The sequence below is a fragment of the Ureibacillus chungkukjangi genome, assembly GCF_044795995.1.
Taxonomy (GTDB): Bacteria; Bacillota; Bacilli; order Bacillales_A; family Planococcaceae; genus Ureibacillus; species Ureibacillus chungkukjangi.
This window is the reverse complement of the sequence record NZ_CP085009.1, coordinates 12501-125000: the sequence shown is the minus strand read 5'-3', so window position 1 is coordinate 125000 and position 112500 is coordinate 12501. Positions and strand designations below refer to the sequence as shown.

85 protein-coding genes, 3 tRNA genes, 11 rRNA genes, 1 other RNA gene and 1 other annotated feature (2 of these 101 running past the window's edge) are annotated in these 112500 nt (G+C 39.8%); of the genes, 9 read left to right on the top strand and 91 right to left on the bottom strand.

Features of this window, described 5'->3' with window-relative positions:
* The 3 genes from LG296_RS00535 to lysS form a co-directional block, all read right to left on the bottom strand.
* A 23S ribosomal RNA gene (locus LG296_RS00535) occupies positions 1-1873 on the bottom strand; it reaches 1050 nt to the left of the window's first position.
* Between the two features lie 207 nt (positions 1874-2080).
* Positions 2081-3634, bottom strand: a 16S ribosomal RNA gene (locus LG296_RS00530).
* The 16S and 23S rRNA genes sit together here, the layout of an rRNA operon.
* Before the next feature lie 663 nt (positions 3635-4297).
* Positions 4298-5797, bottom strand: a complete 1500-nt coding sequence (lysS, locus tag LG296_RS00525) for a lysine--tRNA ligase (protein ID WP_181418076.1) — start codon at positions 5795-5797, stop codon at positions 4298-4300.
* Positions 5798-6135: 338 nt separating this feature from the next.
* On the opposite strand from lysS, the gene LG296_RS00520 reads away from it, so the two are divergent.
* Complete coding sequence (locus tag LG296_RS00520; RefSeq protein WP_251401559.1) at positions 6136-6615, top strand: DinB family protein; 480 nt, start codon at positions 6136-6138, stop codon at positions 6613-6615.
* Between the two features lie 55 nt (positions 6616-6670).
* On the opposite strand, the gene dusB is transcribed toward LG296_RS00520, so the two are convergent.
* From dusB to metG, 38 genes are all read right to left on the bottom strand, one after another.
* On the bottom strand, positions 6671-7690 hold the full coding sequence (dusB, locus tag LG296_RS00515) for a tRNA dihydrouridine synthase DusB (RefSeq protein ID WP_268968901.1): 1020 nt from the start codon (positions 7688-7690) through the stop codon (positions 6671-6673).
* Positions 7691-7785: 95 nt separating this feature from the next.
* Complete coding sequence (gene folK / locus LG296_RS00510) at positions 7786-8295, bottom strand: 2-amino-4-hydroxy-6-hydroxymethyldihydropteridine diphosphokinase (protein WP_107936353.1); 510 nt, start codon at positions 8293-8295, stop codon at positions 7786-7788.
* Positions 8288-8659 carry a dihydroneopterin aldolase gene (gene folB / locus LG296_RS00505; RefSeq protein ID WP_107936351.1) on the bottom strand — a complete coding sequence of 124 codons (372 nt, stop codon included), beginning with the start codon at positions 8657-8659 and terminating at the stop codon, positions 8288-8290. The genes folK and folB overlap by 8 nt, the downstream gene beginning before the upstream one ends.
* A gap of 19 nt (positions 8660-8678) precedes the next feature.
* On the bottom strand, positions 8679-9542 hold the full coding sequence (folP, locus tag LG296_RS00500) for a dihydropteroate synthase (protein ID WP_107936349.1): 864 nt from the start codon (positions 9540-9542) through the stop codon (positions 8679-8681).
* 279 nt (positions 9543-9821) lie between these two features.
* Entirely contained in the window at positions 9822-10751 is a 930-nt protein-coding gene (gene cysK, locus LG296_RS00495) for a cysteine synthase A (RefSeq protein ID WP_107936347.1), read from the bottom strand.
* Positions 10752-10878: 127 nt separating this feature from the next.
* The gene (locus LG296_RS00490) at positions 10879-11829 is read right to left on the bottom strand and encodes a peptidyl-prolyl cis-trans isomerase (RefSeq protein ID WP_107936345.1); all 951 of its coding nucleotides are present in this window, start codon (positions 11827-11829) and stop codon (positions 10879-10881) included.
* Entirely contained in the window at positions 11810-12694 is an 885-nt protein-coding gene (gene hslO / locus LG296_RS00485) for an Hsp33 family molecular chaperone HslO (RefSeq protein WP_107936343.1), read from the bottom strand. The genes LG296_RS00490 and hslO overlap by 20 nt, the downstream gene beginning before the upstream one ends.
* Before the next feature lie 16 nt (positions 12695-12710).
* Complete coding sequence (locus LG296_RS00480) at positions 12711-13481, bottom strand: type III pantothenate kinase (protein WP_107936341.1); 771 nt, start codon at positions 13479-13481, stop codon at positions 12711-12713.
* Between the two features lie 221 nt (positions 13482-13702).
* Complete coding sequence (gene ftsH, locus LG296_RS00475) at positions 13703-15757, bottom strand: ATP-dependent zinc metalloprotease FtsH (RefSeq protein WP_107936339.1); 2055 nt, start codon at positions 15755-15757, stop codon at positions 13703-13705.
* A gap of 135 nt (positions 15758-15892) precedes the next feature.
* The gene (hpt, locus tag LG296_RS00470; protein ID WP_107936336.1) at positions 15893-16435 is read right to left on the bottom strand and encodes a hypoxanthine phosphoribosyltransferase; all 543 of its coding nucleotides are present in this window, start codon (positions 16433-16435) and stop codon (positions 15893-15895) included.
* A gap of 193 nt (positions 16436-16628) precedes the next feature.
* Complete coding sequence (tilS, locus tag LG296_RS00465) at positions 16629-18056, bottom strand: tRNA lysidine(34) synthetase TilS (protein ID WP_107936334.1); 1428 nt, start codon at positions 18054-18056, stop codon at positions 16629-16631.
* Positions 18057-18104: 48 nt separating this feature from the next.
* Positions 18105-20489, bottom strand: coding sequence for a SpoIIE family protein phosphatase (locus tag LG296_RS00460; RefSeq protein WP_107936332.1), 2385 nt, complete (start codon positions 20487-20489; stop codon positions 18105-18107).
* A 665-nt stretch (positions 20490-21154) separates the two neighbouring features.
* A complete protein-coding gene (locus LG296_RS00455) occupies positions 21155-21586 on the bottom strand; it encodes a S1 domain-containing RNA-binding protein (RefSeq protein ID WP_107936330.1) in 432 nt (143 codons plus the stop codon).
* 198 nt (positions 21587-21784) lie between these two features.
* Positions 21785-22201: a septum formation initiator family protein gene (locus LG296_RS00450; RefSeq protein WP_107936328.1), complete on the bottom strand. Its 417-nt coding sequence runs from the start codon at positions 22199-22201 to the stop codon at positions 21785-21787.
* A gap of 44 nt (positions 22202-22245) precedes the next feature.
* Positions 22246-22743, bottom strand: coding sequence for a spore cortex biosynthesis protein YabQ (gene yabQ / locus LG296_RS00445; protein WP_107936325.1), 498 nt, complete (start codon positions 22741-22743; stop codon positions 22246-22248).
* Entirely contained in the window at positions 22740-23039 is a 300-nt protein-coding gene (gene yabP, locus LG296_RS00440; protein ID WP_036197841.1) for a sporulation protein YabP, read from the bottom strand. The genes yabQ and yabP overlap by 4 nt, the downstream gene beginning before the upstream one ends.
* 144 nt (positions 23040-23183) lie before the next feature.
* Positions 23184-23474 carry an RNA-binding S4 domain-containing protein gene (locus LG296_RS00435; RefSeq protein ID WP_107936322.1) on the bottom strand — a complete coding sequence of 97 codons (291 nt, stop codon included), beginning with the start codon at positions 23472-23474 and terminating at the stop codon, positions 23184-23186.
* 3 nt (positions 23475-23477) lie between these two features.
* On the bottom strand, positions 23478-24950 hold the full coding sequence (gene mazG, locus LG296_RS00430; protein WP_107936320.1) for a nucleoside triphosphate pyrophosphohydrolase: 1473 nt from the start codon (positions 24948-24950) through the stop codon (positions 23478-23480).
* 8 nt (positions 24951-24958) lie between these two features.
* A complete protein-coding gene (locus LG296_RS00425) occupies positions 24959-26563 on the bottom strand; it encodes a polysaccharide biosynthesis protein (RefSeq protein WP_107936361.1) in 1605 nt (534 codons plus the stop codon).
* 239 nt (positions 26564-26802) lie between these two features.
* Positions 26803-27339: a stage V sporulation protein T gene (spoVT, locus tag LG296_RS00420; RefSeq protein ID WP_107936318.1), complete on the bottom strand. Its 537-nt coding sequence runs from the start codon at positions 27337-27339 to the stop codon at positions 26803-26805.
* Positions 27340-27496: 157 nt separating this feature from the next.
* Positions 27497-31009, bottom strand: coding sequence for a transcription-repair coupling factor (gene mfd / locus LG296_RS00415; RefSeq protein ID WP_107936316.1), 3513 nt, complete (start codon positions 31007-31009; stop codon positions 27497-27499).
* A 187-nt stretch (positions 31010-31196) separates the two neighbouring features.
* The gene (locus LG296_RS00410; RefSeq protein WP_107936314.1) at positions 31197-31424 is read right to left on the bottom strand and encodes an anti-sigma-F factor Fin; all 228 of its coding nucleotides are present in this window, start codon (positions 31422-31424) and stop codon (positions 31197-31199) included.
* Between the two features lie 74 nt (positions 31425-31498).
* On the bottom strand, positions 31499-32062 hold the full coding sequence (gene pth / locus LG296_RS00405; protein ID WP_107936312.1) for an aminoacyl-tRNA hydrolase: 564 nt from the start codon (positions 32060-32062) through the stop codon (positions 31499-31501).
* A 247-nt stretch (positions 32063-32309) separates the two neighbouring features.
* The gene (locus LG296_RS00400) at positions 32310-32939 is read right to left on the bottom strand and encodes a 50S ribosomal protein L25/general stress protein Ctc (RefSeq protein WP_107936310.1); all 630 of its coding nucleotides are present in this window, start codon (positions 32937-32939) and stop codon (positions 32310-32312) included.
* A 171-nt stretch (positions 32940-33110) separates the two neighbouring features.
* On the bottom strand, positions 33111-34400 hold the full coding sequence (locus LG296_RS00395) for a HAMP domain-containing sensor histidine kinase (protein WP_107936308.1): 1290 nt from the start codon (positions 34398-34400) through the stop codon (positions 33111-33113).
* Between the two features lie 227 nt (positions 34401-34627).
* Complete coding sequence (locus LG296_RS00390) at positions 34628-35587, bottom strand: ribose-phosphate diphosphokinase (RefSeq protein ID WP_107936306.1); 960 nt, start codon at positions 35585-35587, stop codon at positions 34628-34630.
* Positions 35588-35612: 25 nt separating this feature from the next.
* Entirely contained in the window at positions 35613-36977 is a 1365-nt protein-coding gene (gene glmU / locus LG296_RS00385; protein ID WP_107936304.1) for a bifunctional UDP-N-acetylglucosamine diphosphorylase/glucosamine-1-phosphate N-acetyltransferase GlmU, read from the bottom strand.
* 271 nt (positions 36978-37248) lie between these two features.
* A complete protein-coding gene (spoVG, locus tag LG296_RS00380; RefSeq protein WP_107936302.1) occupies positions 37249-37539 on the bottom strand; it encodes a septation regulator SpoVG in 291 nt (96 codons plus the stop codon).
* Between the two features lie 153 nt (positions 37540-37692).
* A complete protein-coding gene (locus LG296_RS00375) occupies positions 37693-38067 on the bottom strand; it encodes a RidA family protein (RefSeq protein WP_107936300.1) in 375 nt (124 codons plus the stop codon).
* A gap of 1 nt (position 38068) precedes the next feature.
* Positions 38069-38896 carry a pur operon repressor gene (gene purR, locus LG296_RS00370; RefSeq protein ID WP_107936298.1) on the bottom strand — a complete coding sequence of 276 codons (828 nt, stop codon included), beginning with the start codon at positions 38894-38896 and terminating at the stop codon, positions 38069-38071.
* Between the two features lie 139 nt (positions 38897-39035).
* Positions 39036-39902, bottom strand: a complete 867-nt coding sequence (gene ispE / locus LG296_RS00365; RefSeq protein ID WP_107936296.1) for a 4-(cytidine 5'-diphospho)-2-C-methyl-D-erythritol kinase — start codon at positions 39900-39902, stop codon at positions 39036-39038.
* Positions 39903-40091: 189 nt separating this feature from the next.
* Positions 40092-40286 carry a small, acid-soluble spore protein, alpha/beta type gene (locus tag LG296_RS00360; RefSeq protein WP_107936294.1) on the bottom strand — a complete coding sequence of 65 codons (195 nt, stop codon included), beginning with the start codon at positions 40284-40286 and terminating at the stop codon, positions 40092-40094.
* Positions 40287-40390: 104 nt separating this feature from the next.
* A complete protein-coding gene (veg, locus tag LG296_RS00355) occupies positions 40391-40651 on the bottom strand; it encodes a biofilm formation stimulator Veg (protein WP_036197871.1) in 261 nt (86 codons plus the stop codon).
* Between the two features lie 148 nt (positions 40652-40799).
* A complete protein-coding gene (gene rsmA / locus LG296_RS00350; protein ID WP_107936292.1) occupies positions 40800-41687 on the bottom strand; it encodes a 16S rRNA (adenine(1518)-N(6)/adenine(1519)-N(6))-dimethyltransferase RsmA in 888 nt (295 codons plus the stop codon).
* Positions 41680-42246 (bottom strand): ribonuclease M5, encoded by a 567-nt coding sequence (gene rnmV / locus LG296_RS00345; RefSeq protein WP_107936290.1) that lies wholly within the window; start codon positions 42244-42246, stop codon positions 41680-41682. The genes rsmA and rnmV overlap by 8 nt, the downstream gene beginning before the upstream one ends.
* Before the next feature lie 898 nt (positions 42247-43144).
* The gene (locus LG296_RS00340) at positions 43145-44350 is read right to left on the bottom strand and encodes a G5 and 3D domain-containing protein (protein ID WP_107936288.1); all 1206 of its coding nucleotides are present in this window, start codon (positions 44348-44350) and stop codon (positions 43145-43147) included.
* A 133-nt stretch (positions 44351-44483) separates the two neighbouring features.
* Positions 44484-45254: a TatD family hydrolase gene (locus LG296_RS00335; protein WP_107936286.1), complete on the bottom strand. Its 771-nt coding sequence runs from the start codon at positions 45252-45254 to the stop codon at positions 44484-44486.
* Between the two features lie 252 nt (positions 45255-45506).
* Positions 45507-47471: a methionine--tRNA ligase gene (gene metG, locus LG296_RS00330; protein WP_107936284.1), complete on the bottom strand. Its 1965-nt coding sequence runs from the start codon at positions 47469-47471 to the stop codon at positions 45507-45509.
* A gap of 369 nt (positions 47472-47840) precedes the next feature.
* On the opposite strand from metG, the gene LG296_RS00325 reads away from it, so the two are divergent.
* Positions 47841-48119: an AbrB/MazE/SpoVT family DNA-binding domain-containing protein gene (locus LG296_RS00325; RefSeq protein ID WP_107936282.1), complete on the top strand. Its 279-nt coding sequence runs from the start codon at positions 47841-47843 to the stop codon at positions 48117-48119.
* A 164-nt stretch (positions 48120-48283) separates the two neighbouring features.
* On the opposite strand, the gene rsmI is transcribed toward LG296_RS00325, so the two are convergent.
* From rsmI to ffs, 31 genes are all read right to left on the bottom strand, one after another.
* Positions 48284-49156 carry a 16S rRNA (cytidine(1402)-2'-O)-methyltransferase gene (gene rsmI, locus LG296_RS00320; protein WP_107936280.1) on the bottom strand — a complete coding sequence of 291 codons (873 nt, stop codon included), beginning with the start codon at positions 49154-49156 and terminating at the stop codon, positions 48284-48286.
* On the bottom strand, positions 49153-49416 hold the full coding sequence (locus LG296_RS00315; RefSeq protein WP_107936278.1) for a GIY-YIG nuclease family protein: 264 nt from the start codon (positions 49414-49416) through the stop codon (positions 49153-49155). The genes rsmI and LG296_RS00315 overlap by 4 nt, the downstream gene beginning before the upstream one ends.
* The gene (locus LG296_RS00310; protein ID WP_107936276.1) at positions 49400-50149 is read right to left on the bottom strand and encodes a tRNA1(Val) (adenine(37)-N6)-methyltransferase; all 750 of its coding nucleotides are present in this window, start codon (positions 50147-50149) and stop codon (positions 49400-49402) included. Before LG296_RS00310 ends, LG296_RS00315 begins: the two co-directional genes overlap by 17 nt.
* A 93-nt stretch (positions 50150-50242) precedes the next feature.
* Complete coding sequence (gene yabA / locus LG296_RS00305; RefSeq protein ID WP_107936274.1) at positions 50243-50599, bottom strand: DNA replication initiation control protein YabA; 357 nt, start codon at positions 50597-50599, stop codon at positions 50243-50245.
* 23 nt (positions 50600-50622) lie between these two features.
* Positions 50623-51438 carry a stage 0 sporulation family protein gene (locus tag LG296_RS00300; protein ID WP_107936272.1) on the bottom strand — a complete coding sequence of 272 codons (816 nt, stop codon included), beginning with the start codon at positions 51436-51438 and terminating at the stop codon, positions 50623-50625.
* Complete coding sequence (gene holB, locus LG296_RS00295) at positions 51431-52465, bottom strand: DNA polymerase III subunit delta' (protein WP_285842591.1); 1035 nt, start codon at positions 52463-52465, stop codon at positions 51431-51433. Before holB ends, LG296_RS00300 begins: the two co-directional genes overlap by 8 nt.
* An 86-nt stretch (positions 52466-52551) precedes the next feature.
* Positions 52552-52992 carry a YaaR family protein gene (locus LG296_RS00290; protein ID WP_107936270.1) on the bottom strand — a complete coding sequence of 147 codons (441 nt, stop codon included), beginning with the start codon at positions 52990-52992 and terminating at the stop codon, positions 52552-52554.
* 174 nt (positions 52993-53166) lie between these two features.
* Positions 53167-53496 carry a cyclic-di-AMP receptor gene (locus LG296_RS00285; RefSeq protein ID WP_107936268.1) on the bottom strand — a complete coding sequence of 110 codons (330 nt, stop codon included), beginning with the start codon at positions 53494-53496 and terminating at the stop codon, positions 53167-53169.
* Between the two features lie 64 nt (positions 53497-53560).
* Positions 53561-54196, bottom strand: coding sequence for a dTMP kinase (tmk, locus tag LG296_RS00280; RefSeq protein ID WP_107936266.1), 636 nt, complete (start codon positions 54194-54196; stop codon positions 53561-53563).
* Between the two features lie 19 nt (positions 54197-54215).
* Positions 54216-55637 carry an aminotransferase class I/II-fold pyridoxal phosphate-dependent enzyme gene (locus LG296_RS00275; protein ID WP_107936264.1) on the bottom strand — a complete coding sequence of 474 codons (1422 nt, stop codon included), beginning with the start codon at positions 55635-55637 and terminating at the stop codon, positions 54216-54218.
* 130 nt (positions 55638-55767) lie between these two features.
* A complete protein-coding gene (locus LG296_RS00270; RefSeq protein ID WP_107936262.1) occupies positions 55768-56517 on the bottom strand; it encodes a uridine phosphorylase in 750 nt (249 codons plus the stop codon).
* 1073 nt (positions 56518-57590) lie between these two features.
* Positions 57591-57706 (bottom strand): 5S ribosomal RNA (rrf, locus tag LG296_RS00265).
* 128 nt (positions 57707-57834) lie between these two features.
* Positions 57835-60757 (bottom strand): 23S ribosomal RNA (locus tag LG296_RS00260).
* A 207-nt stretch (positions 60758-60964) separates the two neighbouring features.
* A 16S ribosomal RNA gene (locus LG296_RS00255) occupies positions 60965-62518 on the bottom strand.
* A gap of 1602 nt (positions 62519-64120) precedes the next feature.
* Positions 64121-64236 (bottom strand): 5S ribosomal RNA (gene rrf / locus LG296_RS00250).
* A 63-nt stretch (positions 64237-64299) separates the two neighbouring features.
* Positions 64300-67222: ribosomal RNA gene (locus LG296_RS00245) — 23S ribosomal RNA — on the bottom strand.
* Between the two features lie 207 nt (positions 67223-67429).
* A 16S ribosomal RNA gene (locus tag LG296_RS00240) occupies positions 67430-68983 on the bottom strand.
* Between the two features lie 365 nt (positions 68984-69348).
* The gene (locus LG296_RS00235) at positions 69349-69618 is read right to left on the bottom strand and encodes a pro-sigmaK processing inhibitor BofA family protein (protein ID WP_181418117.1); all 270 of its coding nucleotides are present in this window, start codon (positions 69616-69618) and stop codon (positions 69349-69351) included.
* A 65-nt stretch (positions 69619-69683) separates the two neighbouring features.
* The gene (locus LG296_RS00230; protein WP_107937659.1) at positions 69684-69899 is read right to left on the bottom strand and encodes a YaaL family protein; all 216 of its coding nucleotides are present in this window, start codon (positions 69897-69899) and stop codon (positions 69684-69686) included.
* Between the two features lie 184 nt (positions 69900-70083).
* On the bottom strand, positions 70084-70680 hold the full coding sequence (gene recR, locus LG296_RS00225) for a recombination mediator RecR (protein ID WP_107937661.1): 597 nt from the start codon (positions 70678-70680) through the stop codon (positions 70084-70086).
* Between the two features lie 12 nt (positions 70681-70692).
* Positions 70693-71007, bottom strand: coding sequence for a YbaB/EbfC family nucleoid-associated protein (locus LG296_RS00220; RefSeq protein ID WP_107937662.1), 315 nt, complete (start codon positions 71005-71007; stop codon positions 70693-70695).
* An 87-nt stretch (positions 71008-71094) separates the two neighbouring features.
* The gene (gene dnaX, locus LG296_RS00215) at positions 71095-72870 is read right to left on the bottom strand and encodes a DNA polymerase III subunit gamma/tau (protein WP_107937664.1); all 1776 of its coding nucleotides are present in this window, start codon (positions 72868-72870) and stop codon (positions 71095-71097) included.
* 204 nt (positions 72871-73074) lie between these two features.
* Positions 73075-75669, bottom strand: coding sequence for a VWA domain-containing protein (locus tag LG296_RS00210; protein WP_107937666.1), 2595 nt, complete (start codon positions 75667-75669; stop codon positions 73075-73077).
* Positions 75653-77404 carry a BatA and WFA domain-containing protein gene (locus LG296_RS00205; protein ID WP_107937668.1) on the bottom strand — a complete coding sequence of 584 codons (1752 nt, stop codon included), beginning with the start codon at positions 77402-77404 and terminating at the stop codon, positions 75653-75655. The genes LG296_RS00210 and LG296_RS00205 overlap by 17 nt, the downstream gene beginning before the upstream one ends.
* Before the next feature lie 11 nt (positions 77405-77415).
* Positions 77416-78294, bottom strand: coding sequence for a DUF58 domain-containing protein (locus LG296_RS00200; protein ID WP_107937670.1), 879 nt, complete (start codon positions 78292-78294; stop codon positions 77416-77418).
* Entirely contained in the window at positions 78291-79286 is a 996-nt protein-coding gene (locus tag LG296_RS00195) for a MoxR family ATPase (protein WP_107937672.1), read from the bottom strand. The genes LG296_RS00200 and LG296_RS00195 overlap by 4 nt, the downstream gene beginning before the upstream one ends.
* A 14-nt stretch (positions 79287-79300) precedes the next feature.
* Positions 79301-80731: a hypothetical protein gene (locus tag LG296_RS00190; protein WP_107937674.1), complete on the bottom strand. Its 1431-nt coding sequence runs from the start codon at positions 80729-80731 to the stop codon at positions 79301-79303.
* Positions 80732-80745: 14 nt separating this feature from the next.
* A complete protein-coding gene (locus LG296_RS00185; RefSeq protein ID WP_107937676.1) occupies positions 80746-81609 on the bottom strand; it encodes an ABC transporter permease in 864 nt (287 codons plus the stop codon).
* Entirely contained in the window at positions 81606-82541 is a 936-nt protein-coding gene (locus tag LG296_RS00180) for an ABC transporter ATP-binding protein (RefSeq protein WP_107937683.1), read from the bottom strand. Before LG296_RS00180 ends, LG296_RS00185 begins: the two co-directional genes overlap by 4 nt.
* A 2-nt stretch (positions 82542-82543) precedes the next feature.
* Positions 82544-84934: a hypothetical protein gene (locus LG296_RS00175; RefSeq protein WP_107937678.1), complete on the bottom strand. Its 2391-nt coding sequence runs from the start codon at positions 84932-84934 to the stop codon at positions 82544-82546.
* Between the two features lie 286 nt (positions 84935-85220).
* Positions 85221-85487, bottom strand: an RNA gene (ffs, locus tag LG296_RS00170) — signal recognition particle sRNA large type.
* A 328-nt stretch (positions 85488-85815) separates the two neighbouring features.
* Here ffs and LG296_RS00165 point away from each other — a divergent pair.
* Positions 85816-85908, top strand: a tRNA-Ser gene (locus LG296_RS00165).
* A 166-nt stretch (positions 85909-86074) separates the two neighbouring features.
* Here the strand turns inward: LG296_RS00165 and LG296_RS00160 are convergent.
* From LG296_RS00160 to LG296_RS00150, 3 genes are all read right to left on the bottom strand, one after another.
* Positions 86075-86368, bottom strand: coding sequence for a hypothetical protein (locus LG296_RS00160; protein WP_107937681.1), 294 nt, complete (start codon positions 86366-86368; stop codon positions 86075-86077).
* 207 nt (positions 86369-86575) lie between these two features.
* A complete protein-coding gene (gene ltrA / locus LG296_RS00155; RefSeq protein WP_107937924.1) occupies positions 86576-87838 on the bottom strand; it encodes a group II intron reverse transcriptase/maturase in 1263 nt (420 codons plus the stop codon).
* A 602-nt stretch (positions 87839-88440) separates the two neighbouring features.
* Positions 88441-89067 carry an RraA family protein gene (locus LG296_RS00150; RefSeq protein WP_107937507.1) on the bottom strand — a complete coding sequence of 209 codons (627 nt, stop codon included), beginning with the start codon at positions 89065-89067 and terminating at the stop codon, positions 88441-88443.
* A 186-nt stretch (positions 89068-89253) separates the two neighbouring features.
* On the opposite strand from LG296_RS00150, the gene LG296_RS00145 reads away from it, so the two are divergent.
* The gene (locus tag LG296_RS00145; protein WP_107937509.1) at positions 89254-89634 is read left to right on the top strand and encodes a sodium:proton antiporter; all 381 of its coding nucleotides are present in this window, start codon (positions 89254-89256) and stop codon (positions 89632-89634) included.
* A 42-nt stretch (positions 89635-89676) separates the two neighbouring features.
* On the opposite strand, the gene LG296_RS00140 is transcribed toward LG296_RS00145, so the two are convergent.
* Entirely contained in the window at positions 89677-90240 is a 564-nt protein-coding gene (locus LG296_RS00140) for a TIGR00730 family Rossman fold protein (RefSeq protein ID WP_181418113.1), read from the bottom strand.
* A gap of 82 nt (positions 90241-90322) precedes the next feature.
* On the opposite strand from LG296_RS00140, the gene LG296_RS00135 reads away from it, so the two are divergent.
* Positions 90323-91084 carry an MBL fold metallo-hydrolase gene (locus LG296_RS00135; protein WP_107937511.1) on the top strand — a complete coding sequence of 254 codons (762 nt, stop codon included), beginning with the start codon at positions 90323-90325 and terminating at the stop codon, positions 91082-91084.
* Between the two features lie 44 nt (positions 91085-91128).
* On the opposite strand, the gene LG296_RS00130 is transcribed toward LG296_RS00135, so the two are convergent.
* The 3 genes from LG296_RS00130 to LG296_RS00120 all read right to left on the bottom strand — a co-directional run bounded on the left by LG296_RS00130 (position 91129) and on the right by LG296_RS00120 (position 93566).
* Positions 91129-91920, bottom strand: a complete 792-nt coding sequence (locus LG296_RS00130) for an ABC transporter ATP-binding protein (RefSeq protein ID WP_107937513.1) — start codon at positions 91918-91920, stop codon at positions 91129-91131.
* Between the two features lie 339 nt (positions 91921-92259).
* Positions 92260-92928 carry a deoxynucleoside kinase gene (locus LG296_RS00125; RefSeq protein WP_107937515.1) on the bottom strand — a complete coding sequence of 223 codons (669 nt, stop codon included), beginning with the start codon at positions 92926-92928 and terminating at the stop codon, positions 92260-92262.
* The gene (locus LG296_RS00120; protein ID WP_107937517.1) at positions 92925-93566 is read right to left on the bottom strand and encodes a deoxynucleoside kinase; all 642 of its coding nucleotides are present in this window, start codon (positions 93564-93566) and stop codon (positions 92925-92927) included. Before LG296_RS00120 ends, LG296_RS00125 begins: the two co-directional genes overlap by 4 nt.
* 216 nt (positions 93567-93782) lie before the next feature.
* Between LG296_RS00120 and tadA the strand changes: the two genes are divergently transcribed.
* Both tadA and LG296_RS00110 read left to right on the top strand, forming a co-directional pair.
* Positions 93783-94328 (top strand): tRNA adenosine(34) deaminase TadA, encoded by a 546-nt coding sequence (gene tadA, locus LG296_RS00115; protein ID WP_181418112.1) that lies wholly within the window; start codon positions 93783-93785, stop codon positions 94326-94328.
* A complete protein-coding gene (locus LG296_RS00110) occupies positions 94297-94878 on the top strand; it encodes a nonribosomal peptide synthetase (protein WP_107937539.1) in 582 nt (193 codons plus the stop codon). Before tadA ends, LG296_RS00110 begins: the two co-directional genes overlap by 32 nt.
* Positions 94879-95304: 426 nt before the next feature.
* On the opposite strand, the gene LG296_RS00105 is transcribed toward LG296_RS00110, so the two are convergent.
* Positions 95305-96459, bottom strand: a complete 1155-nt coding sequence (locus LG296_RS00105) for an aminotransferase A (protein WP_107937521.1) — start codon at positions 96457-96459, stop codon at positions 95305-95307.
* Between the two features lie 234 nt (positions 96460-96693).
* Between LG296_RS00105 and LG296_RS00100 the strand changes: the two genes are divergently transcribed.
* Positions 96694-98007: a short-chain fatty acid transporter gene (locus LG296_RS00100; RefSeq protein ID WP_107937523.1), complete on the top strand. Its 1314-nt coding sequence runs from the start codon at positions 96694-96696 to the stop codon at positions 98005-98007.
* A 43-nt stretch (positions 98008-98050) separates the two neighbouring features.
* On the opposite strand, the gene serS is transcribed toward LG296_RS00100, so the two are convergent.
* From serS to pdxS, 3 genes are all read right to left on the bottom strand, one after another.
* Entirely contained in the window at positions 98051-99331 is a 1281-nt protein-coding gene (gene serS, locus LG296_RS00095; protein WP_107937525.1) for a serine--tRNA ligase, read from the bottom strand.
* A 94-nt stretch (positions 99332-99425) separates the two neighbouring features.
* Positions 99426-99639 (bottom strand) — a binding site (T-box leader).
* A 43-nt stretch (positions 99640-99682) separates the two neighbouring features.
* Positions 99683-100285 carry a pyridoxal 5'-phosphate synthase glutaminase subunit PdxT gene (pdxT, locus tag LG296_RS00090; RefSeq protein ID WP_107937527.1) on the bottom strand — a complete coding sequence of 201 codons (603 nt, stop codon included), beginning with the start codon at positions 100283-100285 and terminating at the stop codon, positions 99683-99685.
* 1 nt (position 100286) lies between these two features.
* Entirely contained in the window at positions 100287-101171 is an 885-nt protein-coding gene (pdxS, locus tag LG296_RS00085) for a pyridoxal 5'-phosphate synthase lyase subunit PdxS (RefSeq protein ID WP_107937529.1), read from the bottom strand.
* 108 nt (positions 101172-101279) lie between these two features.
* On the opposite strand from pdxS, the gene LG296_RS00080 reads away from it, so the two are divergent.
* Entirely contained in the window at positions 101280-102713 is a 1434-nt protein-coding gene (locus tag LG296_RS00080; RefSeq protein WP_181418111.1) for a PLP-dependent aminotransferase family protein, read from the top strand.
* Positions 102714-102730: 17 nt separating this feature from the next.
* Here LG296_RS00080 and asnB read toward each other — a convergent pair whose 3' ends face one another.
* The 8 genes from asnB to LG296_RS00040 form a co-directional block, all read right to left on the bottom strand.
* A complete protein-coding gene (asnB, locus tag LG296_RS00075) occupies positions 102731-104566 on the bottom strand; it encodes an asparagine synthase (glutamine-hydrolyzing) (protein WP_107937531.1) in 1836 nt (611 codons plus the stop codon).
* A 214-nt stretch (positions 104567-104780) separates the two neighbouring features.
* Entirely contained in the window at positions 104781-106118 is a 1338-nt protein-coding gene (locus LG296_RS00070) for a D-alanyl-D-alanine carboxypeptidase family protein (protein WP_107937533.1), read from the bottom strand.
* Positions 106119-106386: 268 nt separating this feature from the next.
* The gene (gene guaB, locus LG296_RS00065) at positions 106387-107850 is read right to left on the bottom strand and encodes an IMP dehydrogenase (RefSeq protein ID WP_107937535.1); all 1464 of its coding nucleotides are present in this window, start codon (positions 107848-107850) and stop codon (positions 106387-106389) included.
* Between the two features lie 740 nt (positions 107851-108590).
* Positions 108591-108706 (bottom strand): 5S ribosomal RNA (gene rrf, locus LG296_RS00060).
* 129 nt (positions 108707-108835) lie between these two features.
* A 23S ribosomal RNA gene (locus LG296_RS00055) occupies positions 108836-111758 on the bottom strand.
* 281 nt (positions 111759-112039) lie between these two features.
* A tRNA-Ala gene (locus LG296_RS00050) sits at positions 112040-112115 on the bottom strand.
* A gap of 14 nt (positions 112116-112129) precedes the next feature.
* Positions 112130-112206, bottom strand: a tRNA-Ile gene (locus tag LG296_RS00045).
* A 111-nt stretch (positions 112207-112317) separates the two neighbouring features.
* Positions 112318-112500 (bottom strand): 16S ribosomal RNA (locus tag LG296_RS00040) (it continues 1371 nt past the right edge of the window).

Sequence of the window (112500 nt, the reverse complement as noted above, 5' to 3'; positions counted from 1 at the left end):
CTTCCAGCACCGGGCAGGCGTCAGCCCCTATACGTCACCTTACGGTTTTGCAGAGACCTGTGTTTTTGCTAAACAGTCGCCTGGGCCTATTCACTGCGGCTCTCATTGCTGAGAGCACCCCTTCTCCCGAAGTTACGGGGTCATTTTGCCGAGTTCCTTAACGAGAGTTCTCTCGCACACCTTAGGATTCTCTCCTCGACTACCTGTGTCGGTTTGCGGTACGGGCACCTCCCGCCTCGCTAGAGGCTTTTCTTGGCAGCGTGAAATCAGATACTTCGCTCATAAGAGCTCCCCATCACAGCTCAACGTTACAGGAAGCGGATTTGCCTACTTCCACGCCTTACTGCTTGGGCGTACTCAACCAACGGTACGCTTATCTTATCCTACTGCGTCCCCCCATTACTCAAACGGCGGGGAGGTGGTACAGGAATATCAACCTGTTGTCCATCGTCTACGCCTATCGGCCTCGACTTAGGTCCCGACTAACCCTGAGCGGACGAGCCTTCCTCAGGAAACCTTAGTCATACGGTGGATGGGATTCTCACCCATCTTTCGCTACTCATACCGGCATTCTCACTTCTAAGCGCTCCACCAGTCCTTCCGGTCTGACTTCAACGCACTTAGAACGCTCTCCTACCACGGAACATCTAAGATGTTCCATCCACAGCTTCGGTGAATCGTTTAGCCCCGATACATTTTCGGCGCAGCGTCACTCGACCAGTGAGCTATTACGCACTCTTTAAATGATGGCTGCTTCTAAGCCAACATCCTGGTTGTCTAAGCAACGCCACATCCTTTTCCACTTAACGATTACTTTGGGACCTTAGCTGGTGGTCTGGGCTGTTTCCCTTTTGACTACGGATCTTATCACTCGCAGTCTGACTCCCGTGTATAAATATCTGGCATTCGGAGTTTGTCTGAATTCGGTAAAGCGAGATGCCCCCCTAGTCCAAACAGTGCTCTACCTCCAGTATTCTCAATCACGAGGCTAGCCCTAAAGCTATTTCGGAGAGAACCAGCTATCTCCAGGTTCGATTGGAATTTCTCCGCTACCCACACCTCATCCCCGCACTTTTCAACGTGCGTGGGTTCGGGCCTCCAGTGAGTGTTACCTCACCTTCACCCTGGACATGGGTAGATCACCTGGTTTCGGGTCTACGACCACGTACTCATTCGCCCTATTCAGACTCGCTTTCGCTACGGCTCCGCCTTCTCAGCTTAACCTTGCACGTAATCGTAACTCGCCGGTTCATTCTACAAAAGGCACGCTATCACCCATTAACGGGCTCTAACTACTTGTAGGCACACGGTTTCAGGATCTATTTCACTCCCCTTCCGGGGTGCTTTTCACCTTTCCCTCACGGTACTGGTTCACTATCGGTCACTAGGTAGTATTTAGCCTTGGGAGATGGTCCTCCCGGATTCCGACGGAATTTCACGTGTTCCGCCGTACTCAGGATACACTCAAGAGAGAATGAACTTTCGACTACGGGGCTTTTACCCGCTACGGCGGACCTTTCCAGGTCGCTTCGTCTAACTCATTCCTTTGTAACTCTTATGTTGAGTGTCCTACAACCCCAAGAGGCAAGCCTCTTGGTTTGGGCTCTTCCCGTTTCGCTCGCCGCTACTCAGGGAATCGAATAATTTCTTTCTCTTCCTCCAGGTACTTAGATGTTTCAGTTCCCTGGGTCTGCCTTCAAGACGCTATGTATTCACGTCAAGATACTGTTCCATTACGAACAGTGGGTTCCCCCATTCGGAAATCTCCGGATCAAAGCTCACTTACAGCTCCCCGAAGCATATCGGTGTTAGTGCCGTCCTTCTTCGGCTCCTAGTGCCAAGGCATCCACCGTGCGCCCTTAATAACTTAACCTATAAAGATTAGTTACTGCTTTTCTTAAAAAGAAAAGACTTAAGAACTACACAATCAATTACTTGAATTTTGTTGCTTTCAATGTCGTTTTATCCAGTTTTCAAAGAACAAGTTTTGAAGTTTCATTACTGAACCTTCAAAACTGAACACAAAACGTTAATGTTGGTTTGACCTCGGAAGGTCAACCATTCCGTTAATAATCCTTAGAAAGGAGGTGATCCAGCCGCACCTTCCGATACGGCTACCTTGTTACGACTTCACCCCAATCATCTGTCCCACCTTCGACGGCTGGCTCCCAAAAGGGTTACCCCACCGGCTTCGGGTGTTACAAACTCTCGTGGTGTGACGGGCGGTGTGTACAAGGCCCGGGAACGTATTCACCGCGGCATGCTGATCCGCGATTACTAGCGATTCCGGCTTCATGTAGGCGAGTTGCAGCCTACAATCCGAACTGAGAACGGTTTTATCGGATTAGCTCCCCCTCGCGGGTTGGCAACCGTTTGTACCGTCCATTGTAGCACGTGTGTAGCCCAGGTCATAAGGGGCATGATGATTTGACGTCATCCCCACCTTCCTCCGGTTTGTCACCGGCAGTCTCCTTAGAGTGCCCAACTAAATGATGGCAACTAAGAACAAGGGTTGCGCTCGTTGCGGGACTTAACCCAACATCTCACGACACGAGCTGACGACAACCATGCACCACCTGTCACCACTGTCCCCGAAGGGAAAGCTATGTCTCCATAGCGGTCAATGGGATGTCAAGACCTGGTAAGGTTCTTCGCGTTGCTTCGAATTAAACCACATGCTCCACCGCTTGTGCGGGCCCCCGTCAATTCCTTTGAGTTTCAGTCTTGCGACCGTACTCCCCAGGCGGAGTGCTTAATGCGTTAGCTGCAGCACTAAGGGGCGGAAACCCCCTAACACTTAGCACTCATCGTTTACGGCGTGGACTACCAGGGTATCTAATCCTGTTTGCTCCCCACGCTTTCGCGCCTCAGTGTCAGTTACAGACCAGAAAGTCGCCTTCGCCACTGGTGTTCCTCCAAATCTCTACGCATTTCACCGCTACACTTGGAATTCCACTTTCCTCTTCTGCACTCAAGTCCCCCAGTTTCCAATGACCCTCCACGGTTGAGCCGTGGGCTTTCACATCAGACTTAAAGGACCACCTGCGCGCGCTTTACGCCCAATAATTCCGGACAACGCTTGCCACCTACGTATTACCGCGGCTGCTGGCACGTAGTTAGCCGTGGCTTTCTAATAAGGTACCGTCAAGGTACAGCCAGTTACTACTGTACTTGTTCTTCCCTTACAACAGAGTTTTACGATCCGAAAACCTTCTTCACTCACGCGGCGTTGCTCCATCAGGCTTTCGCCCATTGTGGAAGATTCCCTACTGCTGCCTCCCGTAGGAGTCTGGGCCGTGTCTCAGTCCCAGTGTGGCCGATCACCCTCTCAGGTCGGCTACGCATCGTCGCCTTGGTGAGCCGTTACCTCACCAACTAGCTAATGCGCCGCGGGCCCATCCTATAGCGATAGCGTAAACCATCTTTCAACATTCCAACAGGAGAAGGAATGTATTATTCGGTATTAGCCCCGGTTTCCCGGAGTTATCCCCAACTATAGGGCAGGTTGCCCACGTGTTACTCACCCGTCCGCCGCTAACTTTAGAAAAGCAAGCTTTTCTAAAGTCCGCTCGACTTGCATGTATTAGGCACGCCGCCAGCGTTCGTCCTGAGCCAGGATCAAACTCTCCATAAAAGAGAAAATTTGATAAAGCTCAAATTTTGTACCGGACATTATAAATGTCCGACAAACATCTGCTGGCATCAATTTTGATGTCCAAAATTTTGTTTCTCTAAATTAATAGAAGAAACTATGTTCATTAACGTTTTGTTGTTCAGTTTTCAAGGTTCATTTCGTCGCCATCTTTCGAACAGCAACTCTTATATTATACTTGTTAACAACTCGGTTGTCAACACTTTTTAAAACTTTTATTTCATCGCTATCAAACAGCAACTTTTAAAGTTTATCACTTCCGAAATGCACTGTCAATAAGTTTTTTTCAGAAGTTTATTTAATTTACCGTCGCGTTTTAGCGACTTTAATAATTTAACATCTTTCAAAATAACATGCAAGTGTTTTTCTAAAAAAATATAACTTTTTATAAATACCATGCAAGTTAAGCATCAGTATAGCCATTGGAATGATGTTTTAAAAGTGATTGCACAGAATTCTATCTCTATATTAATAAAACCTGTATAGCTTCAACTAAATCAATTTATTATATCTTACTAGCTAATTTAAGCATAAAGATGTTAAACTTCCGAACTCGAAACACACTCCCTAGCTCCCCTTCAAAATCAAAAAAGGAGTTGAGTGTTTAAACACACTTCAACTCCTGCTATTTATAAAAGATATCAATTAGTCACGATGGCGCATTGTTGGGAACAGTAATACGTCACGGATTGATTGAGCATTTGTTAATAACATGATTAGACGGTCAATACCAATCCCAAGTCCACCTGTTGGAGGCATACCATATTCTAACGCTTCAATGAAATCATTGTCCATATCATGCGCTTCATCATTACCTGCTTCTTTTTCTGCAAGCTGTGCTTCAAAGCGCTCTCTTTGATCGATTGGGTCATTTAATTCAGTAAAGGCATTCGCATGTTCACGACGTACGATAAATAACTCAAAACGGTCAGTGAAGCGTTCGTCCTCTGGATTTTTCTTCGCTAATGGCGAAATTTCTACTGGATGTCCGTAGATGAATGTTGGTTGAACTAATGATTCTTCTACTTTTTGCTCGAAGAATTCATTAATAATATGTCCTACTTCATGAACGGCTTTGATTTCTACACCGTGCTCTTTAGCAGCAGCTTGTGCTTCTTCCTTAGTCATAGGATTCCAGAAGTCCACACCAGTTGCCTCTTTAACTGCATCTACCATGTGTAGACGTTTCCAGCCTGGAGCAAGGTGAATAATATCATCACCATATTGAACATCAGTAGTACCTAATACTTCTTGTGCAATATGAGCGATCAGGTTCTCTGTTAGTTCCATAATATCTTTATAATCTGCATACGCTTCATATAACTCTAATAAAGTGAACTCTGGGTTATGACGTGTTGATACACCCTCGTTACGGAATACGCGACCAATTTCATAAACCTTTTCAAGTCCACCTACAATTAGACGTTTTAAATGTAATTCAATCGCAATACGAAGATATAGATCCATATCTAACGCATTGTGATGTGTAATGAATGGGCGAGCAGCAGCTCCACCTGCGATTGTGTGTAATAATGGTGTTTCTACCTCAAGGAAGCCTTGTCCATCTAAATACGTTCGCATTGCACGAATGATTTTTGAACGAGTGATGAAAGTAGCTTTACTTTCTGCATTCGTCATTAAATCTAAATAACGTTGACGGTAGCGTTGCTCAACGTCTTGTAAGCCGTGGAACTTTTCAGGCATTGGACGTAATGATTTTGATAAGAAAGTGAATTCTTCTGCTTTTACAGATAACTCACCTACTTGAGTACGGAATACATTTCCGCGAATCCCTACGATATCTCCTAAGTCGGCTTGGTTGAATAAATCATATTGTTCGTCTCCAACATGGTCTTTACGCACATAAATTTGAATTTGTCCTGCTAAGTCTTGTATATGAGCAAAGCCTGCTTTACCTTTACCGCGCTTTGTCATAATACGTCCAGCAATCACAACTTCACGTAAACTCTCTTCTAACTCTTCTTTCGAGAATTGGTCGAACTGTTCAACCACTTCAGTTGATAAGTGTGTACGCTCGAAACGGCTACCAAATGGGTCCATACCGTTCTCACGAATATTTGTCATCTTTTGGCGTCTCACCAAAAGTTGGTCGTTTAATTCTTCAATGTTTGACACGTGTTTCACTCCTTATATTTGTGCTTTGTTAGTAGAAACCGCTTAATAAGTCGGTTAGTGAGATGCTAGTATCCATAGCAACGGTCGAATCCCACCACAGCCAATTACCTACATATAATTACTTGCCTTCCACCAATAGCGTTCATTTAATCCATAATGTACCTATTGTACACAATTTCAGCATTCTATTCACCTCTTTCGGTTTATTTTGTTTGGATTCTAAAATGTTTTATTTTTCTGAATTTTTTATGTTGATGGCTCATTATTTTTCTCCAAGTTTATTTATTCCTATTTTTAAGTAGAAATATGCTAAAATTTCCACAATAACAAAAAAGGGGGATTTAATGATGTATCGTAATTTAAACGATTTTATTCAAGAATGGGAAAGAAACTGCGGGGGAACTTTAGCAATTTATAAAGCTATCACGGATGATAAAAAGCAGGTGGCTATTGTGGAAGGTCACAGTTCTTTAGAATCTTTAGCCTGGCATTTAACAACTTCTCCAGCATACTTCATGGGGCAAGTTGGTTTCTCTCTTAATGTGGAGCTTAACCCACAAAATACTCCTGCTACCATCAGTGAGATTATTAGTACTTATAGTGCAGTGAGTGAAAACATTGTAAAACTAGCTAAAGAAAATCTATCAGATGAAAAGCTTCTTACGGAAGTGAATAGTCACGGCCATCAAACTCCAATTGGCGCATTGCTTCGAATGATGGTCGATCACCAAACACATCACCGCGCTCAAATGCAAGTTCTACTTCGCCAAGCAGGCTTACCTGTTCCTGGTGTAATGGGACCAACAAAAGAAGATTTAGCAAAATAAATCATTAGAAAAAGGCATCCTCCTATCAATATTCGATAGAAAGGATGCCTTCTTATTAGATAGCCTCAGCTTTTTGCTCTTCGCCTTCAGCTAATTCGACTACGACATTTTGTAGGAGTGCACGTAATTCTGCTGCTGTTTCCATTTGGTTGATGGCATTACGGATTTTTCCGTTTCCACGAATACCTTTTAAGTACCAGGATGCGTGTTTTCGCATCTCTCGAACAGCCACACCCTCACCTTTAAGCTGCATTAAACGTTCGAAGTGAAGTAAGCATACGTCCATTTTTTCTGCAACTGATGGTTCTGGTTTTAATACACCAGTTTCAAGATACTCAACAGTTTGATAGATCATCCATGGGTTTCCTAATGCGGCACGACCAATCATTACTGCATCCACACCCGTCTCATCTAGCATACGCTTAGCATCCTGAGGTGTTTCAACATCTCCGTTACCGATAAATGGAATACTGATATTCTTCTTTACTTCCTTAATAATTTCCCAATTCGCTTTTCCTTCATACATTTGAACACGTGTTCGTCCATGCATAGCGATAGCCGCTGCTCCAGCACGTTCTGCGGCTTGTGCATTTTCTACGGCAAAAATATGCTCGTCATCCCAACCAATACGCATTTTCACACTAACAGGCTTGTCCACAGCATCGACTACAGCAGAAACCATTTCATAAATCTTATTTGGATCAAGAAGCCATTTTGCGCCCGCTTCACATTTGATAATTTTATTGACCGGACAGCCCATGTTGATATCGATAATATCTGCATTTGTATTTTTATCAACATATTTTGCAGCCTCTACCAACGTTTCCTTGTCTCCACCGAAGATTTGTAAAGAAAGTGGATTTTCACGCTCATCGATATATAACATATCTAATGTCTTTTTATTGCGCTGAACTAACCCTTTATCACTGATCATTTCAGCATATACTAAGCCAGCACCGAATTCTTTTACAGTGAGACGAAAAGCTGAGTTACAGACTCCTGCCATCGGGGCTAGTACAACTCGGTTATCCATAACAATATCACCGATTTGAAACGGCTTATTTTGTGTAGTCAAAAAACTCTCCTCCTTTTAAGGGAAATTCAAAAATCCCTACTAAACTTACTTCTATATATTAATGACGACTATTTCTTTTAAATCTGAATCAATTATTAAAACGTCTCTACATCGTTTATCGTTTTCCATTTAGTAATCCCTTCAGCCGCAAGATCCATACTATCTAGACTAGCTTTAGCCTTTTCAAGCTTAGGATTCTTAACGCTTTTAGCAATTTCTAATAATGGAACTAAAACAAAGGCCCTTTCGAACATTCTAGGATGTGGAACGATTAAGTTTTCAACTTCAATATTGTCGTTATTATAGAGCAAAATGTCAAGGTCTATAATTCGAGGACCCCACCTAATTTCACGAACGCGGCCTAACTCATTCTCGACTGATTGGCATATTTGTAGCGTCTCTAAAGCCGAATGTGTTGTTTGTATAGCTAAAGCAATATTTAAAAATGCAGGCTGTTCTATATAACCAACAGGTGCTGTTTCGTAAATTGATGAAACTGATGTTAAGGTTATACCCGACTTATTCTTTAGCAACTGAACGGCCAGCTTTAGATTTTGTTCTCTGTCCCCAATATTTGTTCCTAAGGATAAATAGACATTATTCATAAAAGCGCCCTCTTACAATTTCAACAGCTACCTCTTTATAGTGTCCTGGAATAGGAGGATCCGGTTTAATAACCTCTACCTTACAACCGTATACTTGTCCTTCGTAATCGGAGAGTATTCGTGCTGCAATATTTTCAGCAACAGCCTCAATTAATTTATAAGGCTTTCCTTCTATCACTTCTTTACAAATATCATAGACTCCGACATAGCTTACCGTGTCCTCTAGTTCATCGGTTTGCCCTGCTTTTTGAATATTGACCGCCAAGGTAACAGTTGCTCTGAATCGCTGTCCAAGAACATTTTCCTCTGGTAAAACACCGTGATAGCCAAAAAATTGCATATCTCTTAAATGTATATAATCCATTAATCGTTCTCCTTAAGTATTAGTGTCTAGCTGGCAATTCTTCATTTACTTCAAATTTGCCCATTAGTGCATCAATCATTTTGACGGTACGTGATACTTCTTTCACATCATGAACACGCACAATATGACAGCCCTTCATGACTCCGTAAGCACAAGTAGCAGCCGTTCCTTCTACGCGTTCCTCTAGAGGTAAATTTAGAATGGTACCAATCATCCGTTTACGTGACGTTGCAAGTAATACTGGATATCCAATAGCCACAAGCTCCTCTAACCGTTGCATCGTTTCCACACTTTGTTGTAGATTTTTCACAAAACCGATGCCAGGATCTACTATTATATGCGATTCTGGTACCCCAGCCTCTTTAACAATATTAATGCTCTGTTGGAGATCGTCTAAGTAATCTTCGTAGTAATTGTTATAAGACTTGCCTTTTCGATTATGCATTAAAATAATGGGTACATTGTATTCGGCAGCTACTTTGGCGATTTCAGGATCAGCTTTTGCCCCCCATATATCATTAATCATATGCGCACCAGCTTCTATAGCAGCTCTAGCTACCGCCGATTTATATGTATCAATTGAAAGAATAGCTGGCACTTCCTTTAGTAATGCTTTTATAACAGGTACTACTCTTGCAATTTCTTCTTCGTCTGAAATTCTTGTATATCCAGGTCGTGTTGACTCTCCACCGATATCTATTATTTTAGCACCATTTTCAACCATTTCTTTGGCATGCTGTACTGCTCGCTCAACGGAATTAAACTTCCCTCCATCTGAAAATGAATCCGGAGTTACATTTAAAATACCCATAACAAAGGTTTCTTTCTTATAATCAAGTTCAATATCATTAAGGACTAAAGGCTTTGGATATTTCGATAGCATCGCTTACCCTCTCTTTTCATGAAGATTGTTTTCTATGTAAATTTCAGGAAATACTTTTCCGATAAAATATTTCCCAAGCAATTAATATAAGCTAAAGCTCGGATTTATTTTACCATTATCTAGTTAAATATTATTTTAAAATGCTTATCTTTTTGGGATGAGTTCCGCTCTGGGGCATCCTAGCATTCCCAACTAAAATTAGTTTACCCTTTCCCATACTTTAAATCATACAAAAAAGCATTACCCCTAAAGGTAATGCCCTGTAATAGTTTGGTTGAATTAGTCTTCAAAGTTGTAAAGGGCTGTAGATAAATAACGCTCTCCGTTAGATGGGACGATTGCTAGAACGTTTGACCCTTTACCTAGGCGTTTTGCAGTTTCGATTGCAGCATAGATTGCTGCTCCTGAAGAGATACCTACTAGAACCCCTTCTTCGCGACCAGTTTTACGAGCTACTTCAAAAGCAGTTTCGTTATCTACTGGGAAGATTGAAGTATAAACTTCAGTGTTTAATACTTTTGGTACGAATCCAGCACCAATACCTTGGATTTTGTGTGAGCCTGGGTTACCACCTGAAAGTACTGGAGAATCTTTTGGTTCAACAGCAATAATTTCAATTTCAGGGTATTTTGCTTTTAAGACCTCACCAGCACCAGTGATTGTTCCACCAGTCCCGATACCAGCAACGAATGCATCTAATTTTAAACCGTCAAAAGCTTCTACGATTTCTGGACCAGTAGTTAAACGGTGAACCTCAGCATTTGCTTGGTTTTCAAATTGCTGTGGTAGGAAGTAGCCATTTTCTTTTGCTAAACTTTCTGCTTTAGCGATTGCACCCTTCATTCCTTCTGGACCAGGAGTTAATACTAATTCAGCACCATATGCACGTAATAATTTACGACGCTCGATACTCATTGTTTCTGGCATAACAAGGATTGCACGGTAACCTTTTGCAGCAGCGACCATTGCTAGGCCGATACCTGTGTTTCCTGAAGTAGGCTCTATAATTGTACCACCTGGTTGTAATGTACCGTCTTTTTCTGCTGCTTCGATCATCGCTAGAGCAATACGGTCTTTTACAGAACTACCTGGGTTAAAGAATTCTAATTTTACGTATACGTTTCCTTCGTTTTCCCCTGTTGCATGGTTTAATTTTACGATTGGTGTTTGCCCCACTAACTCAGCAACTGAATTTGCTAATTTACTCATTATGGTCATCCCTCTCCTTAATACCTACTATATTTATAGGTTTTATCTATTTAGTATATTACCAATTTAGGATACTTTATGTCAATAAAAATGAATTAAATATTGAGAATATTTTACTAAATTCATTCTATGACTCTCCATAAAACCAAGAAGCGTTAAATTCCTTCCAAAATGCTTCTGGTCTCACTGATGTCGGCAGCTGTTCTAAAGATAATACGCGTTCGATATGCTCTTTTACCTCTTCGTATGTAAACGACTTACCATCATTAACCTCTTTCACATAAACAATGCCGTATCGTCCATCCTTCATTACAAAAGGCTCGCTTATGTCATCGGCATTTAAATTTTGCACCGCTTGCGGTATGCTTGTGTCTATATTCTTTTGAGACTTCGTTATAAAGCCGATATCTCCTCCTAAACTAGCCGATGTCGTATCTAGAGAACGTTCACGCGCAAGAACTGAAAAATCCGAGCCTTCTTCTAGTTCTTTTTTAACACTTTTCGCATCCTTCTCTGACTCTACTATTATGATGCTTGTACGATATGTAGTTGGAATATTATAAAGGGATTGATTGTCTTCGTAATAATCAGCTACTTGCTCTGCATCAGTAACAACATCTTTCGTTAATACCTTTTCGAGAATAAGCTGAGCACGTACTTTCTGCTGTAGCTCCTCATCCGTTAACTCTTGAATTGTTGAATCCGTTTTGTCTTGAGCAGAACGTATTAGGGCGATTTCTAAATCAATCTCTTCATCTGAAACCTTAATATCATACTCTTGGGCTGCTTTTTCCATAACAGCCTCATTCACTAAGATTTGTAGTGTCTCTTTCCCGTATCTAGTTTCCATTGCCGCCATCCAGTCCTGGCGTGTTATCTTTTTCTTATCAATGGTAGCGACTACTTCATCGCCACCATCCTGTTGTTTTTCATCCGGTAAAATCCAAGAGATAAACCAAAGAATATTTCCGATCAATAAAATTGCTAATAATGTCAAAGTTGGTTTTGTTTTAAGTCTCCGTTGTGAAAGCGGTTTTTGATTTGTTTGATTTGAATAATTATTGTGCTTTGATTTCATCGATAAACCCTTCAAGCTCTTGTTGGTCGTACTGATACTTTTCTAAACAGAAATGACATTCCGCTTCCGCTTTACCATCTTCGTCGATCATTTCTTGAATTTCTTGAGCACCTAAACTTATAATTGCCGCACCAAAACGCTCTTTTGAACATTGACATTTAAACTGTACCGGAGACTTACTAAGTACTTGTACATTATTTTCACCTAGGACAACCTCTAAAATTTGCTCTGGCGTTAAACCTCTTTCAATCATTTTTGAGACTGGCTCAATGTTTTGCAAATGTTTTTCGATTGCAGAAACGGTATCCTCATCACAGCCAGGCAGCAATTGAATAATAAAGCCTCCCGCTGCTAGCACACTATTATCAGGATTAACAAGTACACCTAATCCAACAGATGAAGGAACTTGTTCAGACACTGCAAAATAGTAAGTGAAGTCTTCACCAATCTCTCCTGAAACGATTGGCGTCTGCCCGGAGAACATATCACGTAACCCTAAGTCTTTTACAACTGTAAGCGCACCTTCAGTTCCTACTGCACGACGAACATCTAATTTCCCAGCATCATTTAAGTCAAAATGGACCTGTGGATTTGTAACAAAACCACGCACTTCCCCTACTGCATTGGCATCGATAACCATTGGCCCAATTGGACCGTTCCCTTCAATCTTGACTGTTAGTTTATCTTCACCTTTTAGCATGGCGCCCATCATGACAGTTGCCGTCATAGAACGACCGATTGCTGCAGTTGCGGTTGGCCATGTATTATGTCTGCGCTGAGCTTCTCCAACTGTCTCTGTTGTTCTAGCTGCAAAAGCTCGTACATTTCCATTAAATCCTATAGCTCTTATTAGGTAATCACTCATGAAGTTTCCTCATTTCTTATTGGTTTCTTTTATAAATTACATGAAGACCTTTTAATGTTAACAAATCATCCACTATATCAATCATCGTTGTTTCATTAGCTATTAGCTTTGCTAAACTTCCTGTTGCAACGACAAGGGGCTCAGCTTTGCTATGTTCTTTCATTCGACTCACAATTCCTTCAACCTGACCTACAAAACCGAATATTACTCCAGCCTGCATTGCTGAAATTGTGTTTTTACCAATTACATTTGAAGGGCGAGCAATTTCGATACGTGGGAGTTTTGAAGCTCTCGTATAAAGTGCCTCTGTAGAGATAGAAATTCCCGGAGCAATTGCACCACCGAGATAGTCACCTTTTTCGTTAATTAAACAATATGTTATAGCCGTTCCAAAATCGATTACAATAAGCGGACCTTTGCCACCATACTCTTCCAGAGCTGCAACCGCATTGACGATTCGATCGGCACCTACTTCTCGCGGATTTTCATATTTTATATTCAGTCCATTTTTAACACCAGGACCAACTACTAACGGCTTAATATGAAAATATTTTCGGCACATTTCTTCTAATACATACATGATTGGCGGCACAACAGAGGAAATAATGATGCCTTTAATATCTTCAAAGGATAGTTGTACATGTGCAAAAAATGCCCTCACTTGCATGGCATACTCGTCTTCTGTTTTATGCCGATTGGTTTCCATTCGCCAATGATGCTTTAATCGATCCTGCTCGTATATTCCCAAGGCAATATTGGAATTACCTGCATTCAGTACAAGAATCATTTAATCACGCCCAATTTTAGTCCAATTTTTAAAAATAATATCATATTATTGGTGTATATACACAGTCATAACAATTATATCAATTGAGAGGAATTACTTCCTTTATTTGCATTAGAAAAGAAAAAAGAATACAAAAAAACTGAATGAGCATACCTTAGCATACTCATTCAGTCTTAAATCATTTAATTTATTTGTTTAAGATTGTACCAAATTAAGTAGGATCATTTTTCTCTATCTTCTTGGATACCTTCAGTCGATTGAGTTGAATCCTTTTCTTTTGGTAAATCCGTTACTGTTGGGTCTTGTGTTTGACCAACGATTTCTTTTTCTAACGATGTATTACCAGGTGTTTCGACTACTACGTCTTTAGCTTCAGGGTTTTCAGAGCTTGTTTTTGTTAATTCAACAGTTTCCTCATCGTCAACCTTTGAATAATCAGTGCGCTCTGGAAGTGTCCCATGATCTCTTAAATGCTCAATTTGTGCAGCATCTAAAGTTTCCACTTCTAGTAATGTCTTCGCGATTAATGCTAATAAATCACGTTTTTCCGTTAGGATTTGTTTTGTACGTTCATATTGATCCACGATAATCGATTGCATTTCTTTATCGATTTCATAGGCAATTGAATCAGAATAATTTTGTTCTGAGTTAAAGTCACGACCTAAGAATACGTTACCACCTTGCGTAGAACCGAACTGCATTGGCCCTAGCTTATCACTCATTCCATATTCTGTAACCATCGAACGAGCAATACCAGTAGCACGCTGGAAGTCATTATGTGCACCTGTTGATACTTCACCAAATGTAAGATCCTCGGCAACACGACCTCCAAGAAGTCCTGCGATTTTGTCTAATAACTCAGGTTTTGTCATGAAGTAACGATCTTCTTTAGGAAGCATTACAGCATAACCCCCCGCTTGACCACGAGGAACAATTGTAACTTTATGCACTTTTTCTGCTTGGTCTAAAGTTAAACCTACAACTACGTGACCAGCTTCATGGAATGCAACTATATTACGTTCTTTTTCTGATATAACACGACTTGATTTCGCTGGACCTGCAATAACACGGTCTGTTGCCTCATCAATATCCATCATATCGATTTTTTTCTTATTACGACGAGTTGCAACAAGAGCTGCTTCGTTTAATAAGTTTTCTAAATCCGCACCCGAGAAGCCCGGTGTACGATGAGCGATTGCTTTAAGATCTACATCATCACGTAATGGTTTGTTACGTGCATGTACTTTTAAGATTTGCTCACGACCTTTAACATCTGGACGACCTACAGTAATTTGACGGTCAAAACGTCCTGGACGAAGTAATGCTGGGTCTAAAATGTCTGGTCGGTTTGTTGCAGCGATAATGATAATTCCTTCATTAACACCGAAACCATCCATTTCAACAAGCAATTGGTTTAGCGTTTGCTCACGTTCATCGTGACCTCCACCAAGTCCTGCTCCACGTTGACGACCAACTGCATCAATTTCATCGATAAAGATAATACATGGTGCATTTTTCTTAGCATTTTCGAATAAGTCACGTACACGGCTTGCACCGACACCAACGAACATTTCTACGAAGTCAGAACCTGAAATCGAGAAGAATGGTACGCCAGCCTCACCAGCAACGGCACGAGCAAGTAATGTCTTACCTGTCCCTGGAGGACCTACTAATAAAATACCTTTAGGAATACGTGCACCCATTTCAGTAAATTTACGATGATCTTTTAAGAAGTCTACTACTTCTACTAGTTCAGCCTTTTCTTCATCTGCACCAGCAACATCATTAAATCGTACTTTTTTCTTTTGAGTGTCGTATAACTTCGCTTTACTTTTACCAAAGTTCATCACCTTATTCCCGCCACCTTGAGATTGACTCAATAGGAAGAAGAATAAAATGATAATAATGATGAACGGGATAATACCAGTAAAGAATTGAACCCAGCCGCTAGTTTCTGGGGCTTTTAGCCAATTAATATTAGGATTATTTGCCGCTGACTCATTAATCTTAGTCATTAAAGCTTGGTTATCCTGTGGGAGATTGACTATGAAGGTTTGACCTTCTTTATAACCTTTTAGCTCCCCTTCTACTACAAGTACACCTGCATCAGGTTGAATATTCGCCTTCTCAATTGTACCTGTTTCTAATGCCTCTAAAAACTCATGATACGTTAACTCATCTGAAGGTGTATTTCCTCCATTGAAAGTTCCAAAAATACCGATAATCACGAGAAAAATTAATAAGTAAAATATGGTGTATCGAAATATTCGATTCATCCCCAGCCTCCTCACAACATAACAGAAAAACTATAAGTAAAATCTTAACATACCATTATTTTTTCATACAACGAAAAGCACCGGTAAAATTCACAATTTACAATTTTTGTTGAAAAGTGTACAAAAATTCAAATTTTAAAATGAATATACCTCTTTCTTCAAGATGCCGATGTACGGTAAGTTACGATATTTTTCTGCGTAATCTAATCCATATCCAACTACAAATCCATCTGGTACTTCAAAACCAACGATATCTGCTTTTAGATCCACTTTACGGCCAGATGGCTTATCTAAAAGTGTGACAATTTTAATGGTTTTGGCTTTACGATACTTAAACAAATCTACTAAATAGCTTAATGTTAAGCCACTGTCGATAATGTCTTCGATAATGATGACATCGCGACCTTCAACACTTGTATTTAAGTCTTTTAAAATTTTTACTTCCCCAGATGATACTGTCGCATTTCCATAGCTAGATACATCCATAAAGTCGATTTCAATGTATGATTCAAAACGCTTCATTAAATCTGTCATAAAAGGGACAGCACCTTTTAAAACTCCAATTGCTAGTGGGAACTGATCTTTGTACTCTTCTGTTAGTTGAGCTCCTAGTCCAGCTATTCTTTCTTGAATTTGTTCTTCTGTTAATAGAATTTTTTCAATGTCATTTTGAATCATGGTGGTTCCTCCTTGAATTTTCAAACACCTAAAATACTCATTAAATTAATTTAAAACCCTTTTAAAATGTGTTCAATTGTAAAAAAAAATAATCGTTTTTTCTATACTTTGTAGAAAAAATAAAATCTCAAAGCTCTACGCAGAAAGAATATGCGCCAACTCTACAAAACATATCATTACCATTTATAATAACTTATTTTAATAATGAATCGTTACTATTTTCCCTTGCAATTATTAGAACCCTGTCATCACTATCCCTTTTATTCGTGGAAAGTGCTTTGTTTACCCGAAGGCCTATTGCAGCCATCACTTGATTTTTGGCATCAACAAGGATGGGCCAAAAATCTCGTTCTTCTACCGGAATTTTTTCATCAATAAACAATCTGGACAGCCTTTTAGGGTCATCCATTCCTTTTAATGAAATACGGTCTCCACTAATTCTAGTCCGAATAGTAAATGGAGCAGTAAACAATGCTGAATCGAAGTAATATCTACTTATTTCCTGTCCCAATGCGTGTACAACACTTGAGGCTTCTCCTATGTATAATCGAATGCCATTATGCAGTTGCATCCACTCATCCAACAACATATGTTGAGTAGGTAGGTTCTTAGATTTTGAATCAGATAAACATTCAAACTTCACTTCTTCATAATTTCGTTTTGCAATGAAATTTTCTGGTAAATGAAGACTCGCACTCCCATGTACAGTTCCACATAAACTTAAAATCGAGGAAATAAGTGTATGACTTTGGTTAATATTGAAACAATTGTAAAGATAGTTTAATAGTATTAAAATGATTCTCCTTTGTAAAGCAACTGGTTCTTTTTGAAACAAGGGAATTTTAAGTGTATATGACCGTTTTCCATTTTTTATGACAATGTTAGGAAAACGTTCTAAAGCGAATGCTTTTAATAAGTCATCATCCTGCTGTAAATTTTCTGCAAAATTTACTGCGTGGGAGGAAATATTATTATTTTCGCTTTTTAGTAAGGGGACAATATGGTGACGAAAACGATTCCGTGTGTAATCATCCTTCTCATTACTAGCATCTTCTCGGTATTGACCTCCTCCACCTTCTAGATATTCCCTTATTTCATCTTTTGTAACCGTTAAAAAGGGGCGAATAATTGAACCATTAGAAAATTTTCTCTTTGCATATATGCCTTTCATGCCACTAATGGTCCCAGCCTTAGTTAAAGCCATTAGAATAGATTCCAGTTGATCATCTGCGTGGTGTGCAGTTACCAGCTTGTCAATGTGGTTTTTTTCCATCAATTCTTCAAAATAAGCGTAGCGCTCTCTTCGACAAAGGGCTTGCGAGTTTCCTCCTTCTTCACGAAGCAATTGAGGGATGGGAATAGAGGTACTAAAAACAGGGATATTATGTTGGTGACAAAACTGTTCGACAAATTCTCGATCTTCTAGAGATGTCGTTCCTCTTAACATATGGTCCACATGGGCAACAAATAATCTAATTTCAAAATTATGTTGGAACTTCTTAAAAAAGTGGATTAGACCCATCGAATCTATTCCACCAGAACAAGCAATGAGAAGACGGTCGCCTTTTTCTACTAGTTGTTGTTCAGAAATATACTTTTGCACTTTCAATTCAAATGACACATCTTCTCACCTCAGATAAATCAATAATTACTAATCATTAATAAATTTTTATTTACTCACAGGACTAAATACAGCCCATTTAGGTACAACGTGATTAACTGTGAACATAATAACTGTACAATCATCATCTACTGGGTAAATCTCTCCAAATTGCTCCATTACATCATATAAGATAACTTCAATAGGCAAATCATTTTGAATACGTGCCTTTAAGAGTTTTACTAAGTGGCTCTCTTGTTCTTCCCAATCAAATTCACTTGAAAAGACGCCATCTGACACCATGACAACAAAATCATCTGCAAGTAAATTTACTTTTTCTGTTTCAATAGAAAACACCGGCATAAACCCTACAGGAGCAGCAGCCCCATCTACCTTCAATAGCTTCTCCCCACGTAATATATATGTGGACATACTTCCAGCCTTCCACGACCAAAGAGTACCCTTTTGCAGATCAACTAAAGCAAAATCTATAGTTGCATACATGTCTACTTCTCGGTTTAGAGACATAACATAGTGTAAAGTATGCATAGCTGTTTCTGGATTCATATTGTAGCTTAAGCATTCTCTCATTAAACGTACTAAACGGCGACTTTCACGCTGGGCCTCTCTACTTTGCCCCATTCCATCGGATAGCATAACCGCAACAAGACCGGGATGGATATGGTAAATAGCATGTGTGTCTCCTGAAACCCAGGCTGAATTTTTGGCTCTACTATATATATCATACTCTATTTCATAACGAACTGCCGATCTAAAGCGTATTTGCACATGAGCAAATGGATTTTTTTGGTCTGAAATCTTCTCCACCTGAAACGGTTCAGCAAATACATCATATAAAATCGGAAGAACGATTCGTTCACAAAGCGCATATTGGTCCTCATGAGTCCGATTTTTTTGTGCAAAGGAGCAAATCACAACTCTTTCACCTATTGTGTTATTTAAAACATCAATTTGAAAGCATTGTACTTGTGCTCTTTTGAATTGCTGTTCTAATTCTTCCTCTATTGTTTTAAAAGAAAGAGTTTCATCTCTCATATCCTCCATTAATTTATTTAAATGGTTACTTAAATCCCGCAGCTGAAGAGCTATCATTTTTTTTCCGTGATAGAATTGCCCGTTCATTTTGTCAGTATAGAGCTGGTGATCTAACTCTTCTAGTAGTCTTGTTGACTTTACGCAATGGGCTTTAATGCGTTTTTCGGCTCTGATTTGCTCAGATTCCTTGACACCTGCCCTTGCAACAAACCAATCCTCGATGATGGGCTCCATCGTATTTTTTGCACCCCAACAGCTATCATATCGAAAACAACTTAGACAGGTCGCACATGGTTCCACTGTCCTTGCTTCGTTTACGTTTTCTGAGGATGTAAAGCGATCGAAAACTAGCTCTTTCATAAATAATACGAAATTTTGGAAGGACTCAAGCTTCTCTGTTGTATGTTCTGTCAACCATTGTTGCCGCTGAATTAGGATTTCATCTCGTTTTGGATGAATTGCATCGTAAAGGAAGCTAAGCATACTTTTTGGTAATGCAAAGAAAACGATTCCAGCAATAGCAATTGACACAAAATACACAGTATCTAACGGAAGGGTTGCATCATAAAAGAAGAAGAAGGCACTTGGAACTACACTTCCGATTACAACCCCAAAACGTCCAACCTTACTAAACAATCCTGCAACAACCCCTGTCATTGCATATACCGAGATCATTCCCGTAAAAGATAATTTCGCTATTCCTACTAAAGCACCGACAATAGTAGCTACCATTGCAGCGATTGGTACGCCTCCTGTTATGGCTGCAATACAAATTGCTAAATGCAGCAAAAACGGGTATAACCCGAAATACGAAACTACTACAGATTGTACACCCGTTAATACCATTGCTAAAATAACAAGTCCAGCTCCGACCCGCTCATAGCTCCAACCAGCAGCCCAAAATCGGTGAGGTTGAACTAAAAAAAGATTCACAAAAATCGTCATTAAAAATGCAAGAATCACTTCATAGTATATATATAGCTGGACGATTAATGGCGGTATATCTAGGTATTGAATCCCCTGCCAGATAAATTGCCCAAAAAAGATTGATAAACTCACCGAAATTCCCATTGGTAGCTTCCAAAACCTAAATCGGGTAATGAGTTCATATAATACAAGCTGTAGACCTAATATAAATGCTTGTCCTAGGCTTAAAGTCAGAGCCCCTATTAGCCCCCCCACTACTACAGCCCACTTCTCATTTTCATATCTTTGTTTGACAATTGCCCAAAGAGGTAACAGAAACGGAACGGCCGCTTCAAACATTACTGCTCTTGAGAGAAACAACGCCAACAATAAAAAGAAAATGTGGATGAGGAAACTACTTTTCTTAAGAGAGAAGCTTTTAAAGAAAGATAGCCCCGACGTCTTTTCATTGATCATTTCAATATTTGCCATTTTTTACATCTCCCTTGATAGATAGTGTTAGCGATTATTATATAAAAGAGATTGCGTAAAATTTGTCTAGTAGTGAAATGATAGGATTAAAATCGTTCGACTTAATGTTTGATAAGACAACAATTAGAGATACGTGTCGGAAATCTGAAGAAATTTTAGAGAGAGTACTTTATATCAAGGGTTTTGAAGCATAAACTGGAGTTATATATTAAATAGTTTAAATTTCGGAGGCAATTTTCAATGTTAAATAGCTTTAGCTTTCTTGCAGTTTTATGTTCAACTGGCTCGATTTTAGTCGTTTTAGGTATCATTTTAAAAATCCCTACAATTTGGCAGCTAGTGATGCTGATTGTTGTCTAACCCTTTGTGGAATAGGTATTTTTAGAGTTGCCAGAATTCTTTTGAGCGAAAAAGGGAGATAGATGGCAAATCATTTAGAGATGGTTAGTGGGGTAAATGAGTTAATGGTGGTTCATTTTCTTGTTGAAATGCATTTGAAGCCAAGATTGAGCATACATACATTTCAATTCTAAATTTCACTCGAAAAAGCACCGTTCTAACATATGGTTTCTTCCCCCAACAAAAAAGACTGTTTTGTGAATTGGATTCACAACACAGTCTTTTATCTATATAACACTTTTTCTACGCTTAAAACAGACAGCAAACTACCCTCTTCTTGCTCCACGGCCACCGCGTTTTGACTCAGTTGCACGTTTTAACGTTGAAAGACGTTCGTCACTATCTTTTAGGAATCGTGCCATTTTTTGCTCAAAGTTTTCTTTTGGTTGACGATCATTGTTTCTATCATTAGATCGATTGTTATCGCGACGAGGACGCTGTGGACGTTCAGGTCTTTCTGGTTGAGGCTTTGCTTTACGGATTGATAAACCGATTTTACCGTCCGCTTCAACATTCATCACTTTAACTTCAACAACATCTCCAACTTTAAGATGCTCGTTGATGTCTTTGACATAGTTGTCTGCAACTTCACTAATGTGAACTAGGCCCGTTTTGCCATCTGGCAGCTCAACGAATGCTCCGAAATTTGTGATTCCTGTTACTTTACCTTGTACTTTGCTGCCTACTTCAATTGACATAAAAAAAATGCTCCTCCTTAAAATTTAAGCGGCTATATAAGCCAGTAGTCAAATTTAGTGTAACATGAAAATTGATTCACGTTTATTCTTTATTATAGCCAACAAAAAAAGAGTGTCAACAAGACAACTCTTTTTCTATCACCTGAAAACCACTTTTTGTATTGAAAAGAAGCGATTATTCGTCGCTTTTATATGGTATTAATTGGAATTTTTATCAGACTTTTCGGTCTTTTCCTCTTCACCTGGAATTGTAAAAATTATTTCCCCATCGTCTGATAAAAAATATTCTTTACGTGCTAATTTTGCAATATAATCATCGTCTTCAAGTTTTGCTATTTGTAAGCTCAACATATCTTGTTGTTCTTTTGCTTCATCTAGCTTTGTCATAACTACTTCTTTTTGCTGTTGTTTTTCAGCAAGTCGCTTATTTTGTGAAAAAGTCGTACTTATTAACAACACTAGGATTACCGAAGCTAGCAAACCGAAAGCTAGCAATCTTCTTCGAATACGCACTTTTTGTTTCTTGGAATACTGTGTCTTGTTATCAGTTGATCGGACGTAGTCATTTTCAAGCGTTCGAACGTTATTAGATTGTCGTTTTTGACGCTTTGACATATCCGCCACCTCCAAAAGTCTGTATATTCTATTATACTTCTATTTCAACGTTTTTTAAAGAAAGTCCTTCTAATTTTAGCATAAAATTTTTGTATATGCTTTTTTAGGAATTTATTATATATTTTGCGGAACGGTAGTAGTATTATCAAAATAATACGTATAACCAGTCTAATAGTATGGAAAATAATATTTTTAATTAATTTTATAATAGCGATAATAGGCTTAATTATAAGGAGAACAAAGACTCGTCCAATAAAACGGAAGTACCGCTGAAACACAGATTCATATAAGAATATCCCTAAAATTTGCGCTAACGGGTCAACTAAACGCCATTCTCCACCTTTTATAGTAAATAAAATATAAAATGTTAGGGCACCTAAAAGTGCCCAAACAATAAGCTCTACTCCATATCCCATTCTTTTTAAGATTGATTTTTGACTTAAAGCGCTCAGGGAAAACCTTGTACAATCTATAATTGCCCCAATAATTAAACCGCTAAGCGCCATGATCAATATACTTACAACCTGTTCATTTATGGTCATCCAAATAATTTATGGAGGAAGCCTTTTGATAACCCACTATCTTCATCATCGTATTGTACTAGTTTCACATTTCCTTCTAATGTTAATAGCCCTTTATCGACGTCTAAATGAACAATACGTAATTCCTCACCACGGATTAGTAAATGGCCTTGAGCAGTTCTAATATAAAATTCTTCTTGGTCAAAACGCTCAATTTCCTTTACAGAAGTCATGTCCATTCTTTTTCGATTGCGCACAGTCACAAGATGGTCACCAGATGTCATAGTGTAACGATTACTTTCTTGATGTAGCGTCATATCGTTCCTCCTTCACTTGTTTGTGTTTGTTCTGTTCACTTTATGCAGAAACTAAAAGAAGCATGACAACTTTTTCGTTATCATGCTCTAGAAATTTAATATTTTTTATTCTCATAAATTCTTTTCAATTATAAGTTCTAATCTCTATTCCTCATCATCAATAAACTGAGGTTCTATTTTATCAAGCTTTTCCTCTTTTAGTATCGTGAACATTTTCATTGCGTCTTCTTTACGTACATTTTCTCGAAGATCTTCTACGCGAGCTGTTACAACCTTCTGTCCAAAACGAATAGCTAGCTCGTCACCTACTTTTACAGCAGACCCAGCCTTCGCTACTTTTCCATTAATCGTAATCCTTCCTTGATCTGCTACTTCCTTTGCTAATGTACGTCTTTTGATCAATCTTGAGACTTTTAGAAATTTATCGATTCGCATTAGTTAGTTCTCCTTTTTTTCTAAAACTTTTGCTTCATTCCAAAATGCATCTAATTGGTTCAATGTAAAGCTACTAAAGCTTTGGCCACTTTCCTTCACCTTCTGCTCTACGAAGCTAAATCTGCGAGCAAACTTTTCGTTGGCATGAATCATCGCTTCATCGGGAGAGATTTTATAGAAACGAGCAATATTAACAAGAGTGAAAAGCACATCCCCAAACTCATCCAGGCGAGTAGAAGAGTCCCCTTTTGTTACTTCTTCCTTAAACTCATTCCATTCCTCTAGGAACTTCTCCCAGGCTCCATCCTCGTTCGGCCAGTCAAAGCCTACAGAAGCCGCCTTCTTTTGGTAATTAAAGGAGGTTTGAAGAGAAGAAGTGGCACGATATTCTCCTTTTAGAAGGGAGCCTGCATTTTCTGTTTCCCCTTTTTCTTGCTTTTTAATTGCATCCCAATTTGCTATAACTTCATCGGCGTCTTCAACTGCTACATCACCGAAGACATGCGGATGTCTACGAATCATTTTCTCACTAACAGATGCTAACACTTCTTCTAGATTGAAGTAACCATTGTCTTCACCGATTTGTGCATGTAAGAAGACTTGCAGTAGTACATCCCCCAGTTCCTCTACCATACCAAAATCATCTTCTGCATCAATGGCTGCCAAAAATTCATGCGCCTCTTCCAGCAAGTATTTTTTTAAGCTTTCATGAGTCTGCTTTTGATCCCATGGGCAACCATTTGGACCGCGTAAAGTTGCTATAATACGTCTAAACGTAGTCCAGTCACGTAATGCATCCAAGTCATTTTCCACTGGCGGTACATAGATTGTTGTTAAATTATTTATTGCCATTGATTGGTCCAACTCATATAAAGGAACTGTCGTTAAGCTTTCTAAAGAGGAGCCTGCTGCAGTTACAATAGTTACTGGGTAATCATCACGATACTTTTCCATTAAGGAAAGCTTTACCTCAGAGGCACTAAAAGCATCATATACTTGAGCGATAAGTAAATGTCCACGCATATTAATATCATGGATAGAAAAACTCGTACCATCTACCAATTGGAAGCCATCAATCGGATCTATTTTAAGGGCACCAAAAATTGGATCTAAGAAGCTTTGCCCCCCCTCAATTTTCAAATCGATTTTGCCTTCTTTTTCTGCTTCTATTAAAAGCTGAACCGTTTGCTCTGCAACTAATGGATGTCCTGGAACTGCATACATTACAGGCTCTATCTGTGCAACTTCTACTAACCTTGCTGTAATTTCTTCGTAAACCGGCTGGAATGTACCATGTTTTTCATAAACAGCATCAAAGCTTTCAAAGACAATCCCCTCCTCCTGCAGCTCATTAATAACAGGGTGATCCATTGTCCGAACATAAATTTTCTGCGCAGATTTCAATTTTTTATATACGCCCATTTGTAGCTGACTTAACTCCGCCGCTCCAAGGCCAATAACTGTTAATTTGTGCATATGCCCACCTACTTCTTTTTATTTAGTAATAGCTGAAAAGCAGCCATTTTACGTCCAAAAGGAACTAAAAACCATTCTTTCTCTGCTAATAGTCTTGATTTTGCAACGATTGTTAAATATACAAAAGCACCTATTCCTATTAAACAGCCGCCCATGATAACGGCCGCAATTCGTCCAGAAAATGAACCGAGTGCAATATGTAGAATCGTGTCTATGACAAATACCGAAAAAATCATACTTCCACTGGCAATTCCTAGTTTTATGTAGAACTCTCTTTTTGCTAATTTAACCTTTAACACCCGTTTTAAATAAATCATTAGTAATCCCGCACAGATATACAGACCAATATTACTAGCAATCGCAGCCCCTAATACATCTAAATTAGGAATAAATAAATGATTCCCAATCAATTTTAAAATGATAGCACCAAATAGAATTATTGCTGGTAATTTTAGTTTATTCATCCCTTGAAGTATGGCTGTAAAAGTTAATATGATAGATAACGGAATAATTTGAAGCACATAAACCATTAACACTGATGACAAACTATTCGTTTCAAACAGCATTTCATTTACATAGGGCATTACGATGACTAATCCAATCGATGCCGCAACACCTAAAAGCAACGAAACGCGATAGGTCAATTGAATAAATGGAGTTGCACCACGACCCTCTTTTTTCTTTGACTGATAGGCTACTAAAGGAACAATGGCAAGGGAAAGCGAAGAAGCTATAATAACGCCTAATTGTACGAGAGGTTGACCTCTATCATAGATTCCTTTCATATTCATAGCATCTATTTCTGCAATTCCATTGTCCCGTAAAATCGAAAATACTGTAAAGGAATCAATTAGCTGAAAGCAGAGAAGTAATAAGCTACTCATACTAACACTTAGGCTCAAAATCGTAACTTCTTTTATAATTGGCCATTTTCGTTCCTTAGTTTTGAGTTTCCCAGGTATTAATCTTATTTTTCTTGAGAAGTAAAGAAGTAAAATAATACCCGCAATTTCTCCAATAACTGTTCCAAAAACTGCCGCATTTCCCGCTGCATATAATGACTTCGAGGTTGTCATAATAAAGATTGCACCTATTAGAATAATCCCGACTCGAACAATCTGTTCAATCACTTGGGCATATGCGACTGGCGTCATTTCACCCTTTGCCTGAAAGCTGCCCTTCATTAATGCTAATAGTGGCATAAACAACGTCACAAAAGAGCCTGTCTGCAAAAGGGGCGCAAGCTGAGCATCCCCCATTATATGTGATAGAAAATCTGCTCCAAAAAATAATATGCAAAAGAAAAGAACAGATAAGATCGTTAAATAGTGAAAAATTGTACGGGTTATTAAATTTTCTCTTCCCTCTGGATTCGTGGTCATCTTGGCATCTGCCAACATTTTAGAAATTGCGACAGCAAAGCCACCTGACGTCCAAACGACAAACAATGAAATAAACGGATACACTTGCTGGTATATATAAAAGCCTTGGTCTCCTACTAAATTTTGAAAGGGTACTCGATATACTGCGCTTAATACTTTCACAACTAAAGCAGCCATCGTTAAAAGGAGTGCACCTTTCATATACTCTTTCATCCCAAAATTATCTGCCATTTTCATCCTATCCTCCATAACAATGCCAATAGTATATCACGAAATAAAGAGGCGCTCGACTGCCAGATAAGGTTATTGTACCCGAATATGTACTCGGATTTACGCACAGTTATAAAACATAACTCGACCAGAATAGATCGAGTTGCTGTCTTTTCTTATGCGGATTTCCTTTAGAACTTATACTTTTCTACCCACTAAAAAACGTCCCCATATAAAAATAGAGACGCTTTTGTCTAGATTTAGTTTTCCATTTGTTTTGCTAGGAAGTTTGCTGCTGTTTCGGCTGCTTTTGATTCAACTTCACTAATGACATGAACCTTCGAAACTAGATATACTGCACCAATTGCATCACCATTTGTAACAATTGGAGCTACACAGTAAGATTTCACTTGTTCAAACTGTCCTGGTACAAGCTCGATTGTCGTTTCGTTTTTTTCCAAAATGACAGAGCGTTGTTTCATGAAATCTTCGGCAAATACTGATAATCGTCGGTTTGTATATTCTTTCTTCGACAAACCGGCAATAGCAATCATTTCATCTCGGTCACTGATTAAAGCAGGTGTACCGACAGTTTCATATAAAGATTCAACATACTCTTTTGCAAATTCACCTAAGTCATTTATTGGTGAGTATTTTTTTAGAATAACTTCACCTTCACGGTCTGTGTAAATCTCCAATGGATCTCCTTCACGAATACGCATCGTTCTACGAATTTCCTTTGGAATAACAACGCGACCTAAATCGTCGATACGACGGACAATTCCTGTTGCTTTCATCTTTGCTGCCTCTCTTTCAGAATCAATTTTTCATCTACATAGATAGTATGGTTAAGAATTGGACAATGTATGCAGAAAGTGTATGAAGAGGTTTAAATTCTAAAGTCGGGCAACAAAAATTTTTAACATTATAGGAATATCATATATTGAAAAATACCTACTGTTTTTTAGCTTTTGCTACAATTTCAGCCAATTGTTCTAACACCTCAAAAGGAGGGATCTTGCCACATTTTTTTTCGTCGATTGTTAGTGTTAACTTCGCTCCGTCCATCACGAACCCAACTGCTCTCTCAAATTTCATGGACTCCGTCACAACAACACTACCATCCACTTTAGCAGTACCTTCTTCTGATAAATAAAGGGAAATAACCTTTTGCTTTTCTTTTATGGCCGTGATACCAGCTTCTAGTGCCCACACTTTAATTCGTGCAATCCGTAGTAGTTTTTCTGTTTCAACTGGTACATCACCAAATCGGTCCACTAATTCGTCCCAAATTTCATCAAAGTCCTCCACACGCTCCATGGATTTAATCCGTTTATACATTTGAATTTTTTGATAGCCATCTGGTATATAAGCATCCGGAATATAGGCATCTGCCTGAAGAATAATTTCGACGTCTGGCTTTTCCTCTTTTACGACGCCTGTACGACGCTCTTCAATGGCTTCCTCAAGCATTTGTGAGTAGAGGTCAAACCCAACAGAGTCAATAAAGCCATGCTGCTGTGCTCCTAATAGATTACCTGCACCACGAATCGATAAATCTCGCATAGCGATTTTAAATCCTGAACCAAGCTCTGTAAATTCTTTGATGGTTTGCAGTCTTTGCTCTGCCACATCTGTTAATACTTTATCTCTTTGATACATGAAATACGCATATGCAATACGGTTTGAACGACCTACACGACCTCTTAGCTGGTAAAGCTGGGATAAGCCCATTCGATCAGCATCGTGAACAATCAATGTGTTTACATTTGGAATATCAACACCGGTTTCTATAATGGTTGTCGTAACAAGGACATCATATTCCCCATCTAAAAAGTTCAAAATAATTGATTCTAATTGAGATTCAGTCATCTTCCCATGCGCATATCCGACACGTGCATCAGGGACAAGCATTTGAATTTCTTCCACTTTTCTTGTCATATCCTCTACGCGATTATAGAGATAAAAAGTTTGTCCACCACGAGCCATTTCTCTTTCAATTGCTTCACGCACCAACGCTCCGTTGTATTCCATTACATAGGTTTGTACCGGGAAACGGTTTTGTGGCGGTGTTTCAATAACTGATAAATCCCTTACTCCAACCATCGACATATGTAACGTACGAGGAATTGGTGTAGCAGTTAAAGTTAAGACATCTACGTTTGTTTTCAATTGTTTAATTTTTTCTTTATGTGTTACGCCAAATCGTTGCTCTTCATCAACAATCAGTAAGCCTAAATCACGGAAAATCAGGTCCTTGGACAAAATTCGATGTGTCCCAATGACAATATCAACTGTTCCTTCTTTTAACCCTTTAATGGTCTCTGCTTGTTGTTTCTTTGTACGGAAACGACTTAATAAGCCAACATTTATGGGGAAGCCTTCAAAACGCTCTTGAATTGTTTCGAAATGCTGTTGAGCTAAGATCGTTGTTGGCACAAGAAAGGCAACTTGCTTTCCATCCATAATTGCCTTAAAGGCAGCGCGGATAGCGACTTCTGTTTTCCCATAACCAACATCTCCACATACAAGGCGATCCATTGGACGTTCCCGTTCCATATCATGTTTTACTTCTATTATAGAACGTAGCTGATCCTCTGTTGCTTCATATGGGAAGGCATCCTCAAAGGTACGTTGTTCATCTGTATCAGGAGAGAAGGCATATCCTTTCTCTGCCTCACGTTTTGCATAGAGCTTAATCAAATCATCTGCTATATCATTGATAGCTGACGATACCTTAGCCTTAGCCTTTTTCCATTCTGCCCCGCCAAGCTTATGTAGCTTTGGTTCTTTTCCTTCTGAGGCAACATATTTTTGAATCAAATCAATTTGCTCAACTGGAACAAATAATTTATCATCCGCTCGGTATTTAATATGCAGGTAGTCTTTATGATTACCATTCACCTCTAGTGTTTCAATACCGATATATTTTCCTATCCCATGATGGATATGTACAACATAATCCCCAGGGTTAATCTCTGTATAACTTTTAATGCGTTCAGCATTGGACATTTTTTGTGGTCGTCGATTTTTCCTTTTTGGCTGTTGCTTAAATAATTCGTCATCTGTCACAACTGCTATTCGCTGTAAGGGTAGTTCAAAGCCTGAAGCTAGTTGCCCATCCACAATATAGATACCAGCATCATTTGGCGTTCCTATTAAACTATGGATTCCATACTCCTCTAGCATACTTTGGAGTTTTTTAACTCTTTCTTTACCATCAGCAATAAAGAGAACCGTAAAATTCTCTTGCATCCATCGCTCAATTTCGTTTTGTAATAGAGATATTTGACCATGGAATTGCTGCATTGGTTTACAAGAAATATTCGTTGTCTTTTTAAATTGAATGCCTGAAAAAGTTCGTGCAAATAGAGCAAAATAAATTTTTCGCTGCTCTATCATAGAATTGATTTCCTTAAATGTGAAAGAGGATTTCACATCATGGACGATTTTCCCTTCTTCTATCAACGAAACAAACCAGTCCTCTTCTTCTCGCTCCCATGCATCCATTACCTCTTGAATTCGACCAAGTTCATCGAATAAGACGATACCGTCCTTATCAAAATAGTCACCTAGGTAAGACAATTCTTCATATAAAAGAGAACCATATTTAGTAACATGGTCTGGAATACTTCCTTGTCTTAATAGCTCTATATCATGCTTAATATTTTGATATAGAATTTCCTGGGTTTCCTGCTTCTTTAATTTCTTTAGGCTTTTGCTAAGGGACGCTTCAAGTCTTTCTGCTAATTGTAAGCGTTGGTCCTTTGTTAACAGTATTTCTGCAGCCGGTAATATTTCGATCGCATCTAATTTTTCGATGGAGCGTTGGTCATCAGCTGAAAATGTACGAATGGAATCGATTTCAGTATCAAATAGCTCAATTCGAATAGGTGACTCTGCATAGGGTGGGTAAATATCGAGAATTCCCCCACGTAACGCAAACTCACCAGGTGTTGTCACCATTTGACTCCGTGTATAGCCCATTGTCACTAAGTGAAGCAACCAATCTTCAATATCAATATCTTTTCCTACCGACGCTTTCAGGAAATAACCTTTCCATTGCTCCGGTGCTGTCATCATTTTGCGCATTCCAGCAATCGGAATCACATAGATAGCCCGCTCTTTTTTTGCTAAATGATCTAATGTAGCAATACGTGCCGCTTTTAGCTCAGGTGAGGCAATTGTCATATCAGCTGCTATAAATTCATCGGCAGGATAATAATGAACTGCATCTTCTCCTACTAGAGAGGACAAATCATCTACTAATTTTTGGGCCTGTAGAAGATTCGGTGACAAAATATAAAGAGGCTTTTTAATATCCTCAAATATTGTTTGAATAAATGCTGGTCGTGCACTTCCTGTTAAACCTGTAATAAGCTGTGAATTATAATTCTTCTCACCAATTTGTTGGATGAACGTGTTTATATGTTTATCTTGAGAGAATAGTTGATGAATAACATTCATTCATAAACCCCCTTCCATAATCTCTATTTATGTAAATAGTCTTGATTTATATGAATTTTTTATCTTTTATTTTTTAATAGAAGCAATTGGAAAAAGTGGGTGACTTTTTTTGTAAGTCGCCCACTCTCTCGCACCATGACTTACGTGCGTAGATTGCATTGTAATTGTTGGCTATACAATGATTATATTATTGAAGCCACTTTTTGAGTGCATAATAATCAGGAAATTGTCTTAATGAATCTTCGCAATGCTCACAGATACAATGCACGGTTGTATCACCACGATCATTCTTTTCAATATAATCGTCAACCTCTCCAACCTCAAACAAATGCAATTTTCGAATTGTGTCATCCGCATCAAATGGTAATGTCCCAATTTCCGTCTCACAATGTCGGCAACGATACTTAACAGGCATTATAATCGCCTCCCCCTCGAGTATGTAAAGCAATAGCTTTGTAATACTCAAAGTATTGACCTAATTTTGCCTATTTATGCACCATTAAATTCGGACATTACGTCTAAGAATTTTTTTGATAAAGATACTTCCACTGCTGAAACTGTTTTATCAATCGCTTGGTCAATTGCTGAATCATCTTCTTTTGTAAATTTTGCAAGTACGTAATCTGCCACCTTCATACCCGCAGGAGGGCGGCTAATCCCTACTCGAATTCGGTTAAACTCCTGAGTGCCTAAATGCTGGATCAATGATTTGATTCCGTTATGACCACCAGCACTTCCCTTTTGACGCAGACGTAGTTTCCCTGTATCTAAATCTAAATCGTCATAGATCACAATAATATCCTCAATATCGATATCAAAGTAATCCATTAACGGGCGAACAGATTCACCTGATAAATTCATATATGTTAAAGGTTTTAACAAAATTACTTTTCCTTCTGGTCGGTGAACAGTTGCATACATTCCGTTAAATTTCATTTGGTTTAATGGGGCGTCCCATTTTTTAGCTAATGCATCTATACATTCAAAGCCTATATTGTGGCGTGTATGTTCATATTGTTTCCCTGGATTTCCTAATCCAATTATTAATTTCATGAATACTCATCCTTTTTTTCCACTAATCGTAAATATTTTAACATAGGCTTTATTGAAAGAGAAAAAACAAGACTACTTATGTACTTATTACTTCATAAAAATGGAAAACCCTCTATATTAGTTAAATAAAAATAAAAAACAGCAAGGCGTAAGATTTTACTTACACCTTTATGGGGGAGCTGTTAATTTACTATTCCCTTATAAAAAATAAAAATGTATGAGCAGTTGACTCATACATTTTGCAAAATTAGCTTTCTGATTCTGGAGCTTCTGTTGCTTTGATATCTTGGTTTTCCGTATCACCTTGTCCAGCAGTATCATCGTTCACGACAACTGGTGGCGTGACAGAAACAAGCGTATCCTCATCTGCATTTAGGATTTCAAATGGAACCGTACTTCTTATTTCAGCTACTGAAATAGATTCATTCATTCCAACATTGGAAGCATCCACTTCAATTGACTCTGGAATATTTGACGGTTTAACCTTGATTTTCAGTTCTCGAATAGGCTGCATTAGTACGCCGCCTTCTTTTACCCCAGATGCCTCACCAATTACCATAACTGGTACATCTACCTCTAATTCCTCAGCCATATTAATAGATAGTAAATCCACATGTTTAACGGTACCTTTTAGTGCACATCTTTGTATATCTGTTAAAACCGCATTGATTTGATTGCCTTCCAAATCAATTTTAAATACACCCGCGCTTCCAAACTTTTGAACAGCTTTCGCCATTTCTTTATAATCAAGTGTTACTGGTTTGTTAGCCACTTTATAGCCATAAATAACTCCAGGTAGCTGTCCTTCATGACGAAGTTTTGTTAAAGTAGAATGTGCTCCCGTTTCTCTTGGTTTCGCTTCTAAAATAATATCCATATACAAACTCCTCTCAAAGTTATGTCCAATTTCAGTATTCCTTTATTTATGGAATCCTAAACTTTTCTAGCACATAAATTTGACTTAGAGATAACATATTCTATGGATTTCTTGAAGCATTTTAAAAACAATCAAGTTATTTTACTTCCTACAACCTGTGGATTAGCTACTTTAGTATATTTGGGGTAATAGTATGATAAATTCTGTTCCCTTATCCTTTTCACTAATCACTTCTATCTTCCCCTTAAAAGATTGGATGATTTGGAAACTTACCATCATTCCTAAGCCTGTCCCAGTTTCCTTTAACGAATAATACGGATATCCTAGCCTATCTATTTGTTCTTTTGTCATACCAACACCTTCATCTTTAATGCTAATCCTTATATATCCGTTGTTAGTAGAAGTATATGTAATCAACACAATTCCACCATTTGGCATAGACTCTATTGCATTTTTTAAGATATTAATCAAAGACTGGTGTAATCTTTGCGAATTAGCATAAATCCAACTCTCTCCCGGGATTTCGGTTTTAATCTCAACGTTATGATTCATACCATAGCTTTGGATGATTTTCACAACACGCTGTAACTGATTACCTACTTCGATTCTCTCATTTATATCGGTGGTTGGTTTTCCAAATGCTAAAAAGTCACTAATAATTTCATTTGCTCGGTCTAATTCTTCTATGGATATTTGTATATATTCCTTTTTTTCCTTAGGCAAATCAGGTTCGTTAAGAAGCTCCAGAAACCCTCGAGTAACCTGCATCGGATTTCTAATTTCATGTGCAAAAACACTTGTTAACTCGCTTATAACCCTTACTTTCTCAGCGTTTTGCAATTCTTTTCGAATCTGGTTAATCTCAAAAATAGTTTCATATAACACAATAAAGAACCAAGTAACTAACCCGCCCATTATAAGTTGAATAATCTGTACTATACCATTCTCTAGAGTAAAACCTCTTAGAATATTGAAAACGATAAACCCAACAATACAGTAGAAAAGGGAAAGACCAACTGCAATTCTCACCCTTTTTTGTTTTTCAGACCTTATAAAGTATTTTTGAAAAAACCAGATTACCGGCAGGGATAATAACAAAACTAGAACGGTATTATAAAACCCTATACTAATTCCAAAATATAATCGATAAACTATTATAAGTGCTGAAAGGAATAAGGAAGACCAGATTCCTCCATATAAGCTCATCAATAATAGTGGAATAATTCTTAAATCCAACCGTGCATTTTCACCTAAGCTCACCGGGAAAGACATGCAAAATAAGATCGATATTCCCCATAAAACCGTCATTATAATATTTTGTTTTTTATATCCCTTAACCTTTTCACTGATAAAGGTAAAGTAAATAAATATGGGTACAATCATAAGCATTAGCTGTAGCAAAAAATCCTTTATAATATTCATTTTTGTTACCTTTCTTACTCCTATAAAATTCACTACCATTTAAGACGAATGTAGTATAAGCATTTTCACTATGCTTATTTCTATTTCTTACGGACTTTTTGATTGGATATTATACTTTAATATATCTAATCTACTATATTCCCTTTCAACAGTGTAGCTTTCTATCCGAAATTCACTTCAGCTTTTTAAAAACTATTTTATAATCCCACCATAAAATGTAACAAAAAAAAGACAGAGCAAGGTTCGCCCTGTCTTCAATACTCGAATTAATCGAATAATGTACTTACTGATTTGTTTTCGTATACACGAGAAATTGCTTCTGCCATTAAGTTTGCTACTGAAAGTTGTTTAACCTTAGGTGATATTTTTTCTTCAGAAAGCTGGATTGTGTTTGTTACTACTAGTTCTTTAATAGCCGAGTTTTCAATACGCTCAATTGCTGGACCTGAAAGTACTGGGTGTGAACAGCAAGCATAAACTTCCTTCGCACCGGATTCAATCAATGCATTTGCACCAATTGTAATTGTTCCTGCAGTATCAATGATATCATCGATTAAGATACAAATTTTACCTTCGATATTCCCTACGATATTCATAACTTCAGCCACATTTGGTTTTGGACGACGTTTATCGATAATGGCAATCGGTGCTTTTAAGCGTTCTGCCATTTTACGAGCACGTGTAACCCCACCATGGTCAGGAGATACAATTACTACATCTTCTGGATTGAAGTTTTTCGTTTTAAAGTAGTCAGATAAGATTGGAACCGCTACTAGATGGTCGATTAAGATATCAAAGAAACCTTGGATTTGTGGAGCATGTAAGTCTAATACAATTACTCGGTCTGCCCCAGCAGTTTCTAATAAGTTTGCAACTAATTTCGCTGTGATTGGCTCACGAGCTTTTGCTTTACGATCTTGACGTGCATAACCGTAGTACGGCATTACAACATTAATTGTACGAGCAGAAGCACGTTTAACAGCATCAATCATGATTAATAATTCCATTAAATGTTCATTAACAGGAGCAGAGGTAGATTGAACGATAAATACGTCACAACCACGGATACTTTCTTCGATGCTAATTTGAACTTCTCCATCACTGAAATGTTTTACAGATGATTTACCAAGTTCTACTCCCATTTGTTCTGCAATTTCCTGTGCTAATGGGTAGTTAGAATTTAAAGAAAAGATTTTTAATTTTGTGTCAGCATATTGATACGGCATGATGGCCTCCTAATAGTTTTACAAATTATTTTAACTTCTTCGCGTAATCCAGTTTATTCTCTTGTCTTGAACGTGCAATTCCTAATGCATCTGCTGGAACTTCTTTTGTAATCGTTGAACCAGCTGCTATAAATGATCCGGCACCTAACTTAACTGGTGCTACTAGATTTGAGTTACATCCTACAAAAACATCATCTTCAATAATTGTTTTAAATTTATTTTTGCCATCATAATTCACTGTAATAGATCCACAGCCAACATTTACATTACTTCCTACCTCGGCATCGCCAATATAGCTCAAGTGTGAAACTTTTGTATCATCACCTAGAGTACTCTTCTTCACTTCAACGAAATTACCGATTTTCACATGATTTCCTAATTGTGACTCAGGACGTAAATGAGCGAATGGACCAACAGCTGTATCTTCTCCTATAGAACTATCAGTTACAACAGAATTTGATACCGTAGTACGATCGCCGACTCTACTATTTACAATGTTAGAATTTGGTCCTATAATACAGTCTTCACCAATTACCGTATGGCCTTCAATAATCGTTCCTGGTTTAATAACCGTATCACGACCAATTTGTGCATCGGCACTAATGTGAGTAGACATTGGGTTAATAATTGTTACACCATTTCTCATATGCTTTTCATTAATACGAGCACGCATTAATTCTTCAGCTTGCGCTAAGGCAACACGATCATTTACTCCTAGTGTTTCATCGAAATTCGCACATGTATAAGCTGAAACAATTTCACCTTGTTTTTGTAAAATTTCAATCACATCTGGTAAATAGTATTCACCCTGTGCGTTTTCATTGTTAACTAGTTTTAACGCCTCAAATAATGCTTTGTTATCAAAGCAATATGTGCCCGTGTTAATTTCTGTAACTAACTGCTGTTCTGGTGTAGCATCTTTTTGCTCCACGATTTGTGATACTTGACCATTTTCGTCACGAAGCACTCGACCATATCCTGTTGGATTGCCGGCTACAGCTGTTAGAATGGTTGCTTTTGCTTTTTGATTATTGTGGTGTTCATATAACGCTTTCATTGTTTCCGGTTGAATCAATGGTGTATCACCACATACTACTAGTGTTGTTCCCTCAAGAGAACTTAAAATGCTTTCTGCTTGAATTACTGCATGTGCAGTTCCAAGTTGTTCTTGTTGAATTACATACTCGCTTTTTTCACCAAGCTGATCTTTTACTTTTTCAGCTCCATGTCCAACAACAGTTACAATTCGGCTTACATCCAGTGTTTGAATGTTCTCGACAACATGTTCTACCATTGGCTTCCCACATACAGGATGGAGCACCTTATATAATTTGGACTTCATGCGAGTTCCTTGACCAGCAGCCAAAATGACCGCAAAAATGTTCGTCATGATCTTTGAGTCCCCCAATTTCGCTTATATTCTCTTATGACTATATAGTAAATTCACCTGCTTTTCAAGGTTTCCAGACTTGACAAATCAATGACATCTTCTATGGAATTTTATAATAATTTTTAGGTTAATTAGAAAAGTCGCCGTATCACCAAGCCTTAACGATTTGCATTAGATACATTTATGAAAATATGAAAGTTATGTACTCTCTTATCTAACGATAAAAAGGAGTCTACTCAAATAATATGAGTAGACTCCTATTGTTTAAAGATTATACATTTGCCTCTTCAAGTTCTAGCACTTCTTCTTCACTAGATGCGTGATAAGCAGCTAATACAACTTCTTGAAGTTTATTTCGTGTATCAGAGTTAATAGGGTGTGCGATATCGCGGAATTCTCCGTCTGGTGTTCGCTTACTTGGCATTGCTACAAATAATCCATTATTGCCATCGATTACACGAATATCATGTACAACAAACTCTTCATCTAATGTGATTGAAGCAATAGCTCTCATACGCCCATCAGTTTGGACACGTCTTAACCTTACGTCAGTTACCTCCATTATTTCACTCCTCTCTTCTATGATGCCTTTAAAAGATATGATTCTACAAAAATTTCAAATTCCCTTCTTCCATTATACAAAAATTTGAAAAATTATAAATATTTTTTGTAAAAAAAATGATGGAAGCTATTTTGCCTCCATCATTTAACTATTTTATTCTACTACTGCAATTACTTCGATTTCTACTTTTACATCTTTTGGTAGTCTAGCAACCTCTACTGCAGAACGAGCAGGTTTATGATCACCAAAATGCTTTGCATATGTTTCATTCATAGCCGCGAAGTCGTTCATATCCCCCATAAATACAGTTGTTTTCACAACTTTATCTAGTGAACTACCTGCTGCTTCTAAAACTGCGTTTAAATTTTCGAATACTTGATTTGTTTGTACGACGATATCGCCTTCTACTAATTCGCCCGAAGCTGTTAAAGGAATTTGTCCAGAACTATAAAAGATTCCATTTACTACGATACCTTGTGCATAGGGTCCAATTGCAGCTGGTGCATTTGTTGTAGATACTGTTTTCATTTTATTTTCTCTCCTTTAAAAAATAGTTACCTTCACTTAAAGCAATTGTACGATCCTTTTCGTTTACCGCATGAAGCTTTACTAAAGAATAGTAATCATCTACCAGTGTTTCATCAGCATGTTCTGCTTCTACTAATACAGCCATTCCCGCTAACTCACAGTCAAATTCCTCTAGCAGATTTTTCATACCATTCATCGTACCGCCAACCTTCATAAAGTCATCCGTTATGAGTACGCGCTGGCCGCCCTTCATACTGCGTTTAGAAAGTACCATTGTTTGAATACGTCGGGAAGATCCAGATACATAATTAATACTTACGGTAGAACCTTCCGTTACCTTGCTATCTCTACGTACGACAACAACAGGAACATTTAAATGTCTTGCAATTGAATGCGCAATCGAAATCCCTTTCGTTGCCACCGTCATAATGACATCAATTTTTTGGTCAGCATAAATGCTTGCAAATACTTTTCCGACTCTATTCATCAGTTCAGGATTACCTAGTAAATCAGTCATAAATAAATAACCACCTGGTAATAGACGATCAGACTGACTTAACTGAGTAATCAATATTTGAATAATCTCCCGCACTTCACTATCAGACATCTTAGGAATATATTTTACCCCGCCTGCTGCTCCCGGTACGGTCATCAACAATCCAATTCCTTTTTCTTCAAACGTTTCTTTAACAATCGATAAATCTTCACTAATTGAGGATTTGGCAGATTGATATGTTTCAGAAAAAAAAGTTAAAGGTATTAGCTGATGTGGATGCTCAAGTAAATAATATGTCATATCAACAAGGCGTTCGCTACGCTTCCATTTCACGAGATCCACTCCACTTCTACAAAATGTAAAATTAACTGCCTACTAAATTAATAGCAGACAGTCCTCTTTCCATTTCCTACATTTAAATCGATTTATAAACACGAATATTTTATAGAAAAAGTACCACAAATATACGCATTTAAGCAAGTGAATTCCTTTCACCTAACAATCGAACTGCAAAAACCTCATCACAAAAACCTCTTAAGCCGTTATATATTCTTCCTAATCTAGACTCATTATCTACTAGACCAAATACAGTTGGACCACTGCCGCTCATTAGCACTGCATCTGCACCAAAACGCTTCATTTGTTCCTTAATCATTACAACTTCTGGATGCAGGTTAAATGTAACGGATTCTAGGACATTTCCCATAGAAGCACACATTAAATCATAATCATTTGTTTCTATCGCTTGAATCATTTGTTTCGTATTCGGGTGTTCGATTCCCTCTATATTTAACCCACCATAAACCTGTGCTGTTGAAACACCGATTTTAGGTTTGGCTAAAACGACCCAGCAAGTTGGAGGAGCCGGTAACTTTTGAATTTTCTCACCGCGCCCAGTTGCAAGCGCTGTCCCACCATAAATGCAGAACGAAACATCAGAGCCAATTTTAGCTCCTAGCTCAGCTAATGTATCGATGGATAAGTTTAAATTCCATAATTCGTTTAACCCTTTTAATGTAGCGGCCGCATCACTACTTCCTCCTGCAAGACCTGCTGCTACCGGGATTTCCTTTTCAATTGAAATTGTAACCCCATCAGCTATACCATATGTATCTTTGATTAGCTGTGCAGCTTGGTAAGCAAGGTTTCGGTTATCGTCCGGAATAAAACCATTTGTTGAAATAATTTTGATTAAACCATCATTTCGAGACTCAAGTCCAATTCGATCGCTTAAGTCAACAGTTGTCATAATCATTTCTACTTCATGATAATTATCAGGGCGTTTATATAAAACATCTAAAGTTAAATTTATTTTCGCTGGGGCTTTTACATAAAGCATATATATCCTCCTCGGATTGCCATCCAAATCTTTTATTCATCTTTGATTTTAGCTTCTATACTTCCATATATTTTACCATAGTGTACGTACAAGTGTCGCTAGCTCATTCTTCTTGTAGCACTTCATTTGTTTTAGATAAAGTAAAAGCCAATAGTCTCCTTAATAGGAGCTATTGGCGAAGTGTCAACACTACTTATTCATATTTTTTTGGTTTTGCTGTGCTAGACCTTGTTCGGCCATTTCAATTGCTCGCTTTACCATGTTACCTGCATCACGTGACTTAATTCCACCCCAGCCTTCACGTTCGACTACATCGTAAAATCCGAGTTCCTTGGCTATCTCTTCTTTTAGACGACTCGACATGATACCTTTTCTTCTGGCCATGCAGTTTTGCCTCCTTAGGAATAAGTAGGTTGACAATACTAGTATGTGCGAAAGAAAATAAAAAACACCCGAAAAATCGAGTGTTTTAATAAGACAAATAAAAACTATTTGGCAATTGCAACCTGAACATCATCTAAAAACGTGATTTCTACTGCTTCTGTTAAAATATCTGTGTAGCTATAAGAAACGCGTTTACAAGCGTTATCTTCTTGATCGAGCTCAACGACAAAGACTGCGTGATATGTGTCACTAAGTACTCCATCACACTCAACCGTTTTCTTGCGACCACCATTTGCTTTTAATCGCAAACGTTTACCCAAATTACAATCTAGAGACTTCTTAATGTCAGCTAACGTTTTTGGCATTTCGCATACACCTCACTACACAATATTATAGCCCATTTCTGGGTAACTGTCAACAAATTATAATATTTTATCAGCAGACAAATATCCTTGTCAACTTTTTTTATATAAAAAAACCTTAAAACTTATAGATTATAGATTCTTGTTCAAATTATTGTACATTGCCAAAGTGGGGATAGAGTGCATCTGCCAATTTTCCGAACTCTTGAATAGACAGTGTTTCCCCTCTTCTTGTTGGGTCTACATTCGCTGATTCTAGTGCCTCCAAAATAAGCTGTTTCTTTTCTTTACCCGATGGAAGCCCTGATTGAAGATTATTTAGTATTGTCTTTCTGCGTTGTGCAAAAGAAGTTCGTGTTACCTCAAACAGGAAATCTTCACTAATTACTTTTACAGGTGGCTCATCATGCTTGATTAGACGAATAACGGCAGAATCCACATTTGGCTGTGGCATAAACACAGTTTTTGGAACAACCATCGCAATCTCTGCAGTCACGTAATATTGAATAGCAATAGATAGCGAGCCGTATTCCTTAGTCCCAGGCTTAGCCGTAATGCGATCTGCTACTTCTTTTTGCATCATAACAACAAATCCACGAATCGGAAGTCGATCATTTAGCAATTTCAATAAAATTGGTGTTGTTACGTAATAAGGTAAGTTTGCCACAACCATGATGTCTTCTATACCTAACATTTCCTCTTTTATTACTTTTTCTACATCCGCTTTTAAAATATCCGAATGTATAATTTTCACATTATCGTACGGACTTAATGTATCTTCAAGTACAGGTAAAAGACGTTGGTCAATTTCAAAAGAGACAACTTTTTTTGCTGAACGTGCAAGATGCTCTGTTAATGCACCGATCCCTGGTCCAACTTCAATCGCTCCACTTTCTTCTGTTAAATTGGCATGACTTACGATATTACGTAAAATATTGGGATCTATTAAAAAGTTTTGTCCTAAACTTTTTTTGAAAGAAAAGCCGTATTTATTTAAAATTTCTTTTGTTCGTAATGGTGTTGCGATATCTTTATTCATTTTGATCCTCCTGATCTAGTTGAGCTACTGCTTCACCAAATTGTTCAGCAGTAATTTGGAACATTGCTAGTCTTTTATGCAATTGTTTACCATTCGTCATCCCAATATTCAGGATTTCCCCCAAACGATTGCGACGTTGTTTTGATTGTGGATGCCCTATCAATCGAGCTATTAGCAAATCTTCCATTGTAATAATATTTTCAGTTTTAAAATCTGGGTTTGACGTATACACTTGGCTCAATGCTTCTCGAATATCTTCATCTCGTGCATGCTCAATGCCAAGTCCTTTACCATTTTTCGCAATGGTTTTCTCTTTTGCTAGAAACGCATGCTTCACTCCTGGAACTCGTTCTTCAATAATTGCACGGATGCGACGCCCTGGATAATCGGGGTCTGTGAAAACAATTACCCCACGTTTTGTTTGAGCGTGATGAATACGACGAATCGTTTCCTCGGAAATCGCAGAGCCATTTGTTTCTATTGTATCTGCATTAACCGCTCTTTTAATCGCCGTTGTATCATCTTTTCCTTCTACAACAATGATTTCTTGTATATTCAAAAATATACCCCTCTTCTAAAGCAATCTCTGACTATAATAACATGAAAAGTGACTAGACGTCGTTTTGATTGGTTTGCTGTGATTTTGAGGCAATTGATTAACCGCTGCTTGTTCTTAAGTATGGTAGGTTTGCTTATTAGCATTACGGCTGTAGTGGTGAGGCGGTAGCATTGGGTAACATTTAGCGTCCCTACAACTTGTCTGGACCGTCGAGATTCCAAGATAAGATTAGAGTATTAGACGATTCTAAGTGGAAATTGCTCCAGATTGGTGTAAAGTGAACGGGTTTACTACCTTCCATTAGGGAAACCTTTTTACATCGTCGTAAGGCGTGCGTGATTGCTACCTTTCATCTAGTTAAACGCTTCGTATCGTCGTAATGCGGGCAGGTTTGCTACCTTCCATCTGAGCTATCGCTTCGCTTCGTCGCAATACGTGCACGATTACTTCCTTTCATACTTGCTATCCCTCCACTTCGTTTCAATACGTGCACGATTACTACCTTTTACACTGGCTATCACTTTGCTTCGTCGCAATACGAGCACGATTACTTCCTTTCACACTCGGTATCGCTTCGCTTCGTCCCAATACGTGCACGATTACTTCCTTTCATACTTGCTATCCCTCCACTTCGTTTCAATACGTGCACGATTACTACCTTTTACACTGGCTATCACTTTGCTTCGTCGCAATACGAGCACGATTACTTCCTTTCACACTCGGTATTGCTTCGCTTCGTCGCAATCTGAAGGATTTTACTACCTTTCACACTCGGTATCGCTTTGCTTCGTCTTAATGTGAACCGATTTACCCGCAAAAAAAAGCCTCCCTGTCAGTCTACAGGGAGGCTTCATACATTTTGGTTGAATCATGCTAAACTTTTTTTAAGTTACTAGTTTTAGTTTAAAATTTTGATGCGTACTTTTTTGCGTCCCCAGCTGTTTGCTTGGTTCGTTGAGCTTACAAATACGTCGATTTTATTGCCCTTGATGGCACTGCCTTTGTCAGCAGCAATGGCATTCCCGTAGCCTTCTACCCATACTTTAGTTCCTAATGGAATAACACTTGGGTCTACAGCAATTACTTTCATACCATCTTTTAATGTTAAGCCTGTTGCTGTTACACCTGAACAGCCTGCACAGCCTGCTGTATATGCTGTTGCAGTGACATAAAATTCTTTACTGCTGCTTGAAGATGATGCACTATTACTACGAGAAACAGCTGCTGTTACAACCTTTGTCCCAACTGCTACTACTTTTGTAGTTGGTTTTTGAATTACATCTTCTGATTTTAAAACTTTCTCTATAACTTTACCATTTTCTTTAATAACTTCGTAGGTACGAGACACTTTCCCTTTCTCGCCCTTAGCTACAACTTTTTCTTTTCCTTTTAGCAATGAAGAGTCTGATTTCGTTTCTACTGCGAAATCAATAGATTCTTCCACTACATCGGTAACTTTTTCTACGCGAACAACTGTGATTTTATCTTCTGGTGTAATTTCTTTCTCCAGATCATTTTCAACACGATCAAACTCATTAAGCTGAATTCCCTGTTGTTTCAAAAAGTTAGCGACCGTAGTCGAAGTGGACCAAACTTGTCTTTCTTCTAAACCATCGACAAGCGTTAACTGAAACGCCTTTTGAATATCAATTTGGTTAGTCTCGCCTACTTCTGCGTCCAAAGCTTGTGATAATACATCATGCTCTGTTACTTCGATATTTGCTTCTTCCAAAATGTTCTTCACTTTACTTTCAGTTGTCCATACTTTTGACTGACTTCCGTCAACTGAAATTGTTACTTCTCTTGCTTGTTCCCAATCAATCGTTAAACCATTAACGATTTCTGTATTCAGTGAGGGTGATACTTTATCATATTGAGTGATTACGATACCTTCTTGTTCAAGAAGGTCGCCTACTGTTTTTGCGTGAGTTGAAAATTCTTCTTCTTTTCCGTTCGCATTTACGACCACCGAATCCTTGGTGACTTGAAATACTATGAACGAAACTACTGAAACAAACAGAATCAGTGAAACCACACCAACCACTGTTTGCTTACTCCTCAATGATCCTCGGAACAAGTTTTTCATGGTACTTATTTTTGACATGAAAAAACGCCTCCTTAGCACTCGTTGGATTATACGGACTACTTTTCTAGCTGTCAACCAAATTAATTTTTCCGAAAAAATAGTCCATTTAAACGAAGCTTCCTAAACGCAGTATTGGAGGCATTTAGGAAATCTATTCATCGAGATTAAAAAATTTAATAGCATTTGAGGTTGTCGCTTGCGCAACTTCATCAATTGATAATTCTTTTTGACGAGCAATTTCCTCAGCAACTAAAGGCACATAAGACGGCTCATTACGTTTGCCGCGATAAGGATGTGGCGCTAGATAAGGGGCATCTGTTTCAATCATTAAATACTCTAGCGGAATCTCTTTCGCTACCTCTTTTGGCATTCGAGCATTTTTAAATGTGACAGGACCACCTAAACTAATCATGAAATTCATATCAATACATTCACGAGCCGTTTCAACACTTCCACTGAAACAATGCATTACTCCACCAACGGATGCTGCATTTTCTTCGTGTAATATTTTCACCACATCGCCAGTTGCTTCGCGATTATGAATAATTATTGGTAGCTTTAGTTTTTGTGCTAGATGAATTTGTTTGCGGAATAGCTCTTGTTGTACCTCTTTCGGTGATTTATCCCAATAATAATCCAAACCAGTTTCGCCAATACCGACAACTTTGGGATGAGTGGCAAGCTGTTCAATCCACTCTAAATCTTCGGGTGTACAATCAATTGCATCAACAGGGTGCCATCCAATTACCGCATAGATAAATTCATAATCAGCTGCTAGCTTCATTGCTCGTTCGATCGTTTTCCGATCGAAACCAACTACTACCATTTTTTCAACTTTCGCTTCTAATGCTCTCTCGATTACTTGTTGTAAGTCTTCGTCATATTGATCTGCATTTAAATGGACATGTGTATCTATAAACATATTAATTTCTCCTCACTTATTGTAGTTGATTAAAACATTTCTTAGTTGACAACTAAATTACAGAAATATTACAAGCGGAATATTTTATGTCATAAATCATACAGATTTCCGCTTCATTTAGTAGAATTTCCCTAATTCGACATATGACAACCTCGAATTCATTATTATAATATAACTTCTTTAGGTATAAAGACTTCGTGTGAAAAGCCTGTTGAACGAAGTTTGTCCAACAGGCTTAACAAATATTAATGATTATTTTACTTTTGCACCATTTTGAAGTTTTGGATCTACTGTTGCAAGTGTTAAAACACCATCATGCGATCCTGCCAAAATCATTCCTTGTGATAGTTCACCACGAAGCTTTACTGGTTTTAAGTTTGCTACAACAATCACTTTTTGCCCTACTAATTCCTCGGGCTTGTAATATTGCGCAATTCCCGATACTACTTGGCGTTGTTCGTATCCTAAATCAACCTGAAGCTTTAATAATTTATCAGCTTTAGGAACTGGTTCACAAGCTGTAACAGTAGCAACTCGTAAGTCTACCTTCATAAAATCATCGATAGAGATTTCAGGTATTTCAGGTGCTTCTACCTCTGCTTTTTTCTCTTCTTCTTGAGGCGTTTTTACAGAAGCTCTCATTTGTTCTCTAATATAACCGACCTCTACTTCCACATCTAATCGAGGGAAAATCGGAATTCCTTTTTCTACCACTTTAATGTTTGCTGGAATAGTATTGCCGAATGTTTCAATTGTTTCCCAAGTCAGATGAGTCGCGTTTAATCCTAATTGTTCGACAATTTGCTTAGGAGTTGAGGTCATAAATGGCTGTAACATAACGGCAATTTGACGAAGGCTTTCAGCAAGGTTCAACATTACTGAAGCCAATTTCCCTTGATTTTCCTCGTCCTTGGCTAAAACCCATGGCTGAGTTTCATCGATATACTTGTTTGTACGAGAAACAAGTGACCACACATCTGACAGCACAACACTAAATTGCATTTTTTCCATGTTTTTCTCGTAGACTAAACGAGTTTCCCTCGCGTGTGCTTTTAAAGCAGCATCAAATTCTGTTTCAACAAGGTTCTCTGTTGGAATGAAACCATCAAAGTATTTGTTCATCATTGATACTGTACGATTTAATAAGTTTCCTAAATCATTAGCTAAATCGAAGTTCGTTCTTTCAACAAAGGATTCAGGTGAGAATACGCCATCTGAACCAAATGGTAGTTCACGAAGCAGGAAGTAGCGTGTTGCATCTAATCCATAACGTTCAATTAACATTTCTGGATAGACAACATTCCCTTTCGACTTCGACATTTTACCGTCTTTCATCATAATAAAGCCGTGAGCAAATACTTTCTTCGGTAATGGTAAATCTAAAGCCATTAAGAAGATTGGCCAGTAAATAGTATGGAAACGCACGATATCTTTCCCTACAACATGTACATCGGCTGGCCAAAATTTGTTAAATAATTCTTCATTATCAGAGCCATAGCCTAAAGCTGTAATATAGTTTGTTAAAGCATCTACCCAAACATAAATGACATGTCTTGGATCCCCAGGAACCTTAATACCCCAGTCAAATGAAGTACGAGAAACAGACAAGTCCTCTAAACCTGGTTTAATGAAGTTGTTAATCATCTCATTTTTACGTGATTCCGGTTCGATGAATTCAACGTTTTCCTCATAATATTGTAATAGACGTTCTGAATATTTCTTCATATTAAAGAAGTAAGATTCTTCTTTTACTTTGTGTACAGGTCGTCCACAATCAGGGCAATTTTCATTCTCCAATTGTGTTTCCGTATAAAATGATTCACAAGGTGTACAGTACCAGCCTTCATACTCCCCTTTATAGATATCACCATTGTCCAAAAACTTTTGAAAAATCTTTTCTACACTTTTTTTATGGCGATCTTGTGTAGTTTGAATAAAATCATCGTAGGAAATATCCATTAAAGCCCAAAGCTTCTTAGCACTCTCAGCTATTTCATTTACATAGTCCTGCGGGTTTTTGCCAGCTTCTGCAGCCTTTTCTTGGATCTTCTGTCCATGCTCGTCCATTCCTGTTAAAAAGCGAACATCATAGCCTCTTAAACGTTTGTAACGTGAGATTGTGTCTGATGCTACTGTAGTATAAGCGGTACCAATATGAAATTTACCACTTGGATAATAAATTGGGGTAGTTATATAAAATGTGTTCTTTTCGCTCACTTAAAATGGCCTCCATTGTTAACTGTATAGTGTTTATTTTATCGAAGTAAGAAAATTGTTTCAATGAAAGAATATTATTACAGGATTTTGTCGAAAAATGACATTAGAAAAATGTGTAAATTTAATGAACTTTTCTCACTAATTATATCGTTCCATAATAATAATCTCTAATAAATACCATTTTATCTTAAATAAACCTCATTTATCTATAATAATGTTTATAATTTATTCACATCAAGTTTCAACCATTAATACTAAATAATTGACGTTTATGGGATTACTTGGTATGATTCTAATCAGACAGATGAAATATGTCGAATTTTGACGAATGTAAAATATAATATACAACATATAGGAGGAAATATTGTCATGAAATCAACAGGTATCGTTCGTAAAGTAGATGAATTAGGACGTGTAGTTATTCCGATTGAACTTCGCCGTACATTAGGAATCGCAGAAAAAGATGCATTGGAAATTTACGTTGATGACGATAAAATCATTCTTAAAAAATATATGCCTAACATGACTTGTGCTGTTACAGGAGAAGTTTCAGATGAAAACTTCCGTCTAGCTGGAGGAAAGTTAATCTTAAGTCCAGAAGGTGCAGATATTTTAGTAAAAGAAATCCAACAACACTTTTCAAAATAATCATAAGAAAATACACGATTTTCGCCATCCTTTGCGAGAATCGTTTTTCTTTTTAAGAATAGCCCTAATCAGGCAAAAAGCATTGCTATTTAAATCTAAATAGCAATGCTTTTTTATTGCATTTGTGTATTACCTACACAAATTATTTCCAATTAATGTAAGTGTTATACATGGTATTGCTGGTAAACATCTCGTTTAGGTAAGCCCCTTATCTTTGCAACTTCTTTAATGGCATCCTTTGAATTCATTTGTTTTTCTTCTACTAAATGGTCTATGTGTTCAACTATAGATAGGTTTGTCCAATAGGCAGCTTCTTCCTCTTCAACCTCACCATTAACATTACCTTCTAAAATTACACAAAATTCGCCACGGATTTCATTTTCATTTACCCAATTTAGTGCCTCCGAAATGGTACCGCGCAAAAACTCTTCAAATTTCTTTGTCAGTTCACGAGCCAATACTATTTTACGCTCACCTAAAACGAGTTCTAAATCCTTTAATGTTTCTTTTAAACGATGGGGAGCTTCATAAAAAATCATCGTTTCTTCTCGCTTTGCTAATTTCTCAAGCTGTAATCTACGCTCTTTCTTTTGGCGATTTAAAAACCCAAAGAAGTAGAAGGGCTGAGGTACTATTCCAGATGCGATTAAAGCGGTTAAAGCGGCATTGGCGCCAGGCACTGGAACAACAGCAAAATCCTCTTCAATTGCTTTAACAACAATATCTGCACCTGGATCTGAAATACAAGGAAGCCCAGCGTCACTTACTAAAGCAACAGATTTCCCATCTCGTAAATAGCCTAATAGCTTTTCTCCCCCGTACTCAAGATTATGCTCATGATAGCTTACAAGAGGTGTTTGAATTTCGAAATAATTACAAAGCTTTTTAGTGTTTCGTGTATCTTCAGCTGCAATCACATCAACTTCTTTCAGGATTCGCAGTGCACGGACTGTCATATCCTCTAAATTTCCGATTGGTGTTGCCACCAAATATAAACAGCTTCCTTGCTCGTGCTGGCTGCTTTTTTGTGATTTCATGTTGGTGCTCCTCCAATGTACTTCAGTTTTTCACTTCGTTTTAGTTGTTTGAATGCATACTCAGCCCGCATCGCCTCTTGTTTTGTTTCGTAAGTTTCAAAATAAACGCATTTCACTGGTAAATGTGCTTTCGTATATTTTGCTCCCTTTCCGGCATTATGAGTTGCCACGCGTTTCTCAAGATTATTCGTATAACCCGCATAGAGCGAGTGATTTGCACATTCTAATACATAAAAGAAATGATTATTTTTTGTCTCCATAAAGTATCTCACTCACTTCATCCGTATACTCATTGTTCTCATCATATACGTATAATGGAGGTAATACCTTTAAATCAGGCTTCCCATCCTTAATTCCTTCTATTAATAAAGTGTTTGCTTCTTTACCAAATTTCGGATAGACAAATCGAATACGCTTTGGTTCTAGTCGATTGGCTCGCATTGCTGTTACAATATCGAGAAGCCTTCCTGGGCGATGGACAAAGGCAGCCTTCCCACCCTGTTTTAACAATTTGCTAGCTGATTCTATCGCTTCTTCTAATGTGAGATGTAATTCATGACGGGCAATTGCGTAATGCTCGCTTAAATTTTTATCACTTAATTCATGTGCTAAGAAATAAGGTGGGTTGCATGTTACAACATCATATTTTTCAATTCCTAGCTGAGGGGGAATCATTTTAACATCCCCTAACACCATCTCTATTTGATTTCCCAATCCATTGTACTTCACACTGCGTTCTGCCATATCAAATAGTCGTTCTTGTAATTCGACACCAATAATTTCAGCTTTTGTGCGCGCACTTAAGAATAATGGAATAACCCCATTGCCTGAACAAAGGTCGACAATTTTTCCTCTATTTATAGGAACATTGACAAACCTCGATAATAATACTGCATCTAACGAAAACGAAAATACGGATGGACTTTGAATAATTCTTAAATCCTCTGCCAATAAGTAATCCAGCCGCTCATCCTCTTTTAACCATTGTTCCATAAAAAACCTCCTTATGCATCTTTTCGCCATACCCAAAAGAAAAGACTGAAAACCACATTAAGTGGTATCAGCCTTTTACGGTTTTGAGGGAATTTATGCATTTTGTTTATTTAAAAACGATAGACAAAATAAACAATCTTCACCTTTTCGGGAACCGCCAAAATGTACGTGGCAAACATGGAACCCTTCTTGGTATAGACGCGCTAAATTATCATATCCCTCTCCAATATCTAATAAGCTTACTTTTTCCTCATTACTACTTTCATCTGTAGGATCTGTAGATAAAAGCTCTTCTAGACGTCTACGCAGGTGAAGGTTTTCTGTTTGAATTGCTTGATGATCTTCCACCATTTGTGCAACATATTTTTTCAAATCAATGTATTGTTGCTGTAGCGTTTCGAGCTGTTGTTCGAATTCCATAACAGTATCTAAGAAATTACGGTCCTTCACTAGAAAGCCACCCCATTGTTCATCTAAATCAAATTCTTCTCACATTCAATAATTTCTTCTAATGTATATTCAACAGTACGTACCTGCTCTTCTAAGAAGACCTGAATTAATCGTTCTAAAACATTAATTCCTACTACTTTACCTGGACCATCTGGTGTCATTGTCTTATCACCGATATCAGGCATTCCTTCCTTCGCGTTTTCGTAATCATCATTCTCATACTTCAGACAGCACATAAGACGACCACAAAGTCCGGAAATTTTCGTTGGATTTAATGATAAGTTTTGGTCCTTTGCCATTTTAATCGACACAGGGTCAAAATCCCCTAAAAATGTCGAACAGCAAAGCATTCTACCACAAGGACCGATACCACCAAGAAGCTTGGCTTCGTCACGCACACCAATTTGGCGTAGCTCAATACGTGTACGGAATATGGAAGCTAAGTCTTTTACTAATTCCCTGAAATCTACTCTACCTTCAGCTGTGAAGTAAAAGATAATTTTATTTCGATCAAATGTATACTCAACATCAACTAGCTTCATTTCTAACTTGTGCTCAGTAATTTTAGTACTGGCCAGTTCAAAAGCTCGTTGTGATTCTTGCCTATTTTCATCAACCTGGATACGATCTCGTTCATCTGCTGGACGTAATACTTGTTTTAATGGTAAAACAACATCATTTTCCCCAACTTGCTTCATTGGAACGACAATCTTTCCGTATTCAACCCCTCTTGCTGTTTCTACTATGACATATTGTCCTTTTTCCAGTAGAAAATCACCGGGGTCAAAATAATATATTTTACCCGCTTTTTTAAAACGGACTCCTACTACATTATACAAATGTATACCCCTCCTGCAGATTAAGCATTAACTGCTCCATCAAAAGCGACCGATTCATATTGCGCTGCAAATTTTGTCTTGCTTGTAAAATTGCCTGCAATTGATCAGACAGACGATCATAAGTTGTGTGTAATGCGATTTCCTTCCAGCTTTGCAACATGTCTGGATATGTACATGAGCTTTGTGGATTCGCTTTTATAGCTACAATATCACGATATGCGAAAAGTAGTAAATCTAACGCTTGTTCAATTTCCTCTTTTTCCTTAAAGGAAACCAACCAATCTTCATACACAACTAATAATGCCTCATGGACATTTTTTCTAACTGTCTCTACTAATTTTAACACTGTTTTTCTTGCATGTGCAAACTGCTCATCGTGAGCTAGTGAAATCGCTGTTTCTAAGCTATTCGTTAACATACTAACAGTGGACGCCATTGAAAAGGTGATACCCTGTTCTTGAAGCTGCTTTAATAAAATATCTCGTGGAACAGTAGCAAATTTTATATGCTGGCACCGTGACTGTATCGTCGGTAATATGGACTGATAGCTTTCTGTTAGTAGAATGGCAGTCACATTACCCTCGGGCTCTTCTAAAAATTTAAGTAATGTATTAGCGGAAGAGGTATTCATTCGATCTGCATGATGAAGAACATAAATTTTACGTCCCTCCTCCATGCTTGTTTTTGTCATTCCAGAAATAAGGTCTCGAATTTGGTCGGTTTTTATGAATTGTCCATCTGGTTCTAACTGCTTCACATTCGGATGATTACCAGTTTCAATGCGTTTGCAATTTCGACATGTTTCACATGGAACATTTTTCGACGGGTTCAGACATAAAAGTAGCTTTATGAAGAAAATTGCGATTTCTTTTTTACCCGTCCCTTTTTCACCATCAAATATGTACGCATGACCGGTTCTGTTTTTTTCAAAAATCGTTTGTATCTGCTTCATTACTACAGGCTGTAGCACCTTTAGCTCATCCACATATTCTACCACTTTGTTCACCTTTTTCTCTAAACGTAACATTTATGAAAATGAAGTTCTGTCTTCCCTTTCACCTTTTCTTAGAAAAAACCCCGTGTCCCATTCAGGAAAGTAAATAGACACGGGTTTTACATATATAAATTTACTAGTAATCCTTTGATTTCACCGATTTTATCTAGTAAATCAATTGAACTCTTTTCTTCACTTAAAATTTCCTGTGCAAGTTCTATTAAACGCTCATCAACCGTTTCGACAATTTTCAGACGACGCCCTTCTCCAAAACGATTCCATGTATGGGATTGTTTCATATCAAGGCCATATTCAACTGCTTCTTGTAAGAAACGCTTTACTAACATTTTAAAACGAGTCAATTCACGCAGGTTACGAGACCTTGCTACACGGTCACCTGCGGCAGAAATGTCGCCCATCAATCTTGTTAACTGCTCAGATTGTAGTTTAGTTCCCTGTTTCACAAGTACTTCACCAAAGCGATTTCCTGATTGGTTCGGTTGCTTTATATCATGGTGATTCGTTTTTAGACCTACACGTAAATCTTGATTTATTTTCAATTACCTTTCGCCTCCACCTAATCACAAAACCAAAATAGCGTAAGTGTTTAATTATTTCGAAGTGATTTAAGACAATTGCTATGGGTTTAACCTTATTTTGAGTTGAAGAATCTTACTATATAAATTCTACAATAATTTAGTGCATGATTTATACGAAATTTCTACTAAATAAGGTTAGAAATGGTGGAACTGTTCGATTGGTAACACAAAAACTGTTGCTCCCCCAACTTCAACTTCAATGGGATATGGGATATAAGAGTCTGCATTGCCACCTAATGGCGAAACAGGTGATACCATCTGTTCGCGGGAACGACAATTATCTCGAATAATGTCGAGCAATTGAGGAATTAATGAATCCTCCGTTCCAACGAGAAAGGTTGTGTTTCCTGAACGTAAAAACCCGCCAGTACTTGCTAATTTCGTTGCGCGAAAATTATTTTTAGTTAACGCGCTAGACAAACGATTACTATCCTGGTCTTGAACGACTGCAACAACTAACTTCATCCGCACTCACTCCCATATATTGAATTGGTGTTTATATTATAGCATACATAATAGCCTACTTCATTTACTTTTCATCTAGCGATTCACAGATCAGACGCCAGACATCTTCTACTACATTCTCCACAGACTGATCAGCATTCACTACTTTAATTCTATTAGGATAACGCTTTACTACTTCATGATAACCTTCCCTAACTTTTTCGTGAAATGATAAGCTCTCAACATCAAGTCTATTCAACTCACGCTCATTGTGTGCATGAATTCGGGCTAGTCCAACAGCAGGATTTAGGTCAAAAAGTATCGTTAAATCCGGCATACGCTTCCCAATGGCAAATTCATTTATCGATAACACTTCATCGATACCAATTCCGCGAGCATAGCCCTGATAAGCTAATGAGGAATCAATAAAACGATCACATAAGATCATTTTACCCGCCTTCATTGCAGGCTCAACCTTTTCAAAAAAATGCTGGCTTCTAGCTGCAGCATACAATAAAGCTTCAGTTCTTTCATCCATCGCTGTATTTTCAGGGTTTAAGATGACCTCACGAATTTTCTCCGCAATCTCAATCCCACCCGGCTCACGAGTTGCTAACACGTCAATGTTATTCTCACGAAGACGCTCGGTGATCCGAGTTAAAATTGTCGTTTTTCCCGCTCCTTCTGGGCCTTCAAATGTTATAAATAAATTGCTTTTCATTTCTATATTCCTCCGATTGTTACTTTATGACGTAAATGAGCTTTTCGTGCAAACGATGCTGTCCTTGAAAAGCTACACCTACTGCAAGTAACTCTTCTAGTTGACTTAATTTGGCCACTGTAATTTTTTCTCCCGGCAAGAATAATGGTATACCGGGCGGATAAGGAATCAGCATACTTGCAGCAACACGCCCAATTGCCCGCATATATGGTACCCATTCCTTTTCTAGCTCTTCCAACTCATCATAGGAATATTCAGGTGTTGAAACGGTTGTCATTTCGTTTGATGGTGAAACCGCCTCAATACTATTTACCCCTTTTTTCCTTAAGTTAAAAATTGCTTCTTTAATACGCTTCCGTGTTTCGGCAAATGGATAAGCTTGTCCATGTTTTAGTAGCGGCAATATGAATAAAACCTGATACGGATCACTCAGCTCAACATAAATTCCTTGCTGCTCCAGTTCTTCCTTTAACTGAAACCCTGTATACCCTGAAAAGCGCAATAATAGCTTTAAAGGGTCATCTACTTCAATGACCTGTAAAGGTTCTATTGACCGTAATGCCTCTACCCACTGACTTCTTTTTTGTTTTAAATAGTTTGCATCACTTTCTAAATAGCTATCTATATAATCTCTTGCATCATCTAAAGAAGCAAGAAGCAAATACGACGGACTGCTCGATTGAAGCATCCTTAAATAATGATTGACCTTTTCTACTTTAACCAGATTTGAATTTACATGCAAAAACGAGGCCATAGTCATAGCAGGAAGTGTTTTATGTGCAGATTGAACAACTACATCTGCCCCTAACTGAATTGCAGAGGATGGAAACGACTGACTTGCGATAAAATGAGCACCATGTGCCTCGTCTACTAGAACAGGTATATTCATTTCATGGCACATTTCTATTTGCTGCTCTAGCTCCTTACCTGCTATGCCATAATAGGTTGGATAGGTTAAAACAACCGCTTTAGCGTCAGGATGAAGCTGCAATGCTTCTTTTAATGTAGTAGTCGGGACAGCTCCGGCAGTTTTTGTAGCCTCATCCCATTTAGGTGCTACAAATATCGCTTTTGCTCCAACTAGCTCTAAGGCGTGGAAAACTGATTTATGTGCATTTCTTTGTATAATAATTTTTTCATTTCGCTTACAGGTCGCAAAAATCATGGCAAGATTTCCAACTGTCGAACCATTAACCAAGAAAAAGCTATTGCTTGATTGATATGCATTAGCTAATAGCATTTCTGCCTGTGCAATGGCTTCCTCAGGGTGGTGAAAATCATCTAAACCCGTTAACTCTGTTAAATCATATGTAAGTGCATCCTTGATAGTACGTGGTAGGTTTGATAATAAGCCGTTTTTATGTCCCGGAACATGCCAGCTCAACGGCTCATTTTGCGCAAATTTTTGCAAAGCTGAAACGACCGGTCTTTCCCTTTTCATTTTCTCACTCCGTTCTATTTCCCTTTCTATTATAGTCTTAGAGGGCATTAAACGAAAGTGAATAGGAGATATCGTAAATAGAACTATTTGAATTGAAGCACATAATCAGTACCTTTTAATTTTTCTTTCACTAATCTGAGATTGAAGATAAATAAAGTGCAACATCCCTTATTTTTTCATCTGTTTCTGCTTCAATTAACTCTCTTTTCTTTGTATAGGAGTATAGCGTATCTCCTACAATAAGCTGATCAGATAAATTTAACAATCCAACAGCCTTTTTATCAAACCTTTTCGCTACTGCCAAAGTTGTTGCTGTTTCCATATCAACTCCCATATGACCATTCGAAGCCCATTCATCAATCATTTCTTTGGTTTCAAGAAACATTGCACTAGTTGAGAGCACACTTCCAACCACATAGGAGTAATCTCTTTTTTCACAATAATCTATAGCTGCATTTAATAACTTTTGATCAGATTTAACTATTTTAGTATTAGGAAGATACCAATGAGATGCTCCATCTTGCATCTCAGCTTCTGAAACAATCAGAATATCTCCATACTTTATATCAAAAGTTAAACCTCCAAAATATCCAGTCTGAATAAATTGATTGGTTCCTGCTGATGCAAATTGATGTGTAATCATCGTCGCCATAGGGCTACCATATACATTGGCGAATCCCATATTGTATCCTTTATACTTTCCAATAATAGCATTCCATTTGGGCAACCACATTTCCTCCTTGAGGATATTTTTCCACAAAACTAGATTATCCTCATGGTTCCATTCCCCGTGGATGATAAAAGATAATGGGATTTGTTCTTCATCTACACCTAAAGCCTCTAACCAATCTCCCTTGATAAAATCACCATAAAGCTTCATCTTCCCTCTCCCTTCACCAATACAGGATAATATATTTTTTCGAAAGTATCTGTTAGGGGTAAATTATATTCTTAATACAGTTTGCCTAGCGACTTTGATAGGTCGCTTTTTGTATCCTTTATATAAAGGCCTACTATGTAAAATGAACCTACATTCCGTTTTATTTAGGACAACTTTTCTCCTTCATCAACTCATTGATTCATCTTTAAATCATTCAATTCGTAATTGTTGTTAAAAGATAAATGTGATTGCAATTAGAATGCATTTCCACCTATCTTTACCAAGATTGAATAAACCAATCAGTAAAATCCCTATACTCATGTATAACTAACGTTTCTTCATTCTTTCAAAGAAGTCTATAAAACTCTCCAACTGATTGTCATTCTGATTATATTCCATTTCAGTAAGCTCATCTTCACTTCCCGAAAAAAGGTTTATGTCACTTCTTTATAAATTTTATTCATTGGGTACAAAATAAGAAGCTGTTACCATTCATATTCTTTAAATTCTTCACAGAGTCTATAAAACCTTCATTAGTTTGATTATTGCTCAAAACATTTCGTTATATATCTTCAATTAGCAAATATAGTTTTCTAAAAAGATATGCTGTAAAAAAATATCACCTTTCACAACTTTCTTTCATTATTTATTAGCAGTCTTCCCTAAATTAAATAAAACCTCACTGAATACTTTAATGGGGTAGTTACTAGTCACTCTGAATAGGATGCCTCTATTCGATGCTAATATATCTACTCTATTGTTTGTGGTGTATGTTCAAGCTTTTATAAATAGGACAACACAACAATAATAAAAAACCCGCTGAATACTCAGCGGGTTTCAAATACCTAGCGACGCCCTACTTTCACAGAGGATGACGCTAATCTGCGAAGTATGATGATACGGCGGCTAATTTCGGAGTCTAGCTTCGAGCCAAGGCTCATGTAAAAATTATACTGTGCTTTGTACTTCTGGATATATTTCTTTTTCTTATAAGTACCGATCAACCATCGGTTTTAATAATAGTTGGACTTTTTCTGCATATAAAAAACCTCTGAATACTCAGTGGTTTAGTTGCCTAGCGACGTCCTACTCTCACAGGGGGAAGCCCCCAACTACCATCGGCGCTAAAGAGCTTAACTTCCGTGTTCGGTATGGGAACGGGTGTGACCTCTTTGCCATCATCACTAGACTTGCACATGAATGTGCTGGCTTCGCCGTTGCAACATGGACGTTGCGCTCTTAGGCGAAGTTCCTATTTGTTTCTGAAAGAAGCTTGTTCTCTCAAAACTGGATAAAGACATTGATTGCTTTCAAGATTTGGTTAAGTCCTCGATCGATTAGTATTCGTCAGCTCCATGTGTCACCACACTTCCACCTCGAACCTATCTACCTCATCGTCTTTGAGGGATCTTACTTACTTGCGTAATGGGAAATCTCATCTTGAGGGGGGCTTCATGCTTAGATGCTTTCAGCACTTATCCCGTCCACACATAGCTACCCAGCGATGCCTTTGGCAAGACAACTGGTACACCAGCGGTGTGTCCATCCCGGTCCTCTCGTACTAAGGACAGCTCCTCTCAAATTTCCTACGCCCACGACGGATAGGGACCGAACTGTCTCACGACGTTCTGAACCCAGCTCGCGTACCGCTTTAATGGGCGAACAGCCCAACCCTTGGGACCGACTACAGCCCCAGGATGCGATGAGCCGACATCGAGGTGCCAAACCTCCCCGTCGATGTGGACTCTTGGGGGAGATAAGCCTGTTATCCCCGGGGTAGCTTTTATCCGTTGAGCGATGGCCCTTCCATGCGGAACCACCGGATCACTAAGCCCGTCTTTCGACCCTGCTCGACTTGTAGGTCTCGCAGTCAAGCTCCCTTGTGCCTTTACACTCTACGAATGATTTCCAACCATTCTGAGGGAACCTTTGGGCGCCTCCGTTACCTTTTAGGAGGCGACCGCCCCAGTCAAACTGTCCACCTGACACTGTCTCCTGCCCCGCTAAGGGGCATGGGTTAGAATTTCAATACAACCAGGGTAGTATCCCACCGACGCCTCCCTCGAAGCTGGCGCTCCGAGTTCTCTGGCTCCTACCTATCCTGTACAAGTTGTACCAAAATTCAATATCAGGCTACAGTAAAGCTCCACGGGGTCTTTCCGTCCTGTCGCGGGTAACCTGCATCTTCACAGGTACTATAATTTCACCGAGTCTCTCGTTGAGACAGTGCCCAGATCGTTACGCCTTTCGTGCGGGTCGGAACTTACCCGACAAGGAATTTCGCTACCTTAGGACCGTTATAGTTACGGCCGCCGTTTACTGGGGCTTCAATTCAGAGCTTCGCTTGCGCTAACCCCTCCTCTTAACCTTCCAGCACCGGGCAGGCGTCAGCCCCTATACGTCACCTTACGGTTTTGCAGAGACCTGTGTTTTTGCTAAACAGTCGCCTGGGCCTATTCACTGCGGCTCTCATTGCTGAGAGCACCCCTTCTCCCGAAGTTACGGGGTCATTTTGCCGAGTTCCTTAACGAGAGTTCTCTCGCACACCTTAGGATTCTCTCCTCGACTACCTGTGTCGGTTTGCGGTACGGGCACCTCCCGCCTCGCTAGAGGCTTTTCTTGGCAGCGTGAAATCAGATACTTCGCTCATAAGAGCTCCCCATCACAGCTCAACGTTACAGGAAGCGGATTTGCCTACTTCCACGCCTTACTGCTTGGGCGTACTCAACCAACGGTACGCTTATCTTATCCTACTGCGTCCCCCCATTACTCAAACGGCGGGGAGGTGGTACAGGAATATCAACCTGTTGTCCATCGTCTACGCCTATCGGCCTCGACTTAGGTCCCGACTAACCCTGAGCGGACGAGCCTTCCTCAGGAAACCTTAGTCATACGGTGGATGGGATTCTCACCCATCTTTCGCTACTCATACCGGCATTCTCACTTCTAAGCGCTCCACCAGTCCTTCCGGTCTGACTTCAACGCACTTAGAACGCTCTCCTACCACGGAACATCTAAGATGTTCCATCCACAGCTTCGGTGAATCGTTTAGCCCCGATACATTTTCGGCGCAGCGTCACTCGACCAGTGAGCTATTACGCACTCTTTAAATGATGGCTGCTTCTAAGCCAACATCCTGGTTGTCTAAGCAACGCCACATCCTTTTCCACTTAACGATTACTTTGGGACCTTAGCTGGTGGTCTGGGCTGTTTCCCTTTTGACTACGGATCTTATCACTCGCAGTCTGACTCCCGTGTATAAATATCTGGCATTCGGAGTTTGTCTGAATTCGGTAAAGCGAGATGCCCCCCTAGTCCAAACAGTGCTCTACCTCCAGTATTCTCAATCACGAGGCTAGCCCTAAAGCTATTTCGGAGAGAACCAGCTATCTCCAGGTTCGATTGGAATTTCTCCGCTACCCACACCTCATCCCCGCACTTTTCAACGTGCGTGGGTTCGGGCCTCCAGTGAGTGTTACCTCACCTTCACCCTGGACATGGGTAGATCACCTGGTTTCGGGTCTACGACCACGTACTCATTCGCCCTATTCAGACTCGCTTTCGCTACGGCTCCGCCTTCTCAGCTTAACCTTGCACGTAATCGTAACTCGCCGGTTCATTCTACAAAAGGCACGCTATCACCCATTAACGGGCTCTAACTACTTGTAGGCACACGGTTTCAGGATCTATTTCACTCCCCTTCCGGGGTGCTTTTCACCTTTCCCTCACGGTACTGGTTCACTATCGGTCACTAGGTAGTATTTAGCCTTGGGAGATGGTCCTCCCGGATTCCGACGGAATTTCACGTGTTCCGCCGTACTCAGGATACACTCAAGAGAGAATGAACTTTCGACTACGGGGCTTTTACCCGCTACGGCGGACCTTTCCAGGTCGCTTCGTCTAACTCATTCCTTTGTAACTCTTATGTTGAGTGTCCTACAACCCCAAGAGGCAAGCCTCTTGGTTTGGGCTCTTCCCGTTTCGCTCGCCGCTACTCAGGGAATCGAATAATTTCTTTCTCTTCCTCCAGGTACTTAGATGTTTCAGTTCCCTGGGTCTGCCTTCAAGACGCTATGTATTCACGTCAAGATACTGTTCCATTACGAACAGTGGGTTCCCCCATTCGGAAATCTCCGGATCAAAGCTCACTTACAGCTCCCCGAAGCATATCGGTGTTAGTGCCGTCCTTCTTCGGCTCCTAGTGCCAAGGCATCCACCGTGCGCCCTTAATAACTTAACCTATAAAGATTAGTTACTGCTTTTCTTAAAAAGAAAAGACTTAAGAACTACACAATCAATTACTTGAATTTTGTTGCTTTCAATGTCGTTTTATCCAGTTTTCAAAGAACAAGTTTTGAAGTTTCATTACTGAACCTTCAAAACTGAACACAAAACGTTAATGTTGGTTTGACCTCGGAAGGTCAACCATTCCGTTAATAATCCTTAGAAAGGAGGTGATCCAGCCGCACCTTCCGATACGGCTACCTTGTTACGACTTCACCCCAATCATCTGTCCCACCTTCGACGGCTGGCTCCCAAAAGGGTTACCCCACCGGCTTCGGGTGTTACAAACTCTCGTGGTGTGACGGGCGGTGTGTACAAGGCCCGGGAACGTATTCACCGCGGCATGCTGATCCGCGATTACTAGCGATTCCGGCTTCATGTAGGCGAGTTGCAGCCTACAATCCGAACTGAGAACGGTTTTATCGGATTAGCTCCCCCTCGCGGGTTGGCAACCGTTTGTACCGTCCATTGTAGCACGTGTGTAGCCCAGGTCATAAGGGGCATGATGATTTGACGTCATCCCCACCTTCCTCCGGTTTGTCACCGGCAGTCTCCTTAGAGTGCCCAACTAAATGATGGCAACTAAGAACAAGGGTTGCGCTCGTTGCGGGACTTAACCCAACATCTCACGACACGAGCTGACGACAACCATGCACCACCTGTCACCACTGTCCCCGAAGGGAAAGCTATGTCTCCATAGCGGTCAATGGGATGTCAAGACCTGGTAAGGTTCTTCGCGTTGCTTCGAATTAAACCACATGCTCCACCGCTTGTGCGGGCCCCCGTCAATTCCTTTGAGTTTCAGTCTTGCGACCGTACTCCCCAGGCGGAGTGCTTAATGCGTTAGCTGCAGCACTAAGGGGCGGAAACCCCCTAACACTTAGCACTCATCGTTTACGGCGTGGACTACCAGGGTATCTAATCCTGTTTGCTCCCCACGCTTTCGCGCCTCAGTGTCAGTTACAGACCAGAAAGTCGCCTTCGCCACTGGTGTTCCTCCAAATCTCTACGCATTTCACCGCTACACTTGGAATTCCACTTTCCTCTTCTGCACTCAAGTCCCCCAGTTTCCAATGACCCTCCACGGTTGAGCCGTGGGCTTTCACATCAGACTTAAAGGACCACCTGCGCGCGCTTTACGCCCAATAATTCCGGACAACGCTTGCCACCTACGTATTACCGCGGCTGCTGGCACGTAGTTAGCCGTGGCTTTCTAATAAGGTACCGTCAAGGTACAGCCAGTTACTACTGTACTTGTTCTTCCCTTACAACAGAGTTTTACGATCCGAAAACCTTCTTCACTCACGCGGCGTTGCTCCATCAGGCTTTCGCCCATTGTGGAAGATTCCCTACTGCTGCCTCCCGTAGGAGTCTGGGCCGTGTCTCAGTCCCAGTGTGGCCGATCACCCTCTCAGGTCGGCTACGCATCGTCGCCTTGGTGAGCCGTTACCTCACCAACTAGCTAATGCGCCGCGGGCCCATCCTATAGCGATAGCGTAAACCATCTTTCAACATTCCAACAGGAGAAGGAATGTATTATTCGGTATTAGCCCCGGTTTCCCGGAGTTATCCCCAACTATAGGGCAGGTTGCCCACGTGTTACTCACCCGTCCGCCGCTAACTTTAGAAAAGCAAGCTTTTCTAAAGTCCGCTCGACTTGCATGTATTAGGCACGCCGCCAGCGTTCGTCCTGAGCCAGGATCAAACTCTCCATAAAAGAGAAAATTTGATAAAGCTCAAATTTTGTGCTGGCATCAATTTTGATGTCCAAAATTTCGTTTCTCTAATTTAATAGAAGAAACTATGTTCATTAACGTTTTGTTGTTCAGTTTTCAAGGTTCGTGTTAATCTCTTTAATATCGACTTCCAATATTGTAACATCTCTAATTTGTTATGTCAACAATAATTTTCCCGCTGTTTTAAAAAAAGTAACTTTATTACTATAACACCACTTATATATAGATGTCAACAGTTTTAAATTATATCGATTAAATTCGATCGACAACTTTTTAATTCTATCAATAATTCATATCAAAGTCAATAACTTTCTTTCATTAATTGTATTTATTTGATACTCTTAAGCTGACAGTTAATAATATATCACTATAATAAACAGATTGCAAGTATATAGTAAGAAATTAATTTTAATTTTGTTTAGATTAGAACTCCCTCTAATATATCTATATAATATAAGCCTAATCAATTCCTATTCTTTGAAGGACGAGTAGCATTCAATAAATTAGAAAAGTATGACCTACTTAAAAATATTGCTAGATTATATATAACTTGTGTATTTGTTAGAAAAAATATTCTTACACTTTTATTATTAGCCATTTAGCTAATCTATGAAAATTACCTATTTATTCTCTTTTTATACTTTGTTAATATTTGTATAAATCATCTCACATTTTTAGCAAACGTTATCTCTCCTGTAATCTTAAAATTTCTATTGATCATATATGGAGGATTCAATGTTAAAAAGATTCATAACTGCAGCAATATCAGTTATTTTATTTGCAATATTACTTTCTTGGTATTCATATGTACCCAGTTCCCAGCGAGAAGCTAATGTTTATTATTTTGGTTTTTTTTGAGACATTTATCTTCGTTATACTATATGCGGGACCTATTTATTTCCTTGTAGGATTACCTCTCTCTATCTTGATAGACAATTTAGCAGGAAGATTTATCATTACTTCAAAATTATTACGTTATTTTATTAGTCTCGGAATATATTCATTAACAGGTATAGTTATTGGTGCTATTTTATTAATAATAGTTAATCAAAACATTTATTTTCCATTTTTAATATGCTGTTTTTTTGCATCTAATATTTATTTGCATATCTTCTTATTAGTTTCAAAAATAACAGTTAATCTTCAACCTAAAATATAGAAAGACCTGTTGTCTAAATTAAATTATTATTCCCACTGCATTCAATCCATTATTTCCTTCCATCCTTATTATATATATTGGCACCTAATAGCTACTGAGCATGAATTTATATTAGATGTTTCTTTCCACTATATTAATTAGATTTAAGGAAAAATAAAAAATTGTAGAAATATCTACGGTTTTTATACGACTAATTATGTCCTACTTTCAATTGGCCAACGAAGATGACAACTTCTTCAGCTATGTTGAGCCGACGCTCATGAATAAAGTACACCGCACTTTGTTCTCCTTGGTCCTCCCACTTCTCGAGGTTTTACTTCTGTATGTATTTCTCTTTCTTATACGCACTAATGAACCTTCGGTTTAATAATAGTTAGGGCTTTTTTGCATATAAAAAAACCACTGAACACTCAGTGGTTTAGTTGCCTAGCGACGTCCTACTCTCACAGGGGGAAGCCCCCAACTACCATCGGCGCTAAAGAGCTTAACTTCCGTGTTCGGTATGGGAACGGGTGTGACCTCTTTGCCATCATCACTAGACTATTTTATTGAAAGAAGCTTGTTCTCTCAAAACTGGATAAAGACATTGATTGCTTTCAAGATTTGGTTAAGTCCTCGATCGATTAGTATTCGTCAGCTCCATGTGTCACCACACTTCCACCTCGAACCTATCTACCTCATCGTCTTTGAGGGATCTTACTTACTTGCGTAATGGGAAATCTCATCTTGAGGGGGGCTTCATGCTTAGATGCTTTCAGCACTTATCCCGTCCACACATAGCTACCCAGCGATGCCTTTGGCAAGACAACTGGTACACCAGCGGTGTGTCCATCCCGGTCCTCTCGTACTAAGGACAGCTCCTCTCAAATTTCCTACGCCCACGACGGATAGGGACCGAACTGTCTCACGACGTTCTGAACCCAGCTCGCGTACCGCTTTAATGGGCGAACAGCCCAACCCTTGGGACCGACTACAGCCCCAGGATGCGATGAGCCGACATCGAGGTGCCAAACCTCCCCGTCGATGTGGACTCTTGGGGGAGATAAGCCTGTTATCCCCGGGGTAGCTTTTATCCGTTGAGCGATGGCCCTTCCATGCGGAACCACCGGATCACTAAGCCCGTCTTTCGACCCTGCTCGACTTGTAGGTCTCGCAGTCAAGCTCCCTTGTGCCTTTACACTCTACGAATGATTTCCAACCATTCTGAGGGAACCTTTGGGCGCCTCCGTTACCTTTTAGGAGGCGACCGCCCCAGTCAAACTGTCCACCTGACACTGTCTCCTGCCCCGCTAAGGGGCATGGGTTAGAATTTCAATACAACCAGGGTAGTATCCCACCGACGCCTCCCTCGAAGCTGGCGCTCCGAGTTCTCTGGCTCCTACCTATCCTGTACAAGTTGTACCAAAATTCAATATCAGGCTACAGTAAAGCTCCACGGGGTCTTTCCGTCCTGTCGCGGGTAACCTGCATCTTCACAGGTACTATAATTTCACCGAGTCTCTCGTTGAGACAGTGCCCAGATCGTTACGCCTTTCGTGCGGGTCGGAACTTACCCGACAAGGAATTTCGCTACCTTAGGACCGTTATAGTTACGGCCGCCGTTTACTGGGGCTTCAATTCAGAGCTTCGCTTGCGCTAACCCCTCCTCTTAACCTTCCAGCACCGGGCAGGCGTCAGCCCCTATACGTCACCTTACGGTTTTGCAGAGACCTGTGTTTTTGCTAAACAGTCGCCTGGGCCTATTCACTGCGGCTCTCATTGCTGAGAGCACCCCTTCTCCCGAAGTTACGGGGTCATTTTGCCGAGTTCCTTAACGAGAGTTCTCTCGCACACCTTAGGATTCTCTCCTCGACTACCTGTGTCGGTTTGCGGTACGGGCACCTCCCGCCTCGCTAGAGGCTTTTCTTGGCAGCGTGAAATCAGATACTTCGCTCATAAGAGCTCCCCATCACAGCTCAACGTTACAGGAAGCGGATTTGCCTACTTCCACGCCTTACTGCTTGGGCGTACTCAACCAACGGTACGCTTATCTTATCCTACTGCGTCCCCCCATTACTCAAACGGCGGGGAGGTGGTACAGGAATATCAACCTGTTGTCCATCGTCTACGCCTATCGGCCTCGACTTAGGTCCCGACTAACCCTGAGCGGACGAGCCTTCCTCAGGAAACCTTAGTCATACGGTGGATGGGATTCTCACCCATCTTTCGCTACTCATACCGGCATTCTCACTTCTAAGCGCTCCACCAGTCCTTCCGGTCTGACTTCAACGCACTTAGAACGCTCTCCTACCACGGAACATCTAAGATGTTCCATCCACAGCTTCGGTGAATCGTTTAGCCCCGATACATTTTCGGCGCAGCGTCACTCGACCAGTGAGCTATTACGCACTCTTTAAATGATGGCTGCTTCTAAGCCAACATCCTGGTTGTCTAAGCAACGCCACATCCTTTTCCACTTAACGATTACTTTGGGACCTTAGCTGGTGGTCTGGGCTGTTTCCCTTTTGACTACGGATCTTATCACTCGCAGTCTGACTCCCGTGTATAAATATCTGGCATTCGGAGTTTGTCTGAATTCGGTAAAGCGAGATGCCCCCCTAGTCCAAACAGTGCTCTACCTCCAGTATTCTCAATCACGAGGCTAGCCCTAAAGCTATTTCGGAGAGAACCAGCTATCTCCAGGTTCGATTGGAATTTCTCCGCTACCCACACCTCATCCCCGCACTTTTCAACGTGCGTGGGTTCGGGCCTCCAGTGAGTGTTACCTCACCTTCACCCTGGACATGGGTAGATCACCTGGTTTCGGGTCTACGACCACGTACTCATTCGCCCTATTCAGACTCGCTTTCGCTACGGCTCCGCCTTCTCAGCTTAACCTTGCACGTAATCGTAACTCGCCGGTTCATTCTACAAAAGGCACGCTATCACCCATTAACGGGCTCTAACTACTTGTAGGCACACGGTTTCAGGATCTATTTCACTCCCCTTCCGGGGTGCTTTTCACCTTTCCCTCACGGTACTGGTTCACTATCGGTCACTAGGTAGTATTTAGCCTTGGGAGATGGTCCTCCCGGATTCCGACGGAATTTCACGTGTTCCGCCGTACTCAGGATACACTCAAGAGAGAATGAACTTTCGACTACGGGGCTTTTACCCGCTACGGCGGACCTTTCCAGGTCGCTTCGTCTAACTCATTCCTTTGTAACTCTTATGTTGAGTGTCCTACAACCCCAAGAGGCAAGCCTCTTGGTTTGGGCTCTTCCCGTTTCGCTCGCCGCTACTCAGGGAATCGAATAATTTCTTTCTCTTCCTCCAGGTACTTAGATGTTTCAGTTCCCTGGGTCTGCCTTCAAGACGCTATGTATTCACGTCAAGATACTGTTCCATTACGAACAGTGGGTTCCCCCATTCGGAAATCTCCGGATCAAAGCTCACTTACAGCTCCCCGAAGCATATCGGTGTTAGTGCCGTCCTTCTTCGGCTCCTAGTGCCAAGGCATCCACCGTGCGCCCTTAATAACTTAACCTATAAAGATTAGTTACTGCTTTTCTTAAAAAGAAAAGACTTAAGAACTACACAATCAATTACTTGAATTTTGTTGCTTTCAATGTCGTTTTATCCAGTTTTCAAAGAACAAGTTTTGAAGTTTCATTACTGAACCTTCAAAACTGAACACAAAACGTTAATGTTGGTTTGACCTCAGAAGGTCAACCATTCCGTTAATAATCCTTAGAAAGGAGGTGATCCAGCCGCACCTTCCGATACGGCTACCTTGTTACGACTTCACCCCAATCATCTGTCCCACCTTCGACGGCTGGCTCCCAAAAGGGTTACCCCACCGGCTTCGGGTGTTACAAACTCTCGTGGTGTGACGGGCGGTGTGTACAAGGCCCGGGAACGTATTCACCGCGGCATGCTGATCCGCGATTACTAGCGATTCCGGCTTCATGTAGGCGAGTTGCAGCCTACAATCCGAACTGAGAACGGTTTTATCGGATTAGCTCCCCCTCGCGGGTTGGCAACCGTTTGTACCGTCCATTGTAGCACGTGTGTAGCCCAGGTCATAAGGGGCATGATGATTTGACGTCATCCCCACCTTCCTCCGGTTTGTCACCGGCAGTCTCCTTAGAGTGCCCAACTAAATGATGGCAACTAAGAACAAGGGTTGCGCTCGTTGCGGGACTTAACCCAACATCTCACGACACGAGCTGACGACAACCATGCACCACCTGTCACCACTGTCCCCGAAGGGAAAGCTATGTCTCCATAGCGGTCAATGGGATGTCAAGACCTGGTAAGGTTCTTCGCGTTGCTTCGAATTAAACCACATGCTCCACCGCTTGTGCGGGCCCCCGTCAATTCCTTTGAGTTTCAGTCTTGCGACCGTACTCCCCAGGCGGAGTGCTTAATGCGTTAGCTGCAGCACTAAGGGGCGGAAACCCCCTAACACTTAGCACTCATCGTTTACGGCGTGGACTACCAGGGTATCTAATCCTGTTTGCTCCCCACGCTTTCGCGCCTCAGTGTCAGTTACAGACCAGAAAGTCGCCTTCGCCACTGGTGTTCCTCCAAATCTCTACGCATTTCACCGCTACACTTGGAATTCCACTTTCCTCTTCTGCACTCAAGTCCCCCAGTTTCCAATGACCCTCCACGGTTGAGCCGTGGGCTTTCACATCAGACTTAAAGGACCACCTGCGCGCGCTTTACGCCCAATAATTCCGGACAACGCTTGCCACCTACGTATTACCGCGGCTGCTGGCACGTAGTTAGCCGTGGCTTTCTAATAAGGTACCGTCAAGGTACAGCCAGTTACTACTGTACTTGTTCTTCCCTTACAACAGAGTTTTACGATCCGAAAACCTTCTTCACTCACGCGGCGTTGCTCCATCAGGCTTTCGCCCATTGTGGAAGATTCCCTACTGCTGCCTCCCGTAGGAGTCTGGGCCGTGTCTCAGTCCCAGTGTGGCCGATCACCCTCTCAGGTCGGCTACGCATCGTCGCCTTGGTGAGCCGTTACCTCACCAACTAGCTAATGCGCCGCGGGCCCATCCTATAGCGATAGCGTAAACCATCTTTCAACATTCCAACAGGAGAAGGAATGTATTATTCGGTATTAGCCCCGGTTTCCCGGAGTTATCCCCAACTATAGGGCAGGTTGCCCACGTGTTACTCACCCGTCCGCCGCTAACTTTAGAAAAGCAAGCTTTTCTAAAGTCCGCTCGACTTGCATGTATTAGGCACGCCGCCAGCGTTCGTCCTGAGCCAGGATCAAACTCTCCATAAAAGAGAAAATTTGATAAAGCTCAAATTTTGTGCTGGCATCAATTTTGATGTCCAAAATTTTGTTTCTCTAAATTAATAGAAGAAACTATGTTCATTAACGTTTTGTTGTTCAGTTTTCAAGGTTCATCGTCATCACTTTCTTCAATGTGACAACTTTTATATCATACCATCTTACCAAATCATCTGTCAACAACTTTCTTCCAAAAGTTTTAACAGTTATTCAATCGACAGCTTTAACATAGTATCATTTACCGATATGAAAGTCAATAACTTTATTCATTCAATGATATTTTTTTACTGCGTCGTAATGACTTGTATTAATATACCATCATAATAATCCAATAGCAAGTAATTTAGCAAAAAAAATTATTGGAGTACTGTTAATACCCCAATACAAAGAATACCTGGTATACCTAGAATTGTTATTGTAAGAGCTGAAAACAGATTAACCGGCACTACCACATCGTACCCATCAACAATAATATGAGCTATGTATAATAGCGCAAACGAACAGGCAAGCTTAAACCAAAGAATCGCTAACTTTTCAAAAACTGCCCCAAATCCTACTTTTCTACCTATTAAAATAATAAAAAAGAGTAGCGCACTAACAACACCAATTGCTATGTATGTTGTCAACCATATCTCCCCTCTCGAATATCTATTCTTAGGAGCATATGCTTTTGCGGCTACCCTTAGTATGCTTATTTAATTAATATTTTTCGAATTCTTGCTTCTTTAAATAAATAAAAGTGAACACTTTCAGCAATTTTCCGATGTGCAATGACCTCTAAATCATAATCATCGACAAGATCTTCAATCACTTTAGCACTACTCCAGTCATCTTTTGTCTCTTTTATAAGATTGACTAGTCTTTCGTCAAATTCTCTCTTTAATTTCCCTTTACGACTGAATATCACACGACTCCACTCACCTTATACTAATATTACAGGACAATAACATCTATATCAGTTACTACTGTTGTATATATGTCCAGAACAAACTGTGTGCGAAAACATGTTATTAAAACTAATACAAAAGAGTGGGTTAACACCTGCAACAGATCTCATTATTTGAACTTTTTATAAGGAAACGAAAAATCCCTTATAATTCACGGCGTCCTTCCAATGCTTTTGATAATGTAACTTCATCAGCATATTCTAAATCGCCACCAACAGGTAAACCATGTGCGATGCGTGTTGTACGAATTCCAGAAGGTTTTACAAGACGAGATATATACATAGCTGTTGCTTCCCCTTCAATTGTTGGGTTCGTTGCTAAAATTAACTCCTGTACACGTTCATCTTGTAGTCGCGTAATTAATGAAGCTACATTAATATCCTCGGGTCCTACACCATCCATAGGCGAAATTGCGCCATGTAATACATGATAAAGACCTTGATAATCACGCATCTTTTCCATTGCAATCACATCTTTTGGATCCTGAACAACACAAATTGTTGATATGTCACGCTGTTTATCGGAACAAATTTGACATGGGTCTACATCTGTAATATGCCCACAAACCGAGCAATACATTAAATTTCTTTTTGCATCGATTAATGCCTTTGCAAAGGTTGATACTGTGTCTTCTTTCATAGTTAAAACGAAAAATGCCAGTCGGGCCGCAGTTTTCGGACCGATACCTGGCAATTTCATAAAGCTATCTATTAGCTTTGATATTGGTTCAGGGTAATACATTTATGATTCCTCCTAGAATGGAAGGTTTAATCCTTGAGTGAATTTACCCATAGTTGATGAAGTCGTTTCTTCTACTTTCTTTAACGCCTCATTTGTTGCAACAACGATTAAATCCTCTAACATTTCTACATCTTCAGGATCTACTACAGATGGATCTAATTTTACACCAAGGACTTCACGTTGACCGTTTAACGTAATTGTTACCATACCGCCACCAGCAGTACCTTCAAATTCCTTTGCATTTAACTCTTCTTGAGCTTCCATCATTTCTTTTTGCATTTTTTGCATTTTCTTCATCATACCTTGCATATTTCCCATTCCACGCATATTAAAATTCCTCCTAGTAATGTTTAAATTTAATTGTAATCAGCATGCAATAACAAAAATTCTAGCCATTGCATCCTGCTTTCTAAATTAATCTTCAACTACCTCAACAAAATCCTTGCCAAACATTTTCTCTGCCTCTAAAACTAAAGGATCCTCTGAAGCAATTTCTTGTGCATCGTCAATAAACGGTTCATCTTGGTCATCTCTTCCCATATCTGACTCATCATCGGAATTTTCCTTTTTCTGATTCAGACCATTTTCTTTAATGAAGTTCTGACGAAGAGTCATCCAATCATTTTCTGGAATGCACAATACTTCATACATGGTTCCTGTCATTTGAGATAGAGATTGAGCGAAAAAGCTTGTAAACTCTCTGTTTTCGGCAACCATTCGACAATGTATATCATACTTGAATTTTATCACAAATGCACTACTTGAAGCTGCAACAGGTTCTGCCTCAGCTAGCAATGCTGCTTGGGATTTTTGGAGCTGACTTAATGATTGCGCCCATGCATTTTTAATATTGTGAATATCTTGCTTTGTCGCACCCTTTAGTACTTCACGAATGCGTCCAATTGGTGCATTAAAGTTGTTTGATTTTGCACGAGGACGTGGGGCTTCTTTTTGCTGGCCTCCAGCATTTCCTTGTACTTGAACGCCATTTTGAAGCTGCATCGTTAACTGTTGGACCATTTTTTCAAGATTTGCTACTTTTTCATTCATTGCCGGATCTATAGCTACGGTGCCCATTTGAACTTGCGTACTAACTGCACCACTATTCGGTACTTGTGCCATCTTCAATAGAGCAGTTTCTAAATAGATTTTTGTATGATGAGAAAAACGCATTTCCTGTTGTGTTTTAGATAGTATATCGATATATCCGTAAAGTGTATCGGCACTAAATTCATGTGCGAGTTGAATAAACTTGTCCTCTGGAGATACAAGCTCCAGTAATTCTGTAAGCTCGTTACTTGTTTGCAGTAATAATAGGTCTCTGAAAAATGTAATTAAGTCCTCCGCTAGACGAAGTGGATCCTTCCCATCGGCAATTAGTTCTTCAATAGCTGTTAAGACCTTTGCTATCTCTCTTGCTTTTAGTGATTCCACTAAATCGTAAAAAATATCTTGGCTAATAGATCCACTTACAAGTAGCGCGTTGTCTAAAGTTAATGTATCCCCACTAAATGATACAACCTGGTCTAATAAACTTAAGGCATCACGCATCCCACCTGCAGCCGCTTGAGCGATGACTTTTAAAGCTTGCTCCTCATAGGGCAAGTTAATATCCTCTAAAACGACTTTCATTCGCTCTAAGATATCAGTTGAGGATAAACGTTTAAAATCAAAGCGTTGACAACGTGAAATAATCGTTGCGGGTAATTTATGAGGCTCAGTTGTTGCCAAAATAAATACTGCATGTGGAGGTGGTTCTTCTAATGTTTTTAATAGTGCATTAAAAGCACTTGTTGAAAGCATATGCACCTCGTCGATAATATACACTTTAAAACGTGCATTCGCCGGAGCAAATCTTACCTTTTCAATAATGTCGCGCATTTCTTCTACACGCGAGTTGGAAGCTGCGTCAAATTCAATTACATCTGGATGTGAACCCTCTGTAATACTTAAACATGTTGGACATTCGTTGCAGGGCTCACTTGCTGGAGCCTTTTCACAGTTCAATGCTTTTGCAAAAATTTTCGCCGTACTTGTTTTCCCTGTTCCACGAGGACCTGAAAAAAGATAGGCATGTGTTGTTTTATTTGCTAATAAAGCATTTTGAAGGGTTCTTTTTACGTGTGTTTGACCGGACATTTCACGAAAACTTTGCGGTCTATAAACACGGTAAAACGCTTGGTATGTCAACTTTTTTCACCCCTTCTTCTTTCCCTTTAGTCTAGTAGCTATATTATAGCATAGGTCAACTTCTCTTTTCCCTTCCAATGGTAAAATGCCATTCAATTGTTTAATTTAATGACATAACAAAAAGAGGAGCTATACGGTCATACCGTTGCCCCTCTTTCCCACTTACATTTTAAAGCTTCCGTTCGAAGGAAATTTTCTCTATGATTATTTCCGCTTCATTTCCTTCAATATTTGCCCGACATTTGTTTCTTCTTGAGATTTGGGCTGTTCTGGTGTTTTCTTTACTTTCCCAACGGTTTGCAAGAAGCCCCATCCAAATCTTCGTATCGTTATATCAATGAAGAATAGTAGCATACTTGCTAAGACAAGCCACAATGTAATACTTTGTTTTTCTGCACCTTTCATGGTGAATTCTCGGAAGGCTTGCTCTGGCTCCTCTAACAATAGCCCACCCGTCCGCTCTGTAATTTGCGTTAATAGAGGCTCATTAGGTGGATGCAGCTCAAATTCCTCACTATATGGAATAGTCTGTCCTGCTTGATAGATTGTGCCGTCTCCGCTTGTAATTCGGAAGAAAACAAGCCCAGGTTCAGCTTCAAGTGTAGCCTTTACTTTACTTGCTGAAACAGGATCTAGTTGAACTTCAAGCTCTTCACCAAATTCATTGACAGCAGCTATATCTAAAAATGCCGCCTGATTGGTTGGATCAGTAATAACAAACGAGCCTTGCGCATCTAGGCGAATATCATAGGCAATTTCATTGTAGGTTGGTAGCATTCTTGAAATTGCAGTTTGCCAAAAGTTTGGCCATTCCTCCCAGCGTGCCCAGTCACCTGTCCATGCACCTGTGGAATCAGAAGTAAAGGCAATCGTTCGACCTAGCCCATACTGCCATTCTGCTAGTACAGGGTCTTCCTTCTCACTTTCCGCTATTACCATAGCCGTTTGCTTCGCAGTGGTACCAATATAAGCATTCATTTGAGGAACACCGTTTTCAAACAGTGCATTCCACCCTTCCGCATTATAAATAGTTGGATAGAAGGGGTTATCTTCAATATAGGTTCTCGAAATCATTGCGGTTTCACGAGATAAAATAGACGGAATAGTTGTTTCATCAAGTACACTATAGAAGCGTCCACTTCCCCATTCACTTAAGCTTTCTAACAAAGCCCCATCCGCGTCAGCTCCAATGGCAACAGTAGATAGAGTAATATTATTTTCTTTTCCTGCTTCTATTAAATCCTCATAGCTACTCGCTGTGTAGGACTGCCCATCTGTGAGTAAAATAATGTGCTTCCTCTGCAATTGTAAATCGGTTAAATTTTCATAAGCTAGCTCCAGGGAGGTAAAGATTTCTGTTCCACCACCTGGAGGAATCGATAAAACTGTATTAACTGCCTTTTCCTTATCCGTTAAAGGCGCTGTTTCAATCACTTCCCACGGTCGGTCATCAAAAGCGATAAAACCTAGTGTATCGCCATCACGAAGTAGCTCCACTGATCTTGCAGCAGCTTCCTTAGCTAGCTCGATTTTCGGTCCCATCATACTGCCTGAGCGGTCAAGAACAATGACTAACCCAAGTGAAGGTAACTGCTGTTTCCCCTTCACTTCCATTTCTACAGGCAATAATGCCTCGATCGGTGTTTTAAAATAACCACCTAGTCCAAAGCTATTTTCTCCTCCCACCATCATAAAGCCAACGCCGAAATTTTTTACAGCTTGCTCGATTACGCCCATTTTTTCCTCCCCCACGAGGTGACCAGGGATATTATCAAAAATGATGGCATTGTAGTTTAAAAAGCTTGAGAGGGAGCTCGGCAATTCACTAGAGGCTTTCACATCATAATTGACTGCATTTGTCCCAATGGCAGATGCAATAGAGGAACCTTCCACCCTATCGCTAACTATTAAAACCCTCGGAGTACTTTGAACCATTGTGACACTAGTTAATTTATTATTTTCTATAATCGCGTCTTCATCGACTTGAACAAGCGCTTCATATTTTACTAAGCCTTCTGCGTGTCCGACATATCTGTAGGTAAATACGTTTGCCCCTTCTTCTAACTGAACTGGTTTCTGATGGATAAGCTGATCATTTTCATATAAATAAAGCTCCCCTTGTGTAGCCATTGTTGATTTAATTTCTGTTACTAGCTGTTGTTGCTCCCCTGCATAGGCAACCTGTGGTGTCGTAAAGCTTTGAACAGAAACATCCGCTGCTACGTTTTGACTTAGCTGAACAACATCAATCGATACATTTGATTCTGTTAATTTAGTAAGCTGCTCTTGTGCATTCCCTTTTGTTTCTAAACCATCCGTTAACAATACAATCCTTGTTGCCTTTTTGAGGTCGACAATGCCCGTTGCTAATTGTATTGCCTGCGCAATATTTGTTTCCCCTCTATTTGTCATGTCACTTAGCTCCGGAACATGCTCTAGCGTATCTGTAAGCATCGATTCTGTTTGGAGGTTAGATGCAAAGGAATAAATCCCAACATGATGGTTTTCATTTTTAGCCTTCAAGCCTTCCTCTATAAAGGAGATGGCTTGGTCCTCCACGCCGTCTAGTGATGCTGAGCGGTCGATTAAATACACAACCTGTTCCTCTTTAACAGGTAGCAATAGATATGGCGAACAAATTGCAAATACTAAAAGAACAACCGCCAAAATTCGAATACCAAAAACGATCTGTTGATTTTTCTTTAGCTGGTCTCGGTGCCTCCACCAGGTCCAAAGGAAGTATGCAACAAGTGGAATAAGTAGTAATAGCGCTAGTGGGGTATCAATTCGCAAATCCACGTCTTCTTTGCACCTCCCACTCTAGTACGAGTAATAAAAGAATTGGTAGCAGTAACCACTGTACTAATGATTTCTTTGTTGTTTCCTCTAAACCGCTATTTTGAACAGTTCCCAACTCAAAGCTAGTACCTTCCTGAATCGAACGTTCCCCACTTGTAAGCTGAACAATAAACTGTTTTTCTTCTTCCTTGGAGCTTATGCTATAAACCCCTGGAATTGTCGGAGCCCGAAATTCACTGCCTCCCTCTACAGAAGAGATATACTCTTCATCATTAGAGTAAATCGACCATTCGCCTGAAGTAAGTGAAACAGCGCGACTCTCATTAGGAGAGAAGGTACCTAAATTTTGTGTTCCCTCCATCAATTCGTTTTGAATTCCCCATAAAAGGAGTGGGAAGGATGGGTGAAGCGGCCAATCCGTTTGCTCTATATCTGCCAAAATGACAATATCTCCTCTTGATGATCGTTGAACAAAAGGTTTTTCATCTATTGTTGCAATTGTCGTAAAGTCATCAAAAGCTGGATAGATGGAGCTAACATAGACATCCTCTAACGAACTAAAAGCAAATAACGAATCCTGCGAAACATCCACCAGTGAATTTACCTCTTGTGGTTCTACATCGTCACGCCCAATTAAAACAATAGGAGATTTTGATTGTTCAAGTAGCTCCTTTTGATTCGTTACAATCATGGCATCTTCCATATCCTTTAACTGATCTGAAGGAGCAATTTTCACTTCAGTATTTAATGCTTGGAATCCTTTTTGTACGAGCTGATGCATTTGCTGATCGATGACGATTTCCGATGTTCCACTTCCAATAAGAGTCATCATCGTATTATCAATGTCATAATCATCATCCACTTGAATTGTTGCTGTTAATAAATTAGTCAATGGGAGAGCATCAAAGGTTTTTGACCATTCCTCCCCACCCTGTATCGTAATTTCCTCTTCAATAACTTGATTTTCCGCTCCATCCAATAGTAAAAGCTTTACTACCTGAGGACTTTTTGTTTCATTTTTCAGCTGGACCAGCGCTAAAGCAGAATCCTCTATTGCTGTCGCTGCTAGCCTTGTAATCGATATATTTTCTAGGTCTTTACTTGCTCCTTTTACTACCCACGTGATTTTCTCACTTTCAATCGGCAGCTCGCCGCGTTCAACTGAATCTGTAAATAAATACATCGAGGTAGCTGTTTCTCCGATAAAAGCTGTTGCCATATCAATTGCCTTTGGTAGCTGTTCTTCTTCATAGGTGACTTCTAAATCTTCAATAGCTTTATGTATGACTGAGCTTTGAGTTTCTTGACGGAGAATTGCTTTTGGTTCGTCTCCAGTGGTAATAATCGTCAACGGCCTGCCACCTAGAGCTGCTGCCAAAGACTTCATTTCCTTTTTATGCTGCTCAAAAGTACTACCTTCCCCATTTTTAGCGAGCATCGTAGCTGAAGTATCTACAATCCAAATTGACTGTTCACCTGCAATTTCAGTTGTTTTTACAAATGGATTCATAAGCGCCAGGACAAATAAAATGAGAGAGAGTAGCTGCAAATAAAGTAGCGCATTCTTTTGCAGGTGCTTTAAATAAGGTGAAGCTTTTGTTTCCTGCATAACCTCAGCCCAAAAGAGTGTAGAGGAAACGGGCTGATTTGTATATTTTTTACGAAAAAAATAATATAGCAGGACAACAACCGGTATGAATGCTGTCCATAAAAATACTAAATTAGTAAATCCCAAATCACTTCACCTCACTGTACCCAATGTGACTTGAGTAATTTATGGAAAATAGCGTTTTGTAGCCCATCCTCCACAACAAGCTGGATTTTTCGAATGCCAAAACGGTTCGCTAATGCATCAAATTCCGCTTCATGCATTTCCTTTGTTTTTTCATAGCCTGCTAAAACACGGTTAGACACAGAGACATTTACATCCCTATTTGTTTCCGCATCGATTAAACGAACATCTCCTGTATAGGATGGCCTCAGCTCATTCTCGGTAACAATTTGAATGCAACGAATATCGCCTGCAAATCGCGGGAGACGTTTAAAAAATTGCTGCCATTCAGCAATTGGTTCAAGCCCATCTGTAATGATAAATAGAACAGTGCTATCCTTTGGTAAAGCTTTAATTCCTTCTCGCGCAAAACTACCTTTCCCACTTGCTTCTTCTAAACTAGAAACAATTTGTAGAAAGTGTTTTCTGTAGGTTGCTCCTTTTCGCCTAAAGGGAAGTGCCTGTGTTTCACCTACATAAGAAAAAGATAATCGGTCGTCCCGATTTAGAACCATTAGCCCGATGGCAGAAGCAATTTGCCTTGCGAATCGCCATTTCTTTTCTTCTCCCATTGATCGAGTAGCATCAAGCAAAACATGTACCCGCATCTCCTGCTCATCTAAAAACCGTTTAATAAAGTATTTTTCCGTTCGCGCATACACGTTCCAATCAACCTGCCGCACATCATCACCTAAGGTATATTCACGGAAATCAGAAAAATCAAGAGAAGAACCAAATCTCTGCGAACGGTTGCCCCCTTTATGCTGACCACGTAATTTGGAGGATGTTGCAATGGATAATCGGCTGATTTTTGCGACCCATTCATCTGGTAATATGATGGTTTGTTTACTCATAGACCCACGCCTTGTTGAATTGAAGTTAAAATGCCTTCAATCAAATCATCAGTGGTTTTACCTTCTGCTTCTCCTTCATAATTCACCATCATTCGGTGACGAAGCGCTGGTTTAGCTACTGACTTAATATCTGCAATCGATACATGGAAACGCCCCTGCATAACAGCACGTGCTTTAGCTAATTTAATAATACTTTGCAAGCCACGTGGGCCACTTCCATACATCACAAACTGCTGTACCTCTGGTAAAGAATAGTCTCCCTTTGGATGTGTTGCAACAACCAAGTTAACGGCATATTCCATCATTTCATCAGCCACAAGCACCTCTTTCACCATTTGCTGGGCAACGATTAGACTATCACTGTTCATGACTTTTTCTAATTCTACTTCTACTGCCCCTGTGGTACGCTTCATAATCTCCATCAAGTCCTTTTTAGATGGATAAGGGACTATGATCTTGCATAGGAAACGGTCCATTTGTGCTTCAGGTAGAGGATAAGTTCCTTCCATTTCAATCGGGTTTTGTGTAGCTAGAACAAAGAAGGGCCTTGCCATTTTCTTTGTATCTCCTAAAATCGTTACCGTTTTTTCACCCATTGCCTCAAGTAATGCACTTTGGGTTTTCGGCGTTGCGCGGTTTATTTCATCGGCTAAGACCATTTGACTAAAAAGTGGCCCTGGCTGGAAAACAAATTGCTGTTTACCGTTTTCCGCCCGCTCAATAATATTTGTTCCTGTAATATCTGTTGGCATTAAATCCGGGGTAAATTGAATTCGAGAAAAGGATAAATCCAATACCTCTGAAATTGTCCGGATTAGCATTGTTTTTCCTAGACCCGGCAAGCCCTCCAGCAAGGCGTGCCCATCTGCTAGAATGGCGTATAGGGTAAATTCGATTGCTTCTTCCTGTCCGACTATGAATTTACTTATTTCTTGTTTTACCTGCTGTAGCTCTAGACTTATTTCGCTATATTGCTGTTCATTAAAGGCCATTTCTTAAGTCCTCCTTATTCCGACTCTATGGAAGAAAAATATGATTGTACAATATCCTGCAAATCCTTTGGTAGCTGCATTCTTTCGGAGCTTTTTAAGTAGCTATCCTTATAGTCCCCGATAACCTCTTCATATGGTCGAATAGTTCCTTTTGTAACTGGAACAGGCCCTTTTTGTTCCCCTGCGGCAGTACCTTCACCGAGAGGTCCACCATCAACTGATGTTTCACTGTTTCCTCCCACTCGATTGGGAATGGAAAGTAAATCGCGACCTCCCTGACCTTGACCGGCTCCATTTGATCCTTGGCCTTGACCTTGACCTTGACCATTACCGCCATTTCCTGTGCCAGAGCCTTGGCCAGCCCCATTTCCTGTGCCTCCGTTCCCGGTACCGTTCCCCGAGCTATTCCCCTGACCTTGACCCTGCTGTCCACTTTGACCAGAATCATTTTTATTTCCTTGATCATCGCTATTATTATCACTTTGTTGTCCATTACCAGTACTTGAAGATTCACCATTTTCATTTTCCGGGCTATTTTCCGGCGATTCCGAGCCAAGTTCACTAGCAATTGCATTCTGCAAATCAAAGCTAATCGGCTTTCCGAGCTTACTTAAAGCAGTTTGTGTACTATTTGCTGTACTCGCTAACTCCTTTTGCAGCTCCATTAACTCTTCTAGCTGCTTTTGCTCCTGGGCCGTTAAGCCGTCCATTCCTTCACCATTGTCCTGCTTGGCTAGTTCTTGCTTTTCCTTTAGTTTTTGCTCCTGCAGCTTTAATTCCTTTTGCTTTTTCACAACTTCCCGCAAGGCTTCCTCTGAGGCTTCGATATCATTTAATTTATTTTTCAGTTCCTCTAATTGTTTTTTCGTTTCCTTTGAATCTGTTTTTTTCTGAAGCTCTGCCACTTCTTTTTCAAGATCCTTTATAACCTCCTGCTCTTTTTCAACAACAAGAGCCTGCTGCTGGGTTGCAGAAGGGAAAATCGATAAAGCACCCATCGCCATTACCACTACGACAATCCCTATCAATACTTTCGGCTTCCAAAGAAGCTTTTCTCGTTTTTTAAAACGTTCAAAAGCAGCTGAAGATTCCTTTTGTGCTTTTTGCAAAATAGAGCCTACTAGCGGATTCGATTCCTCCACTAAGGAAAGAGCGGTCACAAGCTCATTATGAGGATAAAAGCTATCTAATCGATGCATAGCCTCCTTATCTCGGACTCTTCTCCACCAGAGAAAGAGAACAACTGCTATTAACGCTCCTATCCCCACGTAAATCGCTATATTCCTGTAATACGGGAAAACAAAAAGGCGAGAAACTAATAGAATCGCCGCACTTAAAAAGCATGCAATCAGTACTCCATATTGTAATTTTGGAAGTGAATGCTCTATATTTAAGCTTCTTTTCGCCCGACGAATAAATTGCTTCAATACATGACGACGATCCATCTTACATCCGCCTCCTATCTGTTAGTTTTCATATTGGCACGTAATTTTCGAATTGCTATAAATAAACAAAATGCTGTTAAAAGTACATAAAAAATTAAATACCCAATCCACACTGGCATCGAAATTCCAGTCACTGACTCCAAACTCGTTGCCATCTCCGGATAAAGAATCGTTACCATTAATACGCCAGGGTTAATGGTCGCCCAGAAATGCGAAATTGGAGAAAATGGTGTGACATTTTGCTGTGGGCCACCTGTATTGATAAACATTTGCTCCATGGACATCCCTACAAAAAATAGAAAGCCCGTTATGCCGGCTAAAAAAATCATCGCCCCATAGGTAGTAATCATGGATACAATCGTTCTCTTTGTTATTGTAGAGAACATAATCCCGATACTGCCAATTGCAATCAGTGTAACCAAATAGAATAAAAATATTGTAATTAGCTGTGAAGGGGCTACCCCACCAAATAGAAATACAAGACTATATAATGGCAATCCTGCCACTAGCATTAACACTAAAAACGCTACTGACGACAAGAGCTTTCCTACGATAATTTGAGTTGAGCTTTGTGTGGTAGTCAGTAATATATTTAATGTTTGTTTTTCCCTTTCAGTACTAATTGCTCCCGCCGTTAAGCCAGGGGTAATAAACATTACAAGCCCCATTTGAATGACACTAAGCACGGCAAACATTGTAAAGCTATCACTTGGTCTGAAAAATGCAGTGCCAGAAAACTGCGTGTAGATTAATAAAAATCCGGTTACAAAAATACATAAAACCGCCAAGTAAAACATTAATCCTGAGAAGCTTTTAAAGGCACGGAATCGTAGTTTTAGCTCCTTTGTTAAAACCGGATTTGAAAAACGTCCCATCATACCTCATCTGCCCCCTTCGTAATCGCCATAAAGACATCCTCTAAATCCTTTTCCTCTTCTGTTAAGGCATAGATTGAAATTTCAGCAAGCATAGCCTTCCTCAAAAGATTTACTTGATCATTTGTCTTTCCGCGATAATTAAAGGCTATCTCGTTTTTTCCATAGATTACTTCAATTGAGCTAACGAGGGGATCCTCCTCAAAGAAGGCACGAGCCTTATCAATATCATCCATTACCTTTGCAACAAGGCGTTTGTCTCCCTGCAGCTGATCTTGAATTTGAGCAACATTTCCATGGGCGATTAGTTTTCCGTTATCGATTACACCGATTTCATCACACATTTCCGCCAGCTCTGGTAAAATATGCGACGAAATCAAGATTGTTTTCCCCATTGATTTTAAATGCTTTAAAATATCTCGCATTTCTACTCGAGCACGAGGGTCTAATCCTGAAGCAGGCTCATCGAGTATTAATACCTTGGGATCATGGATTAGAGAGCGGGCTAAACAAAGTCGCTGCTTCATCCCCCGGGATAGTAAATCAACATATTCATAACGTTTATGTGTTAAATTTACGAGCTCGAGTAATTGCGGAATAAGTACTTGGCGCTCAGCAGCAGACAGCCCATAGCTCGCCCCGTAAAAGTCTAGATACTCATCTGCCTTTAGTTGGTCATACACCCCAAAGAAGTCTGGCATATAGCCAATTTGCTTACGTACCTCCTTCGGTTCTCGCACCACGCTTTTCCCATTGATAAATGCATCACCAGCTGTTGGCGAAAGAAGAGTAGATAATATGGAAAATGTAGTAGATTTCCCGGCTCCATTTGCTCCAACAAAGCCAAATACAACTCCTTCATCTAAGGATAAAGTTAAGTTATCTAAAGCTGTAAAGGATCCATACTTTTTTGTTAGTCCTTGTATATCCACCATCATTATTTTGCCACCCCTTTGATTTCGACATCAGGCATTTTTACAGGGGACCCCATATCGTCCGTTAACCGTACAAGTATCTTAAGTTGCCCTTCTGCTGAGATATATTGCTCTAAGTTCGTTGTGTAGCTTGCACTGTTTTCCAGGATATCCTCATATTTTGAAGTGCTCCAATTCCAAACAGAAAGGGATGTACGATTAGCCGCCTTGTTAGTAATTGAAAGCTCTGTCCAATTCGTGTTTTCTAACAGCTCATCCGGCGCCCAAATAATATAGTCGTAATCTCCTTTATCTAAATACCATTCATTTGTTGACTCATTCATTAATTCCATATAGCCAGATCCATTTGTTGGCTCTAGATAGCCTTCTAATGATTCCTTATCTAAAGTAAACTCCCCTGACAATTCCACTACTGGCTCAAAGCTTTGAGCTATATAAGCTACTGGTGAAACCTTGGCACTTCCATCCAGTTCAATACCGACATGGGTATCCTCTGTCCAAGCAATAATCGTTGGTAATCGCTCACCCTCAACAAGCCCAGCAGCTCCATACTTTAGCTTTTCTAAGCGGAGCGGCATTAAATCTTCCTTCGATTGCGGTTGTGTATAGTTATAATTAGAAACCGATGGAGAAAGTAGAATTGAATTCTTTACCTCTTCCGAAACCTCAAGCGTTGCGTTTGCCTCTATGTCCCCTAACACAATTTCCTTCGTACCAGACCAAATGGCTACCTCATTTAATTTGAATGGGAAGTGATTTGTAATAGTACCTTCAATTTTTCCATCCTTTAGTGTGAGTTGAATATCCATATTGCCTGCTTTTTCAAGCTTCGTTTGCCCCACAATGGATTGAACAGACCAGTAATTTAGATTTCTCAGATTTAGGGTCGAACCATTTGCATGCTCTTGCACATACGACTTCTCATGAAGCACACTAGTTGAAGTATTCGAGTAATAATTAGAACCACGTGAAGCAACAGCTGTTGTGTTTTCATCAGTTGTAAAAGTAAAGTCCCCACCCTTATTTGTTAAAATCGACTCTATATAATGCCCTACTAAATTTTCACCTTCTACCTTATAAAAAGCAGATTGCTGAATTTGAGATTGTAGTAAACGATCCTTGGCACCGAATATGAACATAGCCAGCGAAAGGCCAATCGATAATAACGGAATCGCCCACCATGCATGCTCTCGTTTATCCAATTTTTTTAAGATGAAATAAAGTAATGGACCTATAAATAAAATATAAATAACTATTGTAATTACAAGGAAGGTTGTAGAGATTTCAAATGAAGGGAAAAGCTCATTTACACTCCCCACTTCAGAAGGAACGTAATTATTTATTCCCCCATAAAACATGCCAAAAGAATTCGTTTGATTCTGCTTTTGGAAATCTAATATTTCCCCGATTAATTTTACATAGCCATCCATCCCCGCAAGTGGTTGATCACCTAAAGAGAAGGTTGTTTGAATAATACGTCCACTGCCTAGATTCATACTTGAGGCTAGAATTGTGTCCCCATCCGCAAGTAAAGGCTTACCCCCTTCTTTTTCCTGCGCTTGGTAAACTTCGATATTATCCGGGAAGATGCCATTATTCGATAATTTAGCTAAGCTTTCTTTTAAAACAGTTACCTTTTCATTTGAAAGAACTAATGGAAGATGCTCTTTAAATATTCCTGATGAAGCTTCTACTTGATCGGAAGCACCAATTAAAAGCGTTCCACCACTTTCAACCCAGCTGTAAATGGCTTGTTGCTGCTTTTCTGTATAATCTGCAAGACTTATTTCATCTACAGCAATTACATCTGCCATAGCTAACCCTTTCGCCTCTGCAGGCATTTCGAATTTCTTTAGCTGATTTACATGGAAAACCTCCACATTATAAGTTGAAAATTGTCTTAATCTCTGTAAGGCAGATAATCGATCACTATTTTCCGTTAAGGTATAAACAAAGGATGCTTCTAAATCATGAAATTGAGGGCGTACTGCTTTTGTCCCTGTATATTTCACAGCCTTCCCTTTTTCAATGCCACCCTCATAAAAATAGAATAGATTTGGCTGCTGACTGCCGTTATACATATAATCATCCGAAAGCCCATTTAAATAGAGCTGTATCGTTTTTGTTTCTCCCTCTGCAATGTCTATCGGGTATACTAACCCAGAACCGACAGAGTAAGATTCAGCTGCGTCAATGACTAAGTCACCAGAAAAGGCTGAACCGCTGTTTGTAATTGTAAGTTTTAGCGGTAGTGGTGTGTAATACTTTACTTTGTTGGATATCCCCACTTCTGCACTTACGTCTAATTTTGGTGCTGCACTAGCACTGTCTATATGTAGAAAACTAACAAAAAATGATAGTAAAAATACTATCGGTATGATTCGCTTTAACAAAACCCTGCCTCCCCCTTTTTCTCTCTTTAATTGGTACGTTCATTTTACATTTAAGTTCCAATTTTTCCAAATAAATCTTCAATTTTCAGTTTTTGTTCGCACTGTTCGTATTACTATAGGCTATCCAATTAGATTTCATGACTTTGTTTTATGTGAAGTTTTTATGATGAGGGAATTGGTAGATTGATGAAGTACAGTTTAAAAAATTGCAAAAAAAAGACAAAACCAACATTTTAGTTGATTTTGTCTTTATCGACGCCTTTTGGCTTTAATATGTATATTAAAGCCGTGCACCTTCCTTCGACAGCCGTACATAAGCGTTACTCTTGTCGCCAGCTCAGGTTAGGCTACCCCGCGGCACATGGATGAAGCCACTTAATGCTGCTTCCTTCCGGACCTGACATGGTTCGTGGGTATCCATTGCGCAGGACCCAACCTTCAACGCTACGTGCAAGAGGCAGACCAAACATACGGACAGCCTCAGAAAAGGAATTCAGTCTCGCTAGAGCGGATTGCGAGTTACAGGGCACCGCTACCTCCCCACCTAGCACGGCATAAACTAGTATACTTTATAACAAGTAGAAAATGCAATGTTTTGATTTGGCAATAAAGGAAATATGAAAATCGTCATGTTTTTTCTTATTGTTTTTTCATAAATAAAAACTATTTTGCTGACGATTTTACAAAATATTTTTTTCAAAAAGCTAAGTTCACTGCATAGCTTTTTGAAGGTGAGGCAATATATTTGTGAGGTTGGTTTCAATAGAATTTAGAAGAGTGAAAATAACTTTTTAAAGAGAAAAAATATTTATCAAAATTATTGACCACTAAATTAAATCATGATATAGTATTTCTTGTCGATAGATTTCGACATATTATACGGAGGCATACCCAAGTCTGGCTGAAGGGATCGGTCTTGAAAACCGACAGGCGGGTTACACCGCGCGTGGGTTCGAATCCTACTGCCTCCGCCATTTTCTTTTAAAATTAAACTTTCATCCGTTACATTTATGTAACGGATTTTTTATATTCGCTTTGCCGCTAATTGGCTGCGTACGAGTAGATTGCTGCAAGAACAGCGCAAATCGCTACAGGCTATTTGCGGCACAATCTATTTTTGAAATTCAAGTTAAGAATGCTTCATTTCGAAATGATAATATACGACCGAAAACGCTCCGTTTTTTGAAAGGACTTCTCTATCTGCCCCAGCAAGTTGCCATCCTCCGTTTTCACCTGAAATTCCGGATCCTTGTATTGCTTATACACTTTCAATAAATAATCCTCCACTACATCAATCGCATTCGATTCATAGAGGACCTCTACAAAGAAACTATATTGGATATCCTCAATTGGGAATCCACCTCTTCTGACGTGTACCTTTGGCAAATACCGAATTGGCAATGGCTTATTACTAGCAATTAAGCAATACATCATCTCCAGTCTCCTCCCTTCCGTACTAATAGCTCCATAACATATATATAACTAAGTATAGTAGGAATAGGCAGCATCATGCCAAAGATATACTTATCGAATTGCTTCACCAAAACAAAGGCTATCTTTATAGTCAATCGAGTAGGAGGGAGTGATTAACTCCCGACCTCTCACACCACCGTACGTACGGTTCCGTATACGGCGGTTCAATTAAGATGAATAACGCAAAGTTTCGTAACGAACTTGCAGACTTTTCAGCCCTTGGCTTTCCCAATAGGAATTGCCGAGGGTTCTGTGTAATATGGGGCTATTAGAAATGCGCCAGTACCCTTTCCGGGTGTTTCCCCACTCGTATGCTTTTCCAAAAGGAACTTTCAATCGAGTAAGATTTCTGACTCTTGTTCGAGGTTTCTTCCAATTCTTCCATAGACACATCCTTAATCTTCTTTTAATCCAGCTATCTAGTGATTTGAATGTGGAACTTGTATCTGCTAATGCAAAATAACCACACCACCCCATTAGATACTGGTTTAACTTCTCGATTCTGTATTCCATGGAATATGGCATCTTTCTTGAGGTAATCTCTCGTATTTTCATCTTCATTCGGACTAGACTTGTTTTCGCAAGACGAACTTTTGGTTCTTTGTGATTCGTGAAACTAAAACCTAAGAACTTTCGGTTCCAAGGACGATCTACTGCTGATTTCTTTTGGTTTACTTTTAAACGAAGTTTTCCCTCAATAAATCTTTGTACACTCGCCATTACTCTTAACCCCGCACGTTCCGTTTTCACATAAATATTGCAATCATCTGCGTATCGAACGAATTTATGTCCACGTTCCTCCAACTCTTTATCAAGTTCATCTAGAACTACGTTTGAAAGTAGAGGACTTAAAGGTCCACCTTGTGGTGTTCCTTCTTCTGTACTTGAAACCACTCCATTTATCATGACACCGGCTTGGAGGTATTTACGAATAAGTTTTAATAAAGGTTTATCTGAAATTCGTTTCGTTAATGTTGCCATTAGTCGGTCATGATTAACCTTATCGAAGAATTTCTCTAAATCCATGTCAATTACCCATCGATAACCTTCCTTTAAATAACCCTTTGCTTTCCGAACGGCGTCATGGGCGCTCCGATTTGGACGGAATCCATAACTGTGGTCCGAAAATGTTTCGTCATATTCCTTCGATAAAATCTGCGAGATAGCTTGTTGAATCAAACGGTCTGTCACGGTTGGGATACCTAGTAAACGCACACCACCATCTGGTTTCGGGATTTCGACTCGACGTACTGGTTGCGGTTCATAGGTTCCATTCAAAATCTGCGATTTAATGGTTTCCCAATTTTCGAGCATGTGCTGTCGTAAGGTTTGTACGGGCATCATGTCTACTCCATGGCTTCCTTTATTCGCTTCAACTCGCTTTAGCGCTTGTATCATATTTTGCCGTTCAAGAATTTGATTCAACATCACCATTTCGTTCCTTTCCGTGATTAGCTTATCTTCTTATGCCCATCTGAACTCCACCCTCCGCAAATACCCTCGTGGGATTCACCACTACTTTCTAAGCGTGAGGTTTCTCTGTTTTCTGTGCTCATTCATTCTAGATGGAAAGCCAAGGGCTAATCTCTCTTAATTGTTCAGTCCTTCCGACTGGTTCTAGACCCAATCGTACTATGACCTCTGCTGACTTCTGATGATTCAGCTACTTGTCACCAAGTAGGTTATGAAGGGTACTTCATGTTTCCATCAGACCTCCCCGGGTAAGCACATGCACTTTCACACCATCTATCCGCCTCATTTACTAGGTATGACCTTCGACAGAAAGGACTTTGTTTTGTCTTGCAAACTCATCCAGTCGTAACTAGCCTTGTATGAGATTCGTGTTCCTCGGACCGGTGTTTTGCCTCCAGCTTCCTTCAGATTCCGCGTCGCCACGGACACCCTTGCTCTTGGCTAACCTCTACTTCTGTCTTCGGGGTTCGGGACTTACACCCTATAGTTCATGCGCATGCCGGGCGCACAAGTAAAAAAGTGATATTCAAATGAATCGAATCATCACTTTTGTCCTTCACTTATTTAGTTACTACTTTATCTAAGTATGCCCGAATAGATGCTTCTCCATTTGATAATGCCTCGACTTCTCGTAACTCGTCTTTTCGCATTTTTTCTTCAGCTGCATGTGCTATTTGTTCGACATCCTCCTTTGGAATCACCACTACCCCATCCACATCACCAACAATATAGTCACCTGGATGGACTACCACTCCTCCAATCGCAATAGGTACGCCAATAACACCGCCCCCATTCTTAAAGCCAGCTGCAACAGTTGTACCTAAAGAGAAGACAGGAAACCCTAAATTCCGAATTGCTTGAATATCACGGATAACACCGTTCACAACAAAGCCTTGTACCCCTACACCTTTAGCTAAGGAAATAACAAAATCCCCCGCAACCGCTCGATTTGTATTCCCTTTTGCATCAATTACGATTATATCGCCCTTTTGTGCTTTACTGATTGCTTCTAATACCGCTCCATTCTCTCCATCAGGCAAGCGTACTGTCAGCGCTCGTCCAGAAATTTTGAAGTCATCACTTAGTGGTTTAATCTTCCCATCAATATTTGTATGACCACCAGTTGCATCTGAAATAGCAGTTGTCGGTAAAACAGTCAACCTTTTCTGAATTGTTGTTGTTTGCATTTCCATACCCCTCCATAATTAACTAAAAATTGTAATAATTTATATGTTATAGGAATATTAGATTAAGTTAAATAGGTTTTTTCATTAATTTAATCTAAATAGCCCTTTAAAATCATCCAAACTGGATACAATGGTTTTGAGCATGTGGTGCCAAGGTATACATACTAAAGATAAGGAGTGACATGGATGCAATTAAATCGATTAGTCTTGCAATATCAGAAGGATGCTGGCGAGGTTGGCTACAAAATGAAGTCATTTGATATTGAGGTCATTGCAAAATCGACAGGTGGGCTTGCCCCAACAATTCTCTATTTCCATGATAATCAAGATATCACGGATGATATTCGTTCACTTAGATTTGAGGTAAACTCACCTTACTCCTACATCGATGATTATGAGGAATTTCAAACGATGCTCTATAAAAAAGAGCAACGTGCACTTAATAATTTATATGATACATTTAGCATTCGCCCCAAAAACATGTCTACCTCTAAGCAGGTATTATGGAGCTTTGGCGTCTTGCTTTTAATGACAATTCCATTATTAGTGGCAATCATGCTACGTTAGAAAACCCTAAGTATTGCTTTACCTTTACTTAGGGTTTTCGCTTCAGCTACCTTTTTTTAATAATATATCTTGATGGCTTGTTAAAATTGTTACAACCTCTTCAGGCGTTGAAGCGACTTTTAAAATGTCGCGTTGCTCTTCACGAATAAAGCCTTCCTCGATCATCTTATCGAAATGCTGAATAATCGCATCGTAGAATCCATCAACATTATATAAAATCACCGGATTATGGTGTAAGCCGATTTGTGCCCAAGTAAAGACTTCAAAATACTCATCCAGTGTGCCACAGCCGCCTGGCAAGGCAATAAAAGCATCAGAAAGATCAATCATTTTCTTTTTTCGTACATGCATCGATTCAACAAAATGAATTTCAGTTAAATGTAAATGGGCGATTTCACGTTTTTGTAAATGCTCCGGCATAATGCCAATCACTCGCCCATAGTGAGCTAGTGCAGCATCTGCTACAGTTCCCATTAACCCAACATTAGAGCCTCCATAAACAATCCCAATTTTAGCTTTCGCTAAGGTTTCACCTAGTTCTTTCGCCTTTTCTATATAAATAGGCTTCTTCCCTGTTTGTGAGCCACAATAGATAGCAACGTTCATCTTTATTCCCCCAATGTTGGATTTGTTATAATACAAGTATACTTTGGAATTATTAATACTTTGTAAAAAAAGGAGACCTTCTATGAAAATTTGTCCTTTAGGTGTTGGTGGTGCATTCACAAAAAATAATTATCATAATAACTATATCATTGATGTAGACGAAAAATTCCTATTAATTGATGCGGGGACAACTCTACGCGAAAGCTTGCCTGCAGCTGGTTATAGTTATTTAAATCTTGATTATGTTTTCATATCACACCTCCACTATGACCATGTTGGTGGCTTAGAGGAATTAGTGATGACGCGGTTCTGGCAATTTCATAACGGGCAGCATTCACCTTTAAAAACGACTATTATCGTTCATGAAAAGCTCGCTTCCCCTTTAAAAAAATACCTGAAAAACGGCTTAGAAAATCAAGGTCGTACCGTTGAGGACTTTTGTAATTTCGTGATATTAAAAGATACAGATGCTTTTAGTATAGGGCAATATAATTTCACAATCTTCGATACGACAAACCACCATGTTGATGGTCTAATCAGTGCGGGATTTAAAATATCTACGAAGGAGGCAAATATCGTTTTTTCAGGGGATATGAAGGAATTAGAAGCAGCTAATCTATTAAAGCAGGTTGATGAAAAGACCGTTGCTATTTTTCAGGACATTAGCTTTACTTATAACGGTGTACACGCGACTCTTCAGGATGTGCTAAGCTATTACCCAGCTTCACTACATGAGAAAATTTATGCAATGCATTATAACGATAATGTAGAGGATTACGAGAAGGAAATAAAAGAAGCAAGAATACAGCTAGTGAAAAAACAGGATGTTCTTGAACCTCTCTAAAACATAAAAACAGCACTTCCTCCAAGGAATAGTGCTGTTTTTAACTAGATTTCTTCTTTTATTAAGTCATAGGTAATACAAATCGGCTTATTTGACCGAGGATCCGTACTGATGACCGCATCAATATTAAACACCTTTTTTAACACTTCAGAAGTCATTACTTCCTCAGGTGTACCAGCCTTTACTAAATTTCCTTGTTCAAGTGCAATCATGTAATTCGAGAATCTTGCTGCATGATTTAAATCATGTAAAACCATCACAATGGTACGATTTTCTTTTTCATTTAAATTTTGAAGCAGCTCTAAAACCTCAAGCTGATGGGCCATATCTAAATATGTAGTTGGTTCATCCAAGAAAATAATATCTGTATTTTGCGCAAGTGCCATTGCAATCCAAACACGCTGCTTTTGGCCACCTGAAAGCTCATCCACAAAGCGCGTTTTTAACTCGTAAGTGTTAGTTGCATTTAGCGCCCAATCGATAATTTCTCGATCTTCCTTCGTCAAGCTTCCAAAGCCCGATTGGTATGGGAAACGGCCATAGGAGACCAATTCTTCCACTAATAACCCGACTGCACTATCCTGGGTTTGGGGTAAAATAGCTAATTCCTTAGCCAATTCTTTTGTATTTTTCTTCTGAATCTCCGCACCATCAAGCATGATCTGCCCCTTTTGATGTGGGATAATTCTCGTCATCGCTTTTAACAAGGTCGATTTGCCACAGCCATTTGACCCGATAATTGTCGTAATTTGACTATCAGGAATACCTATAGTTAAGTCATTGACGATTACTTTTTTATCGTAACCAACTTCGACATTACTTACGTTCATTCGCATTTCTATATTTCAACTCCCGCATTTCGGCGTTAATAAGAATCGTTCTCAATTAATCTCTATCAAAAATTATTCTCTTTTCTAATAGGATTGTCAATACAAAAGAGTTAGATAGTATGGCACTGACTAAGGCCTTATTATTTATTATGTTTGAAATCTTACTCTTTATTAACAAACAGCAATTAAAAAGTGCCTCCTATGATTGAAGGGAGACACTTTTTCTATATATTAATGTAACTCTTCTATTTACGAAGAGGGCTTGTTTGCACCTGTCACAAGCTTTCGGTGCAGTTAATATTGTTTCCCTTTTTTAAATAGCTTTTACCTAAAATATACTTTTTTCTATTTACGAAGAGGGCTTGTTTGCTCCAGCATATACGCAATACGTTCAACAATGCTTTCGATTTGCTCTGGGTTTTTCACTAGGTCGTAATCGTTGATGTCTAAACGTAAAACTGGGCAAGAATTAAAGTTGTTGATCCAGTTTTCGTAGCGGTCATGCATTTCAATCCAGTAATCGTTTGGCGTTTGCTGTTCCATTTCACGTCCACGCTCTTGGATACGGCCAATAATGTTGTCAATTGGTCCCTCTAAATATACAAGTAAATTTGGATGCGGGAAATAAGGAGTCATAACCATTGCATCAAATAAATTAGTGTATGTTTCATAATCTGTTGGGTTCATTGTCCCTTTGTCATAATGCATTTTTGCAAAAATTCCTGTATCCTCGTAAATCGAACGGTCTTGAATGAAGCCGCCGCCATATTCAAAAATACGTTTTTGCTCCTTGAAGCGTTCTGCTAGGAAATAAATTTGTAAATGGAAGCTCCATTGCTCAAAGTTATCATAGAACTTGTCCAAATATGGGTTTGTATCTACTTTTTCAAATGAAGTACGGAAATTCAAAGCTTCTGCAAGTGCTTTTGTCATTGTAGACTTTCCGACCCCAACTGTTCCAGCAATCGTAATTACTGTATTGGATGGAATATTGTATTTTTCTCGTAAATTCATTCTGGTTGTGAACTCCTTTGTCGTAGCTTTTCTTCTACTAATTTTAATACCTGCTCTAAGTCTTCAGGATTTTTTACAAAGTCTATTTGGTCGCCATTTAACTGAATGACCGGAATATCAGGATGCATCACTTCAAAATGCTGAATGAATTCATGATAATCTGCCGCTAATTGCTCTATGTAATCACGCGTAATCATTTTTTCAAATTCTCTGCCGCGCAGCGCGATTCGATCCATCAACGTATCTAAACTTGCATGTAAATACACTACCATATTAGGGCGTGGCATATCTGCAGTTAAAATTTTGTAGATAGCTTCATACTTTTCGTATTCGGATGGCTTTAACGTACGCTTTGCGAAGATTAAATTTTTAAATATATGATAATCCGCAACGACAGGTGACCCTGTTTCTATAATATGTTTCTTAATATCGCTTAGTTGTTTATATCGATTACAGAGGAAGAACATCTCCGTTTGAAAGCTCCACTCATCAATATCTTCATAGAACTTTCCTAGAAACGGGTTTTCGTCCACAATTTCCTTTAATAGATGGTATTCATAGGCGTCAGAAATCGCTTTAGATAGCGATGTTTTCCCTACACCAATTGGACCCTCTACTGTAATAAATGGAACAGTCACGAGAAGTCCCCCCTTCACGTCTAAATTCGTCAATGCTATTCATTTTATCATATGAGCTTGTCGAAAAACAGAGACAGAAGGTAAACAAAATAAGGAATTATTATAAAGCTATAGTATTAGGGAAATGATGGGTATTTTCTATCGTCTAAAAGACATCAGGAATGACTGCATTTTTACATATTGTCATGGTAAACTAGCAAGCAAGGAGAGATGAACGTGGAACTTTTTGAAAGAGATCGAAAATTTATGCTAGAAGCTATGGAAGAAGCAAAAAAGGCACAAGACTTGGGCGAGGTACCAATTGGAGCTGTAGTGGTATATAAAGATGAAATTATTGGACGTGCACATAATTTACGGGAAACAACGCAAAATGCCGTCACTCATGCTGAATTGATGGCCATCCAACAAGCCTGTGAAGCAATAGGAAGCTGGCGTTTAGAAGAAACCACTTTGTATGTTACCTTGGAACCTTGCCCAATGTGTGCAGGTGCAATTCTTCAATCCCGCGTTCCCCGTGTAGTATATGGAGCAAGAGATATAAAGGCAGGCTGTGTCGATTCCTTGTATCGTTTGTTAAATGATTCAAGATTCAATCACGAATGTGAAGTAACTGAAGGTGTATTAGCAGAGGAATGCGGCGAAATGCTGACGCGTTTTTTCCGTGCAATTCGCGAACGAAAAAAGGCCGAAAAGCTCGAACGAAGACGTTTGGCTCAAGAGGGAGAGGATCATGCAATTCAGCAAATTAAAAAAGACCATTGAAGGATTTTTATGTGCTGCCTTAAGAGGCCGAGTGGAATTACATGCGGCTGTTTACCGACATTCACATGATGAGCGCTCGCGAGTTTGGTTTACTTTTGATAAAGAGGAAATTCTAAGTGCTGCAGACCTTTCGTATTCAATGATGCTCTATAAACGCGAACAAGAACTGAAAGAACTAAATAACTTAAAGCCTATTCCTTATAATACAGATTGGGATGTAATGCTCAATTCACCAGAACGGGAAGCATTAATTGCAGCTTCGGAACAAGCTGAAGAAGAATTAATGCGCGCTGGTGAGTGGGAGAGCTGGCATTTATATTCAGCCCTTATGAAATATCCACATCTATCAATAAAGGACGCTTTAATAGAAGATGACCCCTTGATTCGAGCATTCGCCTTGTTTGACCGCCGTGTTGGGAAACGTCGGCTTTCAAAAATAGACCATTTTGAACATCCGATAGAGGAAAAGTTTTTCCAAATTCGTTGTATGGCTGAAGGTTTGAACAGGGGGGAGGAGATGAACGGAACTTCCATTTCGGATTTGAATTAAAATCTACTATTCACCTTACCGCATGAGCTACCTCGACTAATCCCATTCTAAGCGGAGCCTATTTAGTAGAGGTAACAGAATATTCATGGCACTGTATTGAAAAATAAGCGGAGTATTTCCGCTTAAATTAAAAAATAACCTTATTATCCTTAGAATAAAGGAGGTATTTCCCTTTATATTGTCCAAATCTTGAAATTTTGACTTATTTAGAGCAGTTATCCAAAATATCTCCGCTTATTTCAGCACCTTAAGCCTTCACTAAACACATTAGCCGAAAATTTTCCGCTTAAGTATTCTTATACCTGCACGATAATTAGATTTTGAGGATAGAAAAAGCATGGGATAAAACTCACCATGCTTTTCTTAAATCTATTTTCATCTTTAAGAGAGAACCCTTACTTACGTTTAGCCGCCCTCGAGATTTAATTATAATTTCGCCATAAATTTTTCTAGACGATCCATGCCCTTTTGTAAAACCTCTAAAGGCTGAGCAAAAGATAATCTAATATAGCCTTCGCCGAATTCTGAGAAGGCACTTCCTGGAACTGTCGCAAGCTCCTGCTCTTTTAATAGATTGATACAGAAATCAAAAGAGGTCATGTTCGTCTTTTTAATAGACGGGAAGATGTAAAAGGCTCCTGCTGGTTTTACTACATCAAAGCCCATTGCCACTAAACGATTATAGACATAATCGCGACGCACTTTATATTCCTTCTTCATTTCAACCGGATCATTTAAGCCATCTGTTAAAGCTGCAAGCGCCGCGTACTGACTGATGCTTGTTGCACAGCTAATATAGTAGCCATTTAGCTTTGTCATTTCTTTTGTAAGATAGCTCGGTGCTAGTGTATACCCAATTCGCCAACCTGTCATAGAGTGGGATTTAGATACACCATTGATGACAATTGTTTTATCTCGCATGCTGTCGTAAGAAGCAATCGATTTGTGTGTATTTTCATATATTAACTCACTATAGATTTCATCTGAGATAACAAAAATCTCTTTGTCTTTTAAAAGTGCTGCAATTTTTTGTAACTCTTCATCTTTAATAATTGTGCCCACTGGATTACATGGGGATGGTAGAATGACGCATCTTGTTTTATCTGTGATATGCTTCTTTATTAATTCGGCAGTTAATACAAAATCTGTAGCCACTGTGTCTACACAAACTGGCACCGCTCCACAAAGCTCAATCAGTGGGATATAGCCTGGATATGCCGGGGCAGATAAAATCACCTCACACCCCTCCTCTAAAATTGTTCGTAAGGCAATAGTAAGCGCTCCAGAAGCACCGTGTGTCACGATAATTTCATCCTGTGGTTTATATAATAAATCATATTGATGATCGTAAAAGGATGAGATGGCTTTTCGGAGCTCAACAATCCCGGCATTAGGTGTATAAGATGTATGGTTTTGATCAATCGCAAGCTTTGCCTTTTCCTTTACATGAGCTGGTGTTGGAAAATCAGGCTGGCCGATTGTTAAATTAATAGCATTAGGGTAATCCACTAGCATGTTCGTAAACTTTCGAATACCAGAAAGCTCAATTTTCTTCAAGTTTTTATAAATTAAATGTTCCATTCTTATATCCCCTTCTAGTAAACTTTTTCACAATTTAAATATTCATTATTTTCATTTTACAATATTTGATGATAGAATTTCACACTTTACCACAATAAAATCCTACTATTTTTATTTCCTTTCTATTTATTTTTCACTAGCTAATTTTTCATGGTTATCGAAATAATAATCTTCTTCCTTACATATTATGCAACGAAAAATACTTTTCTCGTATATGAAAGGAGAGGCTGTAAAATGAAAACGTTAACAAGGATATCAAACACGCTTATGGAAAAATATTTACCAGACCCGTATATATTTGTAGCAATTTTAACGGTCCTTGTTTTCCTGCTCGGAGTTATACTGACGCCAAGCTCACCATTAGATATGGTTGTTTACTGGGGAGATGGCTTCTGGGGATTACTGTCTTTTACAATGCAAATGGTTATTGTATTAGCTGCTGGGCACGTGTTAGCTAATAGCCCTGTCTTTAAGAAAGGCTTATCCTCAATTGCTAGCAAGATTAAGAAGCCTTCTAGTGCAATCATTATTGTTACTTTCATTTCATTATTAGCTTGTTGGATTAATTGGGGCTTTGGGTTAGTAATTGGCGCCTTATTCGCAAAGGAAATTGCTCGTCATGTGAAGAAGGTTGATTATCGATTATTGATTGCAAGTGCTTATTCCGGCTTTATCATTTGGCATGGTGGGTTGGCTGGTTCCATCCCTCTATCAGTTGCAACTGAAGGCCATCCATTTGCGGATTTAATCGGTGTTATACCAACATCGGATACAATCTTTACGTCTTACAATTTATTTATTGTATTAGTAATTTGCTTTACATTACCTTTCTTCAATCGTTGGATGATGCCGAAAGAGCAGGATGTGGTTGAAGTAGATCCAGCGTTGTTAGTTGAAGAAGAGCAAAAGTTCCCTCTTGCCGAAAAAACATTTGCCTCTTGGACGGAAAGAAGTACGTTGTTAACAGTTTTAATTGGACTTATTGGCCTTTCCTATTTGGTTCATCATTTTATAACAAAAGGATTTGTTTTGGATTTAAATATTGTTAATACCATTTTCATTATTCTTGGAATTATTTTTCATGGTACGCCACAGCGTTTCATAGCTGCAGCTCAAAATGCAATCAAAACGACATCCGGAATCGTGTTCCAGTTCCCGTTTTATGCAGGAATCATGGGGATGATGACTGTATCTGGCTTAGCTATGGTTTTCTCGGAATGGTTTATTAGTATTTCGAATGGCTTTACCTTCTATTTATTTGCCTTCTATTCTGCAGGTCTAGTGAATTTCTTCGTTCCTTCTGGTGGTGGGCAGTGGGCAGTACAGGCACCAATTCTATTAGAGGCCGCCCAATCGATTGGAGCGGATTATGCAAAAACAGCGATGGCGATTGCTTGGGGAGATGCTTGGACAAATATGATTCAGCCATTTTGGGCATTACCAGCATTAGCAATAGCTGGACTTAAGGCAAAGGATATTATGGGGTTCTGTTTGTTTGTACTCATTTTTACAGGCGTCATTATTAGTATTGGATTGTTATTCTTATAGATGAAAAAAGGGACAGCATTAATTAGATGCTGTCCCCATTTCTTTATTTTGGAGCGATGACTTCTTTTCCACCCATGTATGGTCTTAATACTTCAGGTATTACTACTGATCCGTCGGCTTGCTGATAGTTTTCTAAAAGAGCTGCTACTGTACGGCCGATTGCTAGGCCTGAGCCGTTTAGTGTGTGTACGTATTCTGGTTTTGCACCTTGTTCACGGCGGAAACGGATGTTTGCACGGCGCGCTTGGAAATCTTCAAAGTTTGAGCAAGAAGAGATTTCACGGTACATGTTTTGCGTTGGCATCCATACTTCTAAATCGTATTTTTTTGCAGCTGTAAAGCCAAGATCAGATGTGTTCATTAATAATTTACGGTATGGTAAGCCTAATAATTGAAGTACTTTTTCAGCATGACCTGTTAATTTTTCTAATTCATTATAAGATTCCTCTGGTTTTACAAAGCGTACTAATTCCACTTTATTGAACTGATGCTGGCGAATTAAACCGCGCGTATCGCGACCTGCAGAGCCTGCTTCTGAACGGAATGAAGCGCTATATGCAACAAAGCCTTTCGGTAAAATTTCACCGTCAATAATTTCATCACGGTAGAAGTTTGTTACAGGCACTTCTGCTGTTGGAATCATGAAGTAATCTGTATCCACTAATTTGAATACATCCTCTTCAAATTTCGGTAATTGACCTGTACCTGTTAGGCTATCACGGTTTACAATTACTGGTGGCAGCATTTCTTCATAGCCATGCTCTTCTGCATGTAAATCCATCATAAAGCTCATTAAAGCACGCTCTAGACGAGCTCCTAAGCCACGGTAGAATACGAAACGACTACCTGTTACTTTCCCTGCACGTTCAAAATCGACAATTTGTAAATCTGTTGCAAGGTCCCAGTGTGCCTTTGCTTCAAAGTCAAAGCTTGGCTGCTCACCCCATGCAAGTACTTCAACATTGTCATCCTCTGTTTCACCAACTGGTACAGTTTCATGTGGGATGTTCGGCAAACGCATCATCATGTAGTCGAATTTGTCTTCTACTTCACGAAGCTCATTATCTAATTGCTTAATTTCGTCTCCCACTTCACGCATACGTGCAATAACGTCATCTGCATTTTCTTTGTTGCGCTTCATGACAGAGATTTGCTCTGATACTTTATTTCTTTCAGCTTTTAACACTTCTGTTTTTGCAATTAATTCACGGCGCTTTGCATCTAATCCTTCAAACTCATCTATATTCCCTAAATCTTCATTACGAGTTAGAAGAACCTTTTTCACTTCCTCATAATTGTCTCGGACACGTTTGATATCTAACATGTTGATTCCTCCATTTTAGTTATTTTATTGATTACATTACTCCATTCACTTCACCGTACTAGAGAAAGAGAACACAAAAAAGCCCTCATCCCCATGAAGGGACGAGAGCTACCCGCGTTGCCACCCTAATTGATTAGAAAAAGTTCTAATCCACTTATCTCATAACGGCTTTTCAACCGGCAAAAGCCTACTATAAATTCAGCTTAAGCAACTCAAGGACGGATTCACAAGTGCTTTTACCAGCTTCCACCAACCGCTGACTCTCTAAAAAAAACGTGCTTGCTACTACTTCCTATCATCGATGTTATCAATATGCTATTCGCCTATGCGAATTAAATTAACCATAATGTACTATATGCTGTTCGAATTTGCAAGAGAAGACTGATGAAAATCTTCCACCATTTCCATAAAAAATTTCAACAGTCGTGTATCGTCAGTTAACTCCGGATGAAAAGAACATCCTAAGTATTGCCCTTCTTTTGCTAAAACTATTCGTCCATTATATTCAGCTAATATTTCTACATTCGGGCCAACTGAAGCTATATGTGGAGCTCTTATAAATACCGCCGGAATGTCAGCACCAATTTGCTTTACCTCAAGTTTTGCCTCAAAGCTATCAACCTGTCTGCCAAAGGAGTTCCTTTCGACGACAACATTCATCAAGCTAAGATGGGCCTCTTCATAGTCCACTATTTCTTTAGCTAGCAAAATCAGTCCTGCACAGGTTCCAAACATTGGCATACCTTGCCTTGCTAGCGAGCGAATTGGCTCCATTAGTTGATGACGGTCCAATAGCTTACGTATAGCTGTACTTTCTCCACCAGGTAATACAAGCCCATTTAGATCAGTTAAATCCACTAAGGTCTTTACTTCAACAGCCTCGCATCCGAGTGATTGGATCTGCTGAATATGCTCTCTAACAGCTCCCTGTAAAGCAAGAACGCCGATTTTCATGCTACCAACCTCGTTCCTGCATGCGTTCACTATCTAAAAGTGTAGAGATTTCAATGCCCTTCATTGGGCTTCCAAGCTCCTTTGAAATGTCGGCAATCAACTGGTAATCCTTGAAATGCGTGGTTGCCTCCACAATAGCACGAGCAAATTTCTCAGGATTTTCGGATTTAAAGATACCTGAACCAACAAATACCCCATCTGCTCCTAATTCCATCATTAATGCAGCATCAGCTGGTGTTGCCACTCCTCCAGCAGCGAAGTTCACAACTGGAAGTCTGCCTAATCGTTTAATCTCCACTAATAGCTCATAAGGTGCGCCTAAAATTTTGGCCTCGGTCATTAGCTCATCCTCATTCATCCCGACAACTCGACGAACCTGTGCATTTACTTTTCGAATATGACGTACGGCTTCAACGATATTTCCTGTCCCAGGCTCACCCTTTGTACGAAGCATGGAAGCACCCTCTCCAATACGACGAGCAGCTTCTCCAAGATCTCGACACCCACACACAAATGGGACAGTATAGTCGCTTTTTAGTAAATGGTATTCCTCATCCGCTGGTGTTAATACTTCACTTTCATCGATATAATCTACACCCATAGCTTCTAATACACGCGCTTCGACAATATGACCAATACGTGCCTTTGCCATTACCGGAATCGAAACTGCATTCATGACCTCTTCCACGATTCTTGGATCCGCCATTCGTGCGACACCACCAGCTTTACGAATGTCTGACGGAACACGCTCTAATGCCATTACTGCAACTGCCCCTGAGGCTTCCGCAATTTTCGCTTGCTCTGCATTAATGACATCCATAATAACGCCACCTTTTTGCATTTCTGCCATACCACGTTTTACTCTTTCTGTCCCTAAAAGTTTCATGTCAAATTTTCCCTCCACTACTTTGATGTAATAAAGTATAATAAAAGTTGACCATATAAAAAGAGTCAATTTTCTAAAAACCTTTATGGTCACCTAGGAGGAAAGCCTATGGACATGCTAATCTTCAAGCTAGAAAAAAATAGTAAAAAACCTTTATATGAGCAGCTCTATATCGGAATGAAAGATGCCATTATTACAAAACAACTTGAAGTCGGAACAAAATTGCCGTCAAAACGGAAGCTTGCTGATTTTTTAAATATTAGCCAAACAACCGTTGAGATTGCTTATGGACAGTTACTTGCAGAGGGCTATATTGCTTCGAAACCTCGTATAGGCTTCTTTGTGGAGGAAATTGATGAACTCCCCTTTATTGAAAGCAAACAGGTAAAAAGCCAAGTTAAAGTCCGCTCTAATTTATCTGAACCATTTAAATATAATTTTCACCCCGGAAAAATTGATACAGAATCCTTCCCGTTTGCTATATGGAGAAAATATGCAAAGGATCTTTTTGATTATCCCTCGAAGGAATATCTCCAGGTTGGTGAAGCTCAGGGAGAATATGAACTTCGGGTAGAAATTGCTAATTATTTGTATCAATCACGAGGGATTATATGTAACCCTGAACAAATTGTTATTGGATCAGGTACAGAGCAGCTACTGCCGATGATTTTACGGTTAATCGAAATGAATTCAAAAATTGCCCTCGAAAATCCGGGGTACTCTGCCATTCCTAGAATACATTTAGCAAACAAGGCGCTTCCAGTTGGTGTCGATGAGGACGGGCTAATCGTTGATGAATTAGAGCAAACCGACGCAAATATTGTTTATATTACCCCTTCCCATCAGTTCCCTACTGGGGCTGTCCTATCTGCTGCCAGAAGAACACAGTTATTGAATTGGGCATCCAAAGCGGAAAACCGTTATATTATAGAGGATGACTATGATAGTGAATTTCGATATATTGGTAAGCCCATTCCAGCCTTGCAAGGGATGGATCAGAACGAAAAGGTCATTTATTTAAGTACATTTACGAAATCTTTAATGCCTTCTCTACGTGTCGCCTATTTTGTTTTGCCACCTTCACTATTGCAAAACTATCAAGAAATTTTTAGCTATTATTCTGCTACGGTTCCGAGATTTGACCAGCATATCCTGGCAAACTTTATGAAGGATGGTCACTTCTCTAAGCATTTAAATCGTATGCGTAAAATTTATCGCAAAAAGCATGATAAGCTAACAAATACATTAACAAACTCTTACCCTGCCATCGCTATTACGGGAGATCATGCCGGGATGCATATTTTAATCTCTGTACCTATCAATCACCATTCAGAGCAGGAGTTAAAAAAATTAGCCAATGAAAATGGTATAGCGGTGTATCCTGTATCTGATTATTTACTAAAGCCCATCGAATATGCACAACCAACATTCTTACTCGGATTTGGTGGAATAGCCTTAGATGATATCGAGCCAGCAATTCATGAGCTAATGCGCTGTTGGTCTGTAAAAAGAAACCAAAAGAAAGGGAAATCTCATGATTGATGAGACTTCCCTTCTTTTTAATGGTCTAGTAATTCAATATTGTAATTTTCAAACCAGCGATCAATTTGTACTAAATAAGCAAGAAGCTGAGGACCTGCCATTAATTGTCCAAACCACGGAACTTTAAAGGAAGATCCACCGGAGGAAACAAGCTGCTCCAGCTGCTCTTTTTCAAATAGCTCATGCAAGATGGATTCTTTTCTTTGAAGTGTGCTGCTTAATAATTGCTTTACACCATTCGTGTAATCTGGGTGGTAGGTTTTTGGGTATGGATTCTTTTTTCGATATAATACTTCCTCTGGTAAAAGACCTTCCACTGCTTTACGTAAAAGACCCTTCTCCATATTTCCCACGTTTTTCATTTCCCACGGAATATTCCAGGCGTACTCTACGATTCGGTGGTCTGCAAATGGTACGCGAACCTCCAAACTTGCTCCCATACTCATGCGATCTTTTCGCTCCAATAATGTTTGCATGAAATAACGCATATTCAAATAAAATAGCTCGCGTTGCTTGGCAGCTTTTGGATCCTCCCCTTCAAGCTTAGGTGAATCTTTGACAGCTTCCTCAAATGCATTTTTCATAAAGTCCTTTAATTGTAGCTTAGATTGCCATTCTTTTCTTAGGAAGCCTTCACGCTCGTCGGCAGAACGAATCCATGGGAAAATCTCATAGTCTCGATGGAACCATGGATAGCCACCAAATACTTCATCAGCACATTCACCTGATAATGCCACTGTATATCCTTCTTTGATGACACGACAAGAAACCAGTAGTGAACTATCAATATCCACCATCCCTGGTAAGTCGCGTAATAGCATCGATTCTTCTAAATAATCGACAATATCCTTTTGAGATAGAATAATATCAAAATGATTTGTTTTGAATTGCTCTGTCATTTTGTTAATCCAGTAGCTATCCTGAGAAGTTTGGAAATCATTCTTTTCAAAGAATTGTTCATTGCCCTCATAGTCAATAGAATAAGTATTCAAAGTACGTCCTTCTTGATTGTACGTATTAGCTGCGATTGCTGTAATGATACTTGAGTCCAGACCACCAGATAAAAATGTACAAAGTGGTACATCGGAAACAAGCTGACGTTTAATTGAATCCGTTACTAAGTAACGAACCTGCTCCACTGTTTCTTCAAAGGAATGTTCGTGCTTTTGACTTTTTACGTTCCAGTAACGCCATTTCTTCATGCCAGCTTTAGAAAATTTCATCGCATTTCCTGGCTCAAGCTCTTCGATTCCTTTGTAAACACCATTTCCTGGTACTCTGGATGGACCAATACTTAACAAAGCAGCAAGCCCTTTACGGTCAATTTGAGGCGTCATTTGAGGGTTAGCTAGAATTGCCTTGATCTCCGAGCCAAATAGGAGTGCGCCCTCTTTTTGTGCATAAAAGAATGGTTTAACACCTAGACGATCTCGGAAGGCATATAACGCCTCTTCTTGTTCATCCCATACTGCAAAGGCATAAATTCCATTTAAATACTCGACACATTGCTCTCTCCACTCGATGAATGAAGCTAGCAACACTTCCGTATCTGAAGACGTAGAAAAGCTATAGCCACGCTTTACAAGCTCCTGGCGAATTTCTTCTGTATTATAAAGTTCTCCGTTATACACCATATTATAGGATTTGTCTTGGTGCACCTTTGTCATTGGCTGTTTACCACCAATTAAATCGATAACAGCTAAACGACGATGCCCTAATAGAGCATGTGTGCTAGACCAAACATTGCCATCATCTGGACCCCTCTTACTTAACGTTTCTGTCATAGCCTTAATTATACCATCTTGATTCTTTAGGGATTGTGTATAATCAATCCAACCTGTAATGCCGCACACTTTTTATCACGCTCCTTCACCTACTAGCTTATGAAAGACTTGGGCGAGGTTGTTTTGTCCAAGAAAAAAAAGAATGTGACAGCCTTAAATTCAGTGCTTTCTTTTTGTTTAAATACCTGGTTTCATAGCAATGTTTGTGGGTAAATAAAAAAAGAGCCGTTCTATAAATTTTCATTTATAAAACAGCTCTACAGCTCTTTTTCTATTTTATTATTTAAAATAATCCACCGACGAATCCAGTGATACCATCCCAAACGTTTCCGAAGAAGCTACCGATTCCTTGGAAGAACAGTGATACAAATCCAGCACGCTCTACACTGCTTGTTGTCACTACGTCAGGTGAAAAGCTTTTGCCATCGATAAATCCATAATCTTCGCCTTCTGATTTTTCGATTACGACTTTACCAACAACCGTATCTTTTTCAACCTCTGCTTCAAGGGATTTCTTATCTAACTCTATCTTAGGAACATATAAATCTTTTTCACTAGTTTTTACGATTAGAGAGATTGGTTCTTTAACAGCAATTTCTACACTGTCTTCCTTCCCTTTTGTTACAGGAATAGTTTCCTTGCCTTCAAACACAAAGTTTTCTGGCACAATTTCTTGCTTTGTAAATTGGGTAAAACCATGGTCAAATAGTTTTGCAGCTGCATCAAAGCGTGCAGTACGTACACTATCTCCATTTGAATCTTTTGCGTTCATAACAACGGCAATTAAACGTGTCCCATTACGTTCAGCAGTTCCAGTAAAGCATTGACCTGCTAACAGTGTAGAACCTGTTTTTAAACCATCTACACCTTCATATTCACTTACTAATCCGGGTAACATCCAGTTCCAGTTATCCATTTTGATTTCATCATCTGTTCCTGCACGGAAAGTCTTCCTAGGAATACTAGAAGTCTCTAATACTTCTGGATGGTCTTTTAATAGATGATAAGCAAGTTTTGCCACTGATCTAGCTGGCATCACGTTTTCACTTTCAGCACCAGTACCTTCAGGATGCATTCCAAAAAGATCCGAATTATTTAAACCAGTTGAGTTTACAAAACTGTAACCCTCTAAACCGATTTCTTCTGCCTTTTCATTCATAAGTTTTACAAATTCTTTTTCAGAACCTGCAATTGTTTCAGCAATTCCTACTGTTGCAGCATTTGCTGAATAGATAGCCATTGCCTCATATAACTCTTGAATCGAATATGATCCATCCGCACGTAAAGGTACATTACTTAATGCACGGTCTTGCGACATTTTATATGTATAGTCGGTAACATGGTACTGTTGATCCCAAGTGATTGTACCTTCTTTAATAGCATCTAACAGGATATATTCAGACATCATTTTTGTCATACTTGCAATACCTAGAGAAGTGTCTGCATTTTGTTCATATAAGATTTTTCCTGTATCTGCATCAATTAAAATTGCTGCATCCACGTTTATACCTAAGTCTGATTCTGCTGCACTCGCGCTTGGTGTAGCTGTAACAAGTGTGCTGATTAACAGAATTGGAATCATCAGCAGGCTAAACCAAGATGCTTTCTTAACTGTTTTCACTAAAAATACCTCCAATATTTTATTTAATATACTTTCGTCATTTTATCATAGAACTTGCAAGAAAAATATTACGTTTAGAATAGAAAATCATGGTTACTCATTATATTTGTTTAATTTTAAGGCTTTTTTACAAATTACTATCCTTAAAGCTACTATTTTCCTATCAACTCTTATGTTTAGGAGTTACTATCTACTTTAAAAAGAGATAAAAAGCATACTTCTCACATCAAATTTTGACGTTAAAAGTATGCTTTAGGTTTCCTAGATATTATAGTGAATAGTTAGGCGCTTCTTTTGTAATTTGAACATCATGTGGATGTGATTCACGAAGACCTGCACCTGTCATTCGAATAAATTGTGAATTGTCACGTAAGTATTCTAAGCTTGGTGCTCCACAGTAACCCATACCTGCTCGAATTCCACCAAGTAACTGATGAATTGTATCTGTTAAAGGTCCTTTATAAGGTAGGCGTCCTTCAATTCCTTCTGGAACAAGTTTTTTTGCATCCTCTTGGAAGTAACGATCCTTTGAGCCTTTTTCCATTGCAGCTAATGAACCCATACCTCGGTAAACCTTAAAGCGTCGACCTTGGAAAATTTCTGTTTCTCCTGGAGATTCTGAAGTACCTGCAAGTAAGGAACCAAGCATTACGACATGTCCTCCTGCTGCTAAAGCTTTTACGATATCTCCAGAGTATTTAATCCCACCATCAGCAATGATTGTTTTACCCATTTCTCTTGCAACTGTTGCACAATCATAAACTGCAGTAATTTGAGGTACACCAACACCAGCAACTACACGAGTTGTACAAATTGAACCAGGTCCGATACCAACTTTTACTACATCTGCTCCTGCTTCATATAAAGCACGAGTAGCTTCTCCAGTTGCTACATTTCCTGCGATAATTTCTAATTCAGGGAAGGCTTCACGAATTTGTTTTACTGTTTCAATTACACCTTGTGAATGGCCATGAGCTGTATCAATTACGATGACATCAACCTGTGATTCAACTAACATTGATACACGTTGCATTGTATCATTTGAAACCCCAACAGCAGCTCCAACTAGCAAACGTCCTAAACTGTCCTTTGCAGCATTTGGGAATTCAATTACCTTTTCGATATCCTTAATTGTTATTAACCCAGTTAGCCTACCGTTTTCATCAACGATTGGGAGCTTTTCGATTTTATATTGTTGAAGAATTTTTTCAGCTTCCTCTAAAGTCGTGCCAACAGGAGCTGTTATTAATGCTTCTTTTGTCATTACATCTTCAATTTTTAGTGAATAATCAGATATAAAACGTAAGTCGCGGTTTGTAATGATTCCAACTAATGTTAAATCATCCTCATTATTTACAATTGGGACACCCGAAATGCGATATTTACCCATCAAATGCTCAGCGTCAAATACTTGATGCGTTGGTGTTAAGAAAAAAGGATTTGTAATAACACCATTCTCAGAGCGCTTAACTTTTTCAACTTCTTCAGCTTGTTCTTCAATACTCATATTTTTATGGATAATCCCGATACCACCCTGACGAGCCATAGCAATCGCCATTTTGGATTCAGTTACAGTATCCATCCCTGCACTAATAATTGGGATATTCAGTTTGATTTTTGGAGTTAATTGTGAAGATAAGTCAACCGTTTTTGGTAATACTTCTGAATGTGCTGGTACTAATAGAACATCATCAAATGTTAAGCCTTCTTTGGCAAATTTCGTTTCCCACATTTCGTAAATGCCTCCATTTTCTTAAAGAATATTAATTGTAAGATTAACAACATGGAATCTAAGTGTCAAGAACACTTTAAAAGAAAGATTATTCGGATAATTCTATTAAATTTATGTCTTAATATATTATTTAGTGTATCAATCTGATAAATCATCCTTTAGGTAACTTCACTTAGTATTTACCTGTGAAGGATATTTAATTAATCTGATTAGTAAATATATAAATGTTTATTAACATGTAAACGGATTCAACTTAATTAAATAATATTTCCCTTTAAAAATTTCAGTTTTCAATGGATTTCGAAAATTTGAGATGTTAGTTTTTATTATTAATTGCTCACATAATAAAAAAGATGCCCTAGCATCCTTTTTTAAATAACATTTTCAGTTTTATATACCACTACATATTGTTCATAATTTAATACTTCAATTGCATTTGACCAATGTAAAACAGTGCCAACAAATCTCACAGGGGGTGCCCTCAACTACCATCGACGCCATTCTGCGAAGTGCGATGACACGGCGGCTAACTTCGTCATCTGCGTCGAGCCGATGCTCATGTACAAAGTACATTGCGCTTCGTTTTCCTTGATTCCTTGTTATCCTTGGTCCTCCCACTTCTCGAGATTTTACATCTGTATGTATTTCTTTTTCTTATACGCACCGATGAACCTTCAGTTTAATAATAGTTGGGGGTTTTTTGCATATAAAAAAACCACTGAATACTCAGTGGTTTAGTTGCCTAGCGACGTCCTACTCTCACAGGGGGAAGCCCCCAACTACCATCGGCGCTAAAGAGCTTAACTTCCGTGTTCGGTATGGGAACGGGTGTGACCTCTTTGCCATCATCACTAGACTTGCACATGGATGTGCTGGCTTCGCCGTTGCAACATGGACGTTGCGCTCTTAGGCGAAGTTCCTATTTGTTTCTGAAAGAAGCTTGTTCTCTCAAAACTGGATAAAGACATTGATTGCATTCAAGATTTTGGTTAAGTCCTCGATCGATTAGTATTCGTCAGCTCCATGTGTCACCACACTTCCACCTCGAACCTATCTACCTCATCGTCTTTGAGGGATCTTACTTACTTGCGTAATGGGAAATCTCATCTTGAGGGGGGCTTCATGCTTAGATGCTTTCAGCACTTATCCCGTCCACACATAGCTACCCAGCGATGCCTTTGGCAAGACAACTGGTACACCAGCGGTGTGTCCATCCCGGTCCTCTCGTACTAAGGACAGCTCCTCTCAAATTTCCTACGCCCACGACGGATAGGGACCGAACTGTCTCACGACGTTCTGAACCCAGCTCGCGTACCGCTTTAATGGGCGAACAGCCCAACCCTTGGGACCGACTACAGCCCCAGGATGCGATGAGCCGACATCGAGGTGCCAAACCTCCCCGTCGATGTGGACTCTTGGGGGAGATAAGCCTGTTATCCCCGGGGTAGCTTTTATCCGTTGAGCGATGGCCCTTCCATGCGGAACCACCGGATCACTAAGCCCGTCTTTCGACCCTGCTCGACTTGTAGGTCTCGCAGTCAAGCTCCCTTGTGCCTTTACACTCTACGAATGATTTCCAACCATTCTGAGGGAACCTTTGGGCGCCTCCGTTACCTTTTAGGAGGCGACCGCCCCAGTCAAACTGTCCACCTGACACTGTCTCCTGCCCCGCTAAGGGGCATGGGTTAGAATTTCAATACAACCAGGGTAGTATCCCACCGACGCCTCCCTCGAAGCTGGCGCTCCGAGTTCTCTGGCTCCTACCTATCCTGTACAAGTTGTACCAAAATTCAATATCAGGCTACAGTAAAGCTCCACGGGGTCTTTCCGTCCTGTCGCGGGTAACCTGCATCTTCACAGGTACTATAATTTCACCGAGTCTCTCGTTGAGACAGTGCCCAGATCGTTACGCCTTTCGTGCGGGTCGGAACTTACCCGACAAGGAATTTCGCTACCTTAGGACCGTTATAGTTACGGCCGCCGTTTACTGGGGCTTCAATTCAGAGCTTCGCTTGCGCTAACCCCTCCTCTTAACCTTCCAGCACCGGGCAGGCGTCAGCCCCTATACGTCACCTTACGGTTTTGCAGAGACCTGTGTTTTTGCTAAACAGTCGCCTGGGCCTATTCACTGCGGCTCTCATTGCTGAGAGCACCCCTTCTCCCGAAGTTACGGGGTCATTTTGCCGAGTTCCTTAACGAGAGTTCTCTCGCACACCTTAGGATTCTCTCCTCGACTACCTGTGTCGGTTTGCGGTACGGGCACCTCCCGCCTCGCTAGAGGCTTTTCTTGGCAGCGTGAAATCAGATACTTCGCTCATAAGAGCTCCCCATCACAGCTCAACGTTACAGGAAGCGGATTTGCCTACTTCCACGCCTTACTGCTTGGGCGTACTCAACCAACGGTACGCTTATCTTATCCTACTGCGTCCCCCCATTACTCAAACGGCGGGGAGGTGGTACAGGAATATCAACCTGTTGTCCATCGTCTACGCCTATCGGCCTCGACTTAGGTCCCGACTAACCCTGAGCGGACGAGCCTTCCTCAGGAAACCTTAGTCATACGGTGGATGGGATTCTCACCCATCTTTCGCTACTCATACCGGCATTCTCACTTCTAAGCGCTCCACCAGTCCTTCCGGTCTGACTTCAACGCACTTAGAACGCTCTCCTACCACGGAACATCTAAGATGTTCCATCCACAGCTTCGGTGAATCGTTTAGCCCCGATACATTTTCGGCGCAGCGTCACTCGACCAGTGAGCTATTACGCACTCTTTAAATGATGGCTGCTTCTAAGCCAACATCCTGGTTGTCTAAGCAACGCCACATCCTTTTCCACTTAACGATTACTTTGGGACCTTAGCTGGTGGTCTGGGCTGTTTCCCTTTTGACTACGGATCTTATCACTCGCAGTCTGACTCCCGTGTATAAATATCTGGCATTCGGAGTTTGTCTGAATTCGGTAAAGCGAGATGCCCCCCTAGTCCAAACAGTGCTCTACCTCCAGTATTCTCAATCACGAGGCTAGCCCTAAAGCTATTTCGGAGAGAACCAGCTATCTCCAGGTTCGATTGGAATTTCTCCGCTACCCACACCTCATCCCCGCACTTTTCAACGTGCGTGGGTTCGGGCCTCCAGTGAGTGTTACCTCACCTTCACCCTGGACATGGGTAGATCACCTGGTTTCGGGTCTACGACCACGTACTCATTCGCCCTATTCAGACTCGCTTTCGCTACGGCTCCGCCTTCTCAGCTTAACCTTGCACGTAATCGTAACTCGCCGGTTCATTCTACAAAAGGCACGCTATCACCCATTAACGGGCTCTAACTACTTGTAGGCACACGGTTTCAGGATCTATTTCACTCCCCTTCCGGGGTGCTTTTCACCTTTCCCTCACGGTACTGGTTCACTATCGGTCACTAGGTAGTATTTAGCCTTGGGAGATGGTCCTCCCGGATTCCGACGGAATTTCACGTGTTCCGCCGTACTCAGGATACACTCAAGAGAGAATGAACTTTCGACTACGGGGCTTTTACCCGCTACGGCGGACCTTTCCAGGTCGCTTCGTCTAACTCATTCCTTTGTAACTCTTATGTTGAGTGTCCTACAACCCCAAGAGGCAAGCCTCTTGGTTTGGGCTCTTCCCGTTTCGCTCGCCGCTACTCAGGGAATCGAATAATTTCTTTCTCTTCCTCCAGGTACTTAGATGTTTCAGTTCCCTGGGTCTGCCTTCAAGACGCTATGTATTCACGTCAAGATACTGTTCCATTACGAACAGTGGGTTCCCCCATTCGGAAATCTCCGGATCAAAGCTCACTTACAGCTCCCCGAAGCATATCGGTGTTAGTGCCGTCCTTCTTCGGCTCCTAGTGCCAAGGCATCCACCGTGCGCCCTTAATAACTTAACCTAGTTCGGCTTCCAATCCACATATATGTCTTGAAACCCTCGATTAAAAGTTACTGCTTTTCTTAAAAAGAAAAGACTTAAGAACTACACAATCAATTACTTGAATTTTGTTGCTTTCAATGTCGTTTTATCCAGTTTTCAAAGAACAAATCAGCTGACTTCAATCACATCGTGATTAAACATCAGTGATATTACTCCATGCAGATTTGCGACGATAGCTTTGAGTTACCACTTTGCTTATTCTTCGCGGCAGGAGCACAATTGAATTCTTAATTAAATCTTTGGTGGAGCCTAGCGGGATCGAACCGCTGACCTCCTGCGTGCAAGGCAGGCGCTCTCCCAGCTGAGCTAAGGCCCCAAAAGAGAATTATATGGTGGGCCTAAATGGACTCGAACCATCGACCTCACGCTTATCAGGCGTGCGCTCTAACCAGCTGAGCTATAGGCCCCTTTTGAAGTTATATTAGATATAGTTGTCATAATAAATCTTCAAAACTGAACACAAAACGTTAATGTTGGTTTGACCTCGGAAGGTCAACCATTCCGTTAATAATCCTTAGAAAGGAGGTGATCCAGCCGCACCTTCCGATACGGCTACCTTGTTACGACTTCACCCCAATCATCTGTCCCACCTTCGACGGCTGGCTCCCAAAAGGGTTACCCCACCGGCTTCGGGTGTTACAAACTCTCGTGGTGTGACGGGCGGTGTGTACAAGGCCCGGGAACGTATTCACCGCGGCATG

Excerpts from the sequence above, each read along its gene's own strand:
- LG296_RS00520 (WP_251401559.1), top strand. The coding sequence starts at position 6,136 with ATGTATCGTAATTTAAACGATTTTATTCAAGAATGGGAAAGAAACTGC.
- folK (WP_107936353.1), bottom strand. The coding sequence starts at position 8,295 with ATGAATAATGTCTATTTATCCTTAGGAACAAATATTGGGGACAGAGAA.
- folB (WP_107936351.1), bottom strand. The coding sequence starts at position 8,659 with ATGGATTATATACATTTAAGAGATATGCAATTTTTTGGCTATCACGGT.
- folP (WP_107936349.1), bottom strand. The coding sequence starts at position 9,542 with ATGCTATCGAAATATCCAAAGCCTTTAGTCCTTAATGATATTGAACTT.
- cysK (WP_107936347.1), bottom strand. The coding sequence starts at position 10,751 with ATGAGTAAATTAGCAAATTCAGTTGCTGAGTTAGTGGGGCAAACACCA.
- LG296_RS00490 (WP_107936345.1), bottom strand. The coding sequence starts at position 11,829 with ATGAAATCAAAGCACAATAATTATTCAAATCAAACAAATCAAAAACCG.
- hslO (WP_107936343.1), bottom strand. The coding sequence starts at position 12,694 with ATGAGTGATTACCTAATAAGAGCTATAGGATTTAATGGAAATGTACGA.
- LG296_RS00480 (WP_107936341.1), bottom strand. The coding sequence starts at position 13,481 with ATGATTCTTGTACTGAATGCAGGTAATTCCAATATTGCCTTGGGAATA.
- ftsH (WP_107936339.1), bottom strand. The coding sequence starts at position 15,757 with ATGAATCGAATATTTCGATACACCATATTTTACTTATTAATTTTTCTC.
- hpt (WP_107936336.1), bottom strand. The coding sequence starts at position 16,435 with ATGATTCAAAATGACATTGAAAAAATTCTATTAACAGAAGAACAAATT.
- LG296_RS00460 (WP_107936332.1), bottom strand. The coding sequence starts at position 20,489 with ATGGCAAATATTGAAATGATCAATGAAAAGACGTCGGGGCTATCTTTC.
- LG296_RS00455 (WP_107936330.1), bottom strand. The coding sequence starts at position 21,586 with ATGTCAATTGAAGTAGGCAGCAAAGTACAAGGTAAAGTAACAGGAATC.
- LG296_RS00450 (WP_107936328.1), bottom strand. The coding sequence starts at position 22,201 with ATGTCAAAGCGTCAAAAACGACAATCTAATAACGTTCGAACGCTTGAA.
- yabQ (WP_107936325.1), bottom strand. The coding sequence starts at position 22,743 with ATGACCATAAATGAACAGGTTGTAAGTATATTGATCATGGCGCTTAGC.
- yabP (WP_036197841.1), bottom strand. The coding sequence starts at position 23,039 with ATGACGCTACATCAAGAAAGTAATCGTTACACTATGACATCTGGTGAC.
- LG296_RS00435 (WP_107936322.1), bottom strand. The coding sequence starts at position 23,474 with ATGCGAATCGATAAATTTCTAAAAGTCTCAAGATTGATCAAAAGACGT.
- mazG (WP_107936320.1), bottom strand. The coding sequence starts at position 24,950 with ATGCACAAATTAACAGTTATTGGCCTTGGAGCGGCGGAGTTAAGTCAG.
- LG296_RS00425 (WP_107936361.1), bottom strand. The coding sequence starts at position 26,563 with ATGGCAGATAATTTTGGGATGAAAGAGTATATGAAAGGTGCACTCCTT.
- spoVT (WP_107936318.1), bottom strand. The coding sequence starts at position 27,339 with ATGAAAGCAACAGGAATTGTCCGTCGTATCGACGATTTAGGTCGCGTT.
- mfd (WP_107936316.1), bottom strand. The coding sequence starts at position 31,009 with ATGAATGTTATTCATCAACTATTCTCTCAAGATAAACATATAAACACG.
- LG296_RS00410 (WP_107936314.1), bottom strand. The coding sequence starts at position 31,424 with ATGCCTGTTAAGTATCGTTGCCGACATTGTGAGACGGAAATTGGGACA.
- pth (WP_107936312.1), bottom strand. The coding sequence starts at position 32,062 with ATGAAATTAATAATTGGATTAGGAAATCCAGGGAAACAATATGAACAT.
- LG296_RS00400 (WP_107936310.1), bottom strand. The coding sequence starts at position 32,939 with ATGGATATTATTTTAGAAGCGAAACCAAGAGAAACGGGAGCACATTCT.
- LG296_RS00395 (WP_107936308.1), bottom strand. The coding sequence starts at position 34,400 with ATGGTAGTGAATTTTATAGGAGTAAGAAAGGTAACAAAAATGAATATT.
- LG296_RS00390 (WP_107936306.1), bottom strand. The coding sequence starts at position 35,587 with ATGCCGTATCAATATGCTGACACAAAATTAAAAATCTTTTCTTTAAAT.
- glmU (WP_107936304.1), bottom strand. The coding sequence starts at position 36,977 with ATGACGAACATTTTTGCGGTCATTTTGGCTGCTGGTCAAGGAACTCGC.
- spoVG (WP_107936302.1), bottom strand. The coding sequence starts at position 37,539 with ATGGAGGTAACTGACGTAAGGTTAAGACGTGTCCAAACTGATGGGCGT.
- LG296_RS00375 (WP_107936300.1), bottom strand. The coding sequence starts at position 38,067 with ATGAAAACAGTATCTACAACAAATGCACCAGCTGCAATTGGACCCTAT.
- ispE (WP_107936296.1), bottom strand. The coding sequence starts at position 39,902 with ATGCTTTATGTAAAAGCCCCAGCGAAAATAAATTTAACTTTAGATGTT.
- LG296_RS00360 (WP_107936294.1), bottom strand. The coding sequence starts at position 40,286 with ATGGCCAGAAGAAAAGGTATCATGTCGAGTCGTCTAAAAGAAGAGATA.
- veg (WP_036197871.1), bottom strand. The coding sequence starts at position 40,651 with ATGCCAAAAACGTTAGCTGACATTAAGAAGTCTCTAGATTGTAATTTG.
- rsmA (WP_107936292.1), bottom strand. The coding sequence starts at position 41,687 with ATGAATAAAGATATCGCAACACCATTACGAACAAAAGAAATTTTAAAT.
- LG296_RS00340 (WP_107936288.1), bottom strand. The coding sequence starts at position 44,350 with ATGTCAAAAATAAGTACCATGAAAAACTTGTTCCGAGGATCATTGAGG.
- LG296_RS00335 (WP_107936286.1), bottom strand. The coding sequence starts at position 45,254 with ATGTTTATAGATACACATGTCCATTTAAATGCAGATCAATATGACGAA.
- LG296_RS00325 (WP_107936282.1), top strand. The coding sequence starts at position 47,841 with ATGAAATCAACAGGTATCGTTCGTAAAGTAGATGAATTAGGACGTGTA.
- rsmI (WP_107936280.1), bottom strand. The coding sequence starts at position 49,156 with ATGAAATCACAAAAAAGCAGCCAGCACGAGCAAGGAAGCTGTTTATAT.
- LG296_RS00315 (WP_107936278.1), bottom strand. The coding sequence starts at position 49,416 with ATGGAGACAAAAAATAATCATTTCTTTTATGTATTAGAATGTGCAAAT.
- LG296_RS00310 (WP_107936276.1), bottom strand. The coding sequence starts at position 50,149 with ATGGAACAATGGTTAAAAGAGGATGAGCGGCTGGATTACTTATTGGCA.
- holB (WP_285842591.1), bottom strand. The coding sequence starts at position 52,465 with ATGTTACGTTTAGAGAAAAAGGTGAACAAAGTGGTAGAATATGTGGAT.
- LG296_RS00285 (WP_107936268.1), bottom strand. The coding sequence starts at position 53,496 with ATGAAGTTAGTTGTTGCAGTCGTTCAAGACCAGGATAGTAATCGTTTG.
- tmk (WP_107936266.1), bottom strand. The coding sequence starts at position 54,196 with ATGAAAAGCAATTTATTTATAACATTTGAAGGCCCAGAAGGAGCGGGA.
- LG296_RS00275 (WP_107936264.1), bottom strand. The coding sequence starts at position 55,637 with ATGAAAAGGGAAAGACCGGTCGTTTCAGCTTTGCAAAAATTTGCGCAA.
- LG296_RS00270 (WP_107936262.1), bottom strand. The coding sequence starts at position 56,517 with ATGAAGCTTTATGGTGATTTTATCAAGGGAGATTGGTTAGAGGCTTTA.
- recR (WP_107937661.1), bottom strand. The coding sequence starts at position 70,680 with ATGTATTACCCTGAACCAATATCAAAGCTAATAGATAGCTTTATGAAA.
- LG296_RS00220 (WP_107937662.1), bottom strand. The coding sequence starts at position 71,007 with ATGCGTGGAATGGGAAATATGCAAGGTATGATGAAGAAAATGCAAAAA.
- LG296_RS00200 (WP_107937670.1), bottom strand. The coding sequence starts at position 78,294 with ATGAGTAAACAAACCATCATATTACCAGATGAATGGGTCGCAAAAATC.
- LG296_RS00195 (WP_107937672.1), bottom strand. The coding sequence starts at position 79,286 with ATGGCCTTTAATGAACAGCAATATAGCGAAATAAGTCTAGAGCTACAG.
- LG296_RS00190 (WP_107937674.1), bottom strand. The coding sequence starts at position 80,731 with ATGGATCGTCGTCATGTATTGAAGCAATTTATTCGTCGGGCGAAAAGA.
- LG296_RS00185 (WP_107937676.1), bottom strand. The coding sequence starts at position 81,609 with ATGATGGGACGTTTTTCAAATCCGGTTTTAACAAAGGAGCTAAAACTA.
- LG296_RS00180 (WP_107937683.1), bottom strand. The coding sequence starts at position 82,541 with ATGGTGGATATACAAGGACTAACAAAAAAGTATGGATCCTTTACAGCT.
- LG296_RS00160 (WP_107937681.1), bottom strand. The coding sequence starts at position 86,368 with ATGATGTATTGCTTAATTGCTAGTAATAAGCCATTGCCAATTCGGTAT.
- LG296_RS00150 (WP_107937507.1), bottom strand. The coding sequence starts at position 89,067 with ATGCAAACAACAACAATTCAGAAAAGGTTGACTGTTTTACCGACAACT.
- LG296_RS00145 (WP_107937509.1), top strand. The coding sequence starts at position 89,254 with ATGCAATTAAATCGATTAGTCTTGCAATATCAGAAGGATGCTGGCGAG.
- LG296_RS00140 (WP_181418113.1), bottom strand. The coding sequence starts at position 90,240 with ATGAACGTTGCTATCTATTGTGGCTCACAAACAGGGAAGAAGCCTATT.
- LG296_RS00135 (WP_107937511.1), top strand. The coding sequence starts at position 90,323 with ATGAAAATTTGTCCTTTAGGTGTTGGTGGTGCATTCACAAAAAATAAT.
- LG296_RS00130 (WP_107937513.1), bottom strand. The coding sequence starts at position 91,920 with ATGCGAATGAACGTAAGTAATGTCGAAGTTGGTTACGATAAAAAAGTA.
- LG296_RS00125 (WP_107937515.1), bottom strand. The coding sequence starts at position 92,928 with ATGAATTTACGAGAAAAATACAATATTCCATCCAATACAGTAATTACG.
- LG296_RS00110 (WP_107937539.1), top strand. The coding sequence starts at position 94,297 with ATGCAATTCAGCAAATTAAAAAAGACCATTGAAGGATTTTTATGTGCT.
- LG296_RS00105 (WP_107937521.1), bottom strand. The coding sequence starts at position 96,459 with ATGGAACATTTAATTTATAAAAACTTGAAGAAAATTGAGCTTTCTGGT.
- LG296_RS00100 (WP_107937523.1), top strand. The coding sequence starts at position 96,694 with ATGAAAACGTTAACAAGGATATCAAACACGCTTATGGAAAAATATTTA.
- serS (WP_107937525.1), bottom strand. The coding sequence starts at position 99,331 with ATGTTAGATATCAAACGTGTCCGAGACAATTATGAGGAAGTGAAAAAG.
- pdxT (WP_107937527.1), bottom strand. The coding sequence starts at position 100,285 with ATGAAAATCGGCGTTCTTGCTTTACAGGGAGCTGTTAGAGAGCATATT.
- pdxS (WP_107937529.1), bottom strand. The coding sequence starts at position 101,171 with ATGAAACTTTTAGGGACAGAAAGAGTAAAACGTGGTATGGCAGAAATG.
- LG296_RS00080 (WP_181418111.1), top strand. The coding sequence starts at position 101,280 with ATGGACATGCTAATCTTCAAGCTAGAAAAAAATAGTAAAAAACCTTTA.
- guaB (WP_107937535.1), bottom strand. The coding sequence starts at position 107,850 with ATGTGGGAAACGAAATTTGCCAAAGAAGGCTTAACATTTGATGATGTT.